Source organism: Bradyrhizobium xenonodulans, assembly GCF_027594865.1.
Lineage (GTDB): Bacteria > Pseudomonadota > Alphaproteobacteria > Rhizobiales > Xanthobacteraceae > Bradyrhizobium > Bradyrhizobium xenonodulans.
Map to the genome: position 1 here is coordinate 7,905,556 of NZ_CP089391.1, position 112,283 is coordinate 8,017,838.

Consider the following 112,283-nt stretch of genomic DNA (forward strand, 5'->3'; position numbering starts at 1 on the left):
TCTCAGTTACAACCGCTGGCTTCAATCCGGGCAACTACAGGGGCGGAACCGATGGAGGGGGAAACACATGACTGAAGAGACGGACGTCATCGTCGTCGGCGCCGGACTATCGGGACTCGTTGCCGCAACCGAGATCGCGGATGCGGGCAAGCGCGTGGTCGTGGTCGATCAGGAGGGCGAGCAGTCGCTCGGCGGCCAGGCGTTCTGGTCGTTCGGCGGATTGTTCCTGGTTGATTCGCCGGAGCAGCGCCGGCTCGGCATCAAGGACTCCTTCGATCTCGCGATGCAGGACTGGCTCGGCACCGCCGGCTTCGACCGCGACGAGGATTTCTGGCCGCGCCAATGGGCCGAGGCCTATGTGGCGTTCGCAGCCGGCGAGAAGCGCGACTGGCTGCGCGCGATGGGCCATCGCATCTTCCCCGTGGTCGGCTGGGCCGAGCGCGGCGGCTATGACGCGATGGGCCACGGCAATTCGGTGCCGCGCTTCCACGTCACTTGGGGTACCGGCCCCGGCATCGTCGAGCCGTTCGAGCGCCGCGCACGCGAGGCGATGAAGAGCGGCCGGCTGAGCTTCAAATTTCGTCACCGCGTCGATGCGCTGTCCATCACCAACGGAACGGTGGATGGCGTCAGCGGCGCCGTGCTCGCGCCCGACGCTATCGAGCGCGGCAAGAGCTCCTCGCGAACCGTGGTCGGCGAGTTCGCGCTGAAGGCGCAGGCCGTGATCGTGGCGTCCGGCGGCATCGGCGGCAATCACGAGCTGGTGCGACAGAACTGGCCGAAGCGACTCGGCGAGCCGCCGAAATTCATGATCTCCGGCGTGCCCGAGCACGTCGATGGCCGCATGATCGGCATCACCGAGAAATCAGGCGCGCGGCTGATCAACCGCGACCGCATGTGGCACTACGTCGAGGGCATCCAGAACTGGTCGCCGATCTGGCCGCGCCACGGCATCCGCATTCTGCCGGGTCCGTCCTCGATGTGGTTCGACGCCACGGGCACGCGATTGCCGGCGCCGCTGTTTCCCGGCTCCGACACGCTCGGCCAGCTCAAATACATCATGTCCACCGGTTATGATTATTCCTGGTTCATCCTGACCCAGAGCATCATCAAGAAGGAATTTGCTCTGTCAGGCTCGGAGCAGAACCCCGACCTGACCGGCAAAAGCTGGCGCATGACGATCAAACGCGCCACCAACAAGGGCGCGCCGGCACCGGTGGAAGCGTTCAAAAGCCACGGTGTCGACTTCATCGTGAGGGACAAGATCGAGGATCTCGTCGCGGCCATGAACAAGCTCGCCGGCAGCGATCTTCTGAGGCTCGAGCACATCAGGATGCAGATCGAGGCGCGCGATCGCGAGATCGCCAACCCCTACGTCAAGGATGCGCAGGTGATGAACATCCACAATGCGCGGCGCTATATCGGCGACAAGCTGATCCGCACCGCCTCGCCGCACCGCATCCTCGATCCCGCGCAGGGGCCGCTGATTGCGGTCAAGCTCAACATCCTCACCCGCAAGACGCTGGGTGGATTCGAGACCGATCTCGACTCGCGCGTGTTCGGCGAAGAGGGCAGCGTCATCCCCGGGCTCTACGCAGTCGGCGAAGCCGCGGGCTTCGGCGGCGGCGGCGTGCACGGCTATCGCTCGCTGGAAGGAACCTTTCTCGGCGGCTGCCTGTTCTCGGGACGCAATGCCGGCCGCGCGGCGGCGAAGGCAGTGGGATAGGTCATGCGGCGGTGGATACAGATCGGGGCGTTTCTTGCGGCACTGGCCACAACTTCGGTCGCATTCGCCGATACGATCGACGTCGATGGCGCAAAACGCTCCTACACCGCGCAGCTGCCGGCGAAGCGGCTGGTGCCGCTCGTGGTCGTGCTGCACGGCAAGACCCAGCGCGGCGCCGACATGGCCGCGCGGACGGCGTGGCCCCAGGTCGCCAAGCGCGAAGGTTTTGCCGTGGTGTTTCCGGATGGCCTCAACCATGCCTGGGCCGATGCCAGAACGAAGGCGGGACCCGCGCTGCGTGGCCCACCGCCGGGCACGGACGATGTCGCCTTCATCGCAAAGCTCGTCGAGAAGCTGGTGGCCAACGGCACGGCCGATCCGAAGCGCGTTTATGTCGCCGGCATCTCCAATGGCGGCGCGATGGCGATGACGCTGATTTGCGCCCGCGCAGATCTGTTCGCGGCGGGTGCGAGCGTGATCATGAATCTCACTGATGAAGCCGCGGTCACGTGCCATCCGTCACGGCCGCTGCCGGTGCTGCTCATGAACGGCACGGCCGACCCATTGGTACCTTACGAAGGCGGCCGCGGATCGAGCTATTTTGCCGCGGACGGGTTCTGGTCAACCGAGGAGACGCTGGCCTTCTGGCGCAAGCTCAATGGCTGCGAGACCGATGACGCCGAAGTGGCTGATCTGCCCGACAGGGGGCTCACGGACCAATCCACGGTCACACGGATCTCCTCACGCTGTCCCAGAGGGCATGACGTCGTGCTCTATCGCATCAAGAATGGCGGTCACCGCATGCCTGGATTTTCTCCCGATGCCCGCTTTCCGAAGGTCGCGACCAGCCTGCTCGGGACGCAAAACAGCGACATCGACGGCGCCGAGACGATCTGGTCGTTCTTTAGTCAGTTTCCGTAAGATGCGCATGCATGCCGGGCACGCATGCGTAGCGGGGGTGGCAGAGCGCGGGGCGCTGGGCTAGACAGGGCCGCCATTCCAGCAGGAGATCCCCCAATGAGCATTCAGCGTTTCGAAACCGGTCCGCGCATGAGCCAGGCCGTCGTGCACGGCAACACCGTCTATCTCGCCGGCGTCGTCGCCAACAACGCGGCCGGCGAAAGCGTGACGAAGCAGACCCAGGACATCCTGAAGACCATCGACGGCCATCTCGCCAAGGCCGGCACCGACAAGTCGAAACTGCTGTCCGCCACGATCTACATCACCGACATGAAGACCTTCAGCGAGATGAACGCGGTGTGGGATGCCTGGGTCTCGCCCGGCAATACCCCGGCCCGCGCCACCGTCGAAGCCAAGCTGGCGGCTGCTCAGTACACCGTCGAGATCATGGTCACCGCAGCGAAGTAATCTTCGCGAAATAATCGACCTGCCAAAGAAGCGCGATGAGACCATCATCGCGCTTCTTCTTTTGCGCGTCACGATGACCTCCGAGGTAATCGATCGGCGCGCACGAACCTTCGATAGTCGGGGCAGCCGAACACGGCGCCATCGAAGGAGAGCAACATGACCGACCACACCGCCATCGCCCTCTGCTATATCGATCTCTGGAACGAGCGCACGACCAGCCGCCGGCGCGAACTGCTCAGCGAGACCTGGACCGCGGATGCAAGCTATGTCGATCCCCTGATGAAGGGCGACGGCCAGGACGGCATCGACGCGCTAATCGCCGGTGTGCAGCAGCGCTTTCCCGATTTCAAGTTCAAGCTGATCGGCGAGCCCAATGGCTACGGCGACCATGTCCGCTTTTCGTGGGGACTGGGACCGGAGGGCGTCGACAGCCCGATCAAGGGCACAGATTTCGCTGTGCTGAAGGACGGGCGGATCAGGAGCATCACGGGCTTCCTGGACCAGGTGCCAGCGGGCGCGTGAAGCGCCATTACTGCGCCCTCTCCCCTTGCGGGAGAGGGCATCACCGCTTGCAGACACAGGCTCGCTGGGGTGAGGGGTATCTCTCCGCGCGAGTCTTGCGAGTTGGGTTCGCGGAGAGAACCCCTCATCCGGCGCTTCGCGCCACCTTCTCCCGCAAGGGGAGAAGGAAGCAAGAAGCGCGCATCGACAGCAATCAAGCCAACCGGTACGCCACCCTCGCATTCACCCCAAACGCTTTGTCGCGCACCTGCGGCCCGATCTTCGCCAGACACGCCTCCAGCGCATCCTTGATCTCGCCATAGCTCCCCGCAAGCAGACACACCGGCCAGTCGGAGCCGTAGATTAGGCGGTCTTCACCAAAGCATCTCGCGGCATGCTGAACGAACGGAAGCAGCCGCTCCGCGTCCCAATCATTCCACACCGCCTCCGTCGCGAGCCCCGAGATTTTGCACCAGACATTGCCGCAGGCTCCGAGCGCGGCGATGCGGTCGGACCACTCGGTGCTGCCGCCTCCGGCAATCGGCGGCTTGGCGGCGTGGTCAAGCACGAAGCGCGCTTGCGGGAAGGCCTGCGCGGTTGTGATCGCGGCGGGCAACTCGCGGCTGCGGACGAGGAAATCGTAGGCGAGATCGTGCGCAAACACCGCGGTGAGGCCGCGCTGGACGTCCTCGCGGAGCAGCCAATCGGGATCGGCCTCGTCGTGGACCTGATGGCGGATGCCGACCAACTTGTTGCCGCCGGGCACGGCACGCAGCCGGTCGAGCGTGTCGCCAAGCGCACCGTCCGTCAGATCGACCCAGCCGACGACGCCGATGACTGAGGGCGTCGCATGCGCGATCCGCAAGAATTCCTCGGTCTCATCAAGCGCGGAGCGGCACTGCACCACGATGCTCGCGTCGATGCCGTTTTCTTTCAGGAGCGGCGCGAGGTCGGCGGGCCCGAAGGATCGGCGGATCGGAGCCAGCTCGGGCGCGTTCATCCAGGGATAGTCGGCGCGCGCGGGGTCCCAGAAATGCTGGTGGGCGTCGATAATCATGGCTCACACTCCGCCCGGCAGCGGTGCGCGGGCATCGACGAGGTTTTTCGTGCGCAGCTCCTGCCAGAAGGCCAGCGGCACTGCCTGCTCCGACATCGCGATGTTGTCCGCAACCTCCGCGGCGTTGCGCGCGCCCATCACGGCGACCGTCACCGCCGGATGCGCCATGCAGAACTGGAGCGCTGCGGCTTTCAGCTCGGTGCCGTGCTTGCGGCAGAGCGCGTCGAGCGCGAGCGCACGTTCGACCAGTGCCGCATCGGCGTCCTGATAGTTGAACTTCGCGCTCGTGTGCGGATTGGCCAAAATGCCGCTGTTGTAGATGCCGCCGAGCAGGATGCCGATGTTCTTCTCGGCACAGACCGGAAACAACGCGTCCAGCGCGGCCTGGTCGAGCAGCGTGTAGCGCCCCGCAAGCAGGAAGCAGTCGACCGGCACGGCCTCTGCAAACCGGACCGGCATCTGCGACTGGTTCATGCCGGCGCCGATCGCCTTGACCGTGCCGTCTGCGCGCAGCCGCTGGAGCGCGCGGAAGGCACCCGTGACGGCCTCGTCATAGTGATCGTCGGGATCGTGCACGAGCAGGACATCGATGCGGTCGAGCCCGAGCCTGGTCAGGCTCTCCCCGACCGAGCGCATCACGCCGTCATAGGAGAAATCGAACACCGGCCGCTCGCGCGGCGTGCCCTTGTAGTGCTCGTCCTCGACGGCAGCGCCATCGCCCGCGCGCAGCAGGCGTCCGACCTTGGTCGAGATGGCATAGGAGTCGCGCGGCTGTTGCCGCAGAAATGCGCCGAGCCGACGCTCGGCGAGACCGAAGCCGTAGAGCGGCGCTGTATCGAAGAAACGCACGCCGAGCGACCAGGCGCGCGCGATCGTCGCCTCCGCATCGGCATCGCTGACGGGACTGAACAATCCACCGAGCGGAGCGGAACCGAGGCCAAGCGAGGTGACGTCGAGAGAGCCGAGCCGCGAGCGTTTCATTCCCATTGCCTTCCAGCAGTCTTCCAATAGTCCAAATCATCTCTCCCGCTTGCGGAAATCGCAAGCGGGAGAGGCATGCAGGAGCGCGGGGCTGGTGACGCTCCTACTTCAACATCTGTGCGACGTTCTCCTTGGTGACGAGATCGAGGCCGGTGTAGACGATCTCCGGCACCTTCTCGCCCTTCTTGATGGCGAGCAGGGTATCCATCGCCTTCTCGCCCATCTCGAACGGACGCTGGCCGACCAGCGCGTTGGCATAGCCGTCGCGCAACAGCTCGAGCTGCATCTTCAGCGTATCGGCGACGACAAGCGTGAACTTGCCGGAATCGATGTCCTTCTTGTTCCTGGAGGCGAAGGCCCTGAAGCCTTCAGGGGCGAACATCGGCCAGCCACCGATCGGAACGATGGCGGCGAGATCGGGCGTCGCGGTACGCATATCCGTCATCTGCTGGATCGCGAGCGCCGGATCGTCGTTGCAGAAGGTCGGCGAGCCCGCGACCTCGGTCCATTTCGAGCCCTTCAGCGCCTCGCGGACGCCATCGACGCGCTCGGCGAGGTTCTTGGCGCCGGGACCGCCCGAGACCATGGCGTATTTGCCGCCGTCAGGCCGCATCTTCGCGAGCTGCTTGCCGAGCGCGACACCGAACTCCTTGTTGTTGGTGCCGATATAGGCGATGCGCTTGGAGCCGGGTGCATCGGCATCGAAGGTGATGACGGGAATGCCGGCCGCGCTCGCCGCCTCGATCGACTTGGTCATGGCCGCGACGTCGGCGACCGAGATGGCGAGGCCGTCGACCTTCTGGGTGACGAAGTCCTGGATGATCTGGGCCTGCGTCGCCGGCTCGTGCTCCACCGGTCCCTTGTAGATGCATTCGATGTTGCCGAGCTCCTTGGCCCGCTTCAGGCAACCGTCGCGTGCGAAGTCGAAGAACGGATTGTTCATCGCCTTGGGCACGATCACGAAGCGATAGTTCGCGGCCAACGTTGGCGTTGCCATCAGCGCGACGGCGATGCCTGCAAGAAGAAGTTTCCTCATTGTCTCCTCCACCCTTCTCTGGCGCCCGTCCTGTTTAAATCGTCCGGGAAGCGGACAGGCGGCGTTTTCGTTGCCTTCCCGGAACGTTCGTCACATCAAGTCATCCGCGAGCGGATCCGATCCACCAGCACGGCCAGGATGATGATCACGCCCACCAGCGTCTGCTGCCAGTAGGAGCTCACCTGCGCCAGCACGAGACCGTTGCGGATCACCTCCAGCAGCACGCAGCCGACGATGGCCCCGAGCGGACCGCCAATGCCGCCGGCCAGATTGGCGCCGCCGATGACGGCCGCCGCGATCACGTTGAGCTCGTAGGACGTCGCCATGTTGGCCGGCGCCGAACCGAGCCAGCCGGAGATGATGATGCCCTGGAGGCCGGCTGCGAGCGCACAGATCACGTAGACCTCGATCTTCACCCGCACCACCGGAATGCCCGTCAGCTCAGCCGCCTTCTCGTTGCCGCCGAGTGCGAAGACGTGACGGCCGAACGCGCTGTGGTGCAGCACCACGGCCATCGCCAGCGCGAGCACCACGAGATAGATGAACGGCACCGGCACGCCGAGCACGTCGCCCGAAGTGAGGGCATAGAAATAGTCGGCGTCCGGCCCGCCCGGAAAACTGCCGCGGCCGTTGGAGACGACATAGCCGAGCCCGCGCACGATCGAGAGCATGCCGAGCGTGGTGACGAAGGGCGACAGGCCGAGCACGGCGATGCAGAAGCCGTTGACGAGGCCGGCGATCAGCGCGACGCCGAGCCCGGCGAGGATCGAGACCAGCAAGATCAGCCCGGGCACGTTGGCAACGACAGTCTTGCCGTCGGCCGCCATATGCACGAACAGCGAGCCTGCCGGCGAGCCGGGCGCCGACAGCTCGGTCATCACCATCGAGGTGATCATGGCAGCGAAGCACATCATCGAGCCGACCGACAGGTCGATGCCGCCGGTGATGATCACGAAAGTCACGCCGAGCGTCGCAATGGCGATGAAGGAGAAGTTCTTCGCCACGTTCTGCATGTTGCCTTCTGTGAAGAAATACGGGCTGGCGAAATGCATGATCACCAGCAGCACAGCGAGTGCGAGCAGCACATAGCCGGTCTGGGAGGCGAAGATACCGCGCTGCCACCATCTGATACGGCCGACATTGGTGAAGCTGATCGGGGATTCCATGGGCATGGCCATCACGCCGCCTCCTTCGCGCCGGTGATGAGGGCGGTGACTTCCTCGGGGGACGTCTGGTGAATCGGCTTGTCGGCCCGCTTCTCGCCGCGACGCATGACGATGACGCGGTCGCACACCGCGAACACGTCGGGCATGCGGTGCGAGATCAGCATCACGGCGACGCCCTGCTCCTTCAGCCGGTGGATCAGGCCGAGCACCTGCTCGACCTGGCGCACCGAGATTGCCGCGGTCGGCTCGTCCATCATCACCAGCCGCGCGTTGGAGAGCCGGGTCCGCGCGATCGCCACCGCCTGGCGCTGGCCGCCGGACATCTGCTTGACGAGGTCATCGGGCCGCGTCTCCGAGCGCAGCTCGCCGAACAGCTCCAGCGCGCGCGCCGCCATCGCCTTGTGGTCGAGCAGCGCAAGCGGCCCGAATTTGCGCTTCAGCTCGCGGCCGAGGAAGACGTTGGCCGCCGCCGTCAGATTGTCGGCAAGCGCGAGGTCCTGATAGACGACCTCGATGCCGACCCCACGGGCATCGACCGGGCGGTTGAAATGGACCGCGCTGCCGGCAAAGCGAATCTCGCCATGGGTCGGGCGGAAATTGCCGGCGATGATCTTGACCAGCGTCGACTTGCCGGCGCCGTTGTCGCCCATCAGGCCGACCACCTCGCCCGGCAGGACCTGCATGTCGACGTCATGCAGTGCGCGGATCGCGCCGAACTCCTTGCCGATTCCGGTCAGTTCGAGCACCGGAGTCGCATCAGCTTTTGTCATCGGCGGCCTCGCTCAGACGTAGCGGTTGACGAGTGATTCCAGATATTCCTGCCGGCCCGAGCGCGGCTGCGGATCGAAGCCGGGCTTAAGCGCGCGGTCGGCGAGATCGGCGAGCGTGCGCTGGCCGCCGAGAATGGCGCGACCCTCGGCGCCGGCCCATCCTTCGTAGCGCTGCGCAAGCGGCGCGGTGAGCGCGCCGGCATCGAGCATGTCCGCCGCAGCAAGAAGCGCGCGCGCGCAGGCATCCATCGAGCCGACATGGGCGTGGATCAGATCGTCGGGGTCGATCGACTGCCGGCGGATCTTGGCGTCGAAATTCAGCCCGCCGGAGGTGAAGCCGCCGCGGTTCAGGATCTCGTGGAACACCAGAGCGAGCTCCGGCACGTTCATCGCGAACTGGTCGGTATCCCAGCCGAGCAGGTCGTCGCCGCGATTGACGTCGAGCGAGCCGAACACGCCGAGCGCCTCGGCGAGCGCGACCTCGTGGTGGAAGGAGTGGCCCGCGAGGATGGCGTGGTTCTGCTCGATGTTGAGCTTGACATCCTTGAGCAGGTCGTAGCGTTCGAGGAAGCCGTAGCAGGTGGCGACGTCGAAATCATATTGATGCTTGGTCGGCTCCTTCGGCTTCGGCTCGATCAGGATCGGTCCCTTGAAGCCTATCTTGTGCTTGTGCTCGACGACCAACGAGACGAAGCGGCCGAGCTGGTCGAGCTCGCGCCTCAGATCGGTGTTGAGCAGCGTCTCATAGCCCTCGCGCCCGCCCCACAGCACATAGTTCTGGCCGCCGAGCCGGTGGGTCACCTCCAGCGCGGCGCGCACCTGGCCGGCGGCGTAGGTGAATATCTCGGGGTCCGGATTGGTCGCCGCGCCCGCCATGTAGCGGCGATGCGTGAAAAGATTGGCGGTGCCCCAGAGCAGGCGGACCTTGGCGGAAGCCATCTTCGCTTCGAAGAGATCAGCGATCGCGTTGAGATTGGCGACGGACTCGCTGAGCGAGCTGCCTTCCGGCGCCGCGTCGACGTCGTGGAAGGTGAAGAACGGCACGTCGAGCAGGCGGAACAGCTCGAAGGCGACATCGGCCTTGGCCCGCGCCATTGCCATCGCATCCGTGCCGTGATGCCAGGGCCGCAAAAACGTCTCACCGCCGAAGGGATCGCCGCCCGGCCAGCAGAACGAATGCCAGTAGCAGACTGCGAAGCGCAGGTGATCCTCGAGCCTCCGGCCATGGACCATGCGATCCTTGTCGTACCAGCGGAAGGCAGGCGTGTTTCCCGCATCCTTGCCGGCAAAGGCAACAGGCGTGCTTGCATCGAAGAATTTGGCTGACGCATTCACTTAAAGCTCTCCTTCAATGCGGGATAAAGTGCGCGCCACTGCCCATAGGCCTCGTCATACGCCGCGGTGACATGCGAACGGGGCGCGAAACTCGCGAGCCGGCGCGGCCGGATGCAGACCGCTGCCGCGTCTTCGCCGGTGGCGGCGAGCCGGCCGAGTCGTGCGGCCCCGAGCGCCGCCCCGACTTCGCCCTCCTCGACGCGGTGGACGGGAATGCCGAGCACGTCGGCGCAGATCTGCGCCCACAGCGCTGAGCGCGAACCGCCGCCGACCAGATCGACCTCGGCAAGCGGCCCGCCCGCCGCGCTCAGCGCCGCCAGATTGTCGCGCGCGGCAAAGGCGACGCCTTCCAGCACGGCCTGGACGATCTGGCTGCGACCGGTCGCACCGCGCAAGCCGACGAAGGCGCCGCTCGCCGCGGCATCGTTATGCGGCGTACGCTCGCCGTCGAGATAGGGCAGGAATTTGATCGGGCTCGGCCCGTCGACGCGCTCGCCGAGCGGCGCGAGCAGCGCGGCGGCCGGCGTCTCCATCACGCCCGCGAGCCAGGCCAGCGATGCCGCGGCCGACAGCATCACGCCCATCTGGTGCCAGCGGCCGGGCAGCGCATGGCAGAACGCATGCACGGCTGATGCCGGCGCCGGGGCGAACCGATCGGTCACCCGGAACAGCACACCGGACGTTCCCAACGACAGGAAGGCATCGCCTGGCGCAATTGCGCCGAGCCCGATCGCGCTCGCGGCATTATCACCGGCGCCGCCGGCGACCACGACATCTCCCGCCATGCCCCAGCGCCGCGCGTAGTCCGGCGCGAGCATCGCGCTGACCTCGCTGCCCTCGACGAGACGCGGCATGTGGTGCAGATCGAGCCCGGTGGCATGCAGCAGCAGGGCCGACCAGCGGCGCAGACCGACATCGAGCCAGAGCGTGCCGGCCGCGTCCGACATGTCCTCGACCATCTCGCCTGTGAGCCGATAGCGCACATAGGCCTTGGGCAGCAGCACCTTTGCGACGCGCGCGAAGATTTTCGGCTCATGCCGCGCGACCCACAGCAGCTTTGGCGCGGTGAAGCCGGGCATTGCCAGATTGCCGGCGATCGTGTGCAGCGAAGGACAGCGCTGCTCCAGCATGGTGCATTCGGCGTGCGAGCGGCCATCGTTCCAGAGGATCGCCGGACGCAGCGGGCGGCCATCCTCGTCGAGCAGCGTCGCGCCATGCATCTGGCCCGACAGGCCGATACTGGCTACCCTCGCAACCTCGCGCGGATGGCGGGCGGCGAGATCGTCCACCGCGCCGATTGCCGCATCGACCCAGGCATCCGGGTCCTGCTCGGACCACAGCGGCACCGGATGCGACAGCGCCAACTCGCGCGTCGCCGTCGCGAGAATCGCGCCGGCTTCATTCACGAGCACCGCTTTCACACCGGATGTGCCGATGTCCAGTCCGAGATCCACGCCGTCCTCCCTTTGCCTATCGCGGTGCGATCTTGAAGTCGCCTTTCCCGCGGCGGGCCCTTTCAAAGTCCACTTGCCGTCAAGGCAGATTGTCCCGCATCACGATGTCGATCCTGATCTTCTCCTGTTCGCGCAGGATCGGCTCGCCGCGCGCGAGCGCCAGCAGCACGCGCACGGCGGCGCGGGCTTCATGTCCGGGGTTCTGCGAGATCGCGGCATCCATCACACCCTGGAGCAGCAGCCGGCGCGTCAGCGCGGTGACGTCGTGCCCGACGAACACAACCTTGTCGCGGCCGGCGTCGCTCAACGCCTTGTCGCTCAACGCCTTGGCGACGCCTTGCGTGCCGGCGCCAACGTTATAAAGGCCAACAATGTCAGCATGCCTGCCCAACAGCCGCGCCAACACCTGTTCCGAACGGTCGTCATCGTCGCGCCCTTCCAGCACCGGCAGCACGCTGAGATCGGGGAATTCCGACGCCATCACCTGGTTGAAGCCGAAAATGCGCTCGGCATGGTCGCGCAGGCCCTGCGAACCCGCGACGATGGCGACCTTGCCGGATCGCTGGCCAGTCAACCGACCGACCAGCGCGCCGGCGGTGCGCCCCGCGGCGATGTTGTCGATACCGACATAATGCTCGCGGCGCGAGGACGGCACATCCGAGACCAGCGTGACGACCTTGGTGCCGGCATCGACGAGATCGTTGATCGCGGCGCGGACGCCGGGATGATCGAGCGCGACCACGGCGACGCCGTCATAGTCGGCCGACAGCCCTTCCAGCGTGCCTGCGAGCACGGACGGGTCGAACACGTCGGTTGCGACCATCTCGACGTGGAGGCGGCGGGCGGAGAGCCAGGCCGACATCTCCCCGAGATAGGCCTCGATCTGCTGCATGAACGGGTTCGGCCCCGAGGGCATCACGAAGGCGAAGCGCCGGGCTCGGCCGCGGGCAAGTTCGGCGGCGGCGACGTGCGGCTGGAACGAATTGCGCTCGATCGCCGCCTTGACCCGCCGGACCGTGTCCGGCCGTACGCCAGGGCGATTGTGCAGGACGCGGTCCACGGTCGCGAGACTGACGCCCGCCTCGCGGGCGATGTCCTTCAGCGTCAGCGCGGCGGCGGTGAGGGTCTCGGCCATGGCTGAAGGCTAGCAGAGGTGTTTTGAGGTGCGCAACTCATTTTGAGGGGTGACGGGTCGTTTTCGTACCCGCCGGCACCCGGGCCTCCTTAGCCGTCCGTCATGGTCTCACGTCGCTTGCAAGTCGCTTCTGCATGAAGACGAGATCGAGCCAGCGGCCGAACTTGCAGCCGACCTCCGGCATGCGGGCGACCTCGGCAAAGCCGAGCGAGGCGTGCAGCGCGAGCGAGCCGGCGTTGGCGGCCTCGATGCCGGCGATCATGGTGTGCTTGTCGAGCGCCATGGCACGCTCGATCAGCGCGGCCACCAGGCTGCGGCCGATACCTGCCCTGTGGTGCCGCTCGTCGACATAGACCGAATTCTCCACGGTGTGGCGGTAGCCTGGAAGGGGACGGAAATCGCCGAACGATGCGAAGCCCACCACATCCCTGCCCTTCATCGCGACCAGCACGGGATAGCCGGCCTGCTGTCGTGCGGAAATCCACTCGCGCCGCGACTCCAGGTCGACCGGACCGTCGGTCCAGACCGCCGTGGTGTTGAGCGCGGCGTAATTGTAGATGGCCAAAACATCTCCGGCATCCTCGAGCGTAGCGTCCCGTACGATCAGCGACATCACATTTTTCCGTACGAGGTGCCGCGCCGCGTGATGATGACGTAGCGTGCGTCCTGCTTGGTTTCGTTCTCGAAGGTCACCGCGCGCATCACGTCGAAATCGAGGCAATCGCCCTCGCGCAAGCGTACGGTCTTGGCGTCGATATAGACGCACACCGCCCCCTCCAGCATCAGCAGCTGCTGGGTGAAGGCGTTGCGGCCCCATGGGCTGTAGGACACGCGCGCGCCGGCCGGCAGGTCGACGACGATGATCTCGATGCCGCTTGCGGCATCCGGCGGCGAGGCATGACGCCGGCGGTAACCGGTGTCGGGATCACGCCAATGCGGCTGGTCGCCAAGCCGCATCAAGCGCTCCGGCGGCTTCTCCGCGAGCGCGACGACGTCGCTGAGGGTGACATCGAGCGCCGCGCAGAGCTTGTTGAGCAGCGCCGCCGTCGCGCTGCTCTGCGCCCGCTCCACCCGCCCGATCATGGCCCGGCTGACGCCGGAGCGCGTTGCGAGTTCGTTCAACGTCATGCCGGCCTGCGTCCTCAGCGTCTTCAAGCGGCGACCGATCGCACGGTCGAGTTTCTGCTGGTCCATTTGTGCGGGTCCTGGCCTTCATCCGAAGAAACTTGCCGGGCGACCGGACCGACCCGCCAAGGCAAGAGAAGTTTAAGCCGGGTGAGGCGCGCGTGCCGGAAACGAGCGGCGAATATATTAGAATCTTTGCGGAGCCTGTAGGGCCGATTAGGATGCGCCCAGCCACGATGACCGGGAGGCGACGACATGAGCGAGCCGACGCAGCGGACGATCAAGGCCAACGGCATCAGCCTCAATGTCGCCGAGCAGGGCAAGGGTCCAATGGTGCTGCTCTGCCACGGCTTTCCGGAAAGCTGGTACTCCTGGCGCCACCAGATCGAGGCGTTGGCGGCGGCCGGCTACCACGCGGTCGCGCCCGACATGCGCGGCTACGGCAAGAGCGACCGGCCCGAAGCGATCGATCAGTACACCATCCTCCACATGGTCGGCGATCTCGTCGGCGTGCTCGACGCGTTCGAGGCGAAGGATGCCGTCATCGTCGGGCATGACTGGGGCGCGACAATCGCCTGGCACACGGCGCGCCTGCGTCCCGATCGCTTCCGCGCCGCCGCCATCCTCAGCGTCCCCTATCGCCCACGCAGTCCGGTGCGGCCGACCAGCGTCATGCCGCAGACGGCGGATGCGCAATTCTATCAGCTGTACTTTCAGGAGCCGGGCCTCGCCGAAGCGGAGTTCGAACGGGATCCGCGCGCAACGCTCGGCGCCATGCTCTTTGGCGGTTCCGGCGAAGGGGTTGCGGTGATCCGCGCCAATGCCGAGCGTCAGGGGCGGACCCCCGGCGTCGGGATGGTCTCGCGCAAGGACGGCATGTTGCCGAAGGTGCAGGTGCCGCTGCCGTCATGGCTGACCGCGGCCGACCTCGACTATTACAGCACCGAGTTCGCCCGCAGCGGCTTTCGGGGGCCGCTCAACTACTACCGCAACATCGATCGCAACTGGGAGCTGATGGCAGCCTTCGAGGGTGTGAAGGTGGTCGTGCCCTCACTCTTCATCGCCGGCGACCACGACATGGTCCTCGCCTTCCCGGGCGCCGCCGAGCACCTCGCCTACATGAAGCAGTTTGTGCCGCAACTGCGCGAGATCAAGATGCTGCCCGGCTGCGGACACTGGACCCAGCAGGAACGGCCGGCGGAGGTGAACGCCGCGATCGTGGAATTTGTGCGGAGCTTGCCGGGCTAAAGGCTGGAGCGGGCGAAGGGAATCGAACCCTCGTATGCAGCTTGGGAAGCTGCCGTTCTACCATTGAACTACGCCCGCGGATGCGCCCGTCCTGATTAGCCGAGACGGCGCGTCCCGCCAAGCGGTTTGGCGTAACCAGCCGGACGCTTCTTAACTTTCCGGTAAGATTCCAGGTGCGCCGGATTGTGGCGGTGTTATGATCGCTTGTCTGGGGAGAGACGTGCACTGAGTGGGGCGTGTGCATGATGGGGCATGGCTACGCGATCTTCGATACGGCCATCGGGCGCTGCGGCATCATCTGGAGCAGCACCGGCGTCGTTGCGGTGCAATTGCCGGAGGCGCGGGAGATCGACACCCGCCGCCGGATTTTTGCAGTCCATCCCGAGGCGCGCGAGCAGCGACCGTCCGACAATGCCGAGCTTGCGATCGAGGGCATCGCAGGCCTGCTGCAAGGCGGCGATCCTGATTTCTCCGAGGTCAGCCTGGATGCCGGCGGCGTGCCCGGCTTCAACCGGCGCGTCTACGAGTTCGCCTGCTCCATTCCGCGCGGGGAAACGCGCACCTATCACGAGGTCGCCAAGGCGCTGGGCGCTTCCGGCGCGGCGCATTCGGTGGCGCAGGCGATCGCGAAAAATCCCTATATGCTGATCGTGCCCTGTCATCGGGTGCTGGAGGCCGACAATTACACCGACCGCCTCTCTCCTTACGGCGGGGTGATCTCCAAGCGGCGGCTTCTGGCCCTCGAGGGCGCCCATCCCGTCGCCAGCAAGACGCTGTTCGAGGTGCTGCTGCCGGTTGCCCCACCGAGACCGTCCACCTAGATAGGTGGCATGGACGCGACCACGCTGCTGACCACGCCGTCGATGACCGTCTCCGAGTTTCGCTGCGATGCGGGACCGGACGACACGCCGTTTGCGGAGTGCCGCACCGGCCATTCCATTGCCTATGTCCGCTCGGGCAGCTTCGGCTGCCATTGCCGCGCCGGCTTCTTCGAGCTGGTGGCGGGCGCGATGCTGGTCGGCGCCCCCGGCGAGGAATACACCTGCACGCATGAGCATGTCAGCGGCGACGCCTGCCTGTCGTTCTTCCTCAGCGAGGATCTGGTCGACGCCCTCGGCGGACGCCGCGACATCTGGCAGGTCGGCGCGACGCCGCCGCTGCCCGAACTGATGGTGCTGGGCGAGCTGGCGCAGACGGCGGCAGATGGCAGCAGCGACTTGGGCCTTGACGAGGTCGGACAGCTTCTCGCCGGCCGCTTTGTCGACGTCGTCTCGGGCAAGGCGCGCAAGCGGACGACGCCCACCGCGCGCGACCGCCGTCGCGCGGTCGAGGCCGCGCTGTGGATCGACGACAATTCGCATGCCGAGGTCGACCTCGAACAGGCAGCAAGGCAGGCGGGCCTCAGCCCGTTCCATTTCCTGCGGCTGTTCTCGAGCGTGCTCGGCGTCACCCCGCATCAATATCTGGTGCGCTCGCGGCTGCGGCATGCGGCGCGGCTGCTCACCGACGACGACATCGCGGTCACCGACGTCGCCTATGACGTCGGCTTCGGCGACCTCTCCAACTTCGTCCGCACCTTCCACCGCGCCGCCGGCGTGTCGCCGACGAAGTTCCGGCAGGCGTCGAAGGGGATGCGCAAGATTCTCCAAGAGCAGCTTGCCCTCAACTGACTAGGCTCGTTTCCGGCGTGCGCCACTCGCGGCGCGCTTTGGAAATGGAGACGACCATGTATGACCATATCGGACTGCGCGTAGCCGACCTCGACGCGGCCACGCGCTTCTACTCCGCGGTGCTGGCGCCGCTCGGTTACGTGCTGTGCTCCAGCGGCGACGGCTATGCCGGCTTCGGCCCCAAGGGCGAGCCGGCGCTGTGGCTGCATCTGAACAAGGGGCGCAAGGCCGACGGCGCCCATATCGCCTTCCGCGCCGTGGATCATGACGCGGTCAAGGCGTTTCACAGCGAAGGTCTGAAGAGCGGCGGCCGCGACAATGGCGGCGCCGGGCCGCGCAAGGATTACAGCCCGACCTACTACGCGGCGTTTTTGATCGATCCCGATGGCAACAATGTCGAGGCGGTTTGTGTGTGAGCTCTCTCCTTCGTCATTGCGAGGAGCCCTCGCGACGAAGCAATCCAGACTGTCTCTGCGGAAACATTTCTGGATTGCTTCGCTGCGCTCGCAATGACGGTGTTTGTGGCGCCGACCTGACATAACCAAGGACATCTTCATGGCCTCTATCCATAACGACATCCCCCTCCCCGTCCCCGCCCGCGACGTCTGGGACGCCGTGCGCGATTTCGGCGCGCTGCATCAGCGGCTGGTGCCGGGCTTCGTCACCGCCTGCACGCTGGACGGCGATGCACGCATCGTCACCTTCGCCAATGGCGCGGTGGCGCGCGAGATCCTCGTCGATTGCGACGACGCCCGGCAGCGGCTGGTCTATGCGATCAACAACGAGCGGCTGAAGCACTACAGCGCTTCGGTGCAGGTGATTGCCGAGGGCGAAGCGAGCTGCCGCATGGTCTGGATCATCGACATGCTGCCGAACGAGCTTGCGGCTTATGTCCAAGGGCAGACGAAGGAAGCCGTTGTCGCTCTGCATAAGGCGTTTCCGCCGGCCGCGGCATGATCCGCCTCAGTGATCTTTCTCACAGAGCCTTGCCCTCGTCCGCAATAACCATGGCCGCGTGCGTCGGTTGGCTCCGCTCTCCCGGCGGCGCCACGCACGCGAGGAGCAGGCCATGAGAGGTGCGGACAAGGTGATCTGCCAGGCAGCCGCCGTGCTGCTGTTGTTTTCGATCTCGAGCGCGCCCGCGAAGGCGCAATTCCTCGGCGGCGGAGGTGCCGGCGGCGGGGACATGATGACCCAGATGGCGCCGATGCTGGAGATGATGAAGGCGAAGATGGGCAAGCGCCGCTTCGCCATGCTGATGCAGACCATGGGCCCGATGATGAGCCGCATGATGGAGAACGGCGGCGGCGGGCTCGGCGGCATGATGGGCGGTGGAGGCTTTGGCGGCCCAAGTGGCCTCGGCGGCGGCATGGGCGGCGGCAATTTCGGCGGCGGTTTCGGTGCGCCCAATTACGGCGGTTACACGCCGACGGGCGGCGGCTATATGCCAGCCGGCATCGGCGGCGGTGACATCATGGGCATGATGAGTGGCGCAGGCGGCAGCGACATGATGGCGATGATCCCGCAACTGATGCGGCTCGCCAATGTCGGCGGCGGTGGCGGCCATCGCCGCCACAAGCACCGCTAGTCGGCGGCGCCAGACAGCGCTGGCCTGATCGCAGCCTTGCTTTCGCGCGGTCCCCAGCGCGTCAGCACCACGCTGGAGCACGACAGCAGGCCGAGCAGGACCATCGAGCTCGCGGCCAGCCAGAAGAAGCTCTGCGCGGTGGCGTCATGCGTCGACAGCCACCAGCCGGCGGCCGCGATGTAGATCAGCCGCGCGGTCTGCGCCAGCACCGGGCCGATCACCTTGGCCGCGCCTTGCGACGAGAAATACATCGTCGTTGCAAGGCCGAAGAAGGCGTAGAACGGCCCGACCGTCGAGAGATATTGATGGCTCGTCGCGCGCACGGCCACGCTGTCGGTGAAGATGTTGACCCAGAGATCGGGGAAGATCGCAACGAGGCACGCCGGCGCACCGACGGCCACGAAAGCGGCGACACTGGCGATCCAGGCGATGCGCCGGGCGCGCGCGATGCGGCCTGCGCCGATCGCCATCCCGACCATTGGGACACAGGCGATGCCGAACGAGAACGCAATCGAGGTCAGCAGGAATTCGAGCCGCGCACCGACGCCGTAGCCGGCGAGGATCGCAGTGCCGAACTTCGCCAGCATGTGGGTGAAGATCGAGATCGTCAGCACCGATTGCAGCGGCGAGAAGCAGGCGATGGCGCCGACCTTCAGGATGTCGAAGAACATCGCCCACTGGATGCGCAAGCCGCGCAGCCTGGGAACGACGCGCGCCCGGCCGGAAAACAGGTACCAGCTCATCACGCCGATATTGGCGGTATAGGCGATCAGCGCGCCGGCGGCGACGCCGCGCATGCCGAATTGCGGGACCGGACCAAGGCCGAGACCGAGCGTGCCGCCGAGCAATATCTGCCATGTCGCCGAATTCAGCATCAGCAGCGAAGGCAGCTTCATGTTGCCCGTGCCGCGCAGCACGCCGGCCATGGTGTTGAGCAGCCACGGCAGCACCGCGCCGCCGAAAAACACCTGGGTATAGGCGATCGCCTGCGCCAGCACATGGCCGCGGCCGCCGAGCATCTCCAGCAGGCGCGGCCCGAACACCAACATGCCCAGCATGAACACCAGACCGAAGCCGATGCCGATCAGCAGCGCATGCGCGGCAAGCGTCGATGCACGCTCGCGGTCGCCCGCGCCGAGCGCACGCGCGATGGCGGATGCCACCGCGCCGCCCATGGCGCCGCCGGACATCGTCATCATCAGGATCACGCAGGGGAACACCAGCGCCATCGCAGCGAGCGACTCGACGCCGAGCCGGCCGATATAGGAGGTCTCCGCGATCACCACGCAGGTCCCGGCCGACAACCCGATCACGTTGGGCCAGGCGAGGCTGAGCAGCGTGCGCAGGATCGGTCCGTCGGTAAGCGCGCTTCGCACCGGCCGCGGAGGCGGCGGCAATGGACGCTCTTGTTCATCGACCGGGATTTCGGCGATGTCGGACATGTCCTCTCCCGGGGCACGGGCGCCATTTGCGGCGCGGCAATGATGAGGTGTGCCAATAAATTATACGCGCGCAGGGCGCTGTCAGGAGCTTGTTAGCACGGCACGCGGCGATTCCTCCTGCGCCGGATGCAGGCGTGCCCTGCGGCAGCGCATTTCGATGGGTGAAATTACCCGATCGTCCAGACCAGCGGCCTACCGCCTGCCGTCGGGCGCAGGTGCACGCCGATGTGCCGCCCGCATCCCGCAGCGAGTCCCTCGAACAATCCCTCCAGCACCTTGGCGCAGGCGCGGTGATCGTCGGCCACGTCGTCCATCAGCTTCCAGCTCTGCTGGCGGATTTCGAACGTACCCTCGGACTGCAACGTCTCGGCCGTATCATCCTGCGCCGCGAACAGCGCATTGAGGAAAGCCGCAAACTCCTGTGCACCACCGCGGCTCGCCGCCAGCGCCGCCGCGACCTCGTCGAAATATTGCATCCCGATCAGCTTGCCGGTGAGATGCAGCAGATAGCCGGCATCCTCGGGGCCGAACAGCTGCACCATCACGGGCGCGGCGGTGCGGACATATTCCATGGCGTAGTTGCGATAGGCTTTTTCGAGCCGCGGTTTTGGCCAGCTCGCGACGGGAAGTGCCGGCGCGGTCTTCGCGTCGAACAGCGGCGCCTCCAGATGCCGCGCGAACACCAGGCGCTGGTCGAGCTCGAGCGGATGGTCGTATTGATGGTAATAGCCTTCGAGCCCGTCCTGGCCATCGACGCTCTGCTTGGTGCAGACGAAGCCCAGCCTGATGTCGCCGAGCGCAACGCCGTTATTGGCGTGCCAGCCGCGCAGCATCGCGCGCGAGACCTCGCCCGGCACGCCGCAGATCGCGGTGCCCTTCCAGATCCAGCGCGGCGGCGGATAGCGGATCCAGGCCTTGGTGTCGCTCTCGTACATGAATTCGACGTGCACGCCGCCGATCCAGTTGGAGAGGTAGTGATATTGCGCGGCGGCCACCGCCGGCGGCAGATGGTCGAGGCCGAGCTTCTTGAGCCCCGGCAGGAAGCGCTCCTGCTGCTGGCGGCGGAAGACACGGAAGACGAACTCGGCCGCATCGGCCGTGCCACGCCGCGTGACGACAGTGAGGATGAGGCCGGTGAAATAGGCATGGTAGAGATCGGCGACGGCGCGCCAGCGTTTCCATTGCGCTTGCTGCGCGGCGTCTGCGGCGGCGGTCATGTTCACTCCCGATCGTTGTTTTGATCGAGTGTGTCATTGCCTCCGGTGACGGGCAACCTGACGTTCATGCAGGGCGCCCTGCACGGCGGCTCGTCAATTCCGCATCACGAATTTTGCGCGGCCTTGGCGGCGCGCTCGCGCTCGACGCGTTCCGTCACGTCGCGCGCCATCGCCACCGATCCCTGCACCGCTCCAGCGGCATCCCGCACCAGTGCGAAGGTCATCTCGATGTAGAGCTTGCGCCCGCTCTTGTGCAGCGCGCGGGTCAGCGTCGGCCGGCCCGCTAGCTTCATTACGCCGCTGGCAAGCGCGGCCTCGAAGCCTTTCCAGTGCGCAGGCCGCAGATGTTCGGGAATGATCAGGTCGAGGTTCTGGCCCAGCGCTTCCGCGGCGGTGAAGCCGAACAGGGCGGTCGATGCGCGATTCCACCGCATGATCGTGCCGGAGCGATCCGAATAGATCAGGGCGTCGGCGACGTCGTCGAGGATTTTTGCGTCGAGTTGATCGGTCATGGCGAGACCTCGCATGCGCCTGGGTTTTGCACATCCTGCCACACATTCGGTGTCATCGCCCGACTTGATCGGGCGATCCAGTACTCCGAGACGGCAGTGATTGAACCGAGAGGCTGCGGCGTACTGGGCGGATTCAACCGCTCGTCGCAACACCCTGAACAAGGAGGTTGCGATGGAGAGCCGTGCGCGAGCAAGTCGTCCTCAAGAGGCCCGACGAGAGGATTGTAGACGGTTCTGGGCTGCGATTGCCTCGGGGCGATCGAGCGAAGATGCTGCGGTTGAGGCCGGGGTATCGCCTTCGGTTGGAGTGCGCTGGTTCCGGAGGGCGGGCGGCATGCCGCCAACACATTTGTCACCGTCGTCAAGGCTTCCATCGGAGCGCTATCTCTCGTTCGCCGAGCGCGAGGAGATCGCCATCTTGCGTGTGCAGGGTCATGGGGTGCGAGCCATCGCTCGTCAGCTTGATCGAGCTCCCTGCACGATCTCTCGTGAACTCCGTCGTAATGTGGCGCGCCGCCACGGCGCCCCACAGTACCGAGCAACCACGGCACAATGGCACGCTGATCGGTCCGCCCGACGGCCCAAGCCGGCGAAGTTGGCGATCAATCCGCCCCTGCGGGATTACGTGCAGGACAGGCTTGCCGGTATGATCGCCAAGCCGGACGGGGAGCTCCTGGCTGGCCCGAAGGTCGTGTGGAAGGGACGCCGGGCTGTGCATCGGCAAAACCGGCGCTGGGCCAGGGCATGGAGCCCGGAACAGATTTCTCGGCGACTTCGGCTGGACTTTCCCGAGGATGAGACGATGCGCATCAGTCACGAGGCGATCTATCAGGCACTTTATGTGCAGGGTCGAGGAGCTTTGCGCCGCGAACTGACGGCCTGCTTGCGCACCGGGCGGGTGTTGCGGATGCCGAGGGCGCGCGTCCGCAAAGGCAGAAGCTTCATTCCTTCCGAGATCATGATCAGTCAACGTCCGGCGGAAGCCGCCGATCGAGCTGTGCCGGGCCACTGGGAAGGTGATCTCATTATGGGTCTTGGAAGTTCCGCGATCGGCACCTTGGTGGAGCGCACGACCCGCTTTACCATTCTGCTGCATCTGCCGCGTATCACAGGCCATGAACAGGAAGCTCGCGTGAAGAACGGACCTGCACTCGCCGGACATGGCGCTGAGGCAGTGCGCGACGCCATCACCCGCGCAATCGTCAGCATGCCCGAACAGCTGCGTCGATCGCTGACCTGGGATCAAGGAGCTGAACTGGCTCAGCATGCACGCCTGAGGATCGATGCAGGCCTGCAGGTCTACTTCTGTGACCCTCATAGCCCATGGCAGCGCGGCACCAACGAGAACACAAATGGGTTGCTGCGCCAGTACTTTCCAAAAGGGACCGATCTTAGCCTGCACAACTCTGGTGATCTCGAGGCCGTGGCTCTCGCACTCAACACCAGGCCCAGGAAAACCCTCGGCTGGAAAACACCGGCCGAAACTCTCGACCAATTGCTACAAGTGAACGATACACAGGGTGTTGCGACGAGCGGTTGAATCCGCCCTGGATGCCCCGGTCAAGCCGGGGCATGACGGCGGAGAGTGAGGCTAGCACTACACCCGGAAATGCTTGCTCAGCTTGAGGCCCTGCGCCTGGTAGTTCGAGCCGATGCGCTGGCCGTACATCGCGTCGGGGCGGGCCAGCATCTTCTCGTAGACGAGGCGGCCGACGATCTGGCCGTGCTCGAGGATGAACGGCACTTCGCGCGAACGCACCTCCAGCACGGCGCGCGATCCAAGGCCGCCGGCGCCGGCATAGCCGAAGCCGGGATCGAAGAATCCGGCATAGTGCACGCGGAATTCGCCGACCAGCGGATCGAACGGCACCATCTCCGCGGCGTAGTCGGGCGGCACCTGCACGGCTTCCTTGGAGGCGAGGATGTAGAACTCGCCGGGATCGAGGATCAGGTTGCCGTCGGGGCGGGCTGAGATCGGCTCCCAGAACTCTTCCACCGCATAGCCGGAGCGGCGATCGACGTCGACGACGCCGGTATGGCGCTTGGCGCGGTAACCAACGAAGCCGCTGGCCTTCTCGCCCGACAGATCGACCGAGACCGCGACGCCGCCGGAGAGATCGGCATCGTCGATGTCGACGAGGCGCTCGGCGGCATGCAAGCCGTCGAGTTCGTCGGCGTTGAGGATGGCATCGCCGGTGCGGAAGCGCACCTGCGACAGGCGCGAGCCCTCGCGCACCAGCACCGGAAACGTCTTCGGACTGATCTCGGCGTAGAGCGGGCCGTGATAGCCGGCGCCGATCATGTCGAAGCGGCGGGTGCCGTCGGCGATCACGCGGGTGAAGACGTCGAGCCGGCCGGTCGAGCTCTTGGGGTTCGCAGCCGCGACGATCTCCGGCGGCAGCGCGAGACTTTCGAGCAGCGGCACGATGTAGACGCAGTTGGTCTCCAGCACCGCGCCGTCGGCGAGGCTGAACTCATGCAGCTTCAACTCGTCGATGCGCTCGGCGACGGTCGCGCCGGGACCCGGCAGGAAGCTGGCCCGGACGCGATAGGCGATATCGCCGAGACGCAGATCGAGGCTGGCCGGCTGGATCTGGCTTTCGACGAAATCGTAGGCGGGCAGGATGAGACCCGCCTCCGCCATCGCCGCGATCATGCGGTCGGGCAGGATACCATTGGCGTCGGCGGCGACCGTGAAACTCAACCGAGGGTCCTCGTCAGGGGGCAAACGCATCCCGATAGACGGGAAATACTAGCGTTTTACGGCTATCCGATGGACGTCTTGACGGAAAGGGCATTGCGGAATATGAGCATGACTTATCCCGTGGTGATTTGAGCCGGCCGGCTTGCAGCCACGTTAAATAAGTCGCTAAACAGGCCGGGGACCTCTGTGATCCCGGCCCGTGGTTTGATCCAGGCCGGTTTTTTTGTGACCATTTCGATGGTCACGCAGGAGGTCCTATGTCGAAGTCCCCGGCGCCCACCGCGCAATACCGTCCCGAAACCCGTCTGGTCCATTCCGGCACCCTGCGCTCGCAATATGGCGAGACGTCGGAGGCGCTGTTCCTGACCCAGGGCTACGTCTACAACAGCGCCGAGGAGTGCGAGGCACGGTTCAAGGGCGAGGACCCCGGCTTCATCTATTCGCGCTATTCCAATCCGACGATTGCGATGTTCGAGCGGCGCATGATCGAGCTCGAGGGCGCCGAAGCGGCCCGCTCGGCAGCGACCGGCATGGCCGCGGTGACGACCGCGATCCTGGCGCCGCTCAAGGCCGGCGATCATGTCGTTGCTTCCCGCGCCCTGTTCGGCTCGTGCCTCTACGTCATCCAGGACCTGCTGCCGCGCTACGGCATCGAGACCACGCTGGTCGACGGGGCCGATCTCGATCAGTGGCAGCGCGCCGTGAAGCCGAACACCAAGACGTTCTTCCTGGAGAGCCCGACCAACCCCACGTTAGATGTGCTCGACATTCCCGGCATCGCCGAGATCGCGCACAAGGGCGGCGCGCGGCTCGTCGTCGACAACGTGTTCGCGACGCCGATCTGGCAGAGCCCGCTCGCGCTGGGGGCCGACGTCGTGGTCTATTCCGCGACCAAGCACATCGACGGCCAGGGCCGCTGTCTCGGCGGCATCATCCTGTCGTCGGAAGCCTTCATCGCCGAGCACATCCACAATTTCATGCGCCAGACCGGCCCGTCGATCTCGCCGTTCAACGCCTGGGTTTTGCTCAAGGGACTGGAGACGCTGGGTGTGCGGGTGCGCGCACAGACCGACACGGCCGCGCGCATCGCCGACGTGCTGGCGAGCCATCCCAAGATCTCACGGCTGGTCTACCCCGGCCGCGCCGATCACCCGCAGGCAGCGCTGGTGAAGAAGCAGATGCGCGGCGGCTCGACGCTGGTCGGCTTCGAGGTCAAGGGCGGCAAGCAGGCGGCGTTCCGCGTGCTCAACGAATTGAAGCTAGCGAAGATCTCGAACAATCTCGGCGATGCCAAGAGCCTCGTCACGCATCCGGCCACCACGACACATCAGCGGCTCAAGCCGGAAGACCGTGCCGCGCTCGGCATCAGCGAGGGCTTTATCCGCTTCTCCGCCGGGCTCGAGCATGTCGATGATCTGATCGAGGATCTGACGGCGGCGCTGGAGAAGGCGTGAGGCACGCATTCGATATCGTAGGGTGGGCAAAGCGAAGCGTGCCCACCATTTACGATCACGCCGCCAATAGATGGTGGGCACGGCGCGAAGAGCGCGCCTTTGCCCACCCTACGGCACCGAGTCACATCGGCCGGTACGCCCGCACGTCCGCGGGCACGTTGACGCCGATCTTGATCTGGCCGACGGACCGGATGATGTCGTCGCCGAGAAGCTGGGCGAAGCAGGCATAGCCCCAATCGTTCATGTGCAGGCCGTCGGCGATCACGAACCCCTCGACCGGGATCGCCTGTTTCTCGTGCCAGTCGCGCATCACCTCGAAGCGCGGGAAAATGCCGACGCGGCGGAGCTCGGCGACCTTGCCGAGCAGCTTCACCATCTTGCCGGCGCTCTCGGCGCGCTGGTTGACGGCCGGCGAATATTGCGGATCGACCAGCACGATGTCGGCATCGCCGGCGGCCTGGATGCGGCTGATGCCGCTCTCGACCATCTTCGCGGTGTCGCCGGGATCGAGATTGCGCAGCACCGCGTTGGTGCCGACCTGCCAGATCACGAGATCCGGATGCACGTCGATCACCTGCGTCTGGAGGCGCTTCATCATCTCGGGCGCGTCCTCGCCGCCGACGCCGGCATTGATGACGGTGATATCGGCGGTCGGATAGTGCCGGCGCAGCTGTGCGGCAAGACGGTTCGGGTAGTTGAAATCGGGCGAGCTCGCGCCATAGCCGGCGGTCGACGACGAGCCGAACGCGACGATCACCACAGGCTTGCCGGCAACGAGCTTGCCCGCGACATGCGGCAGCGACCCCATCGTCTTCGAGCCGTCCTTCGGCGCCGGGCACGGCACGCGGCTGAAGATGTCGCCGGCGGATTTCGCGACCTGCTTCACCTTGTCGATGGCGCGCGCGGTGATGCCGCGCTGTTCGGGGGAGGTGGCGGCGACGGTGGTCTGGGAGGGCGAAGCGGGAGCGGGATCAGCCGACTGCTGCGGAGCCGGCGCGGCCTGGGCCTGCACGGCTTGCTGCGCGCGCGACGGTGACACCGGCGTCAGCAACAGCAGCGCCGCCGCTGCGGGCGCGGCCAGCCATGCCGTCAGGCAAAAAGGGCGGAGAGAACTCATTAACGCTAGACCTCAATTTTGCTGCTGGACCGGCCCCAGATGAGCTGCGTCGATCACGAACTGTGCCAACGCCCGGCCAAGGCAATCATGGACCTGTTTCGCCAGCTCAGGCCCGCGGGACGGGCTGAACAAGTCGAACTGACCCTGATCATTCCACTGCCGCATGATCGCGAAACGGTCGAACAGCGGGACGTCATGCTCCTGCGCCACCACCCGCATATTGTCGAGATAGGGCGGCACCGAGATCATGGTTTCGGTACGAGGGCTGTACTGCAAATTCATCAACACGACGTCAGCCCCTGCATTTTGCAGCGCGGAAACCCCTTCGGTCACTGCGCCGCGAAAATCGTCGGGATCGATGGCTCGGATAGCATCCACGGTCCCGGTCTGCCAGATGACCAAAGTAGGCTTTTTTGCTTCCATCAGCTTAACGAAGGTCGCAGCCGCCTCCTCGGCCGTCCTCTTGCTCTGTATTTCTACGGAGACGTGCAAGGTCTCCGACGGCGGCAGCTTGTCCCTGAGGATCGCCTCCATACGCGCCGGATACGAGCTGCTCTCCGACGAGGGAATGGTGGTCGAGCGGCTGCCGACGACCAGGATTTCAAGCGGTTTGCCGGCCTTGACGGCCTCGGCGACCTTGGGAAGCCGGCTTTCGCTGGTGAGCAGATAGGACGGCAATTCGCAGGCTGGGGGCGTGGCCGAGACAGCAGGCGCGGCATCGCCCGCGCGCGCCGGTGGCGCGGCGAGGCCACCGCATAGCAGGATCAGGCTCAGGAGAACCTTCGCCTTCATCAGCCCCCTCCCGCCATATCGGCGCTGCCGACGGCGCTTTTGGTTTTCGAACCGCTCTTGTCAGCCACGCGCTTGTACCACGAAATCACCCAGGCCACGCCCCACATGACCAGAATTCCCGAGAGACTAATCAGCGCATGCATGGCTGCGCCGCCGGAGACCTCGGCGAGAATGAAATGGCCGGCAAAGGCCAGGAAGACGCCGAGGCAGAAGATCTCCAGGGAATGCTGCCCGCACAGAATCAATGGTCGTAGCCAGCGCGATTTCAAGCCCGGCCAATCCCGGGGTAGGAAGCGAACGGTGAGCGCGGCCAGCGCCAGGAAATGCGTGAAGCGCAGCACGTCGAGATCGGTCTTGTCGATCGGATACATCCACTGCTCGATCCGCTTCGGCATGAGGTGACCGAGTTGCGGCACGTACCAGGTCAGCGTCACGTAGAACGCCGCGGCGAGATAGGCGATCGCGATCCACATCGTTACCGGTGACGCCAGAATACGCGACATGCGCCGCGCACCTCCGAGCGCGCACCATGCACCGAAGACGAAAAGCAACTGCCAGGCCAGCGGATTGAATGCCCAGAAGCCGTTCGGATAGGCGGAGAAGTAGAGATCGTATTCCCAGGTCACCGCGTAGAGCGCGACCGAGAGCCCGAGCGTGACGTCGGGCTTCCACTTCATCGACCACAGGATCGGGGGCAGCGCCAGCATCAAGACGATATAGAGCGGCAGCACGTCCATGTTGACGGGACGGAAGCGCAGCAGCAGCGCCTGCACGATGGTGACGTCGGGCTGCTTGAGGAAGTCCATGATGCCCATCTCTTCGGTGTAGAGCGGGTTCTCGAAGCTGGTCGCCACATAGGAGATCTCGGCGAGGAAGATCGTGAACAGGAAGACGTGGGCGACATAGATCTGCCAGACGCGCCGCAGGATGCGCGCGGTGGCGATGACGACGCCGCTCTCCAGCATCGCGCGGCCGTAGACGAAGGCGGCGGTGTAGCCGGAGATGAAGATGAAGATCTCGGTGGCGTCGCTGAAGCCGTAATTACGGATCGTGAACCAGGTCAGAAGACTCGCCGGCAGATGGTCGATGAAGATCAGCCACAGCGCGAGGCCGCGAAACAGGTCGAGCCGGAGCTCGCGCTCGCCGATGGCGGGCAGCGAGATGGCCGGCGCAGCGGCACGCCGCTTCGCCCCCGCAGGCCTTGCCTCTTCAGGCTTGGCCTCCGCAGCTTTGGCGCCCGCGGTTCCCGCGATCGTCGAGCCCGTCACTTGGTCGGCAATGGTCATCGGGGGCCTAAAAACCCTTCCGCAAATGTGACGCATCAAGGAGTGTACAGGTCCGGTCGTTGTCTCGCAAAGCGACCGGATCACATTGGGCGTACTTCCCCGCCAATTCGGGCGGGACGATGTCACGAAAACCGCCCTCGGGCGTTTGGTTCCGGCCGGGATTTCGCTATGATGACAGCATGTATCGCGCCGTGACCCGCCAGATCGAAGTGACCGTCGAGCCGAACTTTGTTCCGGAACAGTCGTCGGCCGACCGCTCCCGCTATTTCTGGTCCTACACCATCGTCATCACCAATTCCGGTGAGGAGACCGTGCAGCTCAAGACGCGGCACTGGATCATCACCGACGCCACCGGCCGCCAGCAGGAGGTCAAGGGCGAGGGCGTCGTCGGCGAGCAGCCGACGCTCGCCCCCGGCGAACGCTTCGAATACACCTCCGGCGTGCCGCTCACGACCGCCTCCGGCTTCATGACCGGCCGCTACCAGATGGTCAGCGCCAGCGGCGAGCGCTTCGAGATCGACGTGCCGACGTTCTCGCTGGACAGCCCGGACAACAAGCGGGTGCTGAATTAGCGCGGCGCCGTAGGGTGGGCAAAGGCGCAAAGCGCCGTGCCCGCCATTCCAGCTGTCTCGCGCAAGATCGTGGGCCCGCTCCGCTTTGCCCACCCTACGATGCTTGAGCTCTTGGCAAGCCGCCGCCGCATCGTCATTGCCAGCAGAGCGAAGCAATCCAGACTGCTACTATCGAAAGACTCCGGATTGCTTCGCTGCGCTCGCAATGACGGAGTTCGACGCCTACACCTCTTCCACGCCCGCCTCGTGCGGCGTGAACTGATACACCGAGCTGCAGAACTCGCAGGTCACGACGACCTTGTCGTCCTTGACCATGGCGGTGCGGTCGTCCGGCGAAAAGCTCTTCAGCATGGACGCGACCGCGTCGCGCGAGCAGGAGCATTGCGCCTTGAGGACCAGCGGATTGAACACGCGCACACCGCGCTCGTGGAAGAGACGATAGAGCAATCGCTCGCCGGAGAGCTCGGGATCGATCAGCTCGACGTCCTCCACGGTCTCGATCAGCGAACGCGCCTCGACCCAGGCATCGTCTTCGGCCACAGCGTGCACCTCGGCGCCCTCGGGCGCATCGCCGGGATGCAGATCGGCCTGGCGCGCGCGCTCGGGCGCCTTCGGCAGGAACTGCATCAGCATGCCGCCGGCGCGCCAGCGATGCTTGCCGCCGTCGTTCGAGCGCCACTCCTCGCCGACCGCGAGACGCACGCGCGTCGGGATCTGCTCGGAGCGCAGGAAATATTCGTGAGCAGCGTCTTCCAGGCCGCCGCCGTCGAGCGCGACCAGCCCCTGGTAACGGCTCATGTCGGGCCCCTGATCGATGGTCATGGCGAGATGGCCATGGCCAAGCAGCGTGCCGGAGTCTTTGGCATCACCGAGGCGCGCGGCGTCGAAGCGCGCATAGGCGCGCAGGCGATCTGGCGCCTGATAGTCGACGACCAGGAACGACACCGGACCGTCGGTCTGGGCCTGAAGGATGAAGCGGCCTTCGAATTTCAGCGCCGAGCCGAGCAGCGTCGTCAGCACGATGGCCTCGCCGAGCAGCTTGCCGACCGGCGCGGGATAATCATGCTTGGTCAGAATCTCGTCGAGCGCCGGACCTAGCCGCACCAGGCGACCGCGCACGTCGAGCGCGTCGACCTCGTAGGGCAGCACGGCGTCATCGATCGGAACCGCTGATGGTGCGCGAACCGGACCTTCGGATCCGGTTTTCATGTCAGGGGATTGGAAAACCATGGCGCTTATCTGGGGTCGGAGGATGGAAATGGAAGAGGTGCGGGGCTCTACCCGGGATGCAGAATGGATCGCACGAAAGCACGACAAACTCAGTGTCGTCCCGGGGCGCGCAAGGCCCGAACCCGGGACCCATAATCACGGGAATCCGGCGGTGACAACTGCGAGTCCTCGCCAAACTCAATCCTGTGGCTATGGATCCCGGATCAGCGCGCCGCTGCGCGGCGCTTGTCCGGGATGACAGCGGAGAATGGGGTCATCAACGCGGCCCCATCACCGAGATCACTTCACCGCGTCAAAGCACCAGGCCAGAATGCCCTTCTGCGCGTGCAGGCGGTTTTCGGCCTCGTCGAACACGACCGATTGCGGGCCGTCGATCACCTCGTCCGTGACCTCCTCGCCGCGATGGGCGGGCAGGCAGTGCATGAACAGCGCGTCGGGCTTGGCCAGCGACATCAGCTTCGAATTGACCTGATAGGGCTTGAGCACGTTGTGGCGATGCTCGCCTTCCTTGTCGCCCATCGACACCCAGGTGTCGGTGACGACGCAATCGGCGCCCTTCACGGCGGCTTCGGGATCGGTGCCGAGCACGATCGGCGCACCCGTGGCCTTGATGAAGTCGCGCATCGCCTTTTTCGGGGCAAGCTCCGGCGGCGTCGCGACATTGAGCTTGAACTTGAAGCGCTCGGCCGCGTGCGCCCAGGAGGCCAGCACGTTGTTGTCGTCGCCGGTCCAGGCCACCGTCCGGCCCTCGATCGGGCCGCGATGCTCTTCATAGGTCATGAGGTCGGCCATCACCTGGCACGGGTGCGAGCGCCGCGTCAGGCCGTTGATGACGGGCACGGTCGCATGCTCCGCGAGCTCCAGCAGCGCCTCGTGATTGAGGATGCGGATCATGATGGCATCGACATAGCGCGACAGCACGCGCGCGGTGTCGGCGATGGTCTCGCCGCGGCCAAGCTGCATCTCGGCGCCGGTGAGCATGATGGGCTCGCCGCCGAGCTGGCGCATGGCGACGTCGAACGACACGCGGGTGCGGGTCGAGGGACGCTCGAAGATCATCGCGAGCGTTTTGCCTTCGAGCGGCCTGACCGGCTGATGCGCCTTCTGCTTCGCCTTCATCGCGGAAGACGCAGCGAGCATGCTCTTGAGCTCCGACAACGGCAGCTCGTTGATATCGAGGAAGTGCTTCGGTGCTTTATTGGGCGACTTGCTCATCAGCTTGCCGCCCGCTTGGTCTGGCTCGACGATAGCGCGGCGCAGGCGCGCTCCAGCCGCCCGACGCTGTCCTCGATCTCGGCTTCGGTGACGATCAAGGGCGGCAGGAAACGCACGACGTTGTCGCCGGCGCCGACCGTGAGCAGTTTTTCGTTGCGCAGCGCGGCGACAAGATCGCCTGATGGCACCACGGCCTTGATGCCGATCAGGAGACCTTCACCGCGCACTTCATTGACGATGTCAGGATGACGGTCGATCACGGAGGCGAGCTTCTGCTTGAGCAGCAGCGACATCTTCTGCACGTGGTCGAAGAAGCCGGGCTTGAGCATGACGTCGAGCAAGGCGTTCGCAGCGGAGATCGCCAGCGGGTTGCCGCCGAAGGTCGAGCCGTGCGAGCCCGGCCCCATGCCGGACGCCGCATCCGCGGTCGCCAGCACCGCGCCGATCGGGAAGCCGCCGCCGAGCGCCTTCGCCAGCGACATCACGTCGGGCTCGACGCCGAGACGGCGATGCGCAAAGAGGTCGCCGGTGCGGCCCATGCCGGTCTGCACCTCGTCGAACGCGAGCAGCAGGCCCTTCTCGTCACAGAGCTGGCGCAGCGCCTTGAGGAAGGCGGGCGTTGCCGAGCGCACACCGCCCTCGCCCTGGATCGGCTCGATCAGGATGCCGGCGGTCTGCGGACCGATCGCCTTCTTCACGGCCTCGATGTCGCCGTGCGGGATCTGGTCGAAGCCGTCCATCGGCGGACCGAAGCCTTCGAGATATTTTGCAGATCCCGTCGCGGCGAGCGTTGCCAGCGTGCGGCCGTGGAAGGCGCCTTCGAAGGTGATGATGCGATAGCGTTCCGGATGCCCCTTGGAGAAGTGATGATGGCGGACCAGCTTGATCACACCCTCCAGCGCCTCCGCCCCGGAATTGCAGAAGAACACGAAGTCCGCAAAGCTCTCGTTGCACAGACGCGCAGCAAGCTTCTCGCCGTCCGGGCTCTGGAACAGGTTCGACATGTGCCAGAGCTTGGTGGCCTGCTCCTGCAACGCCTTGACCAGCGCGGGATGGGCATGGCCGAGCGCGTTCACTGCGACGCCGGAGGTGAAATCGAGATAGCGATCGCCATTGGTCGCGATCAGCCAGCAGCCTTCGCCGCGCTCGAAACCGAGGTCGGACCTGGCGAAAACGGGGAGCAAATGCGGTGCTGCGCTGTTAGACATGACGGTCACTTGATGTTGCGGACGGCGTGAGCGTGCATTGCGCAACGCACCATCAACCGGCCCGGAAAACGAAACGTGCCGCCTTTTAAGGGCGGCACGCGGGAGCATCTTATGCTTGGCAAGACGGGTGTCAATGCCGGCCGGAAAGCCTCGCGAAACGCTGAATCCGTAGTCTTGCGGTGACGATTTTGCGGGATTTTGGCCACGGAACATGTGGAAGCGAGTCGGCGGACTCTTGCGCGTGAGTCACGCCATATTGTAGCGTTTGGCTTGTCAGATACGACATCTCGTGCGGAAGTTCTGATCTCTAAGTCCTCATGTACCGGCGTAAACGTTCGGGCGGCTCTCGGTGCCCGGCGAGCCTTAAGGGATTCTGGCGGCACGGGTTTTTCGAGGCTTAGGCATTCGCAGTGCAGCCCCAGGGTGGCTGGCGCGCGGCGAAGGAAAGGGTGCAATGACGGTTTTGACCTGGTCGGATGATCGCGTCGAGCAACTGAAGAAGCTCTGGGAGGCCGGATTGTCGGCCAGCCAGATCGCGGCAGAGCTCGGTAATGTCACCCGCAACGCCGTGATCGGCAAGGTGCACAGGCTCGGTCTGTCCGGCCGCGCCAAGAGCCCCTCGTCTGCTGCGCCCCGGCCGCGCAAGGCGCGTCCCGCGCAGCACATGATGCGGGTGAGCCGCCCGATCGCGCGCGGCAACACCGCGCTGGCGCAGGCCTTCGAGGTCGAGGTCGAGGCCGAACCTGTTACCTACGACAACGTGGTGCCGATGAGCCAGCGGCTGTCGCTGCTGGAATTGAACGAGGCGACCTGCCACTGGCCGGTCGGCGATCCCTCGAGCCCGGATTTCTTCTTCTGCGGCGGCAAGGCGCTGTCGGGCCTGCCCTATTGCGCCCAGCACTCGCGGGTTGCGTATCAGCCGGCCGCCGATCGCCGCCGCGCGGCACCGAAGCCGGGTCCGCGCTGATCACTGCACCAGACGACATCGTTCCGGCACAAACCAGGACGAGCGAGAAAAAGAAAAGCGCGCCACCCGGCGCGCTTTTTATTTGCCTGCTTGCAGCCGGCCTTACGTCTGCTCCGCCTTGGCAAACCGGTCGTCCAGCGCGTAACCGGCGCCGCGGACGGTGCGGATCGGGTCCTGCTCGCGGCCGAGATTGAGCAGCTTGCGCAGGCGGCCGATATGTACGTCGACGGTGCGCTCGTCGATGTAGATGTCGCGGCCCCAGACGCTGTCGAGCAGTTGCTCGCGCGAGAACACGCGGCCCGGATGCTCCAGGAAGAACTCCAGCAGGCGGTATTCGGTCGGGCCGAGATCGATCGGCCGGCCCGAGCGCGCCACGCGGCGCTTGTCGCGGTCGAGCTCGATGTCGCCGTAGGCCAGAACGGTGGCGAGCCGCTCGGGGCTTGCGCGCCGCAGCAGGCCCTTCACGCGCGCCAGCAGCTCAGGCACCGAGAACGGCTTGACGATGTAGTCGTCGGCGCCGGTCGCAAGTCCCCGCACCCGCTCGCTCTCCTCGCCGCGCGCGGTGAGCATGATGATCGGGAGCTGCTTGGTCTCGGGACGGGTGCGAAGCCGCCGGCACAGCTCGATGCCGGAGAGCCCCGGCAGCATCCAGTCGAGCACGATCAGATCGGGAATGTGCTCCTTGAGGCGGGTGTCGGCGTCGTCGCCGCGCATCACCGTCTCGACGTCATAGCCGTCGCCTTCGAGGTTGTAGCGGAGAAGCTCGGTGAGAGCTTCCTCGTCCTCAACCACCATAATGCGTGCGCCCATGGTGTCGTCGCTCCTTAAGTCTTCAAGTATTCGGGACCGTCGTGGCGAACGTCGTCATGTCGCCCTTCGGCCGCTTGTCGGTGATCGCCTGGCCCTCGATCATGTAGAACACGGTCTCGGCGATGTTGGTGGCGTGGTCGCCGATACGCTCGATGTTCTTGGCGCAGAACATCAGATGGATGCAGAACGAGATGTTGCGCGGATCCTCCATCATGTAGGTGAGGAGCTCGCGGAACAGCGAGGTGCAGATGGCGTCGACTTCCTCGTCGCCCTTCCACACCGCCATCGCCGCCGGCAGATCGTGCGCGGCATAGGCGTCCAGCACCGACTTGACCTGCTGCTGCACGAGGTCGGTCATGTGCTCGAGGCCGCGGAACAGCTTGAGCGGATGGAAATCGGTCTCCAGCGCCGCGACGCGCTTGCCCATGTTCTTGGCGAGGTCGCCGATGCGCTCGAGATCGGTCGCGACGCGCATGGCGCCGACGATTTCGCGCAAGTCCACCGCCATCGGCTGGCGGCGCGCGATGGTCAGCACGGCGCGCTCCTCGATCTTCTTCTGGAGCGCGTCGAGCTCGGCGTCGATGGCGACGACACGCTGGCCGAGCGCGACGTCGCGGCGGATCAGCGCGTCGACGGAATCGACGATCATGCGCTCGGCGATGCCGCCCATCTCCGCGACCAGGCGAGTGAGTTCCTGGAGGTCGGTGTCGAAGGCTTTTGCGGTATGTTCAGAACCCATGTCCCGTCTCCTCAGCCGAACCGGCCGGTGATGTAATCCTGCGTGCGCCGGTCGGTCGGCGACGTGAAGATCTTGCTGGTGTCGTCGAACTCGATCAGCTCGCCGAGATACATGAAGGCGGTCTTGTCGGAGACGCGGGCCGCCTGCTGCATGTTGTGGGTGACGATCGCGATCGTGTAGTTCTCGGACAGCTCCTGGATCAGCTCCTCGACCTTGGCGGTCGAGATCGGGTCGAGTGCCGAGCAGGGCTCGTCGAACAGGATCACTTCAGGCCGCACCGCGACGGTGCGGGCGATGCAGAGGCGCTGCTGCTGGCCGCCGGAGAGCGACAGGCCGGAGGCGTTGAGCTTGTCCTTGACCTCGTTCCACAGCGCGCCGCCGCGTAGCGCCTTCTCGACCCGGCCGTCCATCTCGGACTTGGAGATCTTTTCATAGAGGCGGATGCCGAAGGCGATGTTCTCGTAGATCGTCATCGGGAACGGCGTCGGCTTCTGGAACACCATGCCGACGCGGGCGCGCAGCAGATTGAGGTCCAGCCTGGGGTCGAGAATATTGGTCTGGTCGAGCATGAGCTGACCGGTGACGCGCTGGCCCGGATAGAGGTCGTACATCCGGTTGAAGATGCGCAGCAGGGTCGACTTGCCGCAGCCCGACGGGCCGATGAACGCCGTGACGCGGTTGGTGCCGAGCGCCAGGTTGATGTTCTTCAGCGCGTGGTGCTCGCCATAATAGAAGTTGAGGTTGCGCACCGTCACCTTGGCAGGCGCATCCGGCAGCACCGGCGCCTGCGGCAGTCCGCCGGACGCGCTCATCGATACGGAAAGATCGGTCATTTTGCGGTCCTTTCGGCGCCAAGGATGCGCGCGCCAATGTTCAGGGCAAGCACGGTGATCGTGATCAGCAGCGCGCCGCTCCAGGCGAGCTGCTTCCAATAGGCGTAGGGGCTCTGGACGAAGTTGTTGATGGTGACCGGCAGGTTCGCCATCGTCTTGTTCAGGCCGAGGCTGAAGAACTGGTTCGACAGCGCGGTGAAGAGCAGCGGCGCGGTCTCGCCGGCGACGCGGGCGGTGGCGAGCAGCACGCCGGTGATGAGACCCGATCGGGCAGCACGATAGGCGATGCGCTTGATCACCAGCGAGCGCGGCAGGCCGAGCGCGGACGCCGCCTCACGGAGCGCGTTCGGCACCAGCAGCAGCATGTCCTCGGTCGTGCGCAGCACCACCGGGATCACGATGACGGCGAGCGCCAGGCTGCCGGCGATCGCCGAGAAGCCGCGCATCGGCACCACCACCGCGCCGTAGATGAACAGGCCGATGATGATCGAGGGCGCCGACAGCAGGATGTCGTTGATGAAGCGGATCACCGAGGTCAGTTTGTCGTTGCGGCCGTACTCGGCGAGATAGGTGCCGGCGAACAGGCCGAGCGGCGCGCCGATGCCGACGCCGATCACGGTCATGATGATCGAACCGACGATCGCGTTGCGCAGACCGCCTTCGGTCGAGCCCGGAGGCGGCGTGTCCGCGGCGAAGAGCTCGAGGTTCAGGCCGGACAGGCCGTTGTAGAGCAGCGTGACCAGGATCAGCGCGAGCCAGGTGACGCCGAAGGCGGCGGCTGCGATGCAGAGCCCGCGGACCACGATGTCCTTGCGGCGGCGGCTTGAATAGATCGGGTTCATGGCTTTAGTTCCCCGCCTTCTTTTCCAGCCGCATCAGCATCAGCCGCGCGCCCGCCAGCACGAAGAACGTCAGCACGAACAGCAGCAGGCCGAGCAGGATCAGGCCGGACTGGTGCAGACCGTCGCTCTCGGCGAACTCGGACGCGATCGCCGCCGAGATCGTGGTGCCCGGGGCGAAGATCGATGAAGAGATCCGGAACGAGTTGCCGATGATGAAGGTCACCGCCATGGTCTCGCCGAGCGCGCGCCCCAGCGCCAGCATGACGCCGCCGATGATGCCGACGCGGGTGTAGGGGATCACCACGCTGCGGACGACTTCCCAGGTGGTGCAGCCGACGCCGTAGGCGGCTTCCTTCAGGACGGGCGGCACCGTCTTGAACACGTCGACCGAGATCGAGGTGATGAAGGGCAGCACCATGATCGCGAGGATCAGCGCGGCGTTGAACAGGCTGAGATAGGACGGGGGACCTGCGAAGATCGCGCCCAGCACGGGGACGCCGTCGAACACCCTGATCATGAAGGGCTGGAACGTGTTGGCCAGGAACGGGCCAAGCACGAAGAAGCCCCACATGCCGTAGATGATCGAGGGAATGCCGGCGAGCAGCTCGATCGCCATGCCGATCGGACGGCGCAGCCATTGCGGGCAGAGTTCGGTGAGGAAGATCGCAATGCCGAGACCGACCGGAATGGCGATCAGCATCGCGATGAAGGAGGTGACGAGCGTGCCGTACATCGGCCCGAGCGCGCCGAGCACGGGGGGATCTGCCGACGGCGCCCAGCGCTGCGTCCACAGGAAGGAGAGGCCGTATTCCTTCATCGCCGGGAAGGCCCCGACGATCAGCGAAATGATGATGCCGCCGAGGATCAGCAGCACCGAGATCGCGCTGAGCCGCGTGATCCAGTAAAACGTGATGTCACCGAGCTTGAACGCGCTCAACGCCTTGGCGCGATCATAAGGTCCGGCGGCATCAATTACATTGCTCTCGACAGCCATCTCAGCCACGCCGATCCCCTGTACCCGTTTTATATACGCTTGTTGCAGGTCTTATTTTATAGGTCTTGTTGTCGGTCTTGCGCTCCGGATGCGGCGCGATGCGCATCCGGAGCGGAGGTCTTGAGAGGAGATCCCGGCGCGAGGTCCGGGGCACGAGCGCCTTAGCTCTTGATCTCGGCAGCCCAGGTCTTCTCGATCAGGGTCACGACGCCCGCGGGCATCGGGATGTAGTCGAGTTCTTCAGCCGCCTTGCCGCCGTTCTTGAAGGCCCAGCGGAAGAACTTGATGGCTTCCTGCGAGGCCGCCTTGTCGGTGGCTTCCTTGTGCATGAGGATGAAGGTCGCCGCCGTGATCGGCCAGGACTTCTCGCCGGGCTGGTCGGTCAGGATGACGTAGTAGCCGGGAGCCTTGGCCCAGTCGGCGTTGGAGGCGGCCGCCTGGAAGGCTTCGACGGTCGGCTGCACCGGCTTGCCGGCCTTGTTGACGAGACCGGTGTAGGTCAGCTTGTTCTGCTTGGCATAGGCGTACTCGACATAGCCGATCGAGTTCTTGGTCTGGCCGATGTTGCCCGACACGCCTTCGTTGCCCTTGGCGCCGACGCCGACCGGCCACTCGACCGCGGTGCCCTCACCGACCTTGCTCTTCCAGTCCGCGCTGGCCTTGGCGAGGTAGTTGGTGAAGTTGAAAGTGGTGCCCGAACCGTCCGAACGGCGGACCACGGTGATGGCTTCCGAGGGCAGCTTCAGGTTCGGATTGAGCTTCTTGATCGCGGCGTCGTCCCACTTGGTGATCTTGCCGAGATAGATGCTGGCGAGGGTCTCGCCGTCGAACACCATCTCACCGGGCTTCACACCCTCGATGTTGACGACGGGAACGATGGCACCCATCACCATCGGCCATTGGACGAGGCCGTCCTTCTCGAGCTGCTCGGCCTTGAGCGGCGCGTCGCTGGCGCCGAAGGTCACGGTCTTGGCCTGGATCTGCTTGATGCCGCCGCCGGAACCGATCGACTGGTAGTTCAGACCGTTGCCGGTCTCCTTCTTGTAGGCGTCAGCCCACTTCGAATAGATCGGGAACGGGAAGGTCGCACCGGCACCCGTGATGTCGGCAGCAAAGGCCGCCGTCGCCGATGCGGCGACCAAGCCAGCAGCGACGATAGTTTTGAGGAAATTCATGCTGGTCTCCATACAGGGGAGCGAAGCGCCATCCGCGCCCGATCGCGCTCCCCGTCCCGCCCCTTTAGGAGCGGTCGGCTGTGCTTTTACGAAGGTTTCGTGACAGTCGGATGACACCATCAAGCGATTGAAATCGCTCGACTATCAGACCGAGACAGGAGTCCTGACCTGGGGAAAACAGGCGGTGAAGGTGGCGCCCTGCCTGGGCACGCTTTCGATCAAAAGCCGGCCGCGATGACGGTTAAGAATATGTTTCACCAGCGATAATCCGAGTCCGGTTCCGCCTTGAGAGCGGCTGTCGCCGACATCCACGCGGTAGAACCGCTCGGTCAGGCGCGGCAAATGTTCCGGCGCGATGCCGGGGCCGAAATCCCGGACCATGACCCGGATTTCCTGAGTTCCATCAGTGGCCACGGCCGGTGTCAGCGACACGATGACACGCCCGCCCGAGGCACCGTATTTGAGCGCGTTCTCGATCAAATTCTCGAACAGGCGGAGCAGCTCCTCGCGGTCGCCCGCGATCATCACCGGCGCCTCCGGCAGATGGGTCTCGACCTCGACCTGGCGCTCGCGCGCCAGCGGCTCGAGCCCGTCGGCGACCTGGAGGATGATCGGCAGCAGGTCGACCAGGGTGTCGGGCCGGACATGGGCCGACAGTTCGACCCGCGACAGCGAGAGCAGGTCGTCGATCAGGCGCGCCATGCGGGTGGCCTGGTTGTGCATGATGCCGAGAAAGCGCTCCCGCGCCTTGGGATCGTCCTTGGCCTGGCCCTGGAGCGTGTCGATGAAGCCGGACAGCGCGGCCAGCGGTGTGCGCAGCTCGTGGCTGGCATTGGCGACGAAATCGGCCCGCATCTCCTCGACCCGGCGCAGCGGCGTCTGGTCGTGGAAGGTCATCAACATGCATTTGTCGGCGCCGCCGAAGGCGGTCGGCACCGGCACTGGCGTGATGATCAGCTCCATCCAGCGATCGACCGGGACGTGGTCGAGATAGGTCGCGCGCCGCGGCTCGGTGGTCGCGATCGACTCCCGCAGCGCCGTGATGATCTCCGGCGAGCGCAGTGCGAATTGGGCGAGCTCGTTCCGGCGCAGCGCCGGCGCGAGCTGGGCGGCGGCGGCATTGAGATGGATGACGCGGCCGGCACGGTCGAGCAGCACCGCCGGATCCGGCATGCCGGCGACGACCGCGGCCACCGCGGCGCTCTCGACCGGGTTGATGCGCCGGACATCGTCGCGCGAGGTCGCGGCATCATGCAGGCGCCAGGGGACCAGCGCCGCAGCGGCGATGCAGAGAAACACGGCAACGGCGTGCAGCACGGACAATTCGCCGAGCGAGACCACCACCGACAGCGCCAGCGCCGCGGCGATCAGAATGACGGTCGAATGCCGCAGCCGGTCGGACCAAGGCTGGGCGGTGGGAGAAGATGGGGCGTCGATCGCCATCGGGGCGAGCTTCTCCTGGGAATTGCGCCGGTCAGGCGCCGCTGTCGCTGCGCTCTCTCACATAGGCGGCTTCGGGCGCCGGGCCGGGGTCGAGCTTGAGCGCCGCCTGCTGCAAGCGTTTCGATCGAGCGCCGATGATAACCTCGCGAAACGTCAGCAAGATTACAGAAATGACGAACGGGGACAGATAATAGAGGACGCGGAACAGGAGCATGCCGCCGAGGAGCTCCTCGCGGTCCATCTGCCAGAGGCCGACCAGCATGGCGGCATCGAACACGCCGAGCCCCCCGGGCGAGTGACTGGCGAATCCGAGCAGCGTCGCCGAGACGAAGATCACCGCGACGACGACGAAGCCGAGATTGGGCTCGTCCGGAACCAGCACGTACATCGCTAGCGCGCAGAAGCCGAGGTCGACGATGCCGATCGCGATCTGAAGCAGCGTCAGCGGACCGCCCGGCAGCACCACCGTCCAGGGCCCGCGGCCAACCACGCGCGGCTGGGTCCAGACCCAGACCACATAGCCGACCAGCCCCACGATGATCATCAGCGCCGCCGCCCGGTTCAGCCAGGCCGGAAGCTGGTCGATCGAGGCGGCGGCTTCGGGATGGTAGGCGATGCCGAGGCCGAGCACAGCGGCATTGCCGAGCCAGAAGGTCAGGCCGGCGAGGAAGCAGATCTTTGCGACGTCGATCGCGTTCAGGCCGTAGGCCGAATAGATGCGGTAGCGCACCGCGCCGCCGGTGAAGACGCTGGCGCCGACATTGTGGCCGATCGAATAGGAGGTGAAGGCGGCGAGCGCGTTGATGCGGTAGGGTACGTGGGCGTGACCGATCGCGCGCACGGCGAACAGATCGTAGAAGGTCAGGGTGAAATAGCCCGCAGCCACGAACAGCGCCGCCATCGCAATCTGGCTCGGCTCGGTGCTCTTGATCGCCTCGATGACCTCGTTGCGGTCGATGCCGCGCAGCATGTGATAGAGCACATAGCAGGCGATGCCGATGACAGCGACGCTGATCACGACTCCAAGCTTATGCAGGATTTGCTTCTGGCGCAGAAACGTCATCGCTCTGCGTATGGCTTCCAGCATCTAGACCTCGAACAACGCTTCAGCGGCCAGGGTGGCCGGCGGACAGGCGGGCGACGCACAGGCACTCAACGAACCCTCGCCGCCGGCTCCGGCATCGCGCATGCCCCCTGCCCCTCCACTAGCGCGTTTTGGGGCGGAGTGGAATTCGGCAATTCGAACAAAAACTCGTGCCTTCAATATTTTAGGCAGGGTTGCGGGCTCCTGATGCACGGTTTGGCGCTTTCGGCGGCAAGCTTGAGGCGAATCTCCATGGCAATCCTGCGCAGTCGCGATGAAGTTTTGATGATTTCGACCGCACAATGTTCCGTCACAGCTTAAGCCAACGTCAATCTATGGACCTCATCCCCCTGTTGAAAGAGGGGTCGCGCCGCGCAGGACGGCTGCGGCGCGCACAATTGCGTGGCCGACGCCTCGCTCCCGATCATCGGGTTGCACTGCGATATCACAGAGGTCCTCGCGGCCGCCCGCCAGCGCGGCCTCGAGGAGCATGTTGTTCGGAGGTAGTATTCTCCTCAGGCCGCAAGCTGCGGGCGCACCGCTTCGATGCCGGCGATCCATCCGGCGACAGAGCGCCCGATCGCCTCAGGGTGATCCTCCTGGAGGAAGTGCAGGCCGGCGCCGAGACGAACGAGCGCGCAGTGCTTCAAGGCGGCTGCAAACCGCTCGGCAAATTCCGGCGCGACCAGAGCTCCGGGCTCGCCGGTGAAGAGCAGCTTTGGATAGGATGACGCGGCCAGCGCCGCGTGCGCGGATTGGAGCGCGGCATAGACATCGGCGGGCTCGCCTGCGATCGGCAATTCGCGCGGAAGCACAAGAACAGGACGGCGACTCTGCGGCGTCGGGAACGGCGCGCGATAGGGCGCCATCTCCTCGTCGCTGAGCTTGCGCACGATGCCGCCCGGCAGCACGCGCTCAACGAACGCGTTGGCCTCGAGGATCATCGCCTCGCCCTCCCCCGGCGTCCTGAATTTGCGGAAGGCCGCGCGCGCCGCCTCGGCATGATCCTGCTCTTCCGCGACCTCGGTATGGTGGAAATCCTGCCAGGTCGGCATCGGACGGATGAACTCCATGAAGGCGAGGCCGCGCACGAGATCCGGGCGGCGCGCGGCGAGATGAAATGCCAGCGCCGTGCCCCAGTCCTGCGCGACGAGATAGGCCGAATGAATGCCGCGCTCCTCAATGAATGCATCGAGATAGCGGACATGATCGAAGAAGCGATAGGCGATGTCGGGCTTGTCGGATTGACCGAAGCCGACGAGGTCTGGCGCGATGCAACGGGCGACCGGCGACACCAGCGGCAGGATGTTGCGCCAGATGTGCGACGACGTCGGATTGCCGTGCAGGAACAGCGCGACCGGCGCATCTTCCCGACCCGTCTCGCGATAGGCCATGCTGCTTCCCAGGACAGACGCGTTGCGAATTTCGATCTCGATCGGCTTACTCATGTCGGCTCCTTGAACACGGTTTGGAATGCGATGGTCTTGAAACGTTCGAGCGCCTTGGGACTGCGGTCGACCTTCATGCGCAGGATCGCGCCCTGCCAGGACGCGAGCAGGAAGTCGGCAAGCTCATCAGGCGCGAAATCGGATGCGATCTCGCCGCTCGTCTGGGCATCCCTGATGCAGGCGGCAAACGGCGCGCGCCACTCGGCGAAGATCGCTGCAAGGCGTTCGCGCAACAGCTCGCTGCTGCCGCTCGCTTCCAGGCTGAGATCGCCAATCAGGCAGCCGCGTCCATAACCGTCGGCCTCCAGCCGGAAGGTGATGATGTCGAGATAGCGCCTGAGCCGCGCCCGCGGCGTCAGCGAGGCGTCGTCGAGCGCTTCGGCGACCAATCCGCTGGTGATTTCGAAATAGCGGTCGAGCACCTCCGAGGCGAACGCCTCCTTGGAGCGGAAATGGTTGGTGAAGGACCCCTGCGGCGCGCCCGCGGCCGCGGTGACGTCGCGCACGCTGGTGCCGTGATAGCCGGTTCGGAACATGACCTTGAGACCGGCGTCGAGGATGGCGTCTTTAAGCGAGGGTTTTGGCATAGACGAATTAATACGTACGTACGTATTTATGTCAAGCGCGAATTTGTTGCCCGGCAATCTTCTTTGCTGGTCAATCGGTTACCGGATTCTTGGACGACAGATCAGGCCGCTGGATGGCTGCGCGAGACGACCCAGAAGCGCAGCCAGGCGCCGATGGTGCAGCCGGCGAGGTAGCAGGCGAACATGATCAGGCCGAGGTCGAGCCAGTAGCCGAAGCGGCCGGGCACCACATGCGCGATCGAGGCCGCGACCAGGGCGGCAGCGAGCACCGCGAGCCAGCGCGCGGTCACCTTGGAGGTGCCGTTGCCGCGCTGGACCACCGAGATCCAGCCCATGCAGAAGCCCAGCAGCAGCGAGCCGATCAGCCAGCCCATATGGAACGAGACGAGATAGGGCATCGTCACCTCACCAGAAATTCGATGCGGCGGTTCTGCGCCTTGCCTTCGTCGGTGTCGTTGCCGGCGAGCGGCTGCGTGGCGCCATGGCCGACCGCGGCGAAGCGGGTGGCGGGCAGACCGGCCTTGACCAGATAATCGATCACCGCCTGCGCGCGCTTCTCCGACAGTGCCTGGTTGAAGGAGTCCTCGCCGTCGGCATCGGTGTGGCCGGCGACCTCGATATTGGTGGTGGGGCAGCGCAGCGCGGTCTCGATCAGATGATCGAGGATGGCTGCGGAATCCGGATCGATGTCGGCGCGCTTGGCTGCGAAACGGATCTTGCCCTTGTTGAGGAGCTCGGTGAACAATTGCTGGCAGACCGTGCCATCGACCGGCCCCGCGGCCGGCTTCACCGTGATCTCCGGCTTGTATTGCCAGTTCTTGGGAAAGTCCTTGCCGAGGCCGGCGCGGATGTCGTTGGCGGCGCCCTCGTAGAGCGCATCACCCGACAGCTTCACCTCGCGGTCGGAGACCACGAGCGTGCCGGTCGACAGCCGCGACAGCGCGCCGAGCGCTGCAACCACCGCCGTGTTGAACGACGCCGGCGCGCCGATGCTGGCCTTGAGATTGTCGACGACTTTCTCGGTGAAGAACTTTCGCAACGCGCTGGTCGCGATGGCCGCGTGCACGTTGTTGTCGGGCACGTAGCCGGTCAGCGTCACGGTCGCGGCGACCGGGTCCTTGTAGGCCTGGAAGATGTAGGGCGGCGCCTTGACCTCGTTGGCGGCGATCGAAAACCCCTCGGGCAGGTTCTTCAGCGCAGCCGCAATCGCCTCACGGCCGCCGAGGTCGCGCGCCATGCCCGACAGATTGACCTTGGTGTCCGTGATCGTGATCTTGCCGTCCTTGAGCTTGCCGATCTGGTCGAGCAGCAGCATCGCGGCCGCCTCGAACCGTGCCGGCGCACCGCGTGCCAGCCCCATCTGATCGGCGACCTCGACCCCGTTGACCTCCTTGCGCGCCGCCTCGGTGAGCCTTGCCTTCATCGACGGCAAGGGCGCGGAGCCCGACAGCGTCACCCGCACCACGTCACGCTCGGCATTCCAGACGAAGGGTTTGGCTTCGGGAACGAGGCGGGTCCGGTCGTCGACCAGGCGCACGCCCGGGACCATGTCCACCGCCATGACCGCGTCGCGGCGGCCTTCCTCGGAAAAGGCGTCCGCGGCCAGAGCGATGTCGCGGCCGTCCACCGCGATCCGGGTCTTGTCCAGAACGGTATCCTTGAGCGCCGCCGAGCTGCGCGCGGACAGGTCCGCCTCGACCGGCAAGGTATTATTCCAGGCCGCAAATCCCCACATGACGGCCAGGGGGATCAGCCCCGGCCACCATTTGCTGGCCCACCTGAAAAGCTTCTGCATTCGACGACCCGAACTCTGGAACCGGAGACAAAACAAACCCTTGACGGGCTGTCAAACCGGAAATGACGCCCTTCCAAAGGCCCTGCATGAACAATTGGAATAACTTTTTCTTCAAGGGTGTCACCCTAAGTTGAGGACGGAATGCCAGGGGTCTGCCAGCCGGACATGAAACAACTCCGTAACAACGTCATCCGCGCCGGGCTGGGAGCACTCTATTTCAGCGGGGCGCACCACCTCTTGCGCCCGCTTTTGTCGGGCGTCGGCGCTATTTTCATGCTGCACCACGTCCGGCCGGCCCGCGACGCCGCGTTCCAGCCCAACCGGCACCTCGAGGTCACCCCGGAATTCCTGCGCGCCACGCTGAGCCACCTGCGCTCGCGCGACATCGACATCGTCAGCATGGACGAGCTGCATGAGCGGCTGGTGCAGGGCAGGTTCGCGCGCCGCTTCGCCGCCTTCACCCTGGACGACGGCTACCGCGACAATCTCGACCACGCGCTGCCGGTTCTGCGCGAATTTGACGCGCCCCTGGCCGTCTACGTCGCCAGCGATTTCGCCGAGGGCACCGGACGTCTCTGGTGGACGGCGCTGGAGGCCGTGATCGCCAAGGCCGAGCAGATCGACGTCCAAATCGGCAATGGCGCGCTGCGGCTCGATGCGACGACCCCTGCTGCAAAACAGGCGGCGTTCGACCGCCTGCACGACTGGCTGCGCGCGCTTCCAGGCGAGCATGATCTCAAGCGTGAGATCGAGGCGCTCTGCACGACATATGACGTCGACATGGAAGCGCTGTGCCGCGGCCTGTGTCTGTCCTGGAACGAGGTGAAGACCTTTGCCGCCGATCCGCTGGTGACAATCGGCGCGCATTCCATCAGTCATTGCAATCTCGCCAGGCAGAGCGGGGAGATCGCATCGCAGGAGATGGCGGTGAGCCGCGCGCGGATCGAGCAGGCGCTCGGCCGCAAGGTGCAGCATTTTGCATATCCCTACGGCGACCGCGATGCCGCGGGCGAGCGCGAATTCGCGCTTGCCGCAACCGCCGGCTTCAAGACCGCAGTGACGACGCGGCCCGGCATGCTGTTCGCCGAGAATGCCGGCCACATGACCGCGCTGCCGCGCGTCTCGCTCAACGGCAACTACCAGGACACGCGGATTCTGCCGGTGCTGACCTCGGGCGCCGCAACCGCGATGTGGAACGGCTTTCGTCGGATCGCGGCGGCTTAGTAGCCTACCCTGGGTGTCGTCCCCGCGAACGCGGGGACCCATACCGCGGAAGCTATCCATCGATATCGATAGAAGTACCGAACGACGAATCTTCGTCCAACTACTCCCTGGGGTTATGGGTCCCCGCGTGCGCGGGGACGACACCGAGTTGGTTGAATCGCTGTCGCGCCACACTCAGCGCCTTCCTTGACTCCCCTCGCCTCCCCGCCCAAAAACATCGCCAACCAAGGGAGGTACCATGTTCAACGATCTGTTCTCGCTCAAAGGCCGCGTCGCGCTCGTGACCGGCGGCTCGCGCGGCATCGGCAAGATGATCGCGGCGGGATTCCTCAGCGCCGGCGCTGCGAAGGTCTACATCACCGCGCGCAAGGCGGGACCGTGCGAGGCCACCGCGAACGAGCTCACCGCGCAATATGGCGGCGAATGCATCGCGCTGCCGATCGACATCTCGACCGTTGCCGGCGCCGAACTGCTGGCGAGTGAATACAACAAGCGCGAACAGAAGCTCGACATCCTCGTCAACAATGCGGGAGCGGCCTGGGGCGCCGAGTTCGACGAATTCCCGGAGAGTGGCTGGGACAAGGTGATGAACCTCAACGTCAAGGCGCCGTTCTTCCTGACCAAGGCGCTGGCGCCGACGCTGCGCGCATCTGCTAGCGCCGAGCGGCCGGCGAAGGTGATCAACATCGCCTCGATCGACGGCATCTTCGTCAATCCGGGCGAGACCTATTCTTATGCCGCGAGCAAGGCCGGCCTGATCCATCTGACAAGGCGCATGGCGGTGAAGCTGATCTCCGACCACGTCGTGGTCACCGCGATCGCACCGGGCCCGTTCAAATCCGACATGAACCGCGCCGCGCGCGATCATGCCGACGAGGTCGCGACCCGCGTGCCCGTGGGCCGCATCGGCACCGACGAGGACATGGCGGGCGCCGCGATCTATCTGGCGTCGCGCGCGGGCGACTACGTGGTGGGCGCGACCATCGCGGTGGATGGCGGCATCGTTTACGCCAACCCCGGGATCAAGGGGAGCGGGTGGGATAGCGAGTGATCGGGGCAATCTCCGTTACGCGCAGCGGGGTTCGAAACCAAAACGTCGAAAACAACCCCATGCACAGTAGAAGGCCCCTTGATCCATAAGGGATTTTTTTGGCCGTGCGGCGGCGCTGCGATGATGTTGACCCGTCGGGCAAAACACCGGCGTGAGACCTGGCCCTCACCCCACAATCACTGTCATGCCCCGGCTACGCCGCGGCCTATCGACCTAACCACTGCTGCCGCGGAGTACTGGATCACCCGCTTTCGCGGGTGATGACACCAGTTGTGTAACGCGGCTGTCGCGTCTCGCGCGCAGCCCCCTTACGACTCGATCTTCACATACTCGAAATCGCCGGGCTTGTTGTCGATGCCGACCTTGGGCGGCGCGATCCAGGAGGCGAACACGCCGGTTTCGGTGACGGGCTGCATCAGGGAGGTGATGAAGTCGCCATCGGCCTTCGAGGGCAGCCATTCGTCCTTGCGCTTCGCCCACATGGCATCGTCGATCAAAATGCCGTCGGGCGTCGCGTGCACGTCCTTAAACTCGCCGATGTGGCGGTGGAAGGCGACGTTGGGCAGCGTCAGCTTGAAATCGTAGCCCGCGGTCGAGATCACCTTGTTCCAGCGCAGCATGCCCTTGACGCAATCCTGGCTGTAATCGTCGCGCAGGCGCATGTTGAGTGCGGTCAGCGCCGGCTCGTCCACCAGCTTGATCTCGCCGTTGATGAACTTCAGCACCGGATAGGTCGCGTTCTTGAGCTGGTGATCGTCGTCGATCTGGGTCTCGTGATAGCGGCCCTTGATGCCGGTGTTGAAGGCGTTGGCCGCGTTGGTCGAGACTTCCGAGCCGAACAGATCGAGCGACAGCGTGTAGTGCAGGTTCAGCTTCTTCTGGATGGTCGGCAGATCGATGACGCCGAGCGCGCGGACCTTGGCGATGTCCGTGGGATCAGTGATGCCGGCTTCGCGCATCGCATCGCAGGTGCGCTGCACGACGCGGGTGATGCCGGTCTCGCCGACGAACATGTGGTGCGCTTCCTCGGTCAGCATGAAGCGGCAGGTGCGCGACAGCGGATCGAAGCCCGACTGCGCGAGGCTGTGCAGCTGCATCTTGCCGTCGCGGTCGGTGAAGTAGGTGAACATGAAGAAGGACAGCCAGTCCGGCGTCGCCTCGTTGAAGGCGCCCAGCATGCGCGGCGCATCGGCATCGCCGGAGCGGCGGCGGAGCAAATCGTCGGCTTCCTCGCGGCCGTCGCGACCGAAGTACTTTTGCAGCAGATAGACCATCGCCCAGAGGTGGCGGCCTTCCTCGACATTGACCTGGAACAGGTTGCGCATGTCGTAGAGCGAGGGCGCGGTCTTGCCGAGATGGCGCTGCTGCTCGACCGAGGCCGGTTCAGTATCGCCCTGGATCACGATCAGGCGGCGCAGCATGGCGCGGTATTCGCCCGGCACTTCCTGCCAGGCCGGCTCGCCATAATGCTCGCCGAACGGCACGACGCGGTTCTCTTCCTGGGGCGCCAGCAGAATGCCCCAGCGATAGTCGGGCATGCGCACGTAATCGAACTTGGCCCAGCCGCGCGGATCGACCGAGTAGGCAGTGCGCAAATACACCAACGATTCCTGGAAACCTTCCGGCCCCATGTCGCTCCACCAATCCATGTAACCGGGATGCCAGCCTTCCAGCGCCTTCAGCACCTGGCGGTCTTCGGCGAGATTCACGTTGTTGGGAATCTTGGTCGAGTAGTCGACGTTCATGATGTTCATGTTCATGGCCGTGCTTCTCCCTAAACTCTAGTCATATCGAATTTCGGCTTCTGGCCGCTGCCGTAGCGGCGCAGCGCGCCTTCCTCGCCGACCGCGTTGGGGCGCTGGAATATCCAGTTCTGCCATGCGGTCAGGCGCGAGAAGATTTTTGATTCCATGGTCTCGGGACCGACGAAGCGCAGGCTCGCTTCCATGCCGGTGAGGCTGTCGGGCGAGAAGCTGGCGCGCTCTTCGAGGAACACGCGGACCTCGTCGTCCCAGTCGATGTCGTCGAGCGCGAAGGTGACGAGGCCGAGCTCTTCGGCCTGCTCGGCGTCGAGGGCGGTGCCCATCGTAGCTTCCGCGCGCTCGACATCGGACGGATCGGCCTGGAAGCGCGATTCCAGCCGGGTCAGGCCGTGGCTCATCGGATAGGGGCCGAAATTCATCGCGGAAAGTTCGATCGACGGCGGCGGACGGTTGTCGCCCTGGCGCGTGCCGATCAGCATGTAGGACCGGTCGGCGGCGAACACGAGCTCGGCGAGCGTGCCGGCAAAGCACGAACCTGGCTCGACCAGCGTCACCAGTGTGCGCGAGGTGACGTCGATGCGCTTCAAGACGCGCTTCCAGTAGTGCCTGATTTCATTGACCAGCCAGTGCGCCTTGTTGGCCTCGAGGAAGGCGTCGGATGCCAGCACATGGGCGCGGTCGCCATGGCTCTTGAACACCAGCATGGCGATCTCGAGCTCGTTGATGCGCAAATGCAGGATGGCGTCGTCGATCTCGCGTGCGACCTGGAGCGGCCAGAACGCAGCGCCCTGCGCCATCATGCCGTCGATGTCGGCGGGAGGTGCGGCTTCCGGCGCCTTGATCGAGATGGCGGCGATGCGCGCGGCGCGGTCGATGTCGACGGTGACGAAGCCGTAGTGAATGCTGGTCTCGCCGATGGCGCGCTTGAGCGGCGTCAGCGCGATGCCTTTACCGCTGCCCTTGCGTTTGGAGCCATCGGCGAATTCCCTGGCGCGCTCGGCGATCCTGGCCTCGAGCTTGCTATTCGGCGCGATTTCGTCGACGAGGCGCCATTGCACGGCGCGCTTGCCCTTGACGCCTTCCTCGATGGTGCAGAAGAAGTCAGCGTGGTCGCGGCGCACCTTGCGCTTGTCAACGACACGCGTGAGGCCGCCGGTGCCCGGCAGCACCGCGAGCAGCGGCACTTCGGGCAAGGCAACGGCAGACGAGCCGTCGTCGGCGAGGATGATGTGGTCAGTCGCGAGCGCGAGCTCATAACCGCCGCCGGCGGCCGAGCCGTTCACCACCGTGATGTAGCGCTGGCCGGAATTCTCGGAAGAATCTTCCATGCCGTTGCGGGTCTCGTTGGTGAATTTGCAGAAGTTCACCTTGTGAGCGTGCGTCGAGCCCGCGAGCATGCGGATGTTGGCGCCGGCACAGAACACGCGATTCTTGGCCGAGCGCATCACGACGACCTTCACCTCGGGGTGCTCGAAGCGCAGGCGCTGCACGACGTCCGCAAGCTCGATGTCGACGCCGAGGTCGTAGGAATTGAGCTTGAGCAGATAGCCCTCGAACAGGCCGCCGTTCTCGTCGACGTCCATGGTCAGCGTCGCGACGTCGCCCTCGACCGCGAGCTTCCAGTGCCGGTAGCGGGACGGTTCGGTCTGGAAATCGATGAATGTCGCGCCGCCTGCGAGGCGCCGATCTTCCCCGGCCATGGGCCACCCTTGAGCTTGATTATGTGTTCTGGCGTTTACCGTTAGATGCACAATAGTGCATCTTTTGAAGTGCGTCTAGCCCTTAACCGCCGACGCATGCACTTTGTTTCATGCGGACGGCTAAGACCGCACAATGGCGCCGAGGGCGATCCAGTCGGCCTTGGAGAGCTGGGGACGGTCGAGCTTGGCCTGGAGCAGCGCGCTGAGCGCCGGAATAGGAAAGCTCTCGACAAAGCCGTCGCCGCTAGGTGCCGCCTTGCGCGCGCTCAGCGCCCGCAACTCTGCCATCGCATCCCCGAACAGGCGCGCGGCCGAATGCGAGCGCTGCATGCGCAGCCGCAGATTCGCATTGGAGACGAGAATACAGGCGCGCAGCAGGATGCGCTCGCGGCCGCCCTGCGGGGCTGCGGCCCACACCGCCTCCAGCACCTCCTGCGCTTCCCAGAAATAGCCGCGGTCGTTGAGTGCAAGCCCGTAGCGCAGCGCCGGATGGCGCGCGGGCACGTGGCCGCGGAAGGCCGGGGGCACCAGCGCCTTGGCCAAATCAAGCGTCTCGTAATCCGCGTCGACCGCGCCGGTCTCGCCCGGCACATAGGCCCATCGCGGCCACGGCAATGGGCCGCTCGCATGTGAAGGCACATTCATCGATGTGCCTCCGCATGATCATGCGGCGCGTCCCTGAAGTCCCTGATCGTCGCGCAGGGCCGCTCTTGCAAATGGCTCAATTGCGTCAAGCGTCGCCCCCGGCGCTTCACGATGCGGGGAATGGCCCGCCTCTGAAATGATTTTCAAATCTACCGGACAGTAACACTCTTCCTGCGCAATTTCGAGCTGACGCAGCGTGCCATATTGGTCGGCTGCACCTTGCAGGACCAGAATGGGAACGCGGATATAGGCCAGGTACTCCGAGATGTCCCAGTCGCGGAATTTCGGATCGAGCCAGGCACCGTTCCAGCCATGGAAGGCGTTGTCGACGTCCTTGTGCCAGCGCGCCAGTTTTGACTTGAGGTCGGTGGTCTCGAAACTCGTCTTGATCTCGGCGATCGACTTCACCGAGATGTCCTCGACGATGAAATGCGGCGCGATCAGCACCAGGCCTTGCAGCCGGTGATCCTGATGCGCGCCGGCATAGATCGTTGCGATCGAGGCGCCATCAGAATGGCCGAGCAGCAGGCCGCGTTTGAAACCGATCGCGTCGAGGATTTTCGGCAGCACGTCCAGCGCCTCGCGCTGCATGTAGTCGAGCGGACGCGGCAGCGTCGTCGGGCTGGATTGGCCATAGCCTGCGCGGGAATAGAGGAAGACGCCGGCGCCGGTGGCTTGCTGGACTTTCTCGGGAAAGTCGCCCCAGAGGCCGACCGAGCCGAGGCCTTCATGCAGCATGACGATGGTCGGCGCGTCGGCGGCTTGCGGCGCGAGCCATTTGTATTCGAGGCTGGCGCCATCGATGCTGAGGAAACCTGTGGGGGTGAGGTTGGTCATGGTCGAATTCCGATTCCTGGTCGCTGAGGAAGTGCCCACCCTCCCCTGGAGGGGGAGGGTCGACTCACGTTGAGCGGAGCGAAACGCGAGTCGGGGTGGGGTGACAGTCTCTCCACGGATGCGGTGCCCGTGTGGAGAGATCACCCCACCCCGCTCCGCATTGCGCTTCGCTCCATGCGAAGCGACCCTCCCCCTCCAGGGGAGGGTAAGTAAGCGAGCTTGCTGCCCGCACGCTCAATTCGCGCCGTCCCGCAATTTGAACCGCTGGATCTTTCCCGTCGCCGTCTTCGGCAAGGACTCCACCACGTCGATCCAGCGCGGATATTTCCATGGGCCGATCTTCTGCTTGACGTGCTCCTTCAGCATCTCCTGGAGACCGCTCGTCGTCACGCCGGGCCGCAGCACGACGAAGGCCTTCGGCTTCAACAGGCCTTCCGGATCGGCCTCGGGCACGACAGCGGCCTCCAGCACGGCGGGATGCGTGATCAGCGCGCTCTCGACCTCGAACGGCGAGACCCAAATGCCGGAGACCTTGAACATGTCGTCGGCACGACCGCAGAAGGTGTAGCGGCCCTCGCTATCGCGAACGTATTTGTCGCCGGTGCGGGTCCATGGGCCTTCAAAAGTGCGGCGGCTCTTGTGACGCTGGTTCCAGTAGCCCTCGCCGGCGGAGGGCGCATCGACCAGCAGCTCGCCGACCTCGCCGTCGGCGACGTCCTGGCCGGCCTCGTTGACGAGCCGCACCGCATAGCCCGGTACCGGCTTGCCGGACGAGCCGTAATTGATGTCGCCCGGCGCATTCGAGAGAAAAATATGCAACAGCTCGGTCGAGCCGACGCCATCGAGGATGTCGACGCCGAAGCGCGCCTTCCAGCTGTTGCCGACGGATTCCGGCAGCGCCTCGCCGGCCGAGGTGCAGATGCGCAAAGCCTTGCCGCAGCGCTCGCTTTTCATGGTCTCGTCGTTGAGCATCGCCGCGAACAATGTCGGCACGCCGTAGAAGATCGAGGGATTGTAGCGGTTCATCAGGTCGAACATGCGCGCCGGCGTCGGCCGCTCGCTGTTCAGTACGACCGTTGCGCCGACCGACATCGGAAAGGTCAGCGCATTGCCGAGGCCATAGGCGAAGAACAGCTTGGCCGCAGACAGGCACACATCGCTCTCGCGGATGCCCAGCACCTGCTTTGCGTAGGTATCCGCGGTCGCCTGAAGATTCGAATGGATGTGGCGCACGCCCTTGGGCATGCCGGTCGAGCCGGAGGAATAGAGCCAGAAGGCCGGCTCGTCCGGATGCGTCGCGGCGGTGGTGAACTGGTCGCTCTCGCCGGCGATCTCTTCAGCGAGCTGCTTGTGGCCGTTCTGCTTGGCGCCGGACACCACGACATGCTCGAGATCCGGCATGCGGCCAACCACGTCCTTGATGACGGGATAGAGCGCTTCGGAGACGAACAGCACGCGGGCACGGCAATCGGCGAGGATGTAGGCGTATTGATCTGCGGTCAGCAGCGTGTTGAGCGGCACCGGCACGATCCCGGCGCGGATCGCGCCCAGGAACACGACCGGGAAATCGACCGTATCCAGCATGATCATCGCCACGCGCTCCTCGCGGCGGACGCCGAGCCGGCGCAGCATGTTGGCGGCTCGGCACGTTTCGCGCTGGAGCTCGCCATAGGTCAGCCGCGAGACGGTGTCGTCGAAGACGAGCTTGCCTCCCCTGCCCTCCTCGACGTTCCGGTCGAGCAGCCAGGTCACCGCGTTATAGGATCCCTCGCTCACGGCCTTCTCCCCTGAATTTAGAATTATAATTCATAGAAAGACACCACGCCGGCTTGCTGTCAATGCTAGCAGGCATTATGTTTCATTAAAACGCGCCGCAAGACCTTTAAAGTTAAAGAAGGCGTCCGCTAAAGAAGGCTCATGACCGACAGTCCCGACGCCGAATCCCGATTTCTCGAACAGCTGGGCCAGCGCGTGCGCACCATGCGCGCGCTGCGCGGCATGTCGCGCAAGGTACTCGCCAAGGTATCAGGAATCTCGGAGCGCTACATCGCGCAGCTCGAAAGCGGCAAGGGCAATGTCTCGATCGTGCTGCTGCGCCGTGTCTCCGACGCGATGGGCGCGCATCTCGAAGATTTGCTTCCCTCGGCCGATCCGACCCCGGACTGGCAGATGTTTCGCGATCTTCTGCGCAAGGCGACACCCGCGCAGATCGCGCAGGCAAAGGATCTGCTCGCCGGCGGCAGCGCCTCGGCGCCGCGGCGCGCACCGTTCTGCGGCATCGCGCTGATTGGCCTGCGAGGTGCTGGCAAATCCACGCTCGGCAGGATGCTGGCGAAGAAGGTCGGCTGGAGTTTTGTCGAGCTCAACAAGGAGGTCGAGCAGCAGAACGGGCTCTCGGTCGCCGAGATCATCGCGCTGTACGGCCAGGAAGGCTTTCGCCGCATGGAGCAGGCGGCGCTGCAACAGCTGCTCGCACGCAACGAGCTGATGGTGCTGGCGACCGGCGGCGGCATCGTCTCCGAACCTTTGACCTTCGACCAGATCCTGACCTCGTTCTACACGATCTGGCTGAAGGCCGAGCCCGAAGAGCATATGGCCCGCGTCCGCCGCCAGGGCGATCTGCGCCCGATGGCGGACGACCGCTCCGCGATGGCCGAGCTGCGCAATATCCTGCTGAGCCGCGAACCGCTGTATTCGCGCGCGACCGCGGTGGTGGATACCGCGGGGCTCAGCGTCGATGCGGCCGCGGCGCGGCTGATCGATGCGGTGCGGCCGGTGCTGCAAAACGAAGCCCGCAGCTTCGGCCTGCGCAGCGTGGCGCTGTAGAGATGACCGACAGCACCGTCACCACCTCCATGTTCGAGCGGATCGGCGGCAGTGCCACGATCGACCGTCTCGTCGATCGCTTCTACGACCGCATGGACACGCTACCGGAGGCGAAAATCATCCGCGCGATGCATGCGGACGACCTCGGCCTGATCAGGGAAGTGCTGAAGCGCTATCTCACCGAATGGACCGGCGGGCCAAAACTCTATTCGGTCGAGAAGGGCCATCCGCGGCTGCGCCAGCGGCACCTCGGCTTTGCGATCGGCGATGCCGAGCGTGACGCGTGGATGCTCTGCATGCGCGGCGCGCTGGAGGAGACGGTGACGGATGCCGCCGCGCGGCAAGACCTCGATCGTGCGCTGTCCGGCCTCGCCGACTGGATGCGCAACCGCTAGCGGCACCTTCGACGCGTAGCCCGGATGAGCGACGCCAAATCCGGGAATTTCGCGACGACTTCTCCGTGTATCGCTTCGCTCACCCGGGCTACAAAAGTCCCAATGCGACTAGATCGACCAGTAATTCGGATGCGGGTAGGGCCGCGAACGGTCGCCCCAGTCGAATTCGTCGCCGTCGAACTCGCATGGACCGCTGCTCAATTGCTCCGGCGTCAGTTCGGCCTGGAAGGCCTGACGTCCCGGATCATATTTCAGCGCGCTCCACTGCACGGGATAATGGTGATGTATACCGAGCAGCCTGCCGGTCTTGATCACGGCGTAGGCGACCGTTCCACTCACCTTGTCGAGCATCAATCGTTCGATCGTGCCGAGCTTCGTGCCGTCGCACCCATAGACGGCGACGTGTTCGACGCGATCACTGGGAACCATGGTGTGTTGCATGGCGTGCTCCCTGATCTTGTCCGAACTGCATTATAGCACAGACGGCGGAATGTAGGGCGGATTAGCGTCGGCGCAGCCCACTCTTGCGTTGCACCAACGCAGCTACAGCAATTGCGAGTGCACGGAGCCTGCGCCCTCGCGCAACAGCGGCAGGAAACGCTCGATCAATTCCTGTGCCGGCACGCGATCGACATGAGCGCCCATGTTGATGGCGGCGACGATGACGTCGTCATAACGGCGGACGGGGACCGAGATCGAGCGGAAATGCGGTTCGGCCTCGCGGTCGACGAGGGAATAGCCTTGCGCGCGATCGGCGGCGATGCGCGTGAGTAGCGCCTTGGGGTCCGTCACCGTCTGCGGCGTCAGCGCCTCGCGCGTCGTCGCCTTGAGGCGCGCAGTGAGATCGGCATCGTCGAGCTGGCCCAGCATGGCGCGGCCGACCGAGGTGCAGAAGGCCGGGAGGCGATAGCCGATCTCCAGGCCGCCCGAGAACATCCGCGCCGGACTGCTGCGCGCGACGAACACGACGTCGTCACCGTCGAGCACCGCGAGCGAGGCGATTTCCTGCGCGGCCGTCGCGATGCGATCGAGCACGGGCTGGAGCACGGCGACGAGCTGGCTGGAGCGCAAGTACGACGCCGCCAGCGTCAGCACATGCGGCGTCAGCGAGAACAGCTTGCCATCGCCGGAGACGTAGCCGCCGCGCTGGAGCGTGAACAGCATGCGCCGGGCGGTCGCGCGCGGCAGCTCGGCGGCGCGGGCGAGATCGCTCAGCGTCATCGGCCCTGTGTTCGTGCCGAAGCACTGGAGCAAGCGCAGGCCACGATCGAGCGCTTCGACGAAATCCGTCGCGCGCTCGTCGGTATCGCTCCGCTTCAGCTTGGGCATGGTGACGGGACAATCCTGCAAAATAGTGCTTGCTGCCGGTCCAAGGCATGTCATAATTCGCCCATTCGTTCAATAGGCGAACAAACGCCACTCCACAAAAGGATGCACTCGCCATGATGAGCCAGGAGCAGAACGACCTGATCACCCGCACCGGGCCGAAGGATCCGTGCGGCAGACTGATGCGGAGCTACTGGCAGCCGGCGGCGCTGGTGGATGAGCTCGAAGGCGATCGTCCGATCCGTCCCGTCAAGCTGCTCGGCGAGAATCTGGTGCTGTTTCGCGACGAGACCGGGCGCTATGGCCTGATCGACCGGCACTGCGCGCATCGCGGCGCCGACCTCGCCTTCGGGCGGCTCGAGCATGGCGGCCTGCGTTGCGCCTTCCATGGCTGGCTGTTCGACGCCACCGGCCAGTGCATCGAGACGCCGGCCGAGCCGAAGGATTCGAAGCTCTGCCAGAACATCCGCCAGCGCTCCTATCCCGTGGTGGAGAAGAGCGGCATCCTCTGGGCTTATCTCGGCGAAGGCGCGCCGCCGGCCTTTCCGGAGCTCGACTGTTTCGTCGCACCCGGCACGCACACTTTCGCGTTCAAGGGCCACATGGCCTGCAACTGGCTGCAGGCCCTCGAAGTCGGCATCGATCCCGCGCACGCCTCCTATTTGCATCGCTTCTTCGAGGACGAGGACACCTCCACGGCCTACGGCAAGCAGTTCCGCGGCGCCTCCGCCGGCTCCGACCTGCCGATGACGAAGATCCTGCGCGAGTATGACCGCCCGATCATCAATGTCGAGCACACCGAATACGGCCTGCGGCTGATCGCGCTGCGCGAGATCGACGAGGAGCGCACCCATGTGCGCGTCACCAACCAGCTCTTCCCGCACGGCTTCGTCATTCCCATGAGCACGGAGATGACGATCACGCAGTGGCACGTGCCGATCGACGACGAGAACTGCTACTGGTACGCGATCTTCACCAGCTATTCGAACCCGGTCGACAAGCAGAAGATGCGCGACCAGCGGCTCGAGCTCTATGAGCTGCCCGACTACAAATCGCGCAAGAACAGAGCCAACGATTACGGCTTCGATCCGCACGAGCAGCAGACCGCGACCTACACCGGCATGGGCACCGACATCAACGTTCATGACCAGTGGGCGGTGGAATCGATGGGCGCAATCCAGGACCGCACCAAGGAGCATCTCGGCTCGAGCGACAAGGCGATCGTGCAATATCGCCGCCTGCTGCGGCAGGAGATCGAGAAGGTCGGCGGCGGCGAGAAGCCGATGCTGTTCCTTGACGAGGCCAACGCGCGCAGCATCCAGGGACCGGCGACCATGGACGGCATCGGGCCGACGCGCGGCTGGGAAACCTACTGGATGGAAGTCGACGTCAAGCGCCGCCGCGGCGCACCGTGGACCGCGCCGGTGCCGAAGGAGATCGCGGACAACGTGCACCGGCTGACGGCTGCGGAGTGACGATCTTGCACGGACCCCGTAGGGTGGGCAAAGGCGCAAAGCGCCGTGCCCACCATGCTTCCGCCGAGGCGATCGACGCGGTGGGCACGCTACGCTTTGCCCACCCTACGGCAGTTGAAGGAGTCGCAAAGTGACTTTCGTCGCGCGTCATGCGCTGTGGTCGGATGAGCAGAAGGATGCGGCGGCGCGCATGGGCCGTCTCGTCAGCGAGAAGAATCTCGAGGTCATCCGCCTCGCCTTCCCCGACCAGCACGGCATCCTGCGCGGCAAGACCATCATCGCGTCGGAAGCTATCGCATCGCTGGAAAGCGGCTGCTCCATCACCACCACCATGCTTGCCAAGGACACCTCGCACCGCACGGTGTTTCCGGTGTTCACCTCCGGCGGTGGCTTCGGCATGAAGGAGATGGAGGGCGCGGCCGACGTGCTGATGGTCGCCGATCCCACCACGTTTCGCGTGCTGCCCTGGGCGCCGGCGACGGGCTGGGTTCTCTGCGACCTCTATTTCAACGACGGCCGCCCGGTGCCGTTCGCAACGCGGGGGCTTTATCGCAAAGTGCTCGATGAGCTCGGCGCGCGCGGCCACGATTTCGTGGCGGGGCTCGAAGTCGAATTCCACATCTTCAAGCTCGACGAAGCGCATATGCGCGCGGAGGACGCGGGCCAGCCCGGCACGCCGCCTTCGGTGAGCCTGCTCAGCCACGGCTATCAATATCTCACCGAGCAGCGCTTCGATCAGATGGAGCCGGTGCTGGAGATTTTGCGGCGCGACATCGTCGCACTTGGACTTCCCCTGCGCTCCGTCGAGGTCGAGTTCGGCCCGAGCCAGTGCGAATTCACCTTTGCACCGAAGAAGGGCCTCGAGCCCGCCGACAACATGGTGCTGTTCCGCTCCGCCGTGAAGCAGATCGCGCGCCGCCACGGCTACCACGCCACCTTCATGTGCCGGCCGAAGCTTCCGAACCTGTTCGCCAGCGGCTGGCACCTGCATCAATCGATCGTGTCGCGCGCGAGCGGTGACAACCTGTTCATGGCAAAAGACGGCGGCGAGCCGCTCAGCGCATTCGGCCGCTCATATCTCGCCGGCCTGCTCGATCACGCCCGCGCGTCGACCGTGTTCACCACGCCGACCATCAACGGCTACAAGCGCTACCGCTCCTATTCGCTGGCACCCGACCGCGCGATCTGGGGCCGCGACAATCGCGGCGTGATGATCCGCGTGCTCGGCGGCGCCGGCGATGCGGCGACGCGCCTGGAAAACCGGATCGGCGAGCCCGCCGCCAATCCCTATCTCTACATGGCCTCGCAAATCCTCTCAGGCCTCGACGGCGTCGACCGCAAGCTCGACCCCGGTCCGTCCGCCGACACGCCCTACGAGACCAAGGCGCCGCTGCTGCCGAAAAGCTTGCGCGATGCGGTCAGCGCGCTGAAGGACGACCCGTTCTTCCGCGAGAAGTTCGGGCCCGAGTTCGTCGACTATTACACCCACATCAAGAACGCCGAGATCGACCGCTTCCTGTCCGAGGTGACCGACTGGGAGCACAGGGAATATTTCGAGGTGTTTTGACACCCTCCTCCTGGAGAGCTGGTCAAGACCGCAAGAGCTCCCCGCTCACGGCGGTGTGAGACGACTTCGTCCTACCTGTTCCGACGACATCACACCGTGGGCGGACGAAGCCGTTTTCCATCCCCACGAAAACCGCCGGAAATACTCCTGCGTTAGCCTGCACTCATGTGATCAACAGTGGAGTTCGATCATGTGGGGTCAATTGTTCAGCCTGATCTACCATCTGTCGTGCCGGACCACCTTGATCGAAATCGGCACGCACCGTCTGGCGCGCTGACAGCATCGGATGCGCAATAGGTAAGACGGATTGACCAGATCAAGGGGGATGCCATGCGCAAGCTGATCCTGATCGCGGCGGCGTCGCTGTTGGCAAGCCAGGCCTATGCGGGTGGGTCGCGGAGCCTCAGTCTCGCGGCGAGCAATTCAAGCCAGCAGGCGACTGAGCAGCCCGCCACGACGGCAACGTCCACGCCGCAAGCGTCATCACAGCCGGCGAATGTCCAGACCGCGACCACCGCGCCGACCTCGGCGACGGCACCGGCGCCCCCGACGGCTCCAGCCGCACAATCGACGCCGCCGGCGAGCACGGCCGGAACGAGCAAGCCGAAGCGCCGCCAGCCCTCTACCGAAGCCCGCGTGGTGCGCGAGTTGCATCGCCACGGGATCTATTGGTGATCACTTCACCAGCGATAGCCGAGCGTCGCGATCACGGTTAGCGGGGCACCGCGGTAGCAATAGCCGACCTGGCACGTGGTGTAGTGCAGATTGAACAGGTTCTTGGCATTGACCTGGAATGTGAGGCCCTTCAGCTCCTTCGCCGCCTGGCTGAAATCATATTTCAGCGCCGCGTCGACCAGGGTCACCGAGCTGTTCTTGAACGTGTTGGCGTCGTCGCCATAGCTCCAGGACATGTAGCGTACGCCGGCGCCGACGCTCAGTCCCGCGAGCGGGCCGGCCAGCGGCAGGGCATAATTGCCCCACAGCGTCGCGGTGTGCGGAGGATTGCCGGACGGAAACTTGCCGATCGTCGTGCTGTCCGCCGCCTGCTTGGTCACCATGTCGAGATAGGTGTAGGACGAGGTGATGTCGAAGCCGCCGCCGAGGCTCGCAAGGCCCTGCAATTCGAAGCCGCGGCTTTGAATCTCGCCGCGCTGGACCGTCACGCCGGTCCCGGTCGTGACAAGGCCGCCACTCTGGGTCAGGTCGAAGACCGCGGCGGTGATGAAGCTCCGCGTCCCCGGCGGCTGATACTTGACGCCGACCTCAGTCTGCTTGCCCGTGGTCGGCTTGAAGAAGGCGCCTGTGGGATCGACGCCGAGATTGGGAAAGAACGAGGTCGAATAGGCGACGTAGGGCGCAACGCCGGAATCGAACACATAGGTCAGCCCGGCCCGCCCGCTATAGGCCTGATCAGACTGCGTCTGCCGGGTCAGCGCGAACAGATCCTCACCTGTGGTGCGGACCCAGTCGCTGCGGCCGCTCATTGTCAGGATCCAGTGATCGAGCTTGGCCTGATCCTGGATATACACACCGGACTGGGTTTGCCGCTGCTGCGTCGAGGACGAGATCGCTGGATCGGGAATGGCTTCCGGCGCGTAGACCGGCGAGGCCACATTGAGATCGGAGACACCGAAGCCAAAACCCTGCCTGTCGGTGAACTTCGACGCGGTGTAGTCGGTGCCGACCAAGAGCGTGTGCTGCACCGGCCCGGTCGAAAGCTTGGCCTCGACCTGGTTGTCCATGATGGCCGATTGCAGCGTATCGTGAACCAAGCCGGTATAGCGCGAGACCACATTGCCCACGGGAGCGCCGAGAAAGCCGACATAGCGGGTGACCGCATCGACATCGACGTAACGGAATTTCTGGCGGACGGTGATGTCGTTGTTGAACGCGTGCTCGAACAAATAGCCCACCCGTCCCTGCTCCTGGTCGAGCGAATTGTAGGATGGGCTGCCCGTGAAAACGTCCGTGGCGGTGCCTGTGCCCGTGGAATAGGTGAACATCGACCCGGGCGTCTTCGACTTCTGATAGGACCCGAGAATCGTCAGGGTCGTCGATTGATCCGGCTTCCAGGTGAAGGCAGGCGCGATGTAGGTCCTGTTATCCTTGCCGCCGGGAACGAACACATTCGCGTCACGCATCACGCCGGTCAGCCGATACGAAAACTGACCGTCGGCATCGACCGGGCCCGACAGGTCGAAATTGCCCTGAATGCGATCGCGGTCGCCGAACACCGTCTGCACCTCGTGAAACGGCTGGCTGGTCGGCAGCTTGCTCTGGAGGTCGATCAGTCCGCCGGGGGAGCCGAGGCCATAGAGTGCCGAGCTCGGGCCACGGACCAAGGTGATACTGTCGACCCCATAGGGCTCGGTCTTGAACACGCTGAGACCGGCCCCGACGAGGCGCAGGCCATCGAGATAGATGCCGTTATAGGTGATGTCGAAGCCGCGGATCGAGATGGCGTCGAAGCGCGGATCGTAGCCGGACGCATCGATGCGAACGCCGGGTTGATAGCCAACCGCTTCGGTCAGCGTCTGCACGGCGCGATCGTTGAGCTCCTTGCGCGTCACGACCGAGATCGACTGCGGTGTCTCGAGCAATGGCGTGTTGGTCTTCGTGCCCGCCGTGCTGCCGCTCGCGACATAGCTGCTCTCACTCGACGCGTTGCCACGACCGGCACCGGTCTCGCGCACGCCCGCGTTTCTGGCTGGCGCGGGCCCGGAATTTCGCTGCGTCGCGACGCGGCCGCGTGGCGACTGCGACGCTCGCTGAGCGGATTGGGTCCGCGAACGCACCTGGTTCGGTGCCTCCACCGTGACGGGAGGTAACGTCGCCGCCGTCGAGGTCGAATTGGCCCCGGAGGTTTGTGCGGCCGATGGCGTTGCGTGCAGCACCACGCCAAGACCGGCTACACCAAGACCGGCCACGCCAAGACCGGCCTTCACCACCCGTTCCCAGCCGAACGTCTGTCCGTCGTCGCGCCTCATCGTCTTCCCCGAGTTCCATCTTCAAAAGCACCACCGGAGTAAGCAGATCGAGAGGCGCACCGCCTTTGCGACTGTGCAAATCGCCTTTGATTCCACGTGGAGGCTTTCAAGACTGCGGACGGAGACTCATCGCGAACGATGCCGACACATCGCGAAACATTTCGGCAGGCGTGCAATCCTTTCGCCGCTACTGACAACGGCTCGGCGAATGGCCGAAGCGCCTGCGAAAGGCCGTTGCGAAATTGGCCGGATGGGCATAGCCGACCCGAAAGGCCGCCTCGGTGACCGACAAGCGCTGATGGATCAGAAGCGCACGTGCGGCATCGAGTCGCCTGGCCCGCAAATAGTCGATCGCGCTTTCGCCATACGCGATCTGGAATTTCTGGTTGAAGGAGCGGCGGCTCAGCCCTGCGTGCCGCGCCAGTTCGTCGATGCTCCAGGGATAGGCGAGATCGGAATCCATCCGCTCCTTGACCGATTGCAGCCGCATCCGCTGGGGATCGCCGGCCGGATCGACTTCGATCCGTCCGCGCTCGCCGAACAAGGCGTGGACCACGATCTCGGCGGCATGCGCCGACAGCAACAATTGCGCCGCGTTGCCGGCGACCGGCGGCGAGAACATTTCCGCCGCGACGGCCTGCACGCGCGCAGACGCCGTCAGAGAGACGATGGCCGCGCCGGCCTCATCGTTCTTGAACAGCGCCCGAAACGCGTTCCCGAGTCCGAGCCCGTCGATGGAGGTTTGGGGAAGCGCCAAGCCTATCGCAGGACGCTCGTCACACCGAACCGAGCATGTTGCAGCGACGGCTTCGCGCACGGCGATTGCCGTCATCTGCCTTTCACCGCCGGATCCGCGCGGCAGAATGCCGCGGCTCGCGCCGTCGTCGAACGCAACGGAGATGAACAGGCCCGGCGCGACAATCGCGGGCCCGTCGGGGTCGGCTCGAAACTCACCTCTGACGAACACGCAGCCCGGGAAATCCAGCCATTGCGCTGTCGCTGAAGCACTAGGCTGTACGGAACCGATCTCGTCTCCAGGTCGCCAGGCAATTTGATTGTAAAAGTCCCGCATCGAATCCGCTTGCGCCGCGACATTGACGGCTGGCGGCGGCGCGCTCAAGGCCTCTGCGCGCAGTTTGGAGAGCTTCGAAATTCGGGTTTGTTCGACCTCGGCCTGTGCGTGCGGCAGATCGGCGCAGACGACGGATCAGGAGACGCGTCAGATACCCAGATATTTGTGCTGGAGATCCGGCTCCGCCATCAGCTCATCCGAGGTGCCGCTCCACACCGTCTTGCCACGCTCGATGATGGTGTGGCGGTCGCAGATGCGGGCGAGATGGTCGACATTCTTGTCGACGACCAGGATCGACTGTCCGCGGCTCTTGAGCAGCGACAGGCAGTTCCAGATCTCGTCGCGGATCAGCGGCGCGAGGCCTTCGGTCGCTTCATCCAGGATCAGCAGTTTTGGATTGGTCATCAGCGCACGGCCGATCGCGAGCATCTGCTGCTCGCCGCCGGAGAGCTGGTTGCCCATGTTGGACGCGCGCTCGGCAAGGCGCGGGAACATCACGTAGATCGCCGCCAGCGTCCAGGGATTGGGGCTGTCGAAGCGATCGGCGGCGGCCGCGACCAGATTTTCGCGCACGGTGAGGTTCGGGAAAATCTGGCGTCCCTCGGGGACCAGACCGACGCCGAGCTTGGCGATCCGGTACGACGGCAGCTGCCGCACCTCAGTGCCCGCAAAACGGATGCTGCCAGCACGCGCCGGCGTCAGGCCCATGATGGAGCGGATGGTGGTGGTCTTGCCCATGCCGTTGCGGCCCATCAGCGAGACCATTTCGCCCGGCTTGATCGACAGCGACAGGCCGAACAGCACCTGGGACAGGCCGTAGCAGGTCTCGATGCCGTCGACGTCGAGCAGCGTGTCAGCCATGATGCGTCACCACGTGCTGGTCGCCGAGATAGGCGCGCTTGACATCGTCATTCGCCCGGATCGAGGCCGGATCGCCCGAGGCGATGACGCGGCCATAGACCAGCACCGAGATGCGGTCGGCGAGCGCGAACACCGCCGGCATGTCGTGCTCGACCAGCACGATCGAGACCTCCTTGCGCAGCTCCTGCAGCAGCTTCACCATGCCCTGGGATTCGGTGACGCCAAGACCCGCCATCGGCTCGTCCAGCAGCAGGAGCTTCGGCTTGCTGGCGAGCGCGACTGCGAGCTCGATCTGCCGCCGCTCGCCATGGCTGAGCCTCGACACCAGGACATCGGCGCGATGAGCAAGGCCGACGCGATCGAGCGCGGCATGCGCGGCGTCGCGCAGGCCCTTCTCCTTGCGCGCATTGGCGAAGAAGCGGAACGAGGTGCCGGCATGCGCCTGGGCTGCCAGCGCGACATTGTCCGCCGCGGTGAAGTCGAGCAGCAGCGAGGTGATCTGGAACGAGCGGGCGAGGCCCAGCGCGCAGCGGCGATAGGCCGGCAGGTACGTGATGTCGCGCCCCGCCAGCAAGACGCTGCCGGAATGCGGTTCGAGATGCCCGGTGAGCTGGCTGATCAGCGTGGTCTTGCCGGCGCCGTTCGGGCCGATGATGGCATGCAGCTCGCCGGCCGAAACGTCGAGCGAGACGTTGTCTGTCGCGACGATGCCGCCGAAGCGGCGCACCAGCTTGTCGACGCGGAGCAGCGGTTCAGCCACGATTGAGCCTCCCGAGCATGCCCATGATGCCGCCGCGGCCGAACAGCACGATCAGCAGCAGCAGCGGGCCCATGATCAGCGCCCAATATTCGGTGATCTGCGACAGGAATTCTTCCAGCAACAGATACACCACCGCGCCCATGACCGGGCCGAACAGCGTGCCCATGCCGCCCAGGATCACCATCACCATGAGGTCGCCGGAGCGGGTCCAGTACATCACGGCCGGGCTGACGAAATCGGTGTTGTTGGCAAGCAGCGCGCCGGCGAGGCCGCACATCGTGCCCGAGATGACGAAGCAGACCAGCTGGTAGCGCTTGGCGGGAAAGCCGATTGCCTGCATGCGCTGCTCGTTCGAGCGCAGGCCCTGCACGACAAGGCCGAAGCGGGAATTGGCGATGCGCCAAATCAGGAAGATCACCGCGAACAGGCAGGCGAGGCAGAGATAGTAGAACTGCGTGCGGTTGCCGAGATTGATCAACCCGGAGAAATCGCTGCGCTTGTAGACGGTGAGGCCGTCATCGCCGCCGTAGCGTGCGAGGCCCGAGGCGACGTAATAGGCCATCTGCGCGAAGGCGAGCGTGATCATGATGAAATAGACGCCGCGGGTGCGCAAGCTGAGCGCGCCGATCACGAGCGCGTAGATCGCGGAGGCCGCGAGCGCGACCGGAAACTGGATGAAGCCGCTTCCGACGCCTTCCTGTGCGAGCATGCCCACGGCATAGCCGCCGATGCCGAGATAGGCGGCGTGGCCAAAACTCATCATGCCGCCAAAGCCCATGATGAGGTTGAGGCTCGCGGCGGCCAGCGCCAGGATGACGACGCGGGTGAACAGCGTCAGGATGAAGACGTTGCCGGAGAGATGCGAATAGAGCGGCAGCAGCACGAGGCCCGCCAGCATCAGGGCCGTGACGGCCTTGCTCACCGAGAAAGCCTTCATCGACGGTTGGCCGGAAACAGCCCCTCCGGCCGCACCACCAGCACGATCGCCATCAGCAAATAGATCAGCATGGAGGACAGCGCAGGCGCGGCGGTAGAGGCCGCGGCGCCGCTCAGCACTTGCCGCAGCAGATTGGGCAGGAAGGCACGGCCGAGCGTGTCGATCATGCCGACGAAGATCGCGGCGAGGAACGCGCCGCGGATCGAGCCGATGCCGCCGATCACGATGATGACGAAGGCGAGGATCAGGATGTTCTCACCCATGCCGATCTGCACGGTGAGGATCGGCGCCTGCATCAGCCCGGCGAGGCCGGCGAGCGCGGCACCCAGGCCGAACACCAGCGTGTAGAGCAGCTTGATGTTGATGCCGAGCGCACCGATCATCTCGCGGTTGGAGGCGCCGGCGCGGATCAGCATGCCGATGCGGGTGCGCATCACGCCGAGATAGAGCAGCAGCGCAACCAGCAGCGCGACAACGATGATGGCGAGGCGATAAGCGGGATAGTGGATGCCGGGCAGGATCGGCACTGGCACCGTAAGCCAGGCCGGCAGCGGCAGCGCGAGGCCCGCCGGCCCCCAGATCAGCCGCACGGCTTCGTTGAAGAACAGGATCAGGCCGAAGGTCGCGAGCACATGATCGAGATGGTCGCGGCCGTAGAGATGCCGCAGCGCCGACATTTCGAGCACGATGCCGAGCACGAGCGTGGCCCCTAACGCCAGCAGCGCGCCGAGCAGGAAGCTGCCGGTCCAGGCCGCGAAGGTCGCGGCGAAATAGGCGCCCATCATGTAGAGCGAGCCGTGCGCGAGGTTGACGAGATCCATGATCCCGAACACCAGCGTCAGGCCGGCGGCGAGGAGGAACAGGAGCAGGCCAAACTGCAATCCGTTCAGGAACTGTTCGACGACGAGCAGCATCAAAACTCTTTCAGGCGCACGCAGCTTCGCGCCGATGTTCGAACACGGTCGCCATCAGTGAAAGAGTTCCCCCTGCCTGTTCAAGGCGGAAAAATGGGTAATGGCAGTATCGTTCCGAGGCAAGAGCGATTCGACACCAAACATGCACTTTGTTGCATGCCGATGCATGCGATCGACATTGGCCTTGCAAGAAGACTGCCGAGCAGCATGGGGCAACCTGCCGCACCCAAACGATCGCCCTCCCCCGGCAAGCCGGGAGAGGGCGCCAACATCGACGGAATGAAGACGGATGCGTCTAGTGCGACGTCATCTGCCGGGGAAGATCGTCCGCCTCGGCAAGCACGCTGTTGGCCGTCGAGGCTTCGAGCGCCGCCATCCGGAACAGATAGGCGAGCGTCGCCAATCCGGTGTCTTCCGCCATCTGCGCCAGCTCGAGCGCCATGTCGGACATGTAGCCGAGATTCTCGTCCCTGGTCTGCGCCATGATCTGGCTGTCCCGCATCATGTTCGACATCTCAGGCGCTCTTTCGTTGTGCGGCGAGGCCGCAGAGGTTGGCACGGGCGACGCAGTCGATCCGCGGACCGTCCTGCTGGACGACGTTCGTCATCCCGATGCGGTCACGCACGACATCGAGCGATTCCTGGCGAACCTCGATGGACGCCGCCATGGTCCACGAATTCTCGATCAATGCCGGCAATCCCAGCGGGGTCACGACGAAGCCGATGTCGTGGAAGCGCGGCAACCACCAGGTTTCCATGACCAGACAGAGACGCTCGATGCCCTGATCGAGACAGAACTCCTGCGCCGCTGCCATCAGTTGCAGATTGAACGCGCCGTCGCGCCGCTCGCGCGAAACGAAGAAGCGCGACCACTCCCAGACCAGCGGGTCCGAGGGGCAACCGCGCACCGCGGCGAGATGCGGGAAGACCTCGCTCATCATCGTCGGCTTGGTGGTCGGATATAGCCGGGAGCCGCCGAGCACCCGGCGGTTTTCGAGAGCCAGCAGGTAGATCGCGTCCTCATTATCGTAGGTGTCGATCTCGCGGCCGTCGGGCTTGCGCAGCGCCTCCCATTTCCGCTCCTCGACGAAAATCTCGTGGCGCACCCTGAAATGTTGCTCAAGAACGTCTTCGTAAAGGTGCCGGTTGACGGCAGAAATCACATGAATCATTTATTCCCCCATTGTTCGCAATAATGGGGGAATCCTCACGGAAAACGGCCAGACCGACTATTGGGAAATTTCCCAGTAGGCGCGGATTTCAGGGAGTGATGATTCTGTGGCGGATCGCGATCGCGACCGCATGCGTCCGGTTGACGGCACCGAGCTTGCGCGCGGCAGTTGCAAGATGTTCTTCGGCTGTGCGCTGCGTAATATGCAGGATCTCGCCGATTTCCCAGGCCGACTTCCCCTGCGAGGCCCAGGCGAGCACCTCGCGCTCGCGCGGGGTAAGGCGCATCGATGGATGTTGCGTCGGCTCCAGCAGGCGGCGAATGTGATCGAAGCCGTACATCCCGATCAGGTGCAACGCCGGCTTGCTGCGCGCATTGAGATCGAGATGAACGCCACCGAGGGAGACGCCGGCCTCGTAGCCGGTCAAGCCATGGATCGGCACGACGAAGCCGCGCGACATGCGGAAATCGGCAGCGCGCCGCATCACCTCCACCGCGCCCGGCTCCAACTCCGGATCATACGGCGCCTCGGACCACTCGAAAGGGTTCACCGTCTGCCGGCATTTGCGGATCACGGGATCGACACGGTCGTAGCTCTTCTGGGTGTAGAGGCTGAACCACTCCGCCGGCCACTTCTTGGCCAGCACCATCTGGGAAAAGCGCTGATCGGGATTCGGCAAGCCCGTGACGATGATGTGTTCAAAACCGTACCGGCCGAACGCGGTTGCAAGCGCGTCCATGGCGTCCGGAACCTTGGTATAGGCTCCCAACCCTTCGATGAAGTCGAGCGCCTCGCGGCCATAATCTACGGCATCTACGGCGGACATCGGTGCGTTTCCTGACCCTTGCCCTTCCCTATAGCACGTCTTTGGGGACTGCCTCAATTCACTGCGGCCGTAGTTTCCCGGTGCTCATCTGCTTCGAAGATTTAAACTACTTGTGGCAGAATTGACGTCAAGATACACCTGAGGCGTCCGAAGCGGGAAAACCACGATGGAAGACGAGGACATTGCCCTCAACAGCGTGCTCGGCCTGGAATTGAACCGCGTGTTTTTCGCCGTCCGCGAAACGGCAAACAAGCAGAAGATCATCGAGTTCGCGCGCGAGGTGTTGCAAAGCGAGCGCGCGGAGCTGACCGACAGCGTTTTACCCGAGGGCCCGGCGAGCTAGTCAACGCGGTTGCAGCAAACGACGCCGATGCAAGATCGCGCGACGCCGCCCGTCCATTCGAATGCGCCGATTTTAGTCGAAACACTCTGATAGCGAAGTTGCCTTTCCTTCTCCCCTTGTGGGAGAAGGTGGCGCGAAGCGCCGGATGAGGGGTTCTCTCCGCGCACTCACTGCGGCAGGATCACTCGCGGAGAGAACCCCTCACCCGTCTCGCCGCTACGCGGCGAGCCACCCTCTCCCGCAAGGGGAGAGGGAAGGCGGCGCCGCCACGATCCTCTTTCGGATGCCAAAGATTCGGATGCCAAGAGCATGATGACGCTGCGCCAGGTTGAAGTGATCCGTGCCGTGATGGTGACGGGCACCATTGGCGGTGCGGCGAAGCTGCTCAACGTCTCGGCGCCGGGGATCAGCCGCCTCGTCAAATACACCGAGCGCTCGCTCGGCATTCGTTTCTTCCAGCGCCAGAACGGGCGCTACTTCCCGACGCCGGAAGCCGAGAACATCTTCGAGCAGATCAACGGCGTCTACAAGAAGGTCGACGATCTCTCCGAACTCATCTCCAAGATCGGCCGCGGCGGCTTGTCGGAGCTGCGCATCGGCTCGGTGCCGAGCATCTCGCAGGTGATGGTGCCGCGCGCGATCGAGCGCGTCCGCCGCCGCTATCCCGACCTCGGCATCGACATCAACATCCTCAAGCTCGAGGAAGCGATCGACTATCTCCTGCTCGGCCGCGGCGAGTGCGTGGCCATGAGCTACCGGCTCGAGCATTCTGGGCTCGACTTCATGCCGCTCGCCTCGGGCGAGCTCTATTGCATCGTGCCGCCCGGCCACGAGCTTGCCGGCCGCAAGCAGGTCTCCGCCGCCGAGATCACCCGCTACCCGCTGATCGGCATCGACCCCAACGATCCCTACGGCCGGATCATGGCCGAGATCTTCGCGCGCAACCGGCTCGACTACAACATCACCATCCGCGCGCGCTTCGGCACCACGGTCTGCGCGCTGGTGAAGGCGGGGCTCGGCATCGCCATCATCGACCAGTTCACGGTGGCCCATGGCGGCTATCCCGGCATCGAGCTGTTGAAGATCGCCGAGCCGACGCGGTTCGACACCTACATCGCGGTCAAGCGCGGCGCGCCGCTGTCGCTGCATGTCGAGTATTTCATCGAGTCCCTCCGCGCCGAGATGCGCGCGGTCGAGCCGTCCCGCGGCAACGGCAAGGCCGCCCCGGCGCGCGGGCGAAAGAAATAACATTATGTTAGGTTTGCCGGATAAATGGGTAATTGTGTTAGGCGGGGGAAAGGCTATCGTCCCTCCTGGAAACCCTCTTGGAATTGCGCGGATTTCTCCGCTAATGGCCGGGACCGAACGCTCCCAACGAGACGATAGCCAACCATGTCCAAGCGCGGATACGCCGCCAGCAAGAAGCTTCTCACCGGCCTGATCGGCGCGCCGATCGCGCATTCCGCGTCCCCCGCCATGCACGAGCGCGCCGCCGAGGCGCTCGGCCTGCGCGGCCATTACCAGCTCATCGAGGTCGCCGGCGCCGATGCGGCCGGGCTCCGCATGATGCTCGAGGGCGTGCGGCGGCTCGGCTTTGCCGGCGTCAACGTGACTTACCCCTACAAGGAAGCGGTGGTGCCGCTGCTCGACGCGCTGGCGCCGGCCGCCGCCGCGATGGGCGCGGTCAACACCGTCGTCGTCAGGGATGGCCGCCTGACCGGCCACAACACCGACACGACCGGCTTTGCCCGCGCGGTAGCGCCGCTGCTGGCACCGTCCGGCAACGCAATCGCCGTGATCGGCTCCGGCGGCGTCGGCAAGGCCATCGCATTTGCGCTGGCGAGCCTGGACGTGGCCGACATCCGCATTTTCGACAGCGAGCCGGCGCGCGCCGAAACGCTCGCTTCGCTGCTGGCGAAGCAAGGCGGCGCGAGGGTGGCGCGAAGCGTCGAGGATGCGCTCGACGGCGCAACGGGCCTCATCAATGGCACGCCGGTCGGCATGCTGCCGAACCGTGACACCCCGGTCGCACCCTCGCTGCTGCGCGAAAACCTGTGGGTCGCCGACGCCGTGTATTCGCCCCTGATCACGCCGCTGCTGGCGGCGGCCAAAGCCAAGGGCGCGCGGATCATGACCGGGCGCGAGCTTGCGATCTATCAGGCCGCCGATGCCTTCGAGCTGTTCACGGGCCTTGCCCCATCGACCGAGGTCATGGGAGAGGCTTTCGACGAGGTGATGGCGGCACGAAGTTCGACCTATCACGCAGCGTAACTGAAGCGGCCGGATACAAGGCCGCGGACAACATCAACGAAAACGGGAGGAGAGACCATGAAATCGACTATTCTGGCAGGCGCCCTGCTTGCCCTCGCGACTGCAACCAGTGTCCACGCCCAGGCGATCAAGCTCGCCGACGTCGCCGAACTGTCGGGCGGCGGCGCCACCGTCGGCACCAACTGGAAGAACGGCATCGACCTCGCGATCGAGGAGATCAATGCCAAGGGCGGCGTGCTCGGCCGCAAGCTCGAGGTCACCCACGCCGACTCGCAGTCCAACCCCGGCGTTGCCCGTGCCCAGGTGCAGAAGGCACTCGACGCCGAGCCCTATGTGCTGCTCGGGCCCGGCTATTCCGGTTCGGTGAAAGTGACGGCGCCGCTCGCGGCGGAGGCCGGCATCGCGCAGATCATGGGCGGCGAAGCCGCCGAGCTGACTCAGGCCGGCAACAAGTTCTTGTTCCGCACTTCGTTCGGCCAGCAATCCTCGATGCCGAAAGTGGCAAAGTACATCCACGACGAGATGAAGGCGAAGACGGTCGCGGTGGTCTGGGTCAACAACGATTTCGGCCGCGGCGGCCGCGACGTCGTCGTCAAGGAACTCGACCGGCTCGGCTCCAAGGTCGTCGCCGACCTCTCGACCGAAGCGGGACAGGCCGATTTCGCCGCCGACGTCGGCAAGATCAAGGCCGCCAATCCCGATGCCGTGTTCGTCTATCTCAACGAGGAAGAGAGCGCGCGCATCCTCAAGGAGCTGAAGCGCCAGGGCGTCACCGCCCCATTGATGGGCGAGACCACGCTGATCGGCCAGAAGGTGATCGAGCTCGCCGGCGATGCCGCCAACGGCGCGCGCGGCCATGTCGGCCTCACCACGGACGCGCCGGTCGACCTGATCAAGGCGTTCCGCGAGAAGTTTTCGAAGAAGTACAATTACGTGCCCGATCATAACGGCCTGAAGGGCTATCTCGCCGTCTACATGGTGAAGGCCACCACAGAGAAGATGGGCAAGGTCGACGCGAAGAAATTCGCCGACACGCTGCATGGCCTCACCATCAAGGCCGCGGACGAGCCGGGCATCTTGATGGATGTTACCTTCAGCGACACCGGCGACATCGACCGCCAGAGCTTCCTGGTCGAGGTGGTCGAAGGCAAGCAGGTCGTGAAGCAGGTGCTGCCGAAGGTGAAGTGAGATAGAGCGGAGCAAGCGCCTCGTCCTTCGAGACGACCGCTTCCAGCGGTCTCCTCAGGATGAGGCTGAACTCGCTGCGGAGCGCATGGTCCTGCAGCCGCGCACTCCGCCCTCATCCTGAGGGCCCGCCAAAGGCGGGCGTCTCGAAGGATGTGTCACGAGGATGCTGTCGCCAGTGCGGTTGCTTGCCGCAGGCGGGGGAGAGGGACCGAAAGAGGGGAAAATGTCCAATCTGTTCGATCTTCTGGTCGCGGGACTGGCCACCGGCGCGATCTATGCGCTGGTTGCGGTCGGCTTCACGCTGCTGTGGCAGACCTCGCAGACCATCAATTTCGCGCAAGGCGAGTTCGTGATGCTGCCGGCATTCCTGATGCTGGCGGCGATGCATGCCGGCGCGCCGTTCTGGCTCGCGATCATCCTCGGCATCCTGCTCTCGATGATCCTGCTCGGCCTCGCCTTCAAGCTGCTGCTGGTCGATCCGATGATGCGCCACGGCGTGCTGCCGCTGGCCATCGCCACCATGGCGCTCGCGATCGGCATCAAGGAATCCGTCAAGCAGTTCTTCAGTGCCGAGGCCTCGCCGTTCCCGTCGATCGTGCCGACCGGCGACATCTCCATCCTCGGCCACGCCGTGTCGCTGCAGAGCATCGGCGTTCTCGTCGTCGCCATTGTTGCCGTGTTCGGCCTGACCGCGCTGCTGAACCGCACCTCGCTGGGCCACCAGATGCAGGCGGCGGCGCAGAATCCGACGGTGGCGCGCATCATCGGCGTGCCGGTCGAGCGGATGATCCTGCTGACCTTCCTGATCAACGCCTTCCTGGTCGCGCTGGCCTCGCTGCTGATCACGCCGATCTATCTCGCAAAATTCTCCTCCGGCGAGGTGCTGGGCCAGGCGGCCTTCATCGCCGCGATCGTCGGCGGCTTCAACCAGGTGCGCGGCGCGATCGCGGGCGGCCTCCTGATCGGCGTGCTCGACAACCTCGCGGCGGCCTATGTCTCGACGCAGTACCGCGCCGCCGTGCCGATGATCTTCCTGATCGCCGTCATCCTGTTCCGGCCGCAAGGATTAATGGGCCGCGCCGAGGAGCGCACCGTATGAGCGGCTTCGCCAAACCGTTGAAGATCGCGCTCGGCCTCGCCGTCATCGCCGGCCTGATCATCGTTCCCATGAACTTCAACCGCTACGGCCTGTTCATCCTGAGCCAGTGGGCGGTGATGAGCATCGCCGCGATGGGGCTGAACCTCACACTCGGCTATGCCGGGCAGGTGTCGCTGGCACAGGGCGCCTTCGTCGGTATCGGCGCCTATGCGGCCGCGATCATGACGACCCATGGCTGGCCGCTGCCGGCGGCGATCGTCGTCGCCATCATGTTGAGCTTCGCGGTGGGCTGGGTGCTCGGCTATCCCGCGCTGCGCGTGCAGCACCATTATCTCGCCTTCGTCACGCTGGCTTTCTCGACCCTCGCGTTCCTCGTATTCCGCAACGAAAGTTGGCTCACCGGCGGCATCTACGGCATCTCCAACATTCCGCGTCCGCACTTTTTCGGGATCGCCACCAACAAGCCGCTGCCGTTCTACTATGTCTGCCTCGGCTCGCTCGCGATCGTGTCGCTGGCGGTATGGTGGCTGATCCGCTCGCCCTGGGGCCGCGCCTTCATGGCGCTGCGCGAAAATCCGCTACGCGCGCAATCGCTCGGCGTCGACACCCGCCGCTACACGCTGATGGCGTTTGCGATCGGCTCGGCGCTCGGCGGCGTCGCCGGCGCGCTCTATGCACCGCTGACGCAATATATCGATCCCGTGCCGTTCAACCTGTCGCTCTCGCTCGACCTCCTGATGATGGTGATCGTCGGCGGCGCCGGCTTCTATTTCGGCCCCTTCCTGGGGGCGATGATCGCGGTGCTGCTGCCGGAATGGCTGCGCTTCACCGAAGGCTATTACCTGATGATCTACGCGGTCGCGGTGATGGGGCTGCTGATCTGGTCGCCGACCGGCATTCTGGGAATCCTCGACCGCTATCTCGCCGAGCGCCGCACCAAGGCGGCTTCCGCCCTGCGCGCCGTCGCGAAGTCCCGGCTGGAGACGGCGCAATGAGTGCGGTTCTCGAAGTCACCGACATCAAGAAGAACTTTGGCGGCATCAGCGCGGTCGACGGGGTCTCGTTCGACGTCCGCGAGGGTGAGATCCTCGGCCTGATCGGCCCGAACGGTTGCGGCAAGTCGACTTTGTTCAACTGCATCCTCGGCCAGCTCACGCCGTCAGACGGCGAGGTCAAGCTCGACGGCAAGGTCGTCACCGGCCTGCGGCCCGCTGAGCTCAACAAGCTCGGCGTCAGCCGTACCTTCCAGCTTCTACAGGTGTTTCCGAAGCTCTCGGTGCGCGAAAACCTGATCCTCGCGGGACAGGAGCACCAGGGCAACATGGCTTCGCGCCTGGTCGGCCGCTCCGACGCCGGGCTGACGGAGGCCGCCAACCAGATGATCGGCTTCTTCAAGCTCGACCATCTCGCGGCAGAACCAGCCGGCGGTCTCTCCTACGGGCAGCAGAAGCTGCTCGACGCCGCCATGGCCTTCATGGGCGGCCCGCGCCTGGTGCTGCTCGACGAGCCCGCCGGCGGCGTCAACCCGTCGATGCTGGCGGACCTGAAGGACCGTCTGGTCGCGATCAACCGCGAGAAGAACGCGACCTTCGTCGTGATCGAGCACAACATGGAATTCGTGATGTCGCTGTGCTCGCGCGTGATGGTGATGGCGGAAGGCAAGGTGCTGGCGATGGGGCGACCGGACGAGGTCCGGAAAGACCCCGCCGTGATCGAAGCCTATCTGGGGCATTGAGGAGGCGACCATGAGCGACCCGATCCTCTCGGTTCACAATCTCGTCGGCGGCTACGGCAAGATGACGATCCTGAACGGCACGACCTTCGCCGTGCCGCAGGCCACGATCACGACCATCATCGGCCCGAACGGTGCCGGCAAGTCCACCGTGTTCAAGGCGATCTTCGGCTTGCTCAAGCTGCGCGAGGGCAAGATCAGCTTTGCGGGTCGCGATGTCACCAATTTGAGCCAGCGCGCACTGCTCAATGCCGGCATCTGCTACGTCCCGCAGGGCCGCAACATCTTTCCCGAACTGTCGGTGCGTCACAATATCGAACTCGGCGGCGTTTCCGCGGACAAGGGCATCGACCTGCCCAAGCGGATCGAGGCCGCGCTCGACCTGTTCCCGGCGCTGCGGCGGAAGTCGACGCAGCAGGCTTCGACGCTTTCGGGCGGCGAGCAGAAGCAGCTCGAGATCGCCCGTTCGCTGCTGCTCGAGCCAAAGCTCGTGCTGATCGACGAGCCCTCGATCGGCCTGTCGCCGATGATGGTGCAGCAGACCTTCGACATCCTCAAGAGCCTGCGCGACCGCGGCGTCACCATCCTGATGATCGAGCAGAACGCGCGCTCGGCGCTGGAGATTTCCGACATCGGCATCGTGCTCGAGCTCGGCCAGACCCGCATGGTCGACGGTGCGAAGCAAATCCTGAACGATCCGCGGATCGGGCAGCTCTTCCTCGGCGGCGCCATGGAGGAGAGTGCGGCATGAGCGCGCCAATGCGCATCGGCGTTGCCGGCGCCGGCCTGATCGGCCGCCGCCACATCGAATTGATCGAGTCCTCCGGGGATTGCGTGCTGGCCGGCATCGCCGACCCCTCGCCCGCCGCGCAGGACTATGCGCAGGCGCATGCCGTGCCCTACTACGCGGACCATCGCACGCTTCTGGAACAGCAGAAGCCCGACGGCCTCGTCATCGCCTCGCCCAACACGCTGCATCTGCCGATGGCGCTCGACTGCGCCGAGGCCGGCGTGCCCGCGCTGATCGAGAAGCCCGTGACCGAAACGGTTGCCGCTGCGCAACGCCTCTGCGCCGCAGTGAAGCGCACCGGCGTGCCGATGCTGGTCGGCCACCACCGCCGGCACAATCCCGTCATCAAGTCGGCGCGCGAGACGGTGGCGAGTGGCAAACTCGGCCAGCTCACGGCGGTGGTCGGGCTCTGGCTGCTGAAGAAGCCCGACGATTATTTCGATGTTGCCTGGCGGCGCGAGCCAGGCGGCGGGCCGCTGCTGATCAATCTCATGCACGACATCGACAATCTCCGCTTCATCTGCGGCGAGATCGTCGAGGTGCAGGCGCTGACGTCGAACAAGGTGCGCGGCTTCGCGGTCGAGGACACCGCCGCACTGCTGTTGCGCTTCGCCAACGGCGTACTGGGAACGGTGACGGTCTCCGATGCAACGCCAGCGCCGTGGAGCTGGGAGCTGACCGCGGGCGAGAACGCGGTCTACCCGCAGCAGGATCAGCCCTGTTACGTCTTCGCCGGAACCAACGGCTCGCTCTCGGTCCCGACCATGGAGCTGTGGTCCTATTCGCAAAATCCCGGCTGGCATGCGCCGCTGGCGCGCAACCCCGTCGCAGTCGCAGGATACGATCCGCTGGTCGAGCAGCTCCGGCACTTCCTTGCCGTGATCGCGGGCCGCGAGCGGCCGTTGATATCGGTTGAAGATGCGATGGGAACGCTCGCCGTGGTCGAGGCCGTCGGCGAGGCCGCGCGGACAGGACAAAAGATATCGCCGGGGCAGATCATGGAGCAGGCAGCATGAACAAGCGCTCGATCGCAACGGTCTCCCTTTCCGGCGCCCTCGACGAAAAGCTCCGCGCCATCGCGTCAGCCGGCTTCGACTCGGTTGAGATCTTCGAGAACGATCTGCTGTCGTTCGGCGCCAGCCCGCGCGAAGTGGCGCACCTGTGCAAGGACCTCAATCTCGCAATCTGCGCATTCCAGCCGTTCCGCGATTTCGAGGGCATGCCGGAGCCGCAGCGTGCGCGCAATTTCGCCCGCGCCGAGCGCAAGTTCGATCTGATGCAGGAGCTCGGCACCGATCTCTTGCTGATCTGCTCCAACGTCTCGCCCGCCTCGCTCGGCGGCATCGACCGCGCCGCGGATGATTTTCGCGAACTGGGCGAGCGAGCCGCCAAACGTAACTTGCGCGTCGGCTACGAGGCGCTGGCCTGGGGACGCCACGTCAACGACTACCGCGATGCCTGGGAGATCGTGCGCCGCGCCGATCATCCCGCGATCGGCGTCATCCTCGACAGCTTTCATGCGCTGGCGCCCGGCTTTCCGGTTCGCGCGATGGCCTCGATTCCCGGCGACAAGATCTTCCTGGTGCAGCTTGCGGATGCACCCAAGCTCGAGCTCGACATCCTCTCGTGGAGCCGCCACTTCCGCTCCTTCCCCGGCCAGGGCGATCTGCCGGTCGGCGAATTCATGGCGGCGATCGCGGCCACCGGCTATGCCGGACCGCTGTCGCTCGAAATCTTCAACGACCAGTTCCGCGCCGGCTCGGCCACGCAGACCGCGATCGATGGCCTGCGCTCGCTGATCCTCTTGGAAGACCAGCTCGCGCCGGATTGGCCGAAGTTTTCCGGCGAGCCGCTGGCGCCGAAAGCCAAAAGCCGTGGCACCGGATTCATCGAGTTTGCGGTCAACGAGACCAAGGCGGGCGACCTCGCCCACCTGTTCGCGCAGCTCGGCTTCCGCAGGAGCGGCAAGCATCGCAGCAAGGCGGTGGAGCGCTGGTCGCAGGGCAAGGTCGAGCTGGTCATCAATTGCGAAACCGACGGCTTTGCCCATTCGCACTACGTCACCCATGGCCCCGGCGTCTGCGCCATCGCGCTCGACGTCGACAATGCCGGCCTTGCCATGCAACGCGCCGAGGCGTTGAAGACGCGCACCTTCTACCAGCCGGTCGGGCCGGGCGAGCTGGAGATCCCCGCGATCCACGGCGTCGGCGGCAGTCTGCTGTATTTCCTCGATCAGGCCGGCAAGAACTGGGACACGGATTTCGAGCCTGTTGCGAGCAATGCAGACAAGGACGCGCTGCTCGCCGTCGATCACATCGCGCAGTCGATGCCCTATGACGAGATGCTGTCCTGGCTCTTGTTCTACACCGGCATCCTCGACCTCAAGCGCCTGCCGCAGATGGAGATCGCCGATCCCAGGGGCCTCGTGCAGAGCCAGGCCATCATCAACGCCGACCAGAGCCTGCGCTTCGTGCTCAACGGCTCCTCCGCCAACCGCACGCTGCCGTCGCGCTTCATCTCGGAGTTCTTCGGGTCGGGCGTGCAGCACGTCGCGTTCTCCTGCCGGGACATTTTTGCGACGGTCGCGGAGATGCGCGCGCGGGGCGCGGACTTTTTGGATATCCCTGACAATTACTACGACGATATCGAAGCCAAATACGATCTCGCCCCCGAATTGATGGCGCAGCTGCGCGCCAATCACATCCTCTACGACCGCGAGGGCGATGGCGAGTTCTTCCAGGTCTACACCCACATCTTCGACGAGCGCTTCTTCTTCGAGATCGTCGAGCGCAGGAGCTATCAGGGCTTTGGCGCGGCCAATGCCGGGATCCGCCTCGCCGCGCAATCGCGCGAGGTACGGCCCGCGAGCATGCCGCGGGTGTGACTGTCTTCGCCTCTCCCCGCAAGCGGGGAGAGGGAGAGGAAAGAGCTCAGCTCACTTCATCGCGCACTTGTCGTGGAAGCGATCCTGGTCGTTCTCGACGATCGTCGCGACCGTCTTCAGCGAGAGCTGGCCTTCGGCGTCCTTGACCACGTCCTGGAGATAGAAGCTCTGCACCGGGATGTGGTTCTTGCCGTACTTGAACGCGCCGCGCAGCGACTTGAAGTTGGCCTTCTCCATCTCGGCCTTCATCGCGCCCTTCTTGCTGGTGTCGCCCTTCACCGCGACCACCGCGCTGTTGATGAGCTGGGCCGCGTCATAGGCTTGCGCGCCGTAATAGGTCGGCCGCAGGCCGGGATACTTCTTGCGGTAATCGGCGACGAAGCGCTTGTTCTGCTCGTTGGGAAGGTCGTTGACCCATTCCTGCGCGCCGGGCACGCCGAGCGCGTTCTCCTTCTGGAGCGGCAGCGACAGCTCGTCGACGGTGAAGGCCGTATAGAGCGGCATCGTGCTCTTCAGTCCGGCCTGCGCATATTGATTGAGGAACTGCACGCCGGCCGCACCGGGATAGAACACGAAGATCGACTCCGCGCCGGAGGCACGCGCCTTGGAGAGCTCGGCGGAGAAGTCGAGCTGGCTTGGCCAGACCGTGTATTCCTCGCCCTTGACCTCACCCTTGAACGTGCTCTTCACGCCCGCGAGCATGTCCTTGCCGGCCGCGTAGTTCGGGCCGATCAGGAACACGCTCTTGACGCCCTTCTGGTTCATGTAGAGGCCCATGGCCTGCGGCGTCTGGTCGTTCTGCCAGGAGGTCGAGAACACGTAAGGCGAGCACAGCTCGCCCGCAAGTTGTGACGGACCGGCATTGGCCGAGATCAGGAAGGTCTGCGAGTCCACCGCGCTCTTGAGCGAGGCCAGCAGCACGTTGGACCAGATATAGCCGACGATGAAATCGACCTTGTCGGACTGCACCAGCTTCTCGGTCTTCTGCTTGCCGACATCGGGCTTCTGGCCGTCGTCCTCGTAGATCACTTCGACCGGCTTGCCGTCCATCTTGCGGCCGATGTGATCCAGCGCGAGCTCGAAGGAGTTGCGCATGTCGTTGCCGATCACGGCGGTCGGGCCGCTGAAGGTCGAGACGAAACCGATCTTGATGGTGTCGCCGGCGAACGCCGGGTTTGCCAGCACCAGCGCCGCTGCGCCCGCCAGCCAGAATGCCGTCCTCATAACTCACTCCCCTCCTTATTATTGGCCCCGGAAACGGGGTGGTCGCCGCCCCGGGCCTGTCGCTATTGAACGCAAAATCTGTCGCGCCGCCAATGGCTCAGCGCCGGCCCCTGCACCATATTTCGCCCCAAACGGAGATGGCAAGAAATATAATTCTACTCACTTCGGCCTAGGCCTGGTCAAGGCTGCGGCGCTTTTTCGCGGGATATCGATACATCAGGCCGATTTGGCGATTGATGACGGCTATTGGACCGCGGCGCCCAATCCGCACTTAAATGAGAGAGTAGAGCAGCGAGATTCGAGGGACATCATGACCACGGCACCGCATCGCGTCGTCATCGTCGGAGCAGGCTTCGGCGGGCTGGAGACGACTTACCGGCTCGCGGGCGCGCCGGTCGAGATCACGCTGATCGATCGCCGCAACCACCATCTGTTTCAGCCGCTGCTTTACCAGGTCGCGACCGCCTCGCTTGCGACCAGCGAGATCGCCTGGCCGATCCGCCATCTGATGCGCGACCGGCGCGAGGTGACGACGCTGTTCGCCACCGTGAGCGGCGTCGATGCTGACAGGCGCTGCGTGCTGATCGACGACGGCAGCGAGGTGCCTTACGACACGCTCGTGCTCGCGACCGGCGCGCGTCACGCCTATTTCGGCCATGACGAGTGGGAGACCTGGGCGCCGGGCCTGAAGACGCTCGAGGACGGCACCACGCTGCGTCGTCACATCCTGGTGGCATTCGAGCGCGCCGAGCGCGAGACCGACCCGGCCAAGCGCGCGGCGCGGCTGACCTTCGTCATCGTCGGCGCCGGCCCGACCGGCGTCGAGCTCGCCGGCACCATCGCCGAGATGGCGCATCACACCTTGCCCGGCGATTTCCGCAACATCGACACGACCAAGGCGCGCGTCGTGCTGATCGAGGCCGGCCCGCGCGTGCTCGCGGGATTCGCCGACGACCTCTCGGCCTACGCGCAGGCGTCGCTGGAAAAGATCGGCGTGGAGGTCGTGCTGGGACAGGCCGTCACCGAGATCAATCGTGAGGGCGTCGTGTTCGGCGGCAAGCTGCTCGAGGCCAAGACACGAATCTGGGCCGCCGGCGTGCGCGCTTCGCCCGCGGCCGAATGGCTCGGTGCGCCGGCCGATCGCGCGGGGCGCGTGCAGGTGGAGGACGATCTCTCGATCCCCGGTCATCCCGAAATCTTTGCGATTGGCGATACCGTTTTGATCAACGCCTGGGACGGCAAGCCGGTGCCCGGCATCGCGCCGGCGGCGAAGCAGCAGGGCCGCCATGTGGCCGACACCATCAAGGCGCGCCTGCGTGGTGCCGCCACCGGCCCGTTCCGCTACAAGCACTCCGGCAGCCTCGCGCAGATCGGCAAGCGGCTCGCGGTGATCGACTTCGGCAAGGTCAAGCTGCGCGGCACCATCGCGTGGTGGATCTGGGGCATCGCCCACATCTACTTCCTGATCGGCTTGCGCCACCGCCTCAGCGTCGCGCTGAGCTGGCTCTGGATCTACGCGCGAGACCAGCGCGCCGCGCGGCTGATCACGCAGGGGTCAAGCAAGGTGGTGTAGGGGCGCTCTTACCCTCCCCTCCCGGGCAGGGGAATCGCATGTGGCTCTAAGGCATTGCGATTTGGAGAGAAATCGATTCTGAAGGTGGCTCCCGGAGTTGGAGAGGGCGACCGATGGATCGATTTTCGGAGTGCTTCGAAGACCTGCCCGACCCGCGTGCGGACAATGCGCTGCACGACCTGACGGAGCTTTTGTTCATCGCGCTGATGGCGACGTTGTGCGGAGCGACGAGTTGCACCGACATGGCGCTGTTTGCGCGGCTAAAGGCTTATCTTTGGCAGGACGTGCTGGTGCTCAAGCATGGCTTGCCGAGCCATGACACGTTCAGCCGAGTGTTCCGCATGCTCGATCCAAAAGCATTCGAGGCGGCATTCCGCCGCTTTATGGAAGCCTTCGCTCAAGGTGCGCAGATTGCACGGCCGCAAGGCGTGATCGCGTTGGACGGCAAGGCGCTGCGGCGTGGCTACGAGAGCGGCAAAAGCCACATGCCGCCGGTGATGGTGACGGCGTGGGCAGCGCAGACGCGCATGGCGCTGGCCAACGTTCTGGCGCCGAACAACAACGAAGCCGCCGGCGCTTTGCAACTGCTCGAACTCTTGCAACTCAAAGGCTGCGTCGTGACGGCCGATGCACTGCATTGTCACCGAGGGATGGCCAAGCAGATCGTGACGCAGGGCGGCGACTACGTGCTGGCGGTGAAGGAGAACCAGCCCGCCCTGCTGGCTGACGCCAAGGCCGCGATTGCCGCAGCGGCGCGCAAGGGGAAGAAGCCGGTTGCTACCGCCGATGCAGACCATGGGCGTAAGGAAAGACGCAGCGCGCTTGTCGTGCCCGTCAAAGACATGGCCGAGAAACATAACTTTCCCGCCCTCAAAGCTGTCGCCCGGATCACAAGCAAGCGCGGCAAGGACAAAGCTGTCGAGCGCTACTTCCTGATGAGCCAAAACTACAGTCGCACACAGGTTTTGCGCATCGTTCGCACCCATTGGACCATCGAAAACGGCCTGCACTGGCCGCTCGACGTCATCCTCGACGAGGATCTGGCCCGCAACCGCAAGGACAACGGTCCTGCCAACCTTGCCGTCCTCAGGCGACTTGCCCTCAACGTCGCCAGAGCTCACCCCGACAGCACCATCTCCTTGCGTCTCAAGCTCAAGCGGGCCGGCTGGAACGATGCCTTCTTCTTCGAACTCCTCGGCCACATGCGATAGCCCTGCCCTGGAGGGGGAGGGTCGGCTCACATAGAGCGCAGCGAAATGTGAGACGGGGTGGGGTGACGGTCTCTCCCCATCCAACAGTGCCCGAGTGGAGAGATCACCCCACCCCGCTCGCGCTGCGCGCGATCGACCCTCCCCCTCCAGGGGAGGGTAAAGGAAGATCGCGCTCGCAGCCTCCTACTTCACCAGCTCGCACCCGCCTTCCGCCAACGGGCGGAACGCCTGCTCCGCGGGAATCGTCGAGACCAGCTTGTAATAATCGTAGGGATATTTCGACTCCTCCGGCTTCTTCACCTCGAACAGATACATCGGATGCACGACGCGGCCGTCCCGGCGGATCGTGGTGTCGCCGAACAGTTTGTCTTTGCCCTTGAACTTCTTCATCTCGGGCACGGCATCCCTGGCGTTGTCGCTGCCGGTCGCTGCGACCGCGTTGAGATAGGCGAGCGTCGAGGCATAAACGCCGGCCTGGTTGCCGCTCGGCATCTTGCCGTTCATGCCGGGCCGCGCGGAGAAGCGTTTTGCAAACGCGCGGGTGTCGTCATTCATGTCCCAATAGAAGGCTTCCATGAGCTGGAGGCCTTGCGCGACCTTGATGCCCATGCCGTGGACGTCGTTGATGAAGAGCAGGAACGCGACCAGTTTCTGGCCGTTCTGCTGGATGCCGAACTCAGCGGCCTGCTTTACCGCGTTGATGGTGTCGCCCCCGGCATTGGCAAGCCCGATCACCTGCGCTTTCGAACTTTGCGCCTGCAACAGGAAGGAGGCGAAATCGGAGGTGCCGAGCGGATGTTTCGAGGAACCCAGCACCTTGCCGCCATGCGCCTCGATATATTTCTGTGCCTCCGCCTCGATCCCCTTGCCGAGCGCGTAGTCGACCGTGAGGAAATACCACTCCTTGCCGCCGCGCGACATCATTGCGGCGGCCGTGGTGTTGCCGGTCGCCCAGGCATCATTGACCCATTGGATGGTGTTGGGCGAGCAGGCCTTGCCGGTGAGATCCGAGCTTGCGGTCGAGGACGCCAGGAAGGTCATGCGGCTGTCGCGCAGCAGCGTGTTGATGGAGAGGCCGACGGCGGAATTCGGCACGTCGACGATGGCATCGACGCCTTCGACGTCGAGCCATTTGCGCGCAATGGCGTTGCCGACATCGGCCTTGTTCTGGTGGTCGGCGTAGACGATCTCGACCTTGATGCCTTTGCCGCCGCCGTTGAAGTCTTCGGCCGCCATGCGCGCGGCCTCGACCGAGCCCATGCCGTTGGTGTCCTGGAAGATGCCGGAGATGTCGTTGAGCACGCCGATGCGCACGACATTGTCGGAGATCTCGGCGCTTGCAGGGCCGCCGATCAGGCTCGCAGCGATCGCAAGCGCCCACTTCAAATTCTTCATTGGTCCCTCCCCTTTGCGTTTATTGTTTCCGGTCGCGTCAGGCCGGCGTGATCGTCACCGGCAGACTGTCGAGCCCGCGCAGCGTGTTGTTGAATCGGCGCTTGGGTTCGCCCGTGATCTCGATTTTGGCGACGCGACGCGCCAGCGCCGAGAGCATCGTCTCGCCTTCGAGCCGTGCCACGAGTTGGCCGACGCACATGTGGATGCCGGAGCCGTAACCGACATGGCCGGAGGTGCGGCGGGTGATGTCGTAGCTGTCGGGCTGGTCCCAACGGCGCGGGTCCCTGTTGGCGGCGGCGAGGAACATCAGCACCTTCTCGCCCTCACCGATCGTCGCGCCTGACAGCTCGACCTCGCGCGTCGTGGTGCGGAAGAAGGTCTGCACCGGGCTTTCGAACCGTACGGCTTCCTCGAAGGCGTTGCGCGCGAGCGTGGGATCGCCGCGCAGCCGCTGCCACTGATCAGAAAAGCGCGCCAGGCAATAGACGGCAGCGCCGATCCCGTTGACCGTGGTATCGAGGCCGGCCGACAGCAGCGAGCGCACCAGCAGCGGTGCTTCGGTCGCCGTGATCGCGCCCTCGTCGACATGGGCGTGGATGCAGGCGCCGATGCCACCGGGTGTGAGATTTTCACGCTGGCACTGGTCGGTGACATAGGCCTGATGCGGCGCCGAGCGCTCGATCGCCTCCTGGCGCAGCTGGTTGGGTGGGCCGAACGCGTTGAACACGACGCTTGCATAGGGGATGAGATGATCACGGCCTTCAGGCTTCAAACCGAGCGCATCCGGGAAGATCGAGAGCGGATAGGCTTCGGCCAGATCCGTGATCGCATCGAAGCTGCGCTTCTCCAGTAGCGCGTCCACGCGTGCCTCCGCCGCGGCGGCAAAGCGGTCGCGCAGCCCTTTCATCACGGTCGGGGACAGCACTTTCGCGAGCACGGCGCGGGTGCGGGTATGCGCGGGCGGATCGGCCTCGAGGATCAGGCTCGGCGGCCGCCACGGCGTCTCCTTCTTGAAATCGGACAGACCGACGCCGCGGCTGGAGCAGAACGTCGCGGGATCGTTCAGTACGGCATGGACCTCGGCATAGCGCGCCACGCCGTAGACGTTCCACTTGTCGAGATAGACGACCGGACCAGCCTCCCGCAGCTTCTCATGCGTGGGATAGGGGTCAGCAAAAAACGTCACGTCGAAGGGATCGACGTCGAGATGCGAGACGCCTGATACGGCGGAGCCGGGTGCGCTCATAAAAGTCCTCCCTCATTTTGATCTTGTGAAAAGGCGGTGCATGCCCTTAGGTCTGCGGGCACACCGCGAGTTAAAACCCCGATATGCCGCCGCCCTCGACCAGAGCCCGCCAAAAGCCTGCGCCCACTGATGTGGGGCCGACGCTCGATCTCGATCGCTACGTCCCCGCCTTCATCACCTTCATCGCCAACAAGCTCTCGAACAGCGCGACCGCGTTCTATCAGAAGCAGTTCGGCGTCAACGTCACGGAGTGGCGGATCATGTCGCTGCTGGCGATCGAGCCCGGCATTCCGGCCTCCCGCATCTGCCACGTCATCGGCTTCGACAAGGGCCCGGTGAGCCGGACGCTTGCCGGCCTCGAGAAGCGCGGGCTGGTGTCGATCCGCACCGACCCCAACGACGGCCGCACCCATTCGATCGCGCTGACGACGAAGGGACGCGCCACCCATGACAAGGTGATCGTCGCCGCCTTCGAACGGGAGCGGCGCCTGTTGTCCTGCCTGAGCAAGGACGAGCGCGAGGTGCTGATCGATTTGTTGCGCCGGCTGCACGAGAATTTGGGCGCCGTGACCGGCGGCACCGAGGCCTGACAGATCGCGCGCCGGGCGCGCCGCGTCAGTGCGTTCAGGCATGCGCCGGCGTTTGCCGACGGCACCATTCCTGCCGTGCATCGTTTCCTCCGGGATCAGGCGCAGCGGTTCGCCCCGCCGTCATCCTCGTCCGGAATGGTTCGCACGAATTAGTTGCTTAGGCAACAAAGGAATCGGCAAAATATTGCGGCATGCTGGCTGGCGTATTTGCTTCGCGCCGGTCTCGTGTCCCGGACGCGCTGCGGCGTGAAACACTGCTGCACTGCGTCCGGGGCACGAGAGCCGCTCATGCGTCACTGTTACAGGCCAATCCACTTCGCCGACGCGTCATCATTCAACCGCGCCACAGCATCCGCCCGCCGTGTCAGCACCGCGCGCTGGTTGATGTAGCCCTTGTCGGTGATCTCGCCGCCGTCGACCGACGGCGGTTCGGCGAGCAGCAACGCGCGCGTGGCGTGGCCGGAGGAGTTGGCGGCCTGCTGCTTCAGTTTTGCGAGGCCCTGCGCGATCGCGGCCCTGACCTTGTCGTGCGCCAGCACTTCTTTCACATCAGCCGCCTCGGACAAGCCCGCATGGGCGCGGCACGCAGCGATGTTCGGAAACACCAGAAACCGCACCTCGTCGCCGCCATGGCCGGTGACGACGATGTCCTGCGCGAGCGGCGCCAGCGCGGCGATACCGGCGACGCGCAGCGTGCCGACGCTGACCCAGGTGCCGGAATTCAGCTTGAAGTCTTCCGCGACGCGGCCGTCGAAAAACAGACCGCACTCGGGCCGGTCAGCATCGGCGAGCTTCACGGCGTCGCCAATCAGATAGAAACCCTCCTCGTCGAACGCCTGCCTGGTCAGCTCCGGCGCCTTCCAATAGCCCGGCGTGACGTTGGGACCGCGCACCCGCACCTCCAGCTTGTCGCCGGTGGTGACGAGCTTCAGCTCGGTGCCGGGAATGGGCACGCCGATATTGCCGGATCGCTCGGCGAGAAAATGACAGTCGGTCGCGAGCGGCGAGGTTTCGGTCGAGCCCCACGCCGAGACCATCGGCAGCGCATGGCCGACGGTCTCGACGGAAAGCTGTTCGAGCGCCTCCCAGAGATTCTGTGGCAACGCGGCGCCGGCATAGAAGGCGAACTTCACCTCGCTGAAGAAGCGGCGACGCAGATCCTCGTCGCCACGCAGCGCCGCGATCAGCATGTCAAAGCCGCGCGGCACGTTGAAATAGACCGTCGGCATCACGCTCTTCAGATTGGCGAGCGACGTCGCGAAGAGACCGGGCGCGGGCTTGCCGCCGTCGATATAGAGCGAACCGCCATTGCGCAGCACGAGATTGAAATTGTGGTTGGCGCCGAAGGTGTGGCTCCAGGGCAGCCAGTCGAGGATGACGAGATCGCCGCGCGCCTTTTCGAGGAACGTCCAGGTCTGTGCCTTGGCCTGCTGGCTCGAGGTCAGCATGCGCTGGGTGTTGATGACCGCCTTGGGCGTGCCGGTCGAGCCCGAGGTGAACAGGAATTTTGCGATCGTATCCGGCGTCACCGCGGTGAAAGCGGCTGCGGCGTCCGGCGTTTCAGGCGTTGCCGCGATGGCCCGGAAGGCCAGCGCATCGGCATCGCCAGCCTTGCCGCTGATGATCTGCGCGTTGTGCAGCGGCTTGATCGCGGCCAGCGCTGCTGCAAAAGGCTTGGTCGCGGAGACATAGATCGCGCCCGGCTCGAGCAGTGCGATCATGCTCTTGAGCTTGTCGAAATCTTTCGACATCAACGAATAGGCCGGCGAGATCGCCGCCGAGGGCACGCCGACATGCTGGGCGGCCAGCGCGAGCAGCGCGTGATCGATGCTGTTGTCGGAAAGGATGACGACAGGGCGCTCGGCGCTGAGCCTCTGCGCCAAAATCCACGATGCAGCCGCGCGGACCCGCTGCAGGGCACCCGCGTAGGTCACGGTGGCCCAGGGCGTATCGGTGCTATCTCGCTCCGCGAGGAAGATCCTATCCGGCGTCTGCCGCGCAAAATGCTCCAGCCAGTCGCCGATGCAGCGCGCGCCGTCGCGCAAGGGGTCGGGCGAACGCAGCAGGATGCTGCCGTCGGCGCGATGCTCGGCGACGGTTTTTGGCGTTGCGAACAGGCTCGAAGCGTCGCCGCGTGGAGCGGTCGTCATGGTTTCCTCCTCGCCCGTATCAGGGATCGGCTGCAGCCTCGTTCCGGGCTGCTTTGGCCATAATGTTGGGCAGGACAATTGTTGTCGTCAACAACAATCTTCCGCTTGGGGCCTCGAGGCGCTAAGGTCGCGCGGCAGGAGACACGATGTGACAGCCAGCGCCGCCCGAGCCGACACCCGCCCCTCCCCACGCAAACGCGCCGGCAACGGCACCGCCCGGCGGATCGACGCGGACGAGATCGGCCTCGATGCCCTGGTCGGCCACGCCGGTTATGCGGTGCGGCGCTTCCAGATCTGGATCTTCCAGGACTTCATCAGGACGCTCGGCGACGTCGACATCAGGCCGACGCAATATTCGGTGCTGACGGTGATCGGCGCCAATCCGGGCCTGTCGCAGATGGCGGTGGCCAAGCGCCTCGGCATCGAGCGCGCCCGGCTGGTGCACCTGCTCGACAGCCTCGAACAGCGCAAGCTGGTGAAGCGGATCAAGTCGAAGGCGGACCGGCGCTCGCACGCCCTGCACCTCACTACGCCCGGCGAGACGGCGCTGGCCAAATTCAAGCGGCTCGCCGCCGAGCATGAGCGGCATGTCGAAGCCAGGATCGGCAAGGAGAACCGCGAGCGGCTGCTCCGGATCCTCGCTGACTTCACTTGATCTCGCTTGCCTGTTATTCGAGCAGATGCCCGTAACAGGGCGCTGGCGTGACGACCGTCTCGACCGCCGATATATCCCCCAAGCCACTGATTGCACGATAATATCCGAGGCATCGCGTCTGCCCGGATATTGTACACAATGGCACATCGCTTGCTTCAATCCGGGGTGAAGCAGTTGCCGGAGTCTTGTCGCCATGGGGGCTGAGCAGCCTGAAACGATCGCCGCGATTGTGGCCGCGCATCGCGCGGGCGCGATGACGCCGGCGCAGACGGTCGCGCGCAGCTACCAGCGCATCCGCGACCATAACGATCCCGCGGTGTTCATCGGCCTGCGCGATGAAAAGGACGCGATCGCGGAAGCCGGAAAGCTCGCCGCGCGAGGTGATACGGCAAGCCTGCCGCTCTATGGCGTCCCGGTTGCGGTGAAGGACAATATCGACGCGCTGGGCTTTCCGACCACGGCGGCCTGCCCGGCGTTTTCCTACACGCCGACGCACGACTCCACCGCAGTGCAGCGGTTGCGCGCGGCCGGCGCCATCATCATCGGCAAGACCAATCTCGACCAGTTCGCGACCGGCCTCGTCGGCGTGCGCTCGCCCTACGGCATTCCCAAGAATTCGATCCGTGAGGATCTGATTCCCGGCGGATCGAGCTCGGGCTCGGCCGTCGCCGTCGGCGCCGGGCTGGTGCCACTGTCACTCGGCACCGATACGGCCGGCTCAGGCCGCGTGCCGGCGATGCTCAACAACATCGTCGGGCTGAAGCCGAGCCTCGGCATGATCTCGACCGCGGGCCTCGTGCCGGCCTGCCGCACGCTCGACTGCATCTCGGTGTTTGCGCTGACGGTCGACGACGCCGCGCTCGCGCTCGCGGTGATGGCAGGCCCCGACCAGGCCGACCCGTTCTCGCGCGACCGGCCGCTTGGCGCGGTCACACCGCTCCTGGCAAATCTGCGCCTCGGCGTGCCGCGCAACGGACAGCTGATCTTCTTCGGCGACAAGAAGGCGGAAGCCGCTTACGGCGACGCGCTGAAGCGCTGGACTGCGCTTGGCGCAACGCTGGTCGAGTTCGACCTCGAACCGTTCTACGAGACGGCGCGGCTGCTCTATGAGGGGCCGTGGATCGCCGAGCGCTATCTCGTGATCAAGGATCTGCTGGCGTCCGCGCCCGATGCGATCCATCCGATCACGCGCGAAATCACCGCGGCCGGCGCGCGTCTGACGGCGGCGGAGACCTTCTCCGCGCTGTATCGCTTGCAGGGCCTGCGCAAGATCGCCGAGCGCACCTTCACTGGTATCGACGCGCTGGTGCTGCCGACGGCGCCGACGGCCTATACGACCGCGCAGGTGCTGGCCAATCCGATCGAGCTCAACAGCAGGCTCGGCACCTACACGAATTTCGTCAACCTGCTCGATCTCTGTGGTCTCGCGATCCCGGCCGCGATGCGCGCCGATGGAATTCCGTTCGGCATCACGCTGCTCGCGCCCGCAGGACAGGATGCGCTGCTTGCGAGCATCGGCCGCGTGTTCCATGCGGACACGAAGCTAAGCGTCGGCGCGAAGGGTGTGGCACAAGCACCGCTCGCGCCGCTTGCCACAAACGGCAGCGACGAGATTCCCATCGCGGTTGTTGGTGCGCATCTCTCCGGCATGGCGCTGAACGGCGAATTGACGGCGCTGAACGCGCGATTGATCGAAGCGACAAAGACCGCGCCCGACTACAAGCTCTACGCACTTCGGACCACGCCGCCGAAGCCCGGCATGCTGCGCGTCGAAGCCGGCAAGGGCGCGGAAATCGAGCTGGAGATCTGGTCGCTGTCGTCGTCCGCCTTCGGCAAGTTCGTCAACGCGATTCCTTCGCCGATGGCGATCGGCACGGTGCGCCTTGCCGACGGCCGCAGCGTGAAGGGGTTTTTGGTCGAGCCCGAGGTGCTGGGCGAGGCGCGGGATATCACGACGTATGGTGGCTGGCGCGCGTATATGAAGGAAACCGCGGCAATTTAGGTCCCGTAGGGTGGGCAAAGCGCAGCGTGCCCACCATCAGTATCAATTAGAAAAGACGTGGGCACGGCGCTTCGCGCCTTTCCCACCCTACGGCACCGAGTTCGCCCCCTACACCGACACCGCGTAAATCTCATACTCGCCGCGCACCAGCTCGATATGCGCACGCATGGCGGCGGCGGCGCCCTGCTTGTCGCCGCGCATGATGGCGACGACGACGCGGTCGTGCTCGGCTTGCGACTTTGCCAATCGGCCGAGATTGCGGAACTGGGCACGGCGGAACGGCTGCACGCGCACGCGCGTCGCCAGCGTGATCTCGGCGATGTAGCCGTTCTGCGATCCCGCATAGATCGCGTTGTGGAAGCGCTCGTTGACCTCGTGGAAGCGATCGGGATTGCCGGCATAGCTGAGCACCCGCAGCTCTTCGTGGATGGCCTCGAGACCATGGCGCTCAGCGGCCGACATGCGCTCGGCAGCAAGGCCGGCGCACAGCGCCTCGAGCTCCGCCATCGCCTCGAACATGCTTGTGAGACGCTCGATCGAGGGCTGCGCCACCACCGCACCGCGATGCGGCCGCGCCTCGACGAGGCCGCTTGCGACCAGTTGGCGCAGCGCCTCGCGTACCGGAGTCCGCGAGACATTGAAGCGGCGCGCGATGTCGGTCTCGTCCAGCGGCGCACCGGGGGCGAGGGTTCCGCGCACGATCTCGTCGGCGAGCTGAAGCCGCAATTCCTCGGCGCGCGTGACCTTGTGCACGCTGGGCTGCGCCCGATCGACCCGCGGCACCACCGGCTCGACCGGCAGTGTCCCGGGCGGAAAATCGTCAAGCGTCATACGGTCAGGTCTCTTTCGACTCGTCGATGATGCTGACATGGGCAGCGACGACGCGCCAGCCCTCCGGGAAGCGAATCCAGGTCTGCATCTGCCGGCCGACCTTGCCAGGCGCCGTGTCGCGATAGAACAAGGTGGAGGCCACGGCCGTATCGCGGCCATAGCTGGAAATGACGGTCCTGGCGGTGCGGCGGTTGAGGCCGACCGGCGAGCGGCCGGCGCGGAAGCCGGAAATTGCCTCGTAGCCGTAGAGGTTCTCGCCGATGCCATAGCGCAGCGTGCGGGGATCGTTGCGGAAGAGTTCGCCGAGCACGGCGACGTCGTTGCCGACGAGGGCCTGCTCATAGCGGTCGAACGCGGCTTTGACTTCCGCGATCACGTCGGGGAGATCGATCTCCATCCTAAATTCCTCTCGGCGCGGGCGCTGACACCACGCCCATCTGTTCCAATGCGTACGCGACGCGCAGCGCAATGTCCTCGCGCCACGGCGCGCAGATGATCTGCACGCCGATCGGCAGCGGCTCGAGCGGCACCGGGACGGCAACGACCGGCAGGCCGATGAACGAGATCGGCTGGGTGTGGATGCCGATATTGGCGCGCACCGGCAATTCGACGCCGTCGAGATTGAAATTCACCTGGCCGAGCTTGGGCGCCGTGCAGGACGTTGCCGGCGCGATCAGCACGTCGACCGATCTGAATATCTCGGCGAGCTGCGCACGATACCAGCGGCGGAATTTCTGCGCGCGGTCGACCAGCGGCGCCGGCACCATGGCGCCCGCAATCAGCCGGTCGCGCACCGCGGGATCGAAATCGTTCGGGCGCTTGCGCAGGCGATCGAGATGCAGCGAGGCGCCTTCGGTGGTGGTGATGACGTAGGCTGCCGCGCGGGCACGCGAGGCTTCGGGCACGTCGACGACTTTGGTCGCGCCAAGGGCCTTGGCAACGCGGCTGACGGCTTCGACGGCCTCGGGAAACACGTTCTTCTGAAAGTGCCCGCCGGCAATCGCAATGCGCAGGTCCGAAACCGGATTGGCGAGCAGCGGCAGCGTCGGCTCTAACCCGCGCGTGGTGCAGGCGGCATCGTCGGCATCCGGGCCCTGCATCGCGTCGTAGGCGAGCGCGAGGTCGGTGACGGAGCGCGCGAACGGGCCGAGATGATCGAGGCTCGCCACGAACGGGAACGAGCGCGCGCGTGACAGCCGGCCATAGGTCGGCTTCAGGCCAAAGATGCCGCAGAACGAGGACGGCACGCGGATCGAGCCATTGGTGTCGGAGCCGAGCGCGATCGGCACCAGCGCGCCGCCGACGGCGCTGCCCGAACCGCCGGAGGAGCCGCCGGTCATCCGCGTCGTGTCATGCGGATTGCGCGAGGGGCCGTCGTGGACGTTCTCTCCCGTAAAATCGTAGGCGTATTCGCCCATGTTGAGCGCGCCGACCAGCACGGCGCCAGCCGCTTCCATCCGCTCGATCAGCGTGGCATCGCGCTTGGCCGGCGCGAGGTCGCGGTTGATCTTCGAGCCTGCGCGCGTTGGCAGGCCTGCGACATCAAAGAGGTTCTTCACTGCGAACGGCACGCCGGCGAGTGGGCCGACGGTCTTGCCCGCCGCGATGTCGGCATCGATCGCGCGTGCCTTGGCGCGGGCGCGATCGGCGGTGACGTCGGTGAAGGAATTGAGGATGGTGTCGTGCTGCTTGATGCGTGCGAGGGCTGCTTCAGTGGCATCGAGCGCGGACAGCTTGCGGCCCGCAACCGCACTCGCGATTGCCGCGGCCGTCATCTCTGGCTTGGTGGTCATGGCAACATCACGCCGTGAAGATCGGTGCCGGTTCGGTCTCGTCCGGCAGCGCGAATTCGTCGACGAGGCGGCCAAGCCGCAGCGAGACCTCGAGATTGGCGCGCACCGCGGGCCTCCAGGCTTCTTCCACCGACAGCGCCAGTGCTTTCGATACGGCGTCGATATAGTCGTCCAGCGTCTCGGCCATCACGCTCCCAAACAATCTTAGTGAACCGGCAACGGCGGATGCGGGATCGCCGTCAGCAGCTCCTTGGTGTAGTCGTCCTGCGGATCGCTCAGGACCTGCTCGGAAGAGCCCTCCTCGACGATCCGCCCCGTCCGCATCACAATGACACGATCGCACAGCAAGCGCACTACGTTCAAATCATGCGAGACAAACAGATAGCTCATACCTAGCGTTGCCTTGAGGTCCTGGAGCAGGTTCAGGACCACGGCCTGCACCGAGACGTCGAGCGCCGCGGTCGGCTCGTCCAGGATGACGAGCTTTGGATGCAGGGCAATCGCGCGGGCGATGCCGACGCGGGCCTTCTGGCCGCCGGACAATTGGTGCGGAAACCGATCGAGCAGATTATGCGGCAGGCCGACCATGGTGGCCAGTTCCTCGCAGCGGGCACGGAGCGCGTCGCGCCCCCTGATATCGCCGAGTTGCATGATCGGATCGGCGATGGCGCGGGCGGCGGTGAAACGCGGGTTGAGGCTGTCGGTCGGATCCTGGAACACCATCTGGATGCGGCTGCGCTGCGGCAGGCGAGCGAAAGACGCGGGCGCGATGCCGCCGATGTCCTCGCCGTCGAACTGGATCAGGCCGGAGGTCTGGTCCAGCAGCCGCATCACCATCATCGACGTGGTCGATTTGCCGCAGCCGGATTCGCCGACCAGGCCGACGCTCTCGCCATGGCCGATCGAAAAGCTGATGCCGTCGACGGCGCGGAACACATCGGGCTCCACGGGGGGCTTGCGGCCGAACAGCTTTCCGAGCGTGGCCGTGGCGCCCTGGCGGGGGTATTCCTTGACGAGCTTTTCGATGCGGAGAAGGGGTTTCTGGCTCTCCGTGTTTGCGGCGGCGGCGGGACCGGATTCTACGCTCGCGGCGGCGAGTGCAGCGCCTTCCTCCTCCGGCAATAGATCGCGCAAGCTCACACCAAGCCGCGGCGTCGCGCGCATCAGCTTCTTGGTGTAGGGGTGCTGCGGGTTGGCAAAAATGTCGGCGGCTTTCGCGGTCTCGACCACGCGGCCCTTTTCCATCACGACGACGCGGTCGCAATAGGCGGCCGCCAAGCCGAGGTCGTGCGTGATCAGGATGGTCGACATCGCCTTGCGCTTGGTCAATTCGACGATCAGGTCCATCACCGCCTTCTGCGTGGTGACGTCGAGACCCGTGGTCGGCTCGTCCGCGATCAGGAGCTGCGGATTGCAGGCGAGCGCGAGCGCGATGACGACGCGCTGGCACATGCCGCCTGACAACTCGAATGGATAGGCGTGGTAGCGCTCGCGCGGGCGGGCGATCTTGACCTGCTCCAGCGCCTCGATCGCCTTCTCGCCGCGGTCAGTGACCTGCGCTTGCTGCACATGGGTGCGCAGCACGTCCTCGATCTGGTCGCCGACCTTGCGGATCGGGTTCAGCGCGGCGCGCGGGTTCTGGAAGATCATCGAGACTTCGCGGCCGCGCAGGTCGCGCATCTGGTCTTCGGTCGCGGCCTTGACGTCGATGCCGGAGAACATCACCGAGCCCTCGGCGATCCTGCCGGCGCGGTCGAGGATGCGCATCACCGCGTAAGACGTCACCGACTTGCCCGAGCCGGACTCGCCGACGATGGCGAGCGTCTCGCCCTTGGCGACGGAGATGTCGACGTGCTGCACGGCCTTCACGATGCCGCGGCGGGTGGTGAATTCGACGGTGAGATCCTGGACGTCGAGCAGCGGCTGGGCGGTCATGGAGGGCTCCCGTCGCTCAAAAAGTGCGAAAACAACCCCATGCACAGTAGAACGGCATTGGAATCATTGGAGAATTTTCGCCGAAAATTGGCCATCACGTCCTCCGCTGGGGGTCGACGATGTCGCGGAGGCCGTCGCCCAGGAGGTTGAAGCAGAACACGGCGATCATCAGCGCGAGGCCCGGGAATAGCGCGATCCACCACTCGCCCGAGACCATGAAGCCGGCGCCTTCGGCGACCATGATGCCCCATTCGGCGGTCGGCGGGCGGACGCCGAGGCCGATGAAGGACAGGCCCGCGGCGTTGAGGATGGCGTAACCCATGGTCAGCGACATCTGCACGATCATGATCGGCATGATGTTCGGCAGGATGTGCACCAGCAGGATGCGGAATTCGCCATTGCCGGACAGGCGCGCCGCCTGCACGAAGCCGGCGTTGCGGCGAACGTTCGCCTCGGCGCGCGCGACGCGGGCATAGAGCGGGAAGTTCACGATGGCGGTGGCCAGGATGATGTTCTGCACGGTGTTGCCGAGGGCTGCGACGATGCCCATCGCGAGCACGAACAGCGGGAACGCCATGATGGTGTCGGCGATACGGCCGACGATGCGGTCGGTCCAGCCGCCGAAATAGCCGGCCGCGATGCCGGCAAGGCCTCCCATCAAAAACACCAGCACGACGGAGGCAACCGCGATGAAGGTGTCGAGCCGCGTTGCCACGACGACGCGGCTGAAGATGTCGCGCCCCAATTGATCGGTGCCGAACCAGTGCGCGGCCGACGGCGGCTTCAACGATGCGGCCGTGTCGGACGCCAGCGGGTCATACGGCACCACATAGGGACCGAAGATCGCGGCGAGGAGGATCACGATCAGCAATGCGAAGGCGAAGCCGGTGACTTTGTTCTCGCCGAGGACGTAGCGGGTCTGTTCGAGAATGGCGACGAGGCCCGAGGTCCGCGCGGGACCAACCGGTTCAACAGCAGGCGCAACGGAGCTCATGATTTTAGCCCTCCAACCTGACGCGCGGATCGATCACGCCGTACAAAATGTCGATCACGAGATTGAGCAGCACGTACATCACCGCCATGGTCAGCACGAAGCCCTGCACCGGTGCGAAGTCCGACGAGATCAGCGCTTCCACCGCATAGGAGCCGATGCCGGGCCAGGCGAACACTTTTTCGACCAGCACGTTGGCGCCCAGCAGGAACGAGAACACCATGCTGAGCGTGGTGATGACGGGCAGCATCGCGTTGCGGAAGGCGTAGGTGACGATGACGGTCGCAGGCGACAGGCCGCTGGCGCGGGCGGTGCGGACGAATTCGCTGGCGAGCACGGCCAGCATCGAGGCGCGCGTCATGCGCGCGATCGGCGCCAGCGAGAAGATCGCGAGCGTCGTCGCGGGCAGGATCAGCTGGCTCAGCGCCGAGCGGAACGCCTCGAGGTCGCGCGCGAGCAAGGTGTCGATCAGATAGAAGCCTGTGACCGTCGGCGGCGCGCTGTAGAACACATCTAACCGGCCGAGCGGTGCCGGCGACCAGCCGAGCTGGAAGTAAAAGACATAGACCAGCACGAGGCCGGTGAAGAACACCGGCAGCGACACGCCGGCTGTCGTCGTGACACGGCACAGATGATCGACCCATGATCCCGGCCGTGTCGCCGCGAGCACGCCGAGCGGGATGGCGATGACGATGGAGACGATGAGGCCGAGCAGCGTCAACTCGGCCGACGCCGGCAGGCGGTTGCGGATCTCGGCCGCGACCGGCTGTCCCGTGGTCAGCGAGTTGCCGAAATCGCCATGGGCGAGATCGTTGGTGTAGCGGAAGAACTGCTCGATCAGCGGCTTGTCGAGGCCGAGCTTTTTGCGAATCTGCTCGACGGCTTCCTTGGTCGCGGCGGGGCCGGCGAAATAGGCGGCGGGATCGCCCGGCAGCGCGCGCGTCAGCAGGAAGGTGACGATGACGACCCCGATCAGCGAGGGAATCGCGAACATCAGGCGCTTGCCGATCATGGTCAGCATGGGGCGGCACTCCTGCGCGTGTTGCGCACGCTACTAGCGGCGCGCGTCGCTGCGCCCCCTCGCCCCTTGTGGGAGAGGGTTGGGATGAGGGGTAGCCTCAAGCGAGGTCCGAGTTCGTGGCTACCCCTCACCCGTCTCGCCGCTACGCGGCGAGCCACCCTCTCCCACAAGGGGAGAGGGAATGAGAGAGCCGTGCTCACCTCACTCATGCCCCCTCACCCCTTCGCCAGCGCGCGGTAATCCAGCCTGCGGTGGAACCAGTATTGGTAGCCGCTGATGTTCTTCTGCATCGCGACGTTGACGAAGGGCTGGTACAGCGGGATGCGCGGGATGTCGGTGAAGGCGAGATCGACGAAGCCCTTCACGTCAGTATCGTAGGCCGCCTTGTCGCCGGTCGCAGCCGCCGTGCGCGCGCCGTCGATCAGCTTGTCCATCTCCGCCGACTTGTAGCTCATGGTGTTGAAGACGGAATTGTTGCCGTGATAGCACCAGTAGAAGAAGTATTCGGGGTAATCGAGCCAGCCTGAGAACACGTTGGTGAAGAGCGGCATCTCCTTCTTGTTCAATTCGGTGCGCCAGTTGGCGCCGGGCACCTTGTTGATGGTGGTCTTGATGCCGATCTGCGCGAGGCTCTCCTGCACCAGCACACAGAGCGGCTCGTTGACGCCGGCGAAATTCAGGTCGAACGAGATGGTGGTCTCGAAACCGTTGGCATAGCCAGCTTCAGTCAGCAGTGCCTTCGCCTTGTCCATGTCGGTGTTGTATTTGTGCGGCTGCGGCCAGGCGACTTCGGTCGCCTTGTCCTTCGCTGCGCCGAACATCGGGTTTGCGAGCCCGAACATCACGGCGTCCATGATCTTCTGGTAGGGCAGCGCGTAGGCGACCGCCTGGCGGACCTTTGGGTTGTCGAAGGGCGGCTTGGTGACGTTCATGCCGATATACTGGATGCCGTTGGAGAACGGCAGCGACACCACGTTGAGCTTGCCGTTCGCCTTCATCTCCTGAAAGTCCTTGTTCGGCAGCTCGTAGGAGATGTCGGCATCGCCGCGCTCCAGCAGCGCGCGGCGGTTGCCGGCCTGCGGCACCATGCGCCAGATCACGCGCTTGATCTTCGGCAAGGGACCACAAACCCAGTCCTCGTTTCGCTCCATGATGACTTCAGTGCCGGCGGTCCACTTCGTCACCTTGTAGGCGCCGGAGCCCGCGGTCTGCTGTTTTGTAAACTCGAGGCCCCACGGATCCTTCTCGCTGGCGTTCTTCTTCACCAGCTCCGAGTTGACGATGCAGGGCACGATCACGGCGAGATCGGGGACCGTCAGCCTGTCCTTCTTCAGGAAGTCGACGCGCACCGTATTGTCGTCGATCACGACGAACTGCTCGGGCTTTGTGAGAGAGCCCGCGCTCATCTGGAAGGTCGGGAAGCCGCCGACGCTGACGGCGCGGTCGAGGGACCACTTCACGTCCTTGGCGGTCACGGGCGTGCCGTCGTGGAATTTGGCGTTCTTGCGCAGCTTGAAGGTGACCGACATGTCGTCGATCTTGAACTCCTCGGCGAGCTCGCCCTTGAACTTGTCGCGGTCGTAATAGGGCACACCGCCGGGACCGCTCTTCATCTCGTGGCTGATCAGCCGGTCGTAGCAATTCCACGACACCTCGTAGCCGGGCACATTGGTGCCGACGCCGTGGATGTCGAGATTGTTCGGGCCGCCCTCCGAAACGATCAGCAGCGTCTCCGAGCGCGCATCGGCATAGGCGGTGGAGATCACGGACGGCATCGCCGGAAGCGCCGCGCCAGCGGCCAATCCGGAAACGGACTTGAGGAAATCGCGGCGCTTCATGAAATCGCTCCAACACAAAGTTTTTGGTTGGAACCGGATTCGCAAGGTTCGTGCCAGAGCCTAACGAGATGCTACGAAGGACCTAAGAAGCTGAAACTACATATGAAAATCTCACTTGATCTCTCAATGACCGAAGCCTGGACGACGGTTATTGCATACAAAGATAATATATTTGACTGTTAAATAGGCAGATAAAGCGCTAGCCCATTCGATGAGCTATTGGCAAAAGTCCTCATTGTTAACGCGCAGGCAGCGCGGCGCTGCGACCGTCTTCAGCCTGCTGCAGCTATCGTGATCGTCCACCTTCTTCAGCGCGCGCAGCGCGGCCATGGTCGGCCGATACCAGAGGAAGCGCTCGTCGGAGAGCTGCGAGGCGCGGCGCAGGCCCTGGATGGTGGCGGCGTCGAACACCCCGCCTTGCTCCCCGGTGAGACAATCGAGCCGCGCCAACTGGCCCTGAATGAGCTGCACCAGTTCGCGCCCCTCATAGGTCGGTCCGGCGCTATCGAGCACGGTGATCTCGCGCAGGCGCGAGGCTGCAAGGCGCGCCTCCTCGGCCTCGGGCGCATCCGGAAACAGCGCGGCGACGAGGTCATAGGCCTCGGGCGTCCGGGTCTGCCGCGCACGATCGAGCACCAGTGCCGCGGCAGATGCCCCTGCCGGCGCTCCGTTGACTGCGCCCTTCCGGAGTTCGGCAACGGCCGTGCGCGCCTCATTGGCCTCCGGACTTGCCGGAAAACGGTCGATCAGGAGATCGTAGAGCGCGGCATTGCCGGTCTCCTTCGCCGCGGCGAGCAATTGTGCGGCCTGGCTCGGCGGAGGCGGCGGCGGCACGAAGAAGAAGTCGAGCTCGAGCGAGGTGGATTCCCAGGGGATCTGCTGCTCGCCGGTGGCAAGCCGCACCTGGCGACGTACGCTCTTGAACACGTCCTCCAACCGCTCGCCGGGCACGATCATCGCCTCCGCCAGCGCCCTGGTGTAGGGGCTGTGGCCGTCCTCGCCGTCGAAGGCGGCCTTACCCGAGCCGGTAGCTGACGCAATGAACACGCCGTAGACGGCGCCCATCGGCACCATTCCGGTCGCACTTGCCGCGACGCCCGGCGGAAACGGATTGTCGCGGCAGGCATCGACGATGAGGATGTTGAGCGCGTTGCCCGCCCCGGACAGGCGATCGGCAACGCGCTTCACGCTGAGCGATTGCGGCACGATGTCGGCGCGCCGCTTGATGTCGGCATTGACGGGCACGAGGTAGTTGACGCCGTCGTTTTCGACGCCGTGACCGGCGTAGTAGAGCAATGCGACGGTCGAGGGACCGCGTGCCTTCACCTTCTGCGCAAATTCCTCGACGTCCTGCGACAGGCTTTTCAGGTCGCGGTCGGCAACTGCGGTGACTTCGAAGCCGGTCTGGCGCAGCCTGTCCGCGATCAGCTGCGCATCGCGCCCGGGATTGGCGAGCGTGCCGAGTTTTGCGTAATGGGCATTGCCGATCACCAGCGCCAGCCGCGGCGCGGTATCGGCGACCGGTTTTCGCGGCTCTGACGCGGCGCGCGCGGAGCCGGCGGCCAGCACCATGAGCGCGGCGGCAAGCAGCACCGCAAGTCGACCTCTTCGCATCTGTACCATCACATGGTCACCCGCGCGGAACGTTACGCAAAGGATGTTCAGCTGTCATGTCGGGCGATCGACATGACGCTTCATCAAATTGACGAGTGCTATCCGCAATATCTAGAATTGAATTTTAAGGAATCATTTCCCCCTCCATGCCGCGCCAAAATCCCCTTTCGATATCCCGGCCGGGCTCGCGCCTCGCGCTCGCCGTCGCCCTGACGGCCCTGCAAGCGCTGACCGCCTCGGCCGGCGTCCTGAGCGGACGCGAATTCCAGAACCTGATCGCGGGCGGGCCCGAGGGCACGACCATCGTGTTTCAGGGCGGCACCGACAAGATCTTCTACTCGCCGAGCCTGAAGAACCGGCTGCGCCAGAGCTCTGAGCTCGGCCCCGAATTCCTCAAGCAGAAGATCCTGCAAAGCACCGTGACCGAGGGCACCTTCATCGGCGCGACCATCGAGGGCGGCAAATGGCGCACCATTTCGGGGATCGCCGGCATCGCGACCGACGCCGACAGCGGCCATGGCATTCTGACGCTGCTGCAGACCTTCCCCGAAGACACCAGCATCAAGGCGTTCCAGAAGCGCGACCGGCTCTATGCCGTCGTGATCGTCGAGGACGCGCCGGGCGGCGTCGTGTGCCGCAGATCACAGTGGGAGCATTTGTTCGCGCTTAAGGGTGAACCAAGGCTGACGACGGTGCCGTGCGACTTCACGGTAGGCAACGCGGTGACTCCAACAGCGCCGCGATAAGGGGGACTTTCATGACGACACTGATTCTCGGAGCCCGCCTGGGCCTCCGGCGTAAGGGCGTGCGGATGCTGGCGCTGGTCATGCTGGCGATGCTGGGAGCGCTGGTCCCCGACCGGGACGCGTCCGCATCGGCCGTGCTGAATGCCGCCGCGGCCACCGCGACGTCCGGCCTGTCCGGCTGCAACACCAGCCAGGGCAAGGCGCTCTACAATTGCGTCGCCGACGTGCTCGAGCGCATGGCCAACGACGTCAATTCGGTCAGGGTCGGCGAGACCCAGCGGACACTGCTGACGGCGGCGAGCCAGCTCCGCGCGGCCAGCAGCAAGGCGCAGGCGCTCTCCGCCATCACGCAATGCCAGGCGGCCATTGCCGGCGCGCTGCGGCAGGTGAAGGCCACTCCCGGCGGCAAGATGATGGTACCCGGATGGGGCGACGAAGGGCTGGCTTCCATCGTGGGCGTGCTGGCGAAGGCGGCACGGCTGATCCAGGCCAAGGGATAGAAGGGGCAACGTCATGATTTCTGAAAGCAACATGCTCAAATCGGCTGAGCTCGGAAGACCCGGCCGTCGGCGTGGCTTGATGGCGAACGGCGTGCGCATCATCATGGCGCTGGTGATGCTGCTCGCGGTGCCGCTCGGCACCAACCCGGCCCAGGCCGGCGACGGCGGCACAGGCGCCGCCGGCGCGGTCGGCAGTGCGAGCCTGGAGGCGTGCCGCACGACAAGCGGCAAGGTCCTCTATGACTGCGTTGCGAACGCGCTAGACAAGATGAGCACCACTCTGACGAAATGGGCCCCGCCCGAAGCGCATAGCGCGCTGCAGACCGCGGCCTCGCAATTGCGGGCCGCAAGCAACAAGGCCCAGGCGCTCTCCGCCATCGCGCAATGCCGCTCGGTGTTCGCAGGCCTCGTGAAGCAGGCGACGGCCGCCAAGCAGCAATCTGCCCCCGGCCTCAGCGCCATCGTCGGTGTGCTCAGCAAGGCGGCCGCATTGATCCAGGCGAAGGGATAGGCACGATCGCGAAAAGCGGCGAGCACCGCTCGCCGCTTTTCGCTCAGCCCGCCCAGATCAGCTCCTGCAGCTCTATCAGATCACTCGCCTTCTCCTGCCAGCCCTCGATGCAGACGTGGCTGTTGAGGTCGCTGGCACGGTGCAGCAGCATCAGGGCCATCAGGCGCCGCTTGAGCGCGAAGTCGGGCTTCGCATAGCCAAAGCCTTCGAGCAGGCTGCGCACCCTGCCGGGCCGGCCCGCGGCCATGAAGGTGCCGGGCCCGAGCAGATCGTAGTCGCGCCATCCTGCCAGCACGTCGCCAAAGTCGAACAGGCCTTTGAGCGACCATTGATCGTCGCGGCAGGCGAGCAGGAAGTTTTCAGGAATGTATTCGCCAATCAGGATCACCGGCGGCGCATCCATCGGGATCAGCTCGGCCGCATCGCGCAGGAGATCGTCGAGGCCGGCGAGAAACTTTGGCGCAAGGCCGAGGCGCGTGTGCCGCGCGCGGCACGCCTGCATCTGGGCGCGCATGAATGTGTCCCAGCGCGGCTCGATCTGCGCGAGCGGGCCGAGCGGCGCGCGCTGGACACTTGCGATGGTCTCGCCGATCTGGCGCAGCACGCGCTCCTTCTGGTCCTCCGCCAATGACGGCCAGACCTCCGAGCCGAGCGTGCCTGATAGCCGCGTGATGACGAGATAGGGCCAGCCGTCGCGCGTGCCCTCCGCGACGATCTCGGGGATCGGCAGCGACAGGCGGCCGGCGAGCTGCGTCAGCGAGCCGCGCTCGGAGACGAATTGCGCGCGCAGCAGCGGCGGGAAGATTTTCAGGATCAGATGATCGCCGAGACCGACCACGAGATTGGTGCCGGTCGAGAACACATGCGGCGCGCCGGCATCGAGACCGTGGTCGTGTGCGATATCGAGCGCGATCGGCAGCCATAGCGACGGGTCGGAGCGCCAGGCGCGAAAGCTTTCCGCGTCGGTGAAGTGAGGCAGCTGTTGCGATGGCGTGCTTGTCATTGGCGTATCGAAAGCAGGGTTAGCTTTGGTTGACTCGGTTCAAGCCAAGGAGACGGTGCACCTCTCCCGCTTGTGGGAGAGGTCGACGCGAAGCGTCGGGTGAGGGTTCTTTCCTCTTGGGGAGCATCCCGTTGCGGAGACACCCTCTCCCCAACCCTCCCCCGCAGGCGGGGGAGGGAGCGCACCGCCGTTGCGGCTACAGCTACGCTCATTCCGCTAGCATCGCACCGACGCCGGTTCGATCGATGCAAGCCCAGAACGCGGTGCACCTCTCCCGCTTGCGGGAGAGGTCGGCGCGAAGCGTCGGGTGAGGGTTCTTTCCTCTTGGGGAGTGTCCCTTTGCGGAGACACCCTCTCCCCCAACCCTCTCCCGCAAGCGGGGGAGGGAGCGCACCGTGCTCGCGGCGACAGCTTCGCTCATTCGCAACATGCTACCTGTCCGGACTGGCGCGCTCGAACTGGCGCAGCAGCTTGTTGCCGCGTTCGACCGCGGCATCGAGCGCGGCTTGCGCGTCCTTCTTGCCGGCAAAGGCCTGCTCCAGTTCGTCCTCGATCGCGCCGCGGATCAGCACGAAGGAGCCGAGCCGGATGCCCTTCGAATTCTCCGTCGGCGGATGCAGCGTGATCTCCTCGAACGAGATCGCCGTGCCCGGATTGCGCTCGTAGAAGCCTTGCGCGCGGGTCAACTCGTAAGCGGCGCGGGTGACCGGCAAGTACCCGGTGTTCTGGTGCCAGGCCGCCTGCACGCCGGGCTGCGACAGATAGGCAAAGAACCGCGCCACGCCCTTGTATTCCTCGCGCGGCCGGTCGCGCAGCACCCACAGCGTGGCGCCGCCGATGATCGAATTCTGCGGCGCGTCCTTCACGTCGGGCCAGTACGGCATCATGCCGTAGCCGATATCGAACCTGGAATTCGCCTTGATGTCGGCGCGCGTCGCCGAGGAGCCGATGAAGATGCCGCACTCGCCGTTCTGGAAGCGCGGTTCGGCCGATTGTCCGCGGCCGCCATAGTCGAACAGTTTTGTCTTTTGCCATTCGCTGAGCTGGGCGATGTGCTTCACGACGGCGGGATTGTTGATGGTCAGCTCGGCGTCGAGCCCGGCAAAGCCGTTGGTCCGGGTCGCGAGCGGCAGATTGTGGAAGGCGGAGAAATTCTCGATGTGGATCCAGGACGGCCAGGAGGTGGTGAAGCCGCACGCCGCGCCGCGGTCGCGCAGGCGTTTTGCAGCGGCACCAAGCTCGGGCCAGGTTTTCGGCGGCGTCTCCGGATCGAGCCCGGCGTCGCGGAACATGGTCTTGTTGTAGTAGAGGATCGGCGTCGAGGAATTGAACGGGAACGACAGCAGATTGCCGGCGGCGTCGGTGTAATAGCCGGACACCGCGGGCAGGTAGTCGGCCAGCGAGAACGGCTCTTTCATGTCCCGCATCATGCTGAACACCGGATAGATCGCGCCCTTCGCCGCGGTCATGGTGGCGGTGGCGACCTCGTTGACCTGAACGATCGCGGGCTGGCTGCGCGAGCGAAAGGCGAAGATCGCCGCTGTCACCGTCTCGGTGTAATTGCCCTTGTAAGTGGGCACGACACGGTAATCCGGCTGCGAGGCGTTGAAGTCGGCGGCAAGCTTCTCGAGCTGCTTGCCGAGTTCGCCGGACATGGCGTGCCACCAGACGATGTCGGTGGCGGCACGCACCGGCGCGGCCAATGAGAGGGCCGCCAGGGCGGCGGCGATCCGCAAAAGACGCGATGCTGAAGTCACGATGGCTCTTCCCGTGTCGCGCGGCAAAAGGCGACCCTACCTGCTTAAGGCGCGGCATTTGCGGTTTCAACCGGGAATGCGCCGCGGCTGCGCCGCACAATCGCCCTGCGGGATGGCCTTCCCCCGACCATCTGCTAGATTGCGTTGAACCTTTTGGCTCCGCCATAGACTCCACCACTGAGGGGTTGAGTGTGCCAGTGCTGAACCGTGCCGAACTCTCGCGGACCGGGGTGATCTTCGTTGCGCTTCTGCTCGCGATCTGCGCGACGGGCGCTGCTGCGCGCGAATTCCGCGCCGCCGACACCCAGAGCGAGGACTATCCGACCGTCCAGGCGCTGCGCTACATGGGCGCCCTGATCGCTGAGCGCAGCGGCGGCCGCCACGAGGTCAAGGTGTTCCACTCCCGCCAGCTCGGCGAGGAGAAGGAGACCATCGAGCAGACCCGGGCCGGCGCGATCGATCTCAACCGGACCAATGTGGCGCTGATCGGCAATTTCGTTCCGGCGATGAACGTGCTGGCGATGCCGTTCCTGTTCCGGTCCATCGAGCACATGCAGAAGGTGCTGGACGGGCCGATCGGCAACGAAATCCTGGGCAGTTTCGAGCCCTACGGCTTCGTCGGGCTCGCCTTCTACGATTCCGGAGCGCGGTCGATCTACAACGTCGTCCGTCCGGTCAGGAGTATCGCGGACCTCAGGGGATTGCGGATCCGGGTGCAACAATCGGAGTTGATGAGCCAGATGATCCGCTCGCTCGGCGCCGAACCGGTCGAGCTGCCCTACGGGCAGGTGCTCACCGGACTCACCAACCATCTGATCGACGGCGCCGAAAACAACTGGCCGTCCTTCGTGACCACGGACCATTACAAACATGCCGGCCACTACACACTCACCGAGCACACGATGAGCCCCGAAGTGCTGGTGATCTCGCTGAAGGCCTGGAAAAGCCTCTCAGCCGACGACCAGACCCTCTTCAGGGAGGCCGCGGCCCGCTCCAGCCGGTTCATGCGCGAGAAATGGCGCGACCTCGAGGAGCAGTCGCAGCGCAAGGCGATCGAGGCGGGCGTCACCATCGTCAGGGACATCGACCGCAAGCCGTTCGAGGACGCGATGGCCGCGGTCTACAGCAAGGCGGGGCGCGATCCCGCCGCGGCCGCGCTGATCGAACGCATTCGCAAGGTGGAGTGAGGCTTCGTGATCGCGACCGGACACAGCGAGCACGCAGACAGGCCGCCCGGTCCGATCGGGCGGCTGCGCGCGCGTCTGGTCGGCGTGCTGCGCGCGGTGCCGATCCGCTGGCGCATCCTGTCGATCGCGGCGCTGAATTCCGCCGTGGTCGTGGTGCTGGTGGGGATGATCTGGAACGGCGCGCAGGTGCTGGGCTCGGCCTGGGACGACGTCCGCCAGGTGCGCGAGTCCGACCGGATCCTGGCGTTGCTCGAAAGCGAGACCGGGCGGCTCCAGAACCTGATCCACCGCTACATCAACCAGCCGAGCCCGGACCTGTTCGCCGAGATCCTGCTGCTGCGCGAGGCGGTGCTGGGCACGCTGACCGACCGCGCCGCCAAGGACCCGATGCTGTCAGGGTCGGTCGAGGAGCTGGAGCGCACCACCGACCGCTTCCTCAACGGCTTCGGCGAGCTGCGCACGGTGCAGGCGACCATCGCCAAGACCTATGAGGAGCAGGTGCAGGGCCCGGCCAGGGACATGGCCGGCCTCTATTCCATCATCGAAGGCGCCACCGGCCATCGCGACGCGCTGATCTGGCCCTCGCTCGGAAAATCCCGCGAGGCCTTCACCGCGATGCTGGTCGCAGCCAATTCCTACTATCTGTCGCTGTCGACAGGCGCGGCCGACGATGCACGCCGCAACACCGAGACGATCGAGAAGACCATTCCGGTGATGATCGATCTCGCCGACAACGATCTGCAGCGCATGGCGCTGCAACGGCTCGGAGCCCGCACCATGGCGTTGCGCGAGGGCTTTGCAAAGCTCTCCGAGCAGCTCACGAGCCGGACCGAATTGCTGCGCAACACCATCGACGCCAGCCAGGCCGAGGCGATCGGTGCCATCGACGACCTCTCCATCAAGATGCGCCGGCGCGAGCAGAAGGCGCAGGAGACCTTCGATCGCACGCTGGCCGACATCTCGCGGCGGGTGCTGTCGATTGCGATGATCTTCCTCGGCATCATCCTCGCCGCCGGCGTGCTGATTGCGCTGTCGATCCGGCTGCCGCTTCAGCAGATCATGACGGCGATGCGCGCGATCACGCTCGGCGATCTCGGCCGCGAGGTGCAGGGCACGAAGGCGCGCGACGAGGTCGGCGCCATGGCGCGCGCCGTCGAGGTGTTCCGCGAGAACGCGATCGCGAAGCGCCAGACCGAGGACGAGTTGCGCGCGTCCAAGGAGAAGGCCGAGAGCGCACTGCTCGAGCTCAACACCGCGCAGCAGAATTTGATCGACGCCGAGCGGCTCGCAGCCCTCGGCGGCCTCGTCGCCGGCGTCGCGCACGAGGTCAACAACCCGATCGGCATCAGCCTCACCGTTGCCTCGAGTTTTGCCCGGCGCACCGAGATTTTCGAGGCCCAGCTTAGGGGCGACGGGGGCTTGCGCCGCTCGCAGCTGGAAGAGTTCGTGCAGTCCTCGCGCGATGCCGCGCAGCAGCTCGTCGCCAACCTCCAGCGCGCCGGCGAGCTGATCCAGTCGTTCAAGCAGGTCGCGGTCGACCGCTCCCATGCCGAGCGCCGGCAGTTCTCACTCAGCGAAGCCACCGACCAGATCGTTGCAAGCCTCAGGCCCGTGCTGAAACGCTCGCCGATCACACTTAAGGTCGACGTGCCCGAGGGGTTGCTGCTGGACGGCTATCCCGGCTCCTACGGCCAGATCCTGACCAATCTGTTCCTCAACGCCGCCAACCACGCCTTCGCCGACGGGCGCGCCGGCACCATCACGGTCTCGGCCCGGCCGCGCGGGGCCGAGGACATCGAGATCATCTTTGCCGATGACGGGGCCGGCATGACCCCCGACGTGCAGCGCCAAGCCTTTGACCCATTCTTTACCACCCGGCGCAATGAAGGTGGTACGGGACTTGGGCTGCATATCGTCTATAACCTCGTCACCCAGCAGCTCGGCGGACGCATGATGCTGGAATCCAAGCTGGGACAAGGCACTACTTTTCGGATTATCATGCCCCGCCTCGCCAGGGGCGGCGCGCAAAGCACAGAGATTGACGGGACTTCTCAATGGCCGAACAGGACGATGTCCTCCACCTGATCGACGATACCGGTACCGCGCCGGAGGACCAGAACGCCCGAAAATGGAAGATCGCCGTCATCGACGACGATCCGGCCGTGCATGACGGCACGCGTTTTGCGCTCTCGGACTACAGCCTCAACGGCCAGGGCCTCGAGATCCTCTCCGCCCATTCCGCGGCCGAAGGTCGCAAGCTGATGGCCGCGCACAACGACATCGCCGCCGTGCTGCTCGACGTCATCATGGAGACGGATGTCGCGGGCCTCGAGCTGGTCGAGTTCATCCGCAACGAGCTCAAGAACGAGACCGTACGTATCATCCTGCGCACCGGGCAGCCCGGCCAGGCGCCCGAGCGGCGCGTGATCGTGCAGTACGACATCAACGACTACAAGGCCAAGACCGAGCTCACCGCCGACAAGCTGTTTACCTCGCTGACCGCGGCGCTGCGCTCCTATCAGCAGCTCGAGCGCATGTTGCAGACAAGGCGCGGGCTCGAGATCATCATCGACGCGGCATCGACGCTGTACGACTTCAAGTCGATGCAGCGGCTCGCCGAGGGCGTGCTGACCCAGCTCGCCTCGCTGCTCAATGTCGATTGCGCCGGTATACTGGTCTTGCGCGATAATGGCGGCATCGACCCCGAACTGTCCGTGCTCGCCGGCAGCGGCTGCTACAGCCGCTTCATCGGCACGACCTCGTCGAAGGCGCTCGACCCCGATCTGCGCGCGATGGTGGAGGCCGCCTTCCAGGGCCGCAAGAACGAGTTCGCCGACCATCGCAGCGTGATTTACTTGCGCACCGGCTCCGGCCGCGAGGTCGTGGTGCTGCTCCAGGCCGAGCGCGAGCTGTCCGAGACCGACCGCTCGCTGGTCGAGATCTTCTCCTCAAGGCTCTCGATCGCGTTCGACAACGTCATCCTCTATCAGCAGCTCCAGGACGCCAACACGCAGCTCGAAGACCGCGTCGCCCAGCGCACCCGCGCGCTGATGCAGGCCAACCGCCGCCTCTCCGCACAATGGCTGCGGTTGCAGCGCGCCAACGGCTTCAAGAACGAGATCCTGGGCACCGTCGCCCATGATCTGAAGAACCCGCTCGGCGTCATCCTCGGCCGCACCGAGATGCTGAAGGAGCTGATCTCGACCGGCGCCTCGGAAAGCGGCGTGGTCGCCCAGGTCGACCACATCCGCGACGCCACCAAGCGCCTGACCACGATGGTCGACCATCTGATCTCGGACGCGATGGCCGATGCCTTCGACATCACCATCCGCCGCGAGCCGGTCGACGTCGCCGCCCTGGTCAAGGAGGTCGCCGAGGCCAACCAGCCGCTCGCCGTCAACAAGCAGCAGGCGATCAGCGTGACCGCGCCGGCGAACATCGTCACCATGTGCGACACCGACCGCATCCGCGAGGCGATCGACAACCTCATCAGCAACGCCATCAAATACTCCCCGATCGGCGGCAAGATCGGCGTGGCCGTGGCCCACGAGGGCGGCGAAACCATCGTCCGCGTCAGCGACGAGGGCGCCGGCCTGTCGCCGGAGGACCTCGGCCGCCTGTTCGGCCGGTTCCAGCGGCTGTCGGCCAAACCGACCGCGGGCGAGAGCTCGACGGGGCTTGGGTTGTCCATCGTCAAGCGTATTATCGACATGCATGGCGGCGAGGTGACGGCGGAGAGCGAGGGCCCCGGCAAGGGCTCGACCTTCACCATCACCCTGCCCGCGACAGAACTGCCGTGATTTGAGCACCGATATCTGCAAGATTCCGAAGTGACATGACCCAAAGCCAGCACATCATGATCGTCGACGACGAGGCCCCGGCCCGGGAGATGGTCGGCGATTACCTCAAGATGCACGGCTTCACCGTGACGCTGTGCGACGGTGGCAAGTCGCTGCGCGCCGCGATCGACGGCAGCATGCCCGACCTCGTCGTGCTCGACCTCAACATGCCCGAGGAAGACGGCCTCTCGATCATCCGCGACCTCAAGAGTCGCATCAACGTGCCTGTGATCATGCTCACGGCCACCGCGAGCCCGATCGACCGCGTCGTCGGCCTGGAGCTCGGCGCCGACGATTACGTGGCAAAGCCCTGCGAGCTGCGCGAATTGATGGCGCGTATCCGCTCGGTGCTGCGGCGGAGCGCGCCGGCCAAGGCGGCGGCGCCGGAGGCGGCGGCGAA

General features: G+C 65.1%; 106 protein-coding genes, 1 tRNA gene and 1 riboswitch (1 of these 108 running past the window's edge). Of the genes, 43 read left to right on the forward strand and 64 right to left on the reverse strand.

Annotated elements, in window-relative coordinates:
* The first annotated feature begins 67 nt into the window (after positions 1-67).
* From I3J27_RS37365 to I3J27_RS37380, 4 genes are all read left to right on the forward strand, one after another.
* Positions 68-1,726: an FAD-binding dehydrogenase gene (locus I3J27_RS37365; protein ID WP_270163803.1), complete on the forward strand. Its 1,659-nt coding sequence runs from the start codon at positions 68-70 to the stop codon at positions 1,724-1,726.
* A 3-nt stretch (positions 1,727-1,729) separates the two neighbouring features.
* Positions 1,730-2,647 carry an extracellular catalytic domain type 1 short-chain-length polyhydroxyalkanoate depolymerase gene (locus tag I3J27_RS37370; protein WP_270163804.1) on the forward strand — a complete coding sequence of 306 codons (918 nt, stop codon included), beginning with the start codon at positions 1,730-1,732 and terminating at the stop codon, positions 2,645-2,647.
* Between the two features lie 96 nt (positions 2,648-2,743).
* Entirely contained in the window at positions 2,744-3,094 is a 351-nt protein-coding gene (locus I3J27_RS37375; RefSeq protein ID WP_270163805.1) for a RidA family protein, read from the forward strand.
* A gap of 156 nt (positions 3,095-3,250) precedes the next feature.
* Positions 3,251-3,616: a nuclear transport factor 2 family protein gene (locus tag I3J27_RS37380; RefSeq protein WP_270163806.1), complete on the forward strand. Its 366-nt coding sequence runs from the start codon at positions 3,251-3,253 to the stop codon at positions 3,614-3,616.
* Positions 3,617-3,809: 193 nt separating this feature from the next.
* On the opposite strand, the gene I3J27_RS37385 is transcribed toward I3J27_RS37380, so the two are convergent.
* From I3J27_RS37385 to I3J27_RS37430, 10 genes are all read right to left on the reverse strand, one after another.
* Positions 3,810-4,652 carry an amidohydrolase family protein gene (locus I3J27_RS37385; protein ID WP_270163807.1) on the reverse strand — a complete coding sequence of 281 codons (843 nt, stop codon included), beginning with the start codon at positions 4,650-4,652 and terminating at the stop codon, positions 3,810-3,812.
* 3 nt (positions 4,653-4,655) lie between these two features.
* Positions 4,656-5,633 (reverse strand): aldo/keto reductase, encoded by a 978-nt coding sequence (locus I3J27_RS37390; protein WP_270163809.1) that lies wholly within the window; start codon positions 5,631-5,633, stop codon positions 4,656-4,658.
* Between the two features lie 103 nt (positions 5,634-5,736).
* Positions 5,737-6,669, reverse strand: a complete 933-nt coding sequence (locus I3J27_RS37395) for a sugar-binding protein (protein WP_270163811.1) — start codon at positions 6,667-6,669, stop codon at positions 5,737-5,739.
* A gap of 95 nt (positions 6,670-6,764) precedes the next feature.
* The gene (locus tag I3J27_RS37400; RefSeq protein ID WP_270163812.1) at positions 6,765-7,847 is read right to left on the reverse strand and encodes an ABC transporter permease; all 1,083 of its coding nucleotides are present in this window, start codon (positions 7,845-7,847) and stop codon (positions 6,765-6,767) included.
* A complete protein-coding gene (locus tag I3J27_RS37405) occupies positions 7,847-8,605 on the reverse strand; it encodes an ATP-binding cassette domain-containing protein (RefSeq protein WP_270163813.1) in 759 nt (252 codons plus the stop codon). Before I3J27_RS37405 ends, I3J27_RS37400 begins: the two co-directional genes overlap by 1 nt.
* Positions 8,606-8,617: 12 nt before the next feature.
* On the reverse strand, positions 8,618-9,940 hold the full coding sequence (xylA, locus tag I3J27_RS37410) for a xylose isomerase (protein ID WP_270163814.1): 1,323 nt from the start codon (positions 9,938-9,940) through the stop codon (positions 8,618-8,620).
* A complete protein-coding gene (gene xylB, locus I3J27_RS37415; RefSeq protein ID WP_270163815.1) occupies positions 9,937-11,394 on the reverse strand; it encodes a xylulokinase in 1,458 nt (485 codons plus the stop codon). The genes xylA and xylB overlap by 4 nt, the downstream gene beginning before the upstream one ends.
* 79 nt (positions 11,395-11,473) lie before the next feature.
* Positions 11,474-12,529 (reverse strand): LacI family DNA-binding transcriptional regulator, encoded by a 1,056-nt coding sequence (locus I3J27_RS37420; RefSeq protein WP_270163816.1) that lies wholly within the window; start codon positions 12,527-12,529, stop codon positions 11,474-11,476.
* A 100-nt stretch (positions 12,530-12,629) separates the two neighbouring features.
* Positions 12,630-13,142, reverse strand: coding sequence for a GNAT family N-acetyltransferase (locus tag I3J27_RS37425; protein WP_270163817.1), 513 nt, complete (start codon positions 13,140-13,142; stop codon positions 12,630-12,632).
* Positions 13,142-13,723 (reverse strand): helix-turn-helix domain-containing protein, encoded by a 582-nt coding sequence (locus I3J27_RS37430; RefSeq protein ID WP_270163818.1) that lies wholly within the window; start codon positions 13,721-13,723, stop codon positions 13,142-13,144. The genes I3J27_RS37425 and I3J27_RS37430 overlap by 1 nt, the downstream gene beginning before the upstream one ends.
* 186 nt (positions 13,724-13,909) lie before the next feature.
* On the opposite strand from I3J27_RS37430, the gene I3J27_RS37435 reads away from it, so the two are divergent.
* Positions 13,910-14,902, forward strand: coding sequence for an alpha/beta fold hydrolase (locus tag I3J27_RS37435; protein WP_270163819.1), 993 nt, complete (start codon positions 13,910-13,912; stop codon positions 14,900-14,902).
* Between the two features lie 4 nt (positions 14,903-14,906).
* Here I3J27_RS37435 and I3J27_RS37440 read toward each other — a convergent pair.
* Positions 14,907-14,980, reverse strand: a tRNA-Gly gene (locus I3J27_RS37440).
* A gap of 164 nt (positions 14,981-15,144) precedes the next feature.
* On the opposite strand from I3J27_RS37440, the gene I3J27_RS37445 reads away from it, so the two are divergent.
* The 5 genes from I3J27_RS37445 to I3J27_RS37465 all read left to right on the forward strand — a co-directional run bounded on the left by I3J27_RS37445 (position 15,145) and on the right by I3J27_RS37465 (position 18,160).
* Positions 15,145-15,723, forward strand: a complete 579-nt coding sequence (locus I3J27_RS37445) for a methylated-DNA--[protein]-cysteine S-methyltransferase (protein ID WP_270163820.1) — start codon at positions 15,145-15,147, stop codon at positions 15,721-15,723.
* A gap of 9 nt (positions 15,724-15,732) precedes the next feature.
* Positions 15,733-16,572 (forward strand): helix-turn-helix transcriptional regulator, encoded by an 840-nt coding sequence (locus I3J27_RS37450; RefSeq protein WP_270163821.1) that lies wholly within the window; start codon positions 15,733-15,735, stop codon positions 16,570-16,572.
* A 56-nt stretch (positions 16,573-16,628) separates the two neighbouring features.
* The gene (locus tag I3J27_RS37455) at positions 16,629-16,988 is read left to right on the forward strand and encodes a VOC family protein (protein WP_270163822.1); all 360 of its coding nucleotides are present in this window, start codon (positions 16,629-16,631) and stop codon (positions 16,986-16,988) included.
* 139 nt (positions 16,989-17,127) lie between these two features.
* Positions 17,128-17,529: an SRPBCC family protein gene (locus tag I3J27_RS37460; RefSeq protein WP_270163823.1), complete on the forward strand. Its 402-nt coding sequence runs from the start codon at positions 17,128-17,130 to the stop codon at positions 17,527-17,529.
* 112 nt (positions 17,530-17,641) lie between these two features.
* Positions 17,642-18,160: a hypothetical protein gene (locus I3J27_RS37465; protein WP_270163824.1), complete on the forward strand. Its 519-nt coding sequence runs from the start codon at positions 17,642-17,644 to the stop codon at positions 18,158-18,160.
* Here I3J27_RS37465 and I3J27_RS37470 read toward each other — a convergent pair.
* The 3 genes from I3J27_RS37470 to I3J27_RS37480 all read right to left on the reverse strand — a co-directional run bounded on the left by I3J27_RS37470 (position 18,157) and on the right by I3J27_RS37480 (position 21,331).
* Entirely contained in the window at positions 18,157-19,602 is a 1,446-nt protein-coding gene (locus I3J27_RS37470; RefSeq protein ID WP_270163825.1) for an MATE family efflux transporter, read from the reverse strand. The genes I3J27_RS37465 and I3J27_RS37470 overlap by 4 nt on opposite strands.
* A 167-nt stretch (positions 19,603-19,769) precedes the next feature.
* Positions 19,770-20,819: a hypothetical protein gene (locus I3J27_RS37475; RefSeq protein ID WP_270163826.1), complete on the reverse strand. Its 1,050-nt coding sequence runs from the start codon at positions 20,817-20,819 to the stop codon at positions 19,770-19,772.
* Between the two features lie 104 nt (positions 20,820-20,923).
* On the reverse strand, positions 20,924-21,331 hold the full coding sequence (locus I3J27_RS37480) for a PAS domain-containing protein (protein ID WP_270163827.1): 408 nt from the start codon (positions 21,329-21,331) through the stop codon (positions 20,924-20,926).
* A 172-nt stretch (positions 21,332-21,503) separates the two neighbouring features.
* Between I3J27_RS37480 and I3J27_RS37485 the strand changes: the two genes are divergently transcribed.
* On the forward strand, positions 21,504-22,871 hold the full coding sequence (locus I3J27_RS37485; RefSeq protein WP_270160737.1) for an IS30 family transposase: 1,368 nt from the start codon (positions 21,504-21,506) through the stop codon (positions 22,869-22,871).
* Positions 22,872-22,928: 57 nt separating this feature from the next.
* Here I3J27_RS37485 and I3J27_RS37490 read toward each other — a convergent pair whose 3' ends face one another.
* Entirely contained in the window at positions 22,929-24,065 is a 1,137-nt protein-coding gene (locus I3J27_RS37490; protein WP_370691921.1) for a 2'-deoxycytidine 5'-triphosphate deaminase, read from the reverse strand.
* Positions 24,066-24,145: 80 nt separating this feature from the next.
* A riboswitch (SAM riboswitch) is annotated at positions 24,146-24,225 on the forward strand.
* A 67-nt stretch (positions 24,226-24,292) separates the two neighbouring features.
* Between I3J27_RS37490 and I3J27_RS37495 the strand changes: the two genes are divergently transcribed.
* Positions 24,293-25,489, forward strand: a complete 1,197-nt coding sequence (locus tag I3J27_RS37495; RefSeq protein ID WP_270163829.1) for an O-succinylhomoserine sulfhydrylase — start codon at positions 24,293-24,295, stop codon at positions 25,487-25,489.
* 121 nt (positions 25,490-25,610) lie between these two features.
* Here the strand turns inward: I3J27_RS37495 and I3J27_RS37500 are convergent, their stop codons facing one another.
* From I3J27_RS37500 to I3J27_RS37510, 3 genes are read right to left on the reverse strand one after another with little or no spacing between them, the layout of a single operon-like run.
* The gene (locus tag I3J27_RS37500; protein WP_270163830.1) at positions 25,611-26,606 is read right to left on the reverse strand and encodes an SGNH/GDSL hydrolase family protein; all 996 of its coding nucleotides are present in this window, start codon (positions 26,604-26,606) and stop codon (positions 25,611-25,613) included.
* A gap of 12 nt (positions 26,607-26,618) precedes the next feature.
* The gene (locus I3J27_RS37505) at positions 26,619-27,398 is read right to left on the reverse strand and encodes an SGNH/GDSL hydrolase family protein (RefSeq protein WP_270163831.1); all 780 of its coding nucleotides are present in this window, start codon (positions 27,396-27,398) and stop codon (positions 26,619-26,621) included.
* On the reverse strand, positions 27,398-28,684 hold the full coding sequence (locus I3J27_RS37510; protein ID WP_270163832.1) for an OpgC domain-containing protein: 1,287 nt from the start codon (positions 28,682-28,684) through the stop codon (positions 27,398-27,400). The genes I3J27_RS37505 and I3J27_RS37510 overlap by 1 nt, the downstream gene beginning before the upstream one ends.
* A gap of 179 nt (positions 28,685-28,863) precedes the next feature.
* Here I3J27_RS37510 and apaG point away from each other — a divergent pair, with 179 nt between their 5' ends.
* Positions 28,864-29,256, forward strand: coding sequence for a Co2+/Mg2+ efflux facilitator ApaG/CorD (apaG, locus tag I3J27_RS37515; protein WP_270163833.1), 393 nt, complete (start codon positions 28,864-28,866; stop codon positions 29,254-29,256).
* A 222-nt stretch (positions 29,257-29,478) separates the two neighbouring features.
* Here the strand turns inward: apaG and I3J27_RS37520 are convergent, their stop codons facing one another.
* The 3 genes from I3J27_RS37520 to I3J27_RS37530 form a co-directional block, all read right to left on the reverse strand.
* Positions 29,479-30,486 carry an Hsp33 family molecular chaperone gene (locus I3J27_RS37520; protein ID WP_370691922.1) on the reverse strand — a complete coding sequence of 336 codons (1,008 nt, stop codon included), beginning with the start codon at positions 30,484-30,486 and terminating at the stop codon, positions 29,479-29,481.
* Between the two features lie 279 nt (positions 30,487-30,765).
* Complete coding sequence (gene argF / locus I3J27_RS37525) at positions 30,766-31,701, reverse strand: ornithine carbamoyltransferase (protein WP_270163835.1); 936 nt, start codon at positions 31,699-31,701, stop codon at positions 30,766-30,768.
* Positions 31,701-32,909, reverse strand: coding sequence for an aspartate aminotransferase family protein (locus I3J27_RS37530; RefSeq protein WP_270163836.1), 1,209 nt, complete (start codon positions 32,907-32,909; stop codon positions 31,701-31,703). The genes argF and I3J27_RS37530 overlap by 1 nt, the downstream gene beginning before the upstream one ends.
* Positions 32,910-33,363: 454 nt before the next feature.
* Between I3J27_RS37530 and I3J27_RS37535 the strand changes: the two genes are divergently transcribed.
* Entirely contained in the window at positions 33,364-33,876 is a 513-nt protein-coding gene (locus I3J27_RS37535) for a GcrA family cell cycle regulator (protein ID WP_027533132.1), read from the forward strand.
* A 102-nt stretch (positions 33,877-33,978) separates the two neighbouring features.
* Here the strand turns inward: I3J27_RS37535 and phoB are convergent, their stop codons facing one another.
* From phoB to I3J27_RS37595, 12 genes are all read right to left on the reverse strand, one after another.
* Complete coding sequence (phoB, locus tag I3J27_RS37540; protein ID WP_008143479.1) at positions 33,979-34,686, reverse strand: phosphate regulon transcriptional regulator PhoB; 708 nt, start codon at positions 34,684-34,686, stop codon at positions 33,979-33,981.
* Positions 34,687-34,708: 22 nt separating this feature from the next.
* On the reverse strand, positions 34,709-35,425 hold the full coding sequence (gene phoU / locus I3J27_RS37545; RefSeq protein ID WP_212488983.1) for a phosphate signaling complex protein PhoU: 717 nt from the start codon (positions 35,423-35,425) through the stop codon (positions 34,709-34,711).
* Positions 35,426-35,436: 11 nt separating this feature from the next.
* Positions 35,437-36,258: a phosphate ABC transporter ATP-binding protein PstB gene (pstB, locus tag I3J27_RS37550; protein WP_270163837.1), complete on the reverse strand. Its 822-nt coding sequence runs from the start codon at positions 36,256-36,258 to the stop codon at positions 35,437-35,439.
* Positions 36,255-37,100 (reverse strand): phosphate ABC transporter permease PstA, encoded by an 846-nt coding sequence (gene pstA / locus I3J27_RS37555; RefSeq protein ID WP_270163838.1) that lies wholly within the window; start codon positions 37,098-37,100, stop codon positions 36,255-36,257. The genes pstB and pstA overlap by 4 nt, the downstream gene beginning before the upstream one ends.
* A 4-nt stretch (positions 37,101-37,104) precedes the next feature.
* The gene (gene pstC, locus I3J27_RS37560) at positions 37,105-38,094 is read right to left on the reverse strand and encodes a phosphate ABC transporter permease subunit PstC (protein WP_270172983.1); all 990 of its coding nucleotides are present in this window, start codon (positions 38,092-38,094) and stop codon (positions 37,105-37,107) included.
* 161 nt (positions 38,095-38,255) lie between these two features.
* Positions 38,256-39,269, reverse strand: a complete 1,014-nt coding sequence (gene pstS, locus I3J27_RS37565; RefSeq protein ID WP_270163839.1) for a phosphate ABC transporter substrate-binding protein PstS — start codon at positions 39,267-39,269, stop codon at positions 38,256-38,258.
* A gap of 144 nt (positions 39,270-39,413) precedes the next feature.
* On the reverse strand, positions 39,414-40,712 hold the full coding sequence (locus tag I3J27_RS37570; RefSeq protein ID WP_270163840.1) for an ATP-binding protein: 1,299 nt from the start codon (positions 40,710-40,712) through the stop codon (positions 39,414-39,416).
* A 31-nt stretch (positions 40,713-40,743) separates the two neighbouring features.
* Complete coding sequence (locus I3J27_RS37575; RefSeq protein ID WP_270163841.1) at positions 40,744-41,799, reverse strand: putative bifunctional lysylphosphatidylglycerol flippase/synthetase; 1,056 nt, start codon at positions 41,797-41,799, stop codon at positions 40,744-40,746.
* A 512-nt stretch (positions 41,800-42,311) separates the two neighbouring features.
* Positions 42,312-43,244 carry a haloalkane dehalogenase gene (locus I3J27_RS37580; protein ID WP_270163842.1) on the reverse strand — a complete coding sequence of 311 codons (933 nt, stop codon included), beginning with the start codon at positions 43,242-43,244 and terminating at the stop codon, positions 42,312-42,314.
* Positions 43,241-43,831, reverse strand: coding sequence for a TetR/AcrR family transcriptional regulator (locus tag I3J27_RS37585; protein WP_270163843.1), 591 nt, complete (start codon positions 43,829-43,831; stop codon positions 43,241-43,243). Before I3J27_RS37585 ends, I3J27_RS37580 begins: the two co-directional genes overlap by 4 nt.
* A 101-nt stretch (positions 43,832-43,932) precedes the next feature.
* Positions 43,933-44,229, reverse strand: coding sequence for a hypothetical protein (locus I3J27_RS37590; protein WP_270163844.1), 297 nt, complete (start codon positions 44,227-44,229; stop codon positions 43,933-43,935).
* A 2-nt stretch (positions 44,230-44,231) separates the two neighbouring features.
* Positions 44,232-45,626, reverse strand: coding sequence for an OmpA family protein (locus I3J27_RS37595; RefSeq protein WP_270163845.1), 1,395 nt, complete (start codon positions 45,624-45,626; stop codon positions 44,232-44,234).
* A gap of 165 nt (positions 45,627-45,791) precedes the next feature.
* Between I3J27_RS37595 and I3J27_RS37600 the strand changes: the two genes are divergently transcribed.
* Positions 45,792-46,850 (forward strand): polysaccharide deacetylase family protein, encoded by a 1,059-nt coding sequence (locus tag I3J27_RS37600; protein ID WP_270163846.1) that lies wholly within the window; start codon positions 45,792-45,794, stop codon positions 46,848-46,850.
* A gap of 238 nt (positions 46,851-47,088) precedes the next feature.
* Positions 47,089-47,901: an SDR family oxidoreductase gene (locus I3J27_RS37605; RefSeq protein ID WP_270163847.1), complete on the forward strand. Its 813-nt coding sequence runs from the start codon at positions 47,089-47,091 to the stop codon at positions 47,899-47,901.
* A 308-nt stretch (positions 47,902-48,209) separates the two neighbouring features.
* Here the strand turns inward: I3J27_RS37605 and boxB are convergent, their stop codons facing one another.
* The 5 genes from boxB to I3J27_RS37630 form a co-directional block, all read right to left on the reverse strand.
* Positions 48,210-49,661 (reverse strand): benzoyl-CoA 2,3-epoxidase subunit BoxB, encoded by a 1,452-nt coding sequence (gene boxB, locus I3J27_RS37610; RefSeq protein WP_270163848.1) that lies wholly within the window; start codon positions 49,659-49,661, stop codon positions 48,210-48,212.
* Positions 49,662-49,675: 14 nt separating this feature from the next.
* Entirely contained in the window at positions 49,676-51,364 is a 1,689-nt protein-coding gene (gene boxC / locus I3J27_RS37615) for a 2,3-epoxybenzoyl-CoA dihydrolase (RefSeq protein WP_270163849.1), read from the reverse strand.
* A gap of 120 nt (positions 51,365-51,484) precedes the next feature.
* Positions 51,485-52,009, reverse strand: coding sequence for a DUF309 domain-containing protein (locus I3J27_RS37620; protein ID WP_270163850.1), 525 nt, complete (start codon positions 52,007-52,009; stop codon positions 51,485-51,487).
* Between the two features lie 18 nt (positions 52,010-52,027).
* Entirely contained in the window at positions 52,028-52,846 is an 819-nt protein-coding gene (locus I3J27_RS37625; RefSeq protein WP_270163851.1) for an alpha/beta fold hydrolase, read from the reverse strand.
* Between the two features lie 234 nt (positions 52,847-53,080).
* Positions 53,081-54,622, reverse strand: coding sequence for a benzoate-CoA ligase family protein (locus tag I3J27_RS37630; protein ID WP_270163852.1), 1,542 nt, complete (start codon positions 54,620-54,622; stop codon positions 53,081-53,083).
* 141 nt (positions 54,623-54,763) lie between these two features.
* Between I3J27_RS37630 and I3J27_RS37635 the strand changes: the two genes are divergently transcribed.
* Positions 54,764-55,672, forward strand: a complete 909-nt coding sequence (locus I3J27_RS37635) for a helix-turn-helix transcriptional regulator (RefSeq protein WP_028139766.1) — start codon at positions 54,764-54,766, stop codon at positions 55,670-55,672.
* Between the two features lie 2 nt (positions 55,673-55,674).
* Positions 55,675-56,067, forward strand: a complete 393-nt coding sequence (locus I3J27_RS37640; RefSeq protein WP_270163853.1) for a group II truncated hemoglobin — start codon at positions 55,675-55,677, stop codon at positions 56,065-56,067.
* Positions 56,068-56,175: 108 nt separating this feature from the next.
* Here the strand turns inward: I3J27_RS37640 and I3J27_RS37645 are convergent, their stop codons facing one another.
* Together I3J27_RS37645 and I3J27_RS37650 are read right to left on the reverse strand one after the other, a co-directional pair.
* Positions 56,176-56,508, reverse strand: a complete 333-nt coding sequence (locus I3J27_RS37645) for a PRC-barrel domain-containing protein (protein ID WP_270163854.1) — start codon at positions 56,506-56,508, stop codon at positions 56,176-56,178.
* A 102-nt stretch (positions 56,509-56,610) separates the two neighbouring features.
* Positions 56,611-57,396 (reverse strand): IclR family transcriptional regulator domain-containing protein, encoded by a 786-nt coding sequence (locus tag I3J27_RS37650; RefSeq protein WP_270163855.1) that lies wholly within the window; start codon positions 57,394-57,396, stop codon positions 56,611-56,613.
* A 113-nt stretch (positions 57,397-57,509) separates the two neighbouring features.
* On the opposite strand from I3J27_RS37650, the gene I3J27_RS37655 reads away from it, so the two are divergent.
* The 3 genes from I3J27_RS37655 (at position 57,510) to I3J27_RS37665 (ending at position 61,110) form a co-directional block, all read left to right on the forward strand.
* Positions 57,510-58,868 (forward strand): aromatic ring-hydroxylating dioxygenase subunit alpha, encoded by a 1,359-nt coding sequence (locus I3J27_RS37655; protein WP_270163856.1) that lies wholly within the window; start codon positions 57,510-57,512, stop codon positions 58,866-58,868.
* Positions 58,869-58,998: 130 nt separating this feature from the next.
* Positions 58,999-60,435: a glutamine synthetase family protein gene (locus I3J27_RS37660; protein WP_270163857.1), complete on the forward strand. Its 1,437-nt coding sequence runs from the start codon at positions 58,999-59,001 to the stop codon at positions 60,433-60,435.
* Between the two features lie 330 nt (positions 60,436-60,765).
* Positions 60,766-61,110: a hypothetical protein gene (locus I3J27_RS37665; protein ID WP_270163858.1), complete on the forward strand. Its 345-nt coding sequence runs from the start codon at positions 60,766-60,768 to the stop codon at positions 61,108-61,110.
* A gap of 5 nt (positions 61,111-61,115) precedes the next feature.
* Here I3J27_RS37665 and I3J27_RS37670 read toward each other — a convergent pair whose 3' ends face one another.
* From I3J27_RS37670 to I3J27_RS37710, 9 genes are all read right to left on the reverse strand, one after another.
* Positions 61,116-63,422 carry a TonB-dependent siderophore receptor gene (locus I3J27_RS37670; protein ID WP_270163859.1) on the reverse strand — a complete coding sequence of 769 codons (2,307 nt, stop codon included), beginning with the start codon at positions 63,420-63,422 and terminating at the stop codon, positions 61,116-61,118.
* 187 nt (positions 63,423-63,609) lie between these two features.
* Positions 63,610-64,542, reverse strand: coding sequence for a helix-turn-helix transcriptional regulator (locus I3J27_RS37675; RefSeq protein WP_270163860.1), 933 nt, complete (start codon positions 64,540-64,542; stop codon positions 63,610-63,612).
* Positions 64,543-64,641: 99 nt separating this feature from the next.
* The gene (locus tag I3J27_RS37680) at positions 64,642-65,355 is read right to left on the reverse strand and encodes an ABC transporter ATP-binding protein (protein WP_270163861.1); all 714 of its coding nucleotides are present in this window, start codon (positions 65,353-65,355) and stop codon (positions 64,642-64,644) included.
* A complete protein-coding gene (locus tag I3J27_RS37685; protein ID WP_270163862.1) occupies positions 65,348-66,115 on the reverse strand; it encodes an ABC transporter ATP-binding protein in 768 nt (255 codons plus the stop codon). The genes I3J27_RS37680 and I3J27_RS37685 overlap by 8 nt, the downstream gene beginning before the upstream one ends.
* Positions 66,108-67,052, reverse strand: coding sequence for a branched-chain amino acid ABC transporter permease (locus tag I3J27_RS37690; RefSeq protein ID WP_270163863.1), 945 nt, complete (start codon positions 67,050-67,052; stop codon positions 66,108-66,110). The genes I3J27_RS37685 and I3J27_RS37690 overlap by 8 nt, the downstream gene beginning before the upstream one ends.
* Positions 67,049-67,966 carry a branched-chain amino acid ABC transporter permease gene (locus I3J27_RS37695; RefSeq protein WP_008143427.1) on the reverse strand — a complete coding sequence of 306 codons (918 nt, stop codon included), beginning with the start codon at positions 67,964-67,966 and terminating at the stop codon, positions 67,049-67,051. Before I3J27_RS37695 ends, I3J27_RS37690 begins: the two co-directional genes overlap by 4 nt.
* A gap of 295 nt (positions 67,967-68,261) precedes the next feature.
* Entirely contained in the window at positions 68,262-68,480 is a 219-nt protein-coding gene (locus I3J27_RS37700; protein WP_270163864.1) for a hypothetical protein, read from the reverse strand.
* A gap of 1 nt (position 68,481) precedes the next feature.
* Entirely contained in the window at positions 68,482-69,138 is a 657-nt protein-coding gene (locus I3J27_RS37705) for an acyl-homoserine-lactone synthase (RefSeq protein ID WP_270163865.1), read from the reverse strand.
* An 88-nt stretch (positions 69,139-69,226) separates the two neighbouring features.
* The gene (locus I3J27_RS37710) at positions 69,227-69,964 is read right to left on the reverse strand and encodes a helix-turn-helix transcriptional regulator (RefSeq protein WP_270163866.1); all 738 of its coding nucleotides are present in this window, start codon (positions 69,962-69,964) and stop codon (positions 69,227-69,229) included.
* Positions 69,965-70,130: 166 nt separating this feature from the next.
* Between I3J27_RS37710 and I3J27_RS37715 the strand changes: the two genes are divergently transcribed.
* From I3J27_RS37715 to I3J27_RS37760, 10 genes are all read left to right on the forward strand, one after another.
* Positions 70,131-70,307 (forward strand): hypothetical protein, encoded by a 177-nt coding sequence (locus I3J27_RS37715; RefSeq protein ID WP_270163867.1) that lies wholly within the window; start codon positions 70,131-70,133, stop codon positions 70,305-70,307.
* A gap of 309 nt (positions 70,308-70,616) precedes the next feature.
* Positions 70,617-71,555 carry a LysR family transcriptional regulator gene (locus tag I3J27_RS37720; protein ID WP_270163868.1) on the forward strand — a complete coding sequence of 313 codons (939 nt, stop codon included), beginning with the start codon at positions 70,617-70,619 and terminating at the stop codon, positions 71,553-71,555.
* Between the two features lie 144 nt (positions 71,556-71,699).
* Positions 71,700-72,578, forward strand: coding sequence for a shikimate dehydrogenase (locus tag I3J27_RS37725; RefSeq protein WP_270163869.1), 879 nt, complete (start codon positions 71,700-71,702; stop codon positions 72,576-72,578).
* Between the two features lie 57 nt (positions 72,579-72,635).
* Complete coding sequence (locus tag I3J27_RS37730; protein ID WP_270163870.1) at positions 72,636-73,766, forward strand: ABC transporter substrate-binding protein; 1,131 nt, start codon at positions 72,636-72,638, stop codon at positions 73,764-73,766.
* Positions 73,767-73,989: 223 nt separating this feature from the next.
* A complete protein-coding gene (locus I3J27_RS37735; protein WP_270163871.1) occupies positions 73,990-74,865 on the forward strand; it encodes a branched-chain amino acid ABC transporter permease in 876 nt (291 codons plus the stop codon).
* The gene (locus I3J27_RS37740; RefSeq protein WP_270163872.1) at positions 74,862-75,860 is read left to right on the forward strand and encodes a branched-chain amino acid ABC transporter permease; all 999 of its coding nucleotides are present in this window, start codon (positions 74,862-74,864) and stop codon (positions 75,858-75,860) included. Before I3J27_RS37735 ends, I3J27_RS37740 begins: the two co-directional genes overlap by 4 nt.
* Positions 75,857-76,600: an ABC transporter ATP-binding protein gene (locus I3J27_RS37745; protein WP_270163873.1), complete on the forward strand. Its 744-nt coding sequence runs from the start codon at positions 75,857-75,859 to the stop codon at positions 76,598-76,600. The genes I3J27_RS37740 and I3J27_RS37745 overlap by 4 nt, the downstream gene beginning before the upstream one ends.
* A 10-nt stretch (positions 76,601-76,610) precedes the next feature.
* Positions 76,611-77,348: an ABC transporter ATP-binding protein gene (locus tag I3J27_RS37750; RefSeq protein ID WP_270163874.1), complete on the forward strand. Its 738-nt coding sequence runs from the start codon at positions 76,611-76,613 to the stop codon at positions 77,346-77,348.
* On the forward strand, positions 77,345-78,403 hold the full coding sequence (locus I3J27_RS37755) for a Gfo/Idh/MocA family protein (protein ID WP_270163875.1): 1,059 nt from the start codon (positions 77,345-77,347) through the stop codon (positions 78,401-78,403). Before I3J27_RS37750 ends, I3J27_RS37755 begins: the two co-directional genes overlap by 4 nt.
* Positions 78,400-80,271: a bifunctional sugar phosphate isomerase/epimerase/4-hydroxyphenylpyruvate dioxygenase family protein gene (locus I3J27_RS37760; protein ID WP_270163876.1), complete on the forward strand. Its 1,872-nt coding sequence runs from the start codon at positions 78,400-78,402 to the stop codon at positions 80,269-80,271. Before I3J27_RS37755 ends, I3J27_RS37760 begins: the two co-directional genes overlap by 4 nt.
* Positions 80,272-80,322: 51 nt before the next feature.
* Here I3J27_RS37760 and I3J27_RS37765 read toward each other — a convergent pair whose 3' ends face one another.
* Positions 80,323-81,495, reverse strand: a complete 1,173-nt coding sequence (locus tag I3J27_RS37765; protein ID WP_270163877.1) for an ABC transporter substrate-binding protein — start codon at positions 81,493-81,495, stop codon at positions 80,323-80,325.
* Between the two features lie 310 nt (positions 81,496-81,805).
* Here I3J27_RS37765 and I3J27_RS37770 point away from each other — a divergent pair, with 310 nt between their 5' ends.
* Together I3J27_RS37770 and I3J27_RS37775 are read left to right on the forward strand one after the other, a co-directional pair.
* A complete protein-coding gene (locus I3J27_RS37770; protein WP_270163878.1) occupies positions 81,806-83,068 on the forward strand; it encodes an NAD(P)/FAD-dependent oxidoreductase in 1,263 nt (420 codons plus the stop codon).
* A gap of 113 nt (positions 83,069-83,181) precedes the next feature.
* Positions 83,182-84,279: an ISAs1 family transposase gene (locus I3J27_RS37775; RefSeq protein ID WP_270161936.1), complete on the forward strand. Its 1,098-nt coding sequence runs from the start codon at positions 83,182-83,184 to the stop codon at positions 84,277-84,279.
* Positions 84,280-84,462: 183 nt separating this feature from the next.
* Here I3J27_RS37775 and I3J27_RS37780 read toward each other — a convergent pair whose 3' ends face one another.
* Both I3J27_RS37780 and I3J27_RS37785 read right to left on the reverse strand, forming a co-directional pair.
* Entirely contained in the window at positions 84,463-85,674 is a 1,212-nt protein-coding gene (locus I3J27_RS37780; protein ID WP_270163879.1) for an ABC transporter substrate-binding protein, read from the reverse strand.
* 37 nt (positions 85,675-85,711) lie between these two features.
* Entirely contained in the window at positions 85,712-86,920 is a 1,209-nt protein-coding gene (locus tag I3J27_RS37785) for a cytochrome P450 (protein ID WP_270163880.1), read from the reverse strand.
* Positions 86,921-87,003: 83 nt separating this feature from the next.
* Between I3J27_RS37785 and I3J27_RS37790 the strand changes: the two genes are divergently transcribed.
* The gene (locus tag I3J27_RS37790) at positions 87,004-87,510 is read left to right on the forward strand and encodes a MarR family winged helix-turn-helix transcriptional regulator (RefSeq protein WP_270163881.1); all 507 of its coding nucleotides are present in this window, start codon (positions 87,004-87,006) and stop codon (positions 87,508-87,510) included.
* Positions 87,511-87,809: 299 nt separating this feature from the next.
* On the opposite strand, the gene I3J27_RS37795 is transcribed toward I3J27_RS37790, so the two are convergent.
* Entirely contained in the window at positions 87,810-89,660 is a 1,851-nt protein-coding gene (locus tag I3J27_RS37795; RefSeq protein WP_270163882.1) for a feruloyl-CoA synthase, read from the reverse strand.
* 148 nt (positions 89,661-89,808) lie between these two features.
* Here I3J27_RS37795 and I3J27_RS37800 point away from each other — a divergent pair, with 148 nt between their 5' ends.
* Both I3J27_RS37800 and atzF read left to right on the forward strand, forming a co-directional pair.
* On the forward strand, positions 89,809-90,315 hold the full coding sequence (locus tag I3J27_RS37800) for a MarR family winged helix-turn-helix transcriptional regulator (RefSeq protein ID WP_270163883.1): 507 nt from the start codon (positions 89,809-89,811) through the stop codon (positions 90,313-90,315).
* Positions 90,316-90,508: 193 nt separating this feature from the next.
* Complete coding sequence (atzF, locus tag I3J27_RS37805; RefSeq protein WP_270163884.1) at positions 90,509-92,317, forward strand: allophanate hydrolase; 1,809 nt, start codon at positions 90,509-90,511, stop codon at positions 92,315-92,317.
* Positions 92,318-92,425: 108 nt separating this feature from the next.
* On the opposite strand, the gene I3J27_RS37810 is transcribed toward atzF, so the two are convergent.
* The 9 genes from I3J27_RS37810 to I3J27_RS37850 all read right to left on the reverse strand — a co-directional run bounded on the left by I3J27_RS37810 (position 92,426) and on the right by I3J27_RS37850 (position 102,340).
* The gene (locus I3J27_RS37810) at positions 92,426-93,148 is read right to left on the reverse strand and encodes a GntR family transcriptional regulator (RefSeq protein WP_270163885.1); all 723 of its coding nucleotides are present in this window, start codon (positions 93,146-93,148) and stop codon (positions 92,426-92,428) included.
* Between the two features lie 4 nt (positions 93,149-93,152).
* Positions 93,153-93,545 (reverse strand): oxalurate catabolism protein HpxZ, encoded by a 393-nt coding sequence (hpxZ, locus tag I3J27_RS37815; protein WP_270163886.1) that lies wholly within the window; start codon positions 93,543-93,545, stop codon positions 93,153-93,155.
* A 1-nt stretch (position 93,546) separates the two neighbouring features.
* Complete coding sequence (locus I3J27_RS37820; RefSeq protein WP_270163887.1) at positions 93,547-94,941, reverse strand: AtzE family amidohydrolase; 1,395 nt, start codon at positions 94,939-94,941, stop codon at positions 93,547-93,549.
* Positions 94,942-94,948: 7 nt separating this feature from the next.
* Positions 94,949-95,128, reverse strand: coding sequence for a DUF4089 domain-containing protein (locus I3J27_RS37825; RefSeq protein ID WP_270163888.1), 180 nt, complete (start codon positions 95,126-95,128; stop codon positions 94,949-94,951).
* A 17-nt stretch (positions 95,129-95,145) separates the two neighbouring features.
* Positions 95,146-96,876 (reverse strand): dipeptide ABC transporter ATP-binding protein, encoded by a 1,731-nt coding sequence (locus tag I3J27_RS37830; protein ID WP_270163889.1) that lies wholly within the window; start codon positions 96,874-96,876, stop codon positions 95,146-95,148.
* A 94-nt stretch (positions 96,877-96,970) separates the two neighbouring features.
* Positions 96,971-97,870: an ABC transporter permease gene (locus I3J27_RS37835; protein ID WP_270163890.1), complete on the reverse strand. Its 900-nt coding sequence runs from the start codon at positions 97,868-97,870 to the stop codon at positions 96,971-96,973.
* Positions 97,871-97,874: 4 nt separating this feature from the next.
* Positions 97,875-98,888, reverse strand: a complete 1,014-nt coding sequence (locus tag I3J27_RS37840; RefSeq protein ID WP_270163891.1) for an ABC transporter permease — start codon at positions 98,886-98,888, stop codon at positions 97,875-97,877.
* Between the two features lie 215 nt (positions 98,889-99,103).
* Positions 99,104-100,726: an ABC transporter substrate-binding protein gene (locus tag I3J27_RS37845; RefSeq protein WP_270163892.1), complete on the reverse strand. Its 1,623-nt coding sequence runs from the start codon at positions 100,724-100,726 to the stop codon at positions 99,104-99,106.
* 216 nt (positions 100,727-100,942) lie between these two features.
* A complete protein-coding gene (locus tag I3J27_RS37850) occupies positions 100,943-102,340 on the reverse strand; it encodes a caspase family protein (protein WP_270163893.1) in 1,398 nt (465 codons plus the stop codon).
* 146 nt (positions 102,341-102,486) lie between these two features.
* Here I3J27_RS37850 and I3J27_RS37855 point away from each other — a divergent pair, with 146 nt between their 5' ends.
* From I3J27_RS37855 to I3J27_RS37865, 3 genes are read left to right on the forward strand one after another with little or no spacing between them, the layout of a single operon-like run.
* Positions 102,487-103,086, forward strand: coding sequence for a hypothetical protein (locus tag I3J27_RS37855; protein ID WP_270163894.1), 600 nt, complete (start codon positions 102,487-102,489; stop codon positions 103,084-103,086).
* A gap of 11 nt (positions 103,087-103,097) precedes the next feature.
* Complete coding sequence (locus tag I3J27_RS37860; protein ID WP_270163895.1) at positions 103,098-103,586, forward strand: hypothetical protein; 489 nt, start codon at positions 103,098-103,100, stop codon at positions 103,584-103,586.
* Between the two features lie 13 nt (positions 103,587-103,599).
* Positions 103,600-104,097 (forward strand): hypothetical protein, encoded by a 498-nt coding sequence (locus I3J27_RS37865; RefSeq protein ID WP_270163896.1) that lies wholly within the window; start codon positions 103,600-103,602, stop codon positions 104,095-104,097.
* Positions 104,098-104,140: 43 nt separating this feature from the next.
* Here I3J27_RS37865 and I3J27_RS37870 read toward each other — a convergent pair whose 3' ends face one another.
* Complete coding sequence (locus tag I3J27_RS37870; RefSeq protein ID WP_270163897.1) at positions 104,141-105,100, reverse strand: aminoglycoside phosphotransferase family protein; 960 nt, start codon at positions 105,098-105,100, stop codon at positions 104,141-104,143.
* A gap of 431 nt (positions 105,101-105,531) precedes the next feature.
* The gene (ugpB, locus tag I3J27_RS37875; protein ID WP_370691924.1) at positions 105,532-106,857 is read right to left on the reverse strand and encodes a sn-glycerol-3-phosphate ABC transporter substrate-binding protein UgpB; all 1,326 of its coding nucleotides are present in this window, start codon (positions 106,855-106,857) and stop codon (positions 105,532-105,534) included.
* A 191-nt stretch (positions 106,858-107,048) separates the two neighbouring features.
* Between ugpB and I3J27_RS37880 the strand changes: the two genes are divergently transcribed.
* The 4 genes in view from I3J27_RS37880 to I3J27_RS37895 are tightly spaced (at most 35 nt apart) and all read left to right on the forward strand, a layout consistent with a single transcriptional unit that may run on beyond the window.
* Positions 107,049-108,044: a TRAP transporter substrate-binding protein gene (locus tag I3J27_RS37880; protein ID WP_270163898.1), complete on the forward strand. Its 996-nt coding sequence runs from the start codon at positions 107,049-107,051 to the stop codon at positions 108,042-108,044.
* Positions 108,045-108,050: 6 nt separating this feature from the next.
* Positions 108,051-110,129 (forward strand): sensor histidine kinase, encoded by a 2,079-nt coding sequence (locus I3J27_RS37885; protein ID WP_270163899.1) that lies wholly within the window; start codon positions 108,051-108,053, stop codon positions 110,127-110,129.
* Entirely contained in the window at positions 110,099-111,844 is a 1,746-nt protein-coding gene (locus I3J27_RS37890; RefSeq protein WP_270163900.1) for an ATP-binding response regulator, read from the forward strand. Before I3J27_RS37885 ends, I3J27_RS37890 begins: the two co-directional genes overlap by 31 nt.
* A gap of 35 nt (positions 111,845-111,879) precedes the next feature.
* A protein-coding gene (locus I3J27_RS37895) for a response regulator (protein ID WP_270163901.1) crosses the window boundary here: on the forward strand, positions 111,880-112,283 show its 5' portion. It continues 331 nt past the right edge of the window; only the first 404 of its 735 coding nucleotides appear in the window; its start codon is at positions 111,880-111,882; the stop codon falls past the right edge of the window.

Excerpts from the sequence above, each read along its gene's own strand:
- I3J27_RS37645 (WP_270163854.1), bottom strand. The coding sequence starts at position 56,508 with ATGCAACACACCATGGTTCCCAGTGATCGCGTCGAACACGTCGCCGTC.
- I3J27_RS37725 (WP_270163869.1), top strand. The coding sequence starts at position 71,700 with ATGTCCAAGCGCGGATACGCCGCCAGCAAGAAGCTTCTCACCGGCCTG.
- I3J27_RS37705 (WP_270163865.1), bottom strand. The coding sequence starts at position 69,138 with ATGATTCATGTGATTTCTGCCGTCAACCGGCACCTTTACGAAGACGTT.
- I3J27_RS37765 (WP_270163877.1), bottom strand. The coding sequence starts at position 81,495 with ATGAGGACGGCATTCTGGCTGGCGGGCGCAGCGGCGCTGGTGCTGGCA.
- I3J27_RS37395 (WP_270163811.1), bottom strand. The coding sequence starts at position 6,669 with ATGAGGAAACTTCTTCTTGCAGGCATCGCCGTCGCGCTGATGGCAACG.
- I3J27_RS37385 (WP_270163807.1), bottom strand. The coding sequence starts at position 4,652 with ATGATTATCGACGCCCACCAGCATTTCTGGGACCCCGCGCGCGCCGAC.
- I3J27_RS37465 (WP_270163824.1), top strand. The coding sequence starts at position 17,642 with ATGAGAGGTGCGGACAAGGTGATCTGCCAGGCAGCCGCCGTGCTGCTG.
- I3J27_RS37475 (WP_270163826.1), bottom strand. The coding sequence starts at position 20,819 with ATGACCGCCGCCGCAGACGCCGCGCAGCAAGCGCAATGGAAACGCTGG.
- argF (WP_270163835.1), bottom strand. The coding sequence starts at position 31,701 with ATGAGCAAGTCGCCCAATAAAGCACCGAAGCACTTCCTCGATATCAAC.
- apaG (WP_270163833.1), top strand. The coding sequence starts at position 28,864 with ATGTATCGCGCCGTGACCCGCCAGATCGAAGTGACCGTCGAGCCGAAC.
- atzF (WP_270163884.1), top strand. The coding sequence starts at position 90,509 with ATGGGGGCTGAGCAGCCTGAAACGATCGCCGCGATTGTGGCCGCGCAT.
- I3J27_RS37840 (WP_270163891.1), bottom strand. The coding sequence starts at position 98,888 with ATGCTGACCATGATCGGCAAGCGCCTGATGTTCGCGATTCCCTCGCTG.
- I3J27_RS37425 (WP_270163817.1), bottom strand. The coding sequence starts at position 13,142 with ATGTCGCTGATCGTACGGGACGCTACGCTCGAGGATGCCGGAGATGTT.
- I3J27_RS37530 (WP_270163836.1), bottom strand. The coding sequence starts at position 32,909 with ATGTCTAACAGCGCAGCACCGCATTTGCTCCCCGTTTTCGCCAGGTCC.
- I3J27_RS37435 (WP_270163819.1), top strand. The coding sequence starts at position 13,910 with ATGAGCGAGCCGACGCAGCGGACGATCAAGGCCAACGGCATCAGCCTC.
- I3J27_RS37535 (WP_027533132.1), top strand. The coding sequence starts at position 33,364 with ATGACGGTTTTGACCTGGTCGGATGATCGCGTCGAGCAACTGAAGAAG.
- I3J27_RS37600 (WP_270163846.1), top strand. The coding sequence starts at position 45,792 with ATGAAACAACTCCGTAACAACGTCATCCGCGCCGGGCTGGGAGCACTC.
- I3J27_RS37390 (WP_270163809.1), bottom strand. The coding sequence starts at position 5,633 with ATGAAACGCTCGCGGCTCGGCTCTCTCGACGTCACCTCGCTTGGCCTC.
- I3J27_RS37735 (WP_270163871.1), top strand. The coding sequence starts at position 73,990 with ATGTCCAATCTGTTCGATCTTCTGGTCGCGGGACTGGCCACCGGCGCG.
- I3J27_RS37575 (WP_270163841.1), bottom strand. The coding sequence starts at position 41,799 with ATGCTGGAAGCCATACGCAGAGCGATGACGTTTCTGCGCCAGAAGCAA.
- I3J27_RS37670 (WP_270163859.1), bottom strand. The coding sequence starts at position 63,422 with ATGAGGCGCGACGACGGACAGACGTTCGGCTGGGAACGGGTGGTGAAG.
- I3J27_RS37690 (WP_270163863.1), bottom strand. The coding sequence starts at position 67,052 with ATGAAGGCTTTCTCGGTGAGCAAGGCCGTCACGGCCCTGATGCTGGCG.
- I3J27_RS37720 (WP_270163868.1), top strand. The coding sequence starts at position 70,617 with ATGATGACGCTGCGCCAGGTTGAAGTGATCCGTGCCGTGATGGTGACG.
- I3J27_RS37695 (WP_008143427.1), bottom strand. The coding sequence starts at position 67,966 with ATGCTGCTCGTCGTCGAACAGTTCCTGAACGGATTGCAGTTTGGCCTG.
- I3J27_RS37680 (WP_270163861.1), bottom strand. The coding sequence starts at position 65,355 with ATGGCTGACACGCTGCTCGACGTCGACGGCATCGAGACCTGCTACGGC.
- I3J27_RS37865 (WP_270163896.1), top strand. The coding sequence starts at position 103,600 with ATGATTTCTGAAAGCAACATGCTCAAATCGGCTGAGCTCGGAAGACCC.
- I3J27_RS37710 (WP_270163866.1), bottom strand. The coding sequence starts at position 69,964 with ATGTCCGCCGTAGATGCCGTAGATTATGGCCGCGAGGCGCTCGACTTC.
- I3J27_RS37510 (WP_270163832.1), bottom strand. The coding sequence starts at position 28,684 with ATGACCATTGCCGACCAAGTGACGGGCTCGACGATCGCGGGAACCGCG.
- I3J27_RS37430 (WP_270163818.1), bottom strand. The coding sequence starts at position 13,723 with ATGGACCAGCAGAAACTCGACCGTGCGATCGGTCGCCGCTTGAAGACG.
- I3J27_RS37775 (WP_270161936.1), top strand. The coding sequence starts at position 83,182 with ATGGATCGATTTTCGGAGTGCTTCGAAGACCTGCCCGACCCGCGTGCG.
- I3J27_RS37655 (WP_270163856.1), top strand. The coding sequence starts at position 57,510 with ATGATGAGCCAGGAGCAGAACGACCTGATCACCCGCACCGGGCCGAAG.
- I3J27_RS37830 (WP_270163889.1), bottom strand. The coding sequence starts at position 96,876 with ATGACCGCCCAGCCGCTGCTCGACGTCCAGGATCTCACCGTCGAATTC.
- I3J27_RS37490 (WP_370691921.1), bottom strand. The coding sequence starts at position 24,065 with ATGCGTTTGCCCCCTGACGAGGACCCTCGGTTGAGTTTCACGGTCGCC.
- I3J27_RS37625 (WP_270163851.1), bottom strand. The coding sequence starts at position 52,846 with ATGACCAACCTCACCCCCACAGGTTTCCTCAGCATCGATGGCGCCAGC.
- I3J27_RS37505 (WP_270163831.1), bottom strand. The coding sequence starts at position 27,398 with ATGAAGGCGAAGGTTCTCCTGAGCCTGATCCTGCTATGCGGTGGCCTC.
- I3J27_RS37790 (WP_270163881.1), top strand. The coding sequence starts at position 87,004 with ATGCCGCCGCCCTCGACCAGAGCCCGCCAAAAGCCTGCGCCCACTGAT.
- I3J27_RS37405 (WP_270163813.1), bottom strand. The coding sequence starts at position 8,605 with ATGACAAAAGCTGATGCGACTCCGGTGCTCGAACTGACCGGAATCGGC.
- phoU (WP_212488983.1), bottom strand. The coding sequence starts at position 35,425 with ATGGGTTCTGAACATACCGCAAAAGCCTTCGACACCGACCTCCAGGAA.
- I3J27_RS37620 (WP_270163850.1), bottom strand. The coding sequence starts at position 52,009 with ATGAATGTGCCTTCACATGCGAGCGGCCCATTGCCGTGGCCGCGATGG.
- boxB (WP_270163848.1), bottom strand. The coding sequence starts at position 49,661 with ATGAACATGAACATCATGAACGTCGACTACTCGACCAAGATTCCCAAC.
- I3J27_RS37890 (WP_270163900.1), top strand. The coding sequence starts at position 110,099 with ATGGCCGAACAGGACGATGTCCTCCACCTGATCGACGATACCGGTACC.
- I3J27_RS37485 (WP_270160737.1), top strand. The coding sequence starts at position 21,504 with ATGGAGAGCCGTGCGCGAGCAAGTCGTCCTCAAGAGGCCCGACGAGAG.
- I3J27_RS37820 (WP_270163887.1), bottom strand. The coding sequence starts at position 94,941 with ATGACCACCAAGCCAGAGATGACGGCCGCGGCAATCGCGAGTGCGGTT.
- I3J27_RS37730 (WP_270163870.1), top strand. The coding sequence starts at position 72,636 with ATGAAATCGACTATTCTGGCAGGCGCCCTGCTTGCCCTCGCGACTGCA.
- I3J27_RS37470 (WP_270163825.1), bottom strand. The coding sequence starts at position 19,602 with ATGTCCGACATCGCCGAAATCCCGGTCGATGAACAAGAGCGTCCATTG.
- I3J27_RS37825 (WP_270163888.1), bottom strand. The coding sequence starts at position 95,128 with ATGGCCGAGACGCTGGACGACTATATCGACGCCGTATCGAAAGCACTG.
- I3J27_RS37590 (WP_270163844.1), bottom strand. The coding sequence starts at position 44,229 with ATGCCCTATCTCGTCTCGTTCCATATGGGCTGGCTGATCGGCTCGCTG.
- I3J27_RS37785 (WP_270163880.1), bottom strand. The coding sequence starts at position 86,920 with ATGAGCGCACCCGGCTCCGCCGTATCAGGCGTCTCGCATCTCGACGTC.
- I3J27_RS37850 (WP_270163893.1), bottom strand. The coding sequence starts at position 102,340 with ATGCGAAGAGGTCGACTTGCGGTGCTGCTTGCCGCCGCGCTCATGGTG.
- I3J27_RS37580 (WP_270163842.1), bottom strand. The coding sequence starts at position 43,244 with ATGAGTAAGCCGATCGAGATCGAAATTCGCAACGCGTCTGTCCTGGGA.
- I3J27_RS37400 (WP_270163812.1), bottom strand. The coding sequence starts at position 7,847 with ATGGCCATGCCCATGGAATCCCCGATCAGCTTCACCAATGTCGGCCGT.
- I3J27_RS37770 (WP_270163878.1), top strand. The coding sequence starts at position 81,806 with ATGACCACGGCACCGCATCGCGTCGTCATCGTCGGAGCAGGCTTCGGC.
- pstA (WP_270163838.1), bottom strand. The coding sequence starts at position 37,100 with ATGAACCCGATCTATTCAAGCCGCCGCCGCAAGGACATCGTGGTCCGC.
- I3J27_RS37445 (WP_270163820.1), top strand. The coding sequence starts at position 15,145 with ATGATGGGGCATGGCTACGCGATCTTCGATACGGCCATCGGGCGCTGC.
- I3J27_RS37855 (WP_270163894.1), top strand. The coding sequence starts at position 102,487 with ATGCCGCGCCAAAATCCCCTTTCGATATCCCGGCCGGGCTCGCGCCTC.
- I3J27_RS37810 (WP_270163885.1), bottom strand. The coding sequence starts at position 93,148 with ATGACGCTTGACGATTTTCCGCCCGGGACACTGCCGGTCGAGCCGGTG.
- I3J27_RS37585 (WP_270163843.1), bottom strand. The coding sequence starts at position 43,831 with ATGCCAAAACCCTCGCTTAAAGACGCCATCCTCGACGCCGGTCTCAAG.
- I3J27_RS37380 (WP_270163806.1), top strand. The coding sequence starts at position 3,251 with ATGACCGACCACACCGCCATCGCCCTCTGCTATATCGATCTCTGGAAC.
- I3J27_RS37635 (WP_028139766.1), top strand. The coding sequence starts at position 54,764 with ATGACCGACAGTCCCGACGCCGAATCCCGATTTCTCGAACAGCTGGGC.
- I3J27_RS37520 (WP_370691922.1), bottom strand. The coding sequence starts at position 30,486 with ATGGTTTTCCAATCCCCTGACATGAAAACCGGATCCGAAGGTCCGGTT.
- I3J27_RS37845 (WP_270163892.1), bottom strand. The coding sequence starts at position 100,726 with ATGAAGCGCCGCGATTTCCTCAAGTCCGTTTCCGGATTGGCCGCTGGC.
- I3J27_RS37715 (WP_270163867.1), top strand. The coding sequence starts at position 70,131 with ATGGAAGACGAGGACATTGCCCTCAACAGCGTGCTCGGCCTGGAATTG.
- I3J27_RS37745 (WP_270163873.1), top strand. The coding sequence starts at position 75,857 with ATGAGTGCGGTTCTCGAAGTCACCGACATCAAGAAGAACTTTGGCGGC.
- I3J27_RS37870 (WP_270163897.1), bottom strand. The coding sequence starts at position 105,100 with ATGACAAGCACGCCATCGCAACAGCTGCCTCACTTCACCGACGCGGAA.
- I3J27_RS37450 (WP_270163821.1), top strand. The coding sequence starts at position 15,733 with ATGGACGCGACCACGCTGCTGACCACGCCGTCGATGACCGTCTCCGAG.
- I3J27_RS37835 (WP_270163890.1), bottom strand. The coding sequence starts at position 97,870 with ATGAGCTCCGTTGCGCCTGCTGTTGAACCGGTTGGTCCCGCGCGGACC.
- I3J27_RS37700 (WP_270163864.1), bottom strand. The coding sequence starts at position 68,480 with ATGTCGAACATGATGCGGGACAGCCAGATCATGGCGCAGACCAGGGAC.
- I3J27_RS37605 (WP_270163847.1), top strand. The coding sequence starts at position 47,089 with ATGTTCAACGATCTGTTCTCGCTCAAAGGCCGCGTCGCGCTCGTGACC.
- I3J27_RS37480 (WP_270163827.1), bottom strand. The coding sequence starts at position 21,331 with ATGACCGATCAACTCGACGCAAAAATCCTCGACGACGTCGCCGACGCC.
- pstS (WP_270163839.1), bottom strand. The coding sequence starts at position 39,269 with ATGAATTTCCTCAAAACTATCGTCGCTGCTGGCTTGGTCGCCGCATCG.
- I3J27_RS37755 (WP_270163875.1), top strand. The coding sequence starts at position 77,345 with ATGAGCGCGCCAATGCGCATCGGCGTTGCCGGCGCCGGCCTGATCGGC.
- I3J27_RS37370 (WP_270163804.1), top strand. The coding sequence starts at position 1,730 with ATGCGGCGGTGGATACAGATCGGGGCGTTTCTTGCGGCACTGGCCACA.
- I3J27_RS37760 (WP_270163876.1), top strand. The coding sequence starts at position 78,400 with ATGAACAAGCGCTCGATCGCAACGGTCTCCCTTTCCGGCGCCCTCGAC.
- pstB (WP_270163837.1), bottom strand. The coding sequence starts at position 36,258 with ATGACCGATCTTTCCGTATCGATGAGCGCGTCCGGCGGACTGCCGCAG.
- I3J27_RS37460 (WP_270163823.1), top strand. The coding sequence starts at position 17,128 with ATGGCCTCTATCCATAACGACATCCCCCTCCCCGTCCCCGCCCGCGAC.
- I3J27_RS37750 (WP_270163874.1), top strand. The coding sequence starts at position 76,611 with ATGAGCGACCCGATCCTCTCGGTTCACAATCTCGTCGGCGGCTACGGC.
- hpxZ (WP_270163886.1), bottom strand. The coding sequence starts at position 93,545 with ATGGAGATCGATCTCCCCGACGTGATCGCGGAAGTCAAAGCCGCGTTC.
- I3J27_RS37595 (WP_270163845.1), bottom strand. The coding sequence starts at position 45,626 with ATGCAGAAGCTTTTCAGGTGGGCCAGCAAATGGTGGCCGGGGCTGATC.
- I3J27_RS37500 (WP_270163830.1), bottom strand. The coding sequence starts at position 26,606 with ATGAGTTCTCTCCGCCCTTTTTGCCTGACGGCATGGCTGGCCGCGCCC.
- I3J27_RS37780 (WP_270163879.1), bottom strand. The coding sequence starts at position 85,674 with ATGAAGAATTTGAAGTGGGCGCTTGCGATCGCTGCGAGCCTGATCGGC.
- pstC (WP_270172983.1), bottom strand. The coding sequence starts at position 38,094 with ATGGCTGTCGAGAGCAATGTAATTGATGCCGCCGGACCTTATGATCGC.
- I3J27_RS37795 (WP_270163882.1), bottom strand. The coding sequence starts at position 89,660 with ATGACGACCGCTCCACGCGGCGACGCTTCGAGCCTGTTCGCAACGCCA.
- I3J27_RS37495 (WP_270163829.1), top strand. The coding sequence starts at position 24,293 with ATGTCGAAGTCCCCGGCGCCCACCGCGCAATACCGTCCCGAAACCCGT.
- I3J27_RS37375 (WP_270163805.1), top strand. The coding sequence starts at position 2,744 with ATGAGCATTCAGCGTTTCGAAACCGGTCCGCGCATGAGCCAGGCCGTC.
- phoB (WP_008143479.1), bottom strand. The coding sequence starts at position 34,686 with ATGGGCGCACGCATTATGGTGGTTGAGGACGAGGAAGCTCTCACCGAG.
- I3J27_RS37420 (WP_270163816.1), bottom strand. The coding sequence starts at position 12,529 with ATGGCCGAGACCCTCACCGCCGCCGCGCTGACGCTGAAGGACATCGCC.
- I3J27_RS37665 (WP_270163858.1), top strand. The coding sequence starts at position 60,766 with ATGCGCAAGCTGATCCTGATCGCGGCGGCGTCGCTGTTGGCAAGCCAG.
- I3J27_RS37640 (WP_270163853.1), top strand. The coding sequence starts at position 55,675 with ATGACCGACAGCACCGTCACCACCTCCATGTTCGAGCGGATCGGCGGC.
- I3J27_RS37740 (WP_270163872.1), top strand. The coding sequence starts at position 74,862 with ATGAGCGGCTTCGCCAAACCGTTGAAGATCGCGCTCGGCCTCGCCGTC.
- I3J27_RS37650 (WP_270163855.1), bottom strand. The coding sequence starts at position 57,396 with ATGCCCAAGCTGAAGCGGAGCGATACCGACGAGCGCGCGACGGATTTC.
- I3J27_RS37365 (WP_270163803.1), top strand. The coding sequence starts at position 68 with ATGACTGAAGAGACGGACGTCATCGTCGTCGGCGCCGGACTATCGGGA.
- boxC (WP_270163849.1), bottom strand. The coding sequence starts at position 51,364 with ATGGCCGGGGAAGATCGGCGCCTCGCAGGCGGCGCGACATTCATCGAT.
- I3J27_RS37860 (WP_270163895.1), top strand. The coding sequence starts at position 103,098 with ATGACGACACTGATTCTCGGAGCCCGCCTGGGCCTCCGGCGTAAGGGC.
- I3J27_RS37570 (WP_270163840.1), bottom strand. The coding sequence starts at position 40,712 with ATGGCGATCGACGCCCCATCTTCTCCCACCGCCCAGCCTTGGTCCGAC.
- I3J27_RS37455 (WP_270163822.1), top strand. The coding sequence starts at position 16,629 with ATGTATGACCATATCGGACTGCGCGTAGCCGACCTCGACGCGGCCACG.